The sequence below is a fragment of the Cytobacillus sp. ABV4_503 genome (assembly GCF_056158445.1).
On record NZ_JBSWTH010000001.1, the window covers coordinates 1,262,321 to 1,377,663 of the forward strand.

The 115,343-nt window shown below is 39.7% G+C and carries 118 protein-coding genes, 1 tRNA gene, 2 pseudogenes and 1 riboswitch (2 of these 122 running past the window's edge); of the genes and pseudogenes, 82 read left to right on the forward strand and 39 right to left on the reverse strand.

Annotated elements, in window-relative coordinates:
• The 5 genes and pseudogenes from ACXAD1_RS06445 to ACXAD1_RS06465 form a co-directional block, all read left to right on the forward strand.
• A protein-coding gene (locus ACXAD1_RS06445; protein WP_474909681.1) for an efflux RND transporter permease subunit crosses the window boundary here: on the forward strand, positions 1-2,056 show its 3' portion. Its footprint begins 1,232 nt before the window's first position; only the last 2,056 of its 3,288 coding nucleotides appear in the window; its start codon lies off the left edge, out of view; its stop codon occupies positions 2,054-2,056.
• Positions 2,057-2,222: 166 nt separating this feature from the next.
• Entirely contained in the window at positions 2,223-2,699 is a 477-nt protein-coding gene (locus tag ACXAD1_RS06450; RefSeq protein ID WP_206835624.1) for a hypothetical protein, read from the forward strand.
• Positions 2,700-2,870: 171 nt separating this feature from the next.
• The gene (locus tag ACXAD1_RS06455; protein ID WP_474909682.1) at positions 2,871-4,097 is read left to right on the forward strand and encodes a DUF5667 domain-containing protein; all 1,227 of its coding nucleotides are present in this window, start codon (positions 2,871-2,873) and stop codon (positions 4,095-4,097) included.
• Between the two features lie 135 nt (positions 4,098-4,232).
• Positions 4,233-4,957, forward strand: a pseudogene (sigI, locus tag ACXAD1_RS06460) (RNA polymerase sigma factor SigI).
• Positions 4,954-6,099: pseudogene (locus ACXAD1_RS06465) on the forward strand (anti-sigma factor domain-containing protein). The pseudogenes sigI and ACXAD1_RS06465 overlap by 4 nt, the downstream one beginning before the upstream one ends.
• A 48-nt stretch (positions 6,100-6,147) precedes the next feature.
• Here the strand turns inward: ACXAD1_RS06465 and ACXAD1_RS06470 are convergent.
• From ACXAD1_RS06470 to ACXAD1_RS06485, 4 genes are all read right to left on the reverse strand, one after another.
• Positions 6,148-6,348 carry an alpha/beta-type small acid-soluble spore protein gene (locus ACXAD1_RS06470; protein WP_206835637.1) on the reverse strand — a complete coding sequence of 67 codons (201 nt, stop codon included), beginning with the start codon at positions 6,346-6,348 and terminating at the stop codon, positions 6,148-6,150.
• Between the two features lie 112 nt (positions 6,349-6,460).
• Positions 6,461-7,792 carry a (Fe-S)-binding protein gene (locus tag ACXAD1_RS06475; protein ID WP_370222102.1) on the reverse strand — a complete coding sequence of 444 codons (1,332 nt, stop codon included), beginning with the start codon at positions 7,790-7,792 and terminating at the stop codon, positions 6,461-6,463.
• Positions 7,789-9,201: a glycolate oxidase subunit GlcD gene (glcD, locus tag ACXAD1_RS06480; RefSeq protein ID WP_370222103.1), complete on the reverse strand. Its 1,413-nt coding sequence runs from the start codon at positions 9,199-9,201 to the stop codon at positions 7,789-7,791. The genes ACXAD1_RS06475 and glcD overlap by 4 nt, the downstream gene beginning before the upstream one ends.
• Positions 9,202-9,304: 103 nt before the next feature.
• Entirely contained in the window at positions 9,305-10,423 is a 1,119-nt protein-coding gene (locus ACXAD1_RS06485; protein ID WP_370222104.1) for a CdaR family transcriptional regulator, read from the reverse strand.
• Between the two features lie 138 nt (positions 10,424-10,561).
• On the opposite strand from ACXAD1_RS06485, the gene ACXAD1_RS06490 reads away from it, so the two are divergent.
• A complete protein-coding gene (locus ACXAD1_RS06490) occupies positions 10,562-11,926 on the forward strand; it encodes a TrkH family potassium uptake protein (RefSeq protein ID WP_474909683.1) in 1,365 nt (454 codons plus the stop codon).
• Positions 11,927-12,004: 78 nt separating this feature from the next.
• Here ACXAD1_RS06490 and ACXAD1_RS06495 read toward each other — a convergent pair whose 3' ends face one another.
• Positions 12,005-12,355: a DUF3905 domain-containing protein gene (locus ACXAD1_RS06495; RefSeq protein WP_206835648.1), complete on the reverse strand. Its 351-nt coding sequence runs from the start codon at positions 12,353-12,355 to the stop codon at positions 12,005-12,007.
• A 167-nt stretch (positions 12,356-12,522) separates the two neighbouring features.
• On the opposite strand from ACXAD1_RS06495, the gene ACXAD1_RS06500 reads away from it, so the two are divergent.
• Together ACXAD1_RS06500 and ACXAD1_RS06505 are read left to right on the forward strand one after the other, a co-directional pair.
• Positions 12,523-12,684, forward strand: a complete 162-nt coding sequence (locus ACXAD1_RS06500; protein WP_206835650.1) for a hypothetical protein — start codon at positions 12,523-12,525, stop codon at positions 12,682-12,684.
• Positions 12,685-12,840 (forward strand): hypothetical protein, encoded by a 156-nt coding sequence (locus ACXAD1_RS06505; protein WP_206835652.1) that lies wholly within the window; start codon positions 12,685-12,687, stop codon positions 12,838-12,840.
• 27 nt (positions 12,841-12,867) lie between these two features.
• On the opposite strand, the gene ACXAD1_RS06510 is transcribed toward ACXAD1_RS06505, so the two are convergent.
• Positions 12,868-14,616 carry a B12-binding domain-containing radical SAM protein gene (locus ACXAD1_RS06510; RefSeq protein ID WP_474909684.1) on the reverse strand — a complete coding sequence of 583 codons (1,749 nt, stop codon included), beginning with the start codon at positions 14,614-14,616 and terminating at the stop codon, positions 12,868-12,870.
• Between the two features lie 204 nt (positions 14,617-14,820).
• Here ACXAD1_RS06510 and ACXAD1_RS06515 point away from each other — a divergent pair, with 204 nt between their 5' ends.
• From ACXAD1_RS06515 to ACXAD1_RS06525, 3 genes are all read left to right on the forward strand, one after another.
• Positions 14,821-15,537 carry a (Fe-S)-binding protein gene (locus tag ACXAD1_RS06515; protein ID WP_206835657.1) on the forward strand — a complete coding sequence of 239 codons (717 nt, stop codon included), beginning with the start codon at positions 14,821-14,823 and terminating at the stop codon, positions 15,535-15,537.
• 137 nt (positions 15,538-15,674) lie between these two features.
• Positions 15,675-17,105: a LutB/LldF family L-lactate oxidation iron-sulfur protein gene (locus ACXAD1_RS06520; RefSeq protein WP_474909685.1), complete on the forward strand. Its 1,431-nt coding sequence runs from the start codon at positions 15,675-15,677 to the stop codon at positions 17,103-17,105.
• Complete coding sequence (locus ACXAD1_RS06525) at positions 17,102-17,821, forward strand: LutC/YkgG family protein (protein WP_474909686.1); 720 nt, start codon at positions 17,102-17,104, stop codon at positions 17,819-17,821. The genes ACXAD1_RS06520 and ACXAD1_RS06525 overlap by 4 nt, the downstream gene beginning before the upstream one ends.
• Before the next feature lie 77 nt (positions 17,822-17,898).
• Here ACXAD1_RS06525 and ACXAD1_RS06530 read toward each other — a convergent pair.
• Positions 17,899-17,972 (reverse strand) — tRNA-Arg (locus ACXAD1_RS06530).
• 104 nt (positions 17,973-18,076) lie between these two features.
• Positions 18,077-19,117: an acyltransferase family protein gene (locus tag ACXAD1_RS06535; RefSeq protein WP_474909687.1), complete on the reverse strand. Its 1,041-nt coding sequence runs from the start codon at positions 19,115-19,117 to the stop codon at positions 18,077-18,079.
• A 507-nt stretch (positions 19,118-19,624) separates the two neighbouring features.
• Here ACXAD1_RS06535 and ACXAD1_RS06540 point away from each other — a divergent pair.
• The 4 genes from ACXAD1_RS06540 (at position 19,625) to ACXAD1_RS06555 (ending at position 24,633) form a co-directional block, all read left to right on the forward strand.
• The gene (locus tag ACXAD1_RS06540; RefSeq protein WP_474909688.1) at positions 19,625-21,430 is read left to right on the forward strand and encodes a methyl-accepting chemotaxis protein; all 1,806 of its coding nucleotides are present in this window, start codon (positions 19,625-19,627) and stop codon (positions 21,428-21,430) included.
• Positions 21,431-21,596: 166 nt separating this feature from the next.
• On the forward strand, positions 21,597-23,432 hold the full coding sequence (locus ACXAD1_RS06545) for a PAS domain-containing sensor histidine kinase (RefSeq protein WP_474911287.1): 1,836 nt from the start codon (positions 21,597-21,599) through the stop codon (positions 23,430-23,432).
• Entirely contained in the window at positions 23,429-23,929 is a 501-nt protein-coding gene (locus ACXAD1_RS06550) for a methylated-DNA--[protein]-cysteine S-methyltransferase (protein ID WP_474909689.1), read from the forward strand. Before ACXAD1_RS06545 ends, ACXAD1_RS06550 begins: the two co-directional genes overlap by 4 nt.
• Before the next feature lie 122 nt (positions 23,930-24,051).
• Positions 24,052-24,633, forward strand: a complete 582-nt coding sequence (locus tag ACXAD1_RS06555; protein ID WP_206835784.1) for a DUF2087 domain-containing protein — start codon at positions 24,052-24,054, stop codon at positions 24,631-24,633.
• Between the two features lie 36 nt (positions 24,634-24,669).
• Here ACXAD1_RS06555 and ACXAD1_RS06560 read toward each other — a convergent pair whose 3' ends face one another.
• Positions 24,670-25,455, reverse strand: coding sequence for a carbon-nitrogen family hydrolase (locus tag ACXAD1_RS06560; protein ID WP_474909690.1), 786 nt, complete (start codon positions 25,453-25,455; stop codon positions 24,670-24,672).
• 143 nt (positions 25,456-25,598) lie between these two features.
• On the opposite strand from ACXAD1_RS06560, the gene ACXAD1_RS06565 reads away from it, so the two are divergent.
• From ACXAD1_RS06565 to ACXAD1_RS06610, 10 genes are all read left to right on the forward strand, one after another.
• Positions 25,599-26,771, forward strand: coding sequence for a pyridoxal phosphate-dependent aminotransferase (locus ACXAD1_RS06565; RefSeq protein WP_206835790.1), 1,173 nt, complete (start codon positions 25,599-25,601; stop codon positions 26,769-26,771).
• Between the two features lie 92 nt (positions 26,772-26,863).
• Positions 26,864-26,967: riboswitch (SAM riboswitch) on the forward strand.
• Positions 26,968-27,053: 86 nt separating this feature from the next.
• Complete coding sequence (locus ACXAD1_RS06570) at positions 27,054-28,286, forward strand: 2,3-diketo-5-methylthiopentyl-1-phosphate enolase (protein ID WP_474909691.1); 1,233 nt, start codon at positions 27,054-27,056, stop codon at positions 28,284-28,286.
• Complete coding sequence (locus ACXAD1_RS06575) at positions 28,279-28,941, forward strand: 2-hydroxy-3-keto-5-methylthiopentenyl-1-phosphate phosphatase (protein WP_370222115.1); 663 nt, start codon at positions 28,279-28,281, stop codon at positions 28,939-28,941. The genes ACXAD1_RS06570 and ACXAD1_RS06575 overlap by 8 nt, the downstream gene beginning before the upstream one ends.
• Entirely contained in the window at positions 28,938-29,573 is a 636-nt protein-coding gene (locus ACXAD1_RS06580; protein ID WP_206835803.1) for a methylthioribulose 1-phosphate dehydratase, read from the forward strand. Before ACXAD1_RS06575 ends, ACXAD1_RS06580 begins: the two co-directional genes overlap by 4 nt.
• A gap of 61 nt (positions 29,574-29,634) precedes the next feature.
• Positions 29,635-30,168 carry a 1,2-dihydroxy-3-keto-5-methylthiopentene dioxygenase gene (locus ACXAD1_RS06585; protein ID WP_370222117.1) on the forward strand — a complete coding sequence of 178 codons (534 nt, stop codon included), beginning with the start codon at positions 29,635-29,637 and terminating at the stop codon, positions 30,166-30,168.
• A gap of 298 nt (positions 30,169-30,466) precedes the next feature.
• Positions 30,467-30,700, forward strand: coding sequence for a Spo0E family sporulation regulatory protein-aspartic acid phosphatase (locus ACXAD1_RS06590; RefSeq protein WP_474909692.1), 234 nt, complete (start codon positions 30,467-30,469; stop codon positions 30,698-30,700).
• A 247-nt stretch (positions 30,701-30,947) separates the two neighbouring features.
• Positions 30,948-31,766, forward strand: coding sequence for an electron transfer flavoprotein subunit beta/FixA family protein (locus tag ACXAD1_RS06595; RefSeq protein WP_370222118.1), 819 nt, complete (start codon positions 30,948-30,950; stop codon positions 31,764-31,766).
• 25 nt (positions 31,767-31,791) lie between these two features.
• Positions 31,792-32,817: an electron transfer flavoprotein subunit alpha/FixB family protein gene (locus ACXAD1_RS06600; RefSeq protein WP_206835816.1), complete on the forward strand. Its 1,026-nt coding sequence runs from the start codon at positions 31,792-31,794 to the stop codon at positions 32,815-32,817.
• Complete coding sequence (locus ACXAD1_RS06605; RefSeq protein ID WP_243508221.1) at positions 32,810-34,105, forward strand: FAD-dependent oxidoreductase; 1,296 nt, start codon at positions 32,810-32,812, stop codon at positions 34,103-34,105. Before ACXAD1_RS06600 ends, ACXAD1_RS06605 begins: the two co-directional genes overlap by 8 nt.
• Positions 34,105-34,389: a ferredoxin family protein gene (locus ACXAD1_RS06610; protein ID WP_019381639.1), complete on the forward strand. Its 285-nt coding sequence runs from the start codon at positions 34,105-34,107 to the stop codon at positions 34,387-34,389. The genes ACXAD1_RS06605 and ACXAD1_RS06610 overlap by 1 nt, the downstream gene beginning before the upstream one ends.
• Before the next feature lie 439 nt (positions 34,390-34,828).
• Here the strand turns inward: ACXAD1_RS06610 and ACXAD1_RS06615 are convergent, their stop codons facing one another.
• On the reverse strand, positions 34,829-35,149 hold the full coding sequence (locus ACXAD1_RS06615; RefSeq protein WP_474909693.1) for a hypothetical protein: 321 nt from the start codon (positions 35,147-35,149) through the stop codon (positions 34,829-34,831).
• Positions 35,150-35,326: 177 nt separating this feature from the next.
• On the reverse strand, positions 35,327-36,562 hold the full coding sequence (locus tag ACXAD1_RS06620; protein WP_474909694.1) for an MFS transporter: 1,236 nt from the start codon (positions 36,560-36,562) through the stop codon (positions 35,327-35,329).
• A gap of 145 nt (positions 36,563-36,707) precedes the next feature.
• Here ACXAD1_RS06620 and ACXAD1_RS06625 point away from each other — a divergent pair, with 145 nt between their 5' ends.
• Positions 36,708-37,604: a phosphotransferase enzyme family protein gene (locus tag ACXAD1_RS06625; RefSeq protein ID WP_474909695.1), complete on the forward strand. Its 897-nt coding sequence runs from the start codon at positions 36,708-36,710 to the stop codon at positions 37,602-37,604.
• A 132-nt stretch (positions 37,605-37,736) separates the two neighbouring features.
• On the opposite strand, the gene ACXAD1_RS06630 is transcribed toward ACXAD1_RS06625, so the two are convergent.
• Complete coding sequence (locus ACXAD1_RS06630; RefSeq protein ID WP_474909696.1) at positions 37,737-39,236, reverse strand: ATP-binding protein; 1,500 nt, start codon at positions 39,234-39,236, stop codon at positions 37,737-37,739.
• A gap of 133 nt (positions 39,237-39,369) precedes the next feature.
• Between ACXAD1_RS06630 and ACXAD1_RS06635 the strand changes: the two genes are divergently transcribed.
• The 3 genes from ACXAD1_RS06635 (at position 39,370) to ACXAD1_RS06645 (ending at position 43,342) form a co-directional block, all read left to right on the forward strand.
• On the forward strand, positions 39,370-40,953 hold the full coding sequence (locus tag ACXAD1_RS06635; protein WP_206835837.1) for a bifunctional metallophosphatase/5'-nucleotidase: 1,584 nt from the start codon (positions 39,370-39,372) through the stop codon (positions 40,951-40,953).
• 102 nt (positions 40,954-41,055) lie between these two features.
• A complete protein-coding gene (locus ACXAD1_RS06640; protein WP_206835839.1) occupies positions 41,056-41,511 on the forward strand; it encodes a MarR family winged helix-turn-helix transcriptional regulator in 456 nt (151 codons plus the stop codon).
• Positions 41,512-41,647: 136 nt separating this feature from the next.
• Positions 41,648-43,342 (forward strand): M3 family oligoendopeptidase, encoded by a 1,695-nt coding sequence (locus ACXAD1_RS06645; RefSeq protein WP_474909697.1) that lies wholly within the window; start codon positions 41,648-41,650, stop codon positions 43,340-43,342.
• A 49-nt stretch (positions 43,343-43,391) separates the two neighbouring features.
• On the opposite strand, the gene ACXAD1_RS06650 is transcribed toward ACXAD1_RS06645, so the two are convergent.
• The gene (locus ACXAD1_RS06650) at positions 43,392-45,542 is read right to left on the reverse strand and encodes an ATP-dependent Clp protease ATP-binding subunit (protein ID WP_370222125.1); all 2,151 of its coding nucleotides are present in this window, start codon (positions 45,540-45,542) and stop codon (positions 43,392-43,394) included.
• Positions 45,543-45,740: 198 nt separating this feature from the next.
• Between ACXAD1_RS06650 and ACXAD1_RS06655 the strand changes: the two genes are divergently transcribed.
• Complete coding sequence (locus tag ACXAD1_RS06655; RefSeq protein ID WP_206835849.1) at positions 45,741-46,799, forward strand: YkvI family membrane protein; 1,059 nt, start codon at positions 45,741-45,743, stop codon at positions 46,797-46,799.
• A gap of 51 nt (positions 46,800-46,850) precedes the next feature.
• Here ACXAD1_RS06655 and ACXAD1_RS06660 read toward each other — a convergent pair whose 3' ends face one another.
• On the reverse strand, positions 46,851-47,525 hold the full coding sequence (locus ACXAD1_RS06660; protein ID WP_474909698.1) for a hypothetical protein: 675 nt from the start codon (positions 47,523-47,525) through the stop codon (positions 46,851-46,853).
• A gap of 200 nt (positions 47,526-47,725) precedes the next feature.
• Positions 47,726-48,337: a CPBP family intramembrane glutamic endopeptidase gene (locus ACXAD1_RS06665; protein ID WP_370222127.1), complete on the reverse strand. Its 612-nt coding sequence runs from the start codon at positions 48,335-48,337 to the stop codon at positions 47,726-47,728.
• Positions 48,338-48,582: 245 nt separating this feature from the next.
• Between ACXAD1_RS06665 and ACXAD1_RS06670 the strand changes: the two genes are divergently transcribed.
• A complete protein-coding gene (locus tag ACXAD1_RS06670) occupies positions 48,583-48,693 on the forward strand; it encodes a DUF6254 family protein (RefSeq protein WP_019381647.1) in 111 nt (36 codons plus the stop codon).
• Positions 48,694-48,874: 181 nt separating this feature from the next.
• Here ACXAD1_RS06670 and ACXAD1_RS06675 read toward each other — a convergent pair whose 3' ends face one another.
• The gene (locus tag ACXAD1_RS06675) at positions 48,875-49,063 is read right to left on the reverse strand and encodes a YkvS family protein (protein WP_009331029.1); all 189 of its coding nucleotides are present in this window, start codon (positions 49,061-49,063) and stop codon (positions 48,875-48,877) included.
• A gap of 274 nt (positions 49,064-49,337) precedes the next feature.
• Here ACXAD1_RS06675 and ACXAD1_RS06680 point away from each other — a divergent pair, with 274 nt between their 5' ends.
• The 12 genes from ACXAD1_RS06680 (at position 49,338) to ACXAD1_RS06735 (ending at position 59,828) form a co-directional block, all read left to right on the forward strand.
• The gene (locus tag ACXAD1_RS06680) at positions 49,338-49,532 is read left to right on the forward strand and encodes a hypothetical protein (protein ID WP_206835858.1); all 195 of its coding nucleotides are present in this window, start codon (positions 49,338-49,340) and stop codon (positions 49,530-49,532) included.
• Between the two features lie 150 nt (positions 49,533-49,682).
• Positions 49,683-50,429, forward strand: a complete 747-nt coding sequence (locus ACXAD1_RS06685; protein WP_370222128.1) for an SDR family oxidoreductase — start codon at positions 49,683-49,685, stop codon at positions 50,427-50,429.
• A 262-nt stretch (positions 50,430-50,691) separates the two neighbouring features.
• Positions 50,692-51,063, forward strand: a complete 372-nt coding sequence (locus tag ACXAD1_RS06690; protein WP_474909699.1) for a cbb3-type cytochrome c oxidase subunit I — start codon at positions 50,692-50,694, stop codon at positions 51,061-51,063.
• Positions 51,064-51,220: 157 nt separating this feature from the next.
• Positions 51,221-52,159 (forward strand): AAA family ATPase, encoded by a 939-nt coding sequence (locus ACXAD1_RS06695; protein WP_206835867.1) that lies wholly within the window; start codon positions 51,221-51,223, stop codon positions 52,157-52,159.
• Between the two features lies 1 nt (position 52,160).
• Positions 52,161-53,357: a DUF58 domain-containing protein gene (locus tag ACXAD1_RS06700; RefSeq protein ID WP_474909700.1), complete on the forward strand. Its 1,197-nt coding sequence runs from the start codon at positions 52,161-52,163 to the stop codon at positions 53,355-53,357.
• The gene (locus tag ACXAD1_RS06705) at positions 53,354-54,592 is read left to right on the forward strand and encodes a hypothetical protein (RefSeq protein ID WP_474909701.1); all 1,239 of its coding nucleotides are present in this window, start codon (positions 53,354-53,356) and stop codon (positions 54,590-54,592) included. The genes ACXAD1_RS06700 and ACXAD1_RS06705 overlap by 4 nt, the downstream gene beginning before the upstream one ends.
• 218 nt (positions 54,593-54,810) lie before the next feature.
• On the forward strand, positions 54,811-55,101 hold the full coding sequence (locus tag ACXAD1_RS06710; protein ID WP_474909702.1) for a hypothetical protein: 291 nt from the start codon (positions 54,811-54,813) through the stop codon (positions 55,099-55,101).
• Between the two features lie 456 nt (positions 55,102-55,557).
• Positions 55,558-55,824 carry a phosphocarrier protein HPr gene (locus ACXAD1_RS06715; protein ID WP_009331020.1) on the forward strand — a complete coding sequence of 89 codons (267 nt, stop codon included), beginning with the start codon at positions 55,558-55,560 and terminating at the stop codon, positions 55,822-55,824.
• Positions 55,824-57,539 (forward strand): phosphoenolpyruvate--protein phosphotransferase, encoded by a 1,716-nt coding sequence (gene ptsP / locus ACXAD1_RS06720; protein ID WP_474909703.1) that lies wholly within the window; start codon positions 55,824-55,826, stop codon positions 57,537-57,539. The genes ACXAD1_RS06715 and ptsP overlap by 1 nt, the downstream gene beginning before the upstream one ends.
• A 500-nt stretch (positions 57,540-58,039) precedes the next feature.
• A complete protein-coding gene (locus ACXAD1_RS06725) occupies positions 58,040-58,501 on the forward strand; it encodes a hypothetical protein (protein WP_206835889.1) in 462 nt (153 codons plus the stop codon).
• 194 nt (positions 58,502-58,695) lie between these two features.
• Positions 58,696-59,574: an NAD(P)-dependent oxidoreductase gene (locus ACXAD1_RS06730; protein ID WP_474909704.1), complete on the forward strand. Its 879-nt coding sequence runs from the start codon at positions 58,696-58,698 to the stop codon at positions 59,572-59,574.
• 74 nt (positions 59,575-59,648) lie between these two features.
• Positions 59,649-59,828, forward strand: a complete 180-nt coding sequence (locus ACXAD1_RS06735; RefSeq protein ID WP_206835896.1) for a hypothetical protein — start codon at positions 59,649-59,651, stop codon at positions 59,826-59,828.
• A gap of 127 nt (positions 59,829-59,955) precedes the next feature.
• Here the strand turns inward: ACXAD1_RS06735 and ACXAD1_RS06740 are convergent, their stop codons facing one another.
• Both ACXAD1_RS06740 and ACXAD1_RS06745 read right to left on the reverse strand, forming a co-directional pair.
• Entirely contained in the window at positions 59,956-61,110 is a 1,155-nt protein-coding gene (locus ACXAD1_RS06740; protein WP_474909705.1) for an aminotransferase A, read from the reverse strand.
• Between the two features lie 109 nt (positions 61,111-61,219).
• The gene (locus tag ACXAD1_RS06745; RefSeq protein ID WP_206835901.1) at positions 61,220-61,423 is read right to left on the reverse strand and encodes a hypothetical protein; all 204 of its coding nucleotides are present in this window, start codon (positions 61,421-61,423) and stop codon (positions 61,220-61,222) included.
• Positions 61,424-61,704: 281 nt separating this feature from the next.
• Between ACXAD1_RS06745 and ACXAD1_RS06750 the strand changes: the two genes are divergently transcribed.
• From ACXAD1_RS06750 to ACXAD1_RS06765, 4 genes are all read left to right on the forward strand, one after another.
• Positions 61,705-62,235: an RDD family protein gene (locus ACXAD1_RS06750; protein ID WP_370222138.1), complete on the forward strand. Its 531-nt coding sequence runs from the start codon at positions 61,705-61,707 to the stop codon at positions 62,233-62,235.
• A gap of 115 nt (positions 62,236-62,350) precedes the next feature.
• Positions 62,351-62,815 carry a DinB family protein gene (locus ACXAD1_RS06755; protein WP_474909706.1) on the forward strand — a complete coding sequence of 155 codons (465 nt, stop codon included), beginning with the start codon at positions 62,351-62,353 and terminating at the stop codon, positions 62,813-62,815.
• 407 nt (positions 62,816-63,222) lie between these two features.
• Complete coding sequence (locus ACXAD1_RS06760) at positions 63,223-64,542, forward strand: MFS transporter (protein ID WP_206835911.1); 1,320 nt, start codon at positions 63,223-63,225, stop codon at positions 64,540-64,542.
• Positions 64,543-64,813: 271 nt separating this feature from the next.
• Complete coding sequence (locus ACXAD1_RS06765) at positions 64,814-65,719, forward strand: chemotaxis protein (RefSeq protein ID WP_474909707.1); 906 nt, start codon at positions 64,814-64,816, stop codon at positions 65,717-65,719.
• Positions 65,720-65,925: 206 nt separating this feature from the next.
• On the opposite strand, the gene ACXAD1_RS06770 is transcribed toward ACXAD1_RS06765, so the two are convergent.
• The 5 genes from ACXAD1_RS06770 to ACXAD1_RS06790 form a co-directional block, all read right to left on the reverse strand.
• A complete protein-coding gene (locus tag ACXAD1_RS06770) occupies positions 65,926-66,393 on the reverse strand; it encodes a YkyB family protein (protein WP_206835917.1) in 468 nt (155 codons plus the stop codon).
• A gap of 96 nt (positions 66,394-66,489) precedes the next feature.
• Positions 66,490-67,764, reverse strand: a complete 1,275-nt coding sequence (locus ACXAD1_RS06775; RefSeq protein ID WP_206835920.1) for an MFS transporter — start codon at positions 67,762-67,764, stop codon at positions 66,490-66,492.
• A complete protein-coding gene (locus ACXAD1_RS06780) occupies positions 67,761-68,375 on the reverse strand; it encodes a helix-turn-helix transcriptional regulator (protein WP_474909708.1) in 615 nt (204 codons plus the stop codon). The genes ACXAD1_RS06775 and ACXAD1_RS06780 overlap by 4 nt, the downstream gene beginning before the upstream one ends.
• A gap of 136 nt (positions 68,376-68,511) precedes the next feature.
• Positions 68,512-68,979 (reverse strand): L,D-transpeptidase family protein, encoded by a 468-nt coding sequence (locus ACXAD1_RS06785; protein ID WP_211202419.1) that lies wholly within the window; start codon positions 68,977-68,979, stop codon positions 68,512-68,514.
• Between the two features lie 155 nt (positions 68,980-69,134).
• Positions 69,135-70,010: a metallophosphoesterase gene (locus ACXAD1_RS06790; RefSeq protein WP_206835926.1), complete on the reverse strand. Its 876-nt coding sequence runs from the start codon at positions 70,008-70,010 to the stop codon at positions 69,135-69,137.
• Positions 70,011-70,259: 249 nt separating this feature from the next.
• Here ACXAD1_RS06790 and fadH point away from each other — a divergent pair, with 249 nt between their 5' ends.
• Complete coding sequence (gene fadH / locus ACXAD1_RS06795) at positions 70,260-71,024, forward strand: 2,4-dienoyl-CoA reductase (protein WP_206835929.1); 765 nt, start codon at positions 70,260-70,262, stop codon at positions 71,022-71,024.
• 45 nt (positions 71,025-71,069) lie between these two features.
• On the opposite strand, the gene ACXAD1_RS06800 is transcribed toward fadH, so the two are convergent.
• Complete coding sequence (locus tag ACXAD1_RS06800; RefSeq protein ID WP_474909709.1) at positions 71,070-71,852, reverse strand: C39 family peptidase; 783 nt, start codon at positions 71,850-71,852, stop codon at positions 71,070-71,072.
• 180 nt (positions 71,853-72,032) lie between these two features.
• Here ACXAD1_RS06800 and ACXAD1_RS06805 point away from each other — a divergent pair, with 180 nt between their 5' ends.
• The 3 genes from ACXAD1_RS06805 (at position 72,033) to ACXAD1_RS06815 (ending at position 74,525) form a co-directional block, all read left to right on the forward strand.
• Entirely contained in the window at positions 72,033-73,247 is a 1,215-nt protein-coding gene (locus tag ACXAD1_RS06805; protein WP_474909710.1) for an EAL domain-containing protein, read from the forward strand.
• 78 nt (positions 73,248-73,325) lie between these two features.
• Positions 73,326-73,565 carry a hypothetical protein gene (locus tag ACXAD1_RS06810; protein WP_206835938.1) on the forward strand — a complete coding sequence of 80 codons (240 nt, stop codon included), beginning with the start codon at positions 73,326-73,328 and terminating at the stop codon, positions 73,563-73,565.
• 258 nt (positions 73,566-73,823) lie between these two features.
• On the forward strand, positions 73,824-74,525 hold the full coding sequence (locus ACXAD1_RS06815) for a DUF3993 domain-containing protein (RefSeq protein WP_206835941.1): 702 nt from the start codon (positions 73,824-73,826) through the stop codon (positions 74,523-74,525).
• Positions 74,526-74,609: 84 nt separating this feature from the next.
• On the opposite strand, the gene ACXAD1_RS06820 is transcribed toward ACXAD1_RS06815, so the two are convergent.
• Positions 74,610-74,846 (reverse strand): glutaredoxin domain-containing protein, encoded by a 237-nt coding sequence (locus ACXAD1_RS06820; protein WP_206835944.1) that lies wholly within the window; start codon positions 74,844-74,846, stop codon positions 74,610-74,612.
• Positions 74,847-74,906: 60 nt separating this feature from the next.
• Positions 74,907-75,857: an MBL fold metallo-hydrolase gene (locus tag ACXAD1_RS06825; protein ID WP_206835947.1), complete on the reverse strand. Its 951-nt coding sequence runs from the start codon at positions 75,855-75,857 to the stop codon at positions 74,907-74,909.
• A gap of 184 nt (positions 75,858-76,041) precedes the next feature.
• Here ACXAD1_RS06825 and ACXAD1_RS06830 point away from each other — a divergent pair, with 184 nt between their 5' ends.
• The 8 genes from ACXAD1_RS06830 (at position 76,042) to ACXAD1_RS06865 (ending at position 81,986) form a co-directional block, all read left to right on the forward strand.
• Positions 76,042-76,278, forward strand: coding sequence for a YkuJ family protein (locus tag ACXAD1_RS06830; protein WP_019381663.1), 237 nt, complete (start codon positions 76,042-76,044; stop codon positions 76,276-76,278).
• 105 nt (positions 76,279-76,383) lie between these two features.
• The gene (locus ACXAD1_RS06835; protein WP_474909711.1) at positions 76,384-76,533 is read left to right on the forward strand and encodes a hypothetical protein; all 150 of its coding nucleotides are present in this window, start codon (positions 76,384-76,386) and stop codon (positions 76,531-76,533) included.
• Between the two features lie 52 nt (positions 76,534-76,585).
• Positions 76,586-76,729: a hypothetical protein gene (locus ACXAD1_RS06840; protein WP_474909712.1), complete on the forward strand. Its 144-nt coding sequence runs from the start codon at positions 76,586-76,588 to the stop codon at positions 76,727-76,729.
• A 70-nt stretch (positions 76,730-76,799) separates the two neighbouring features.
• Positions 76,800-77,246 carry a cyclic-di-AMP-binding protein CbpB gene (cbpB, locus tag ACXAD1_RS06845; RefSeq protein ID WP_206835955.1) on the forward strand — a complete coding sequence of 149 codons (447 nt, stop codon included), beginning with the start codon at positions 76,800-76,802 and terminating at the stop codon, positions 77,244-77,246.
• A 145-nt stretch (positions 77,247-77,391) separates the two neighbouring features.
• Positions 77,392-78,891 (forward strand): MDR family MFS transporter, encoded by a 1,500-nt coding sequence (locus ACXAD1_RS06850; RefSeq protein WP_474911288.1) that lies wholly within the window; start codon positions 77,392-77,394, stop codon positions 78,889-78,891.
• A gap of 151 nt (positions 78,892-79,042) precedes the next feature.
• A complete protein-coding gene (locus tag ACXAD1_RS06855) occupies positions 79,043-79,927 on the forward strand; it encodes a LysR family transcriptional regulator (protein WP_113881776.1) in 885 nt (294 codons plus the stop codon).
• A 104-nt stretch (positions 79,928-80,031) separates the two neighbouring features.
• Positions 80,032-80,742 (forward strand): 2,3,4,5-tetrahydropyridine-2,6-dicarboxylate N-acetyltransferase, encoded by a 711-nt coding sequence (dapD, locus tag ACXAD1_RS06860; RefSeq protein WP_206835958.1) that lies wholly within the window; start codon positions 80,032-80,034, stop codon positions 80,740-80,742.
• A gap of 119 nt (positions 80,743-80,861) precedes the next feature.
• Complete coding sequence (locus ACXAD1_RS06865) at positions 80,862-81,986, forward strand: N-acetyldiaminopimelate deacetylase (RefSeq protein ID WP_474909713.1); 1,125 nt, start codon at positions 80,862-80,864, stop codon at positions 81,984-81,986.
• A 102-nt stretch (positions 81,987-82,088) separates the two neighbouring features.
• Here the strand turns inward: ACXAD1_RS06865 and ACXAD1_RS06870 are convergent, their stop codons facing one another.
• The gene (locus ACXAD1_RS06870) at positions 82,089-82,949 is read right to left on the reverse strand and encodes a mechanosensitive ion channel family protein (RefSeq protein ID WP_474909714.1); all 861 of its coding nucleotides are present in this window, start codon (positions 82,947-82,949) and stop codon (positions 82,089-82,091) included.
• A gap of 336 nt (positions 82,950-83,285) precedes the next feature.
• Here ACXAD1_RS06870 and ACXAD1_RS06875 point away from each other — a divergent pair, with 336 nt between their 5' ends.
• The 3 genes from ACXAD1_RS06875 (at position 83,286) to ACXAD1_RS06885 (ending at position 87,662) form a co-directional block, all read left to right on the forward strand.
• A complete protein-coding gene (locus tag ACXAD1_RS06875) occupies positions 83,286-85,040 on the forward strand; it encodes an ABC transporter ATP-binding protein (protein ID WP_474909715.1) in 1,755 nt (584 codons plus the stop codon).
• An 11-nt stretch (positions 85,041-85,051) separates the two neighbouring features.
• Positions 85,052-86,875 (forward strand): ABC transporter ATP-binding protein, encoded by a 1,824-nt coding sequence (locus ACXAD1_RS06880; protein WP_474909716.1) that lies wholly within the window; start codon positions 85,052-85,054, stop codon positions 86,873-86,875.
• A gap of 127 nt (positions 86,876-87,002) precedes the next feature.
• Positions 87,003-87,662: a potassium channel family protein gene (locus ACXAD1_RS06885; RefSeq protein ID WP_206835972.1), complete on the forward strand. Its 660-nt coding sequence runs from the start codon at positions 87,003-87,005 to the stop codon at positions 87,660-87,662.
• Positions 87,663-87,749: 87 nt separating this feature from the next.
• Here the strand turns inward: ACXAD1_RS06885 and rnjA are convergent, their stop codons facing one another.
• Together rnjA and ACXAD1_RS06895 are read right to left on the reverse strand one after the other, a co-directional pair.
• Positions 87,750-89,417 (reverse strand): ribonuclease J1, encoded by a 1,668-nt coding sequence (rnjA, locus tag ACXAD1_RS06890; RefSeq protein WP_009330987.1) that lies wholly within the window; start codon positions 89,415-89,417, stop codon positions 87,750-87,752.
• Positions 89,418-89,420: 3 nt separating this feature from the next.
• Positions 89,421-89,633 carry a DNA-dependent RNA polymerase subunit epsilon gene (locus tag ACXAD1_RS06895; RefSeq protein ID WP_113881784.1) on the reverse strand — a complete coding sequence of 71 codons (213 nt, stop codon included), beginning with the start codon at positions 89,631-89,633 and terminating at the stop codon, positions 89,421-89,423.
• Between the two features lie 622 nt (positions 89,634-90,255).
• Between ACXAD1_RS06895 and ACXAD1_RS06900 the strand changes: the two genes are divergently transcribed.
• The gene (locus ACXAD1_RS06900; RefSeq protein WP_206835975.1) at positions 90,256-91,032 is read left to right on the forward strand and encodes a Cof-type HAD-IIB family hydrolase; all 777 of its coding nucleotides are present in this window, start codon (positions 90,256-90,258) and stop codon (positions 91,030-91,032) included.
• Between the two features lie 67 nt (positions 91,033-91,099).
• Here ACXAD1_RS06900 and def read toward each other — a convergent pair whose 3' ends face one another.
• Together def and ACXAD1_RS06910 are read right to left on the reverse strand one after the other, a co-directional pair.
• Entirely contained in the window at positions 91,100-91,651 is a 552-nt protein-coding gene (gene def / locus ACXAD1_RS06905; RefSeq protein WP_370221800.1) for a peptide deformylase, read from the reverse strand.
• Between the two features lie 170 nt (positions 91,652-91,821).
• Positions 91,822-91,956, reverse strand: a complete 135-nt coding sequence (locus ACXAD1_RS06910) for a YjcZ family sporulation protein (protein WP_081757237.1) — start codon at positions 91,954-91,956, stop codon at positions 91,822-91,824.
• A 265-nt stretch (positions 91,957-92,221) separates the two neighbouring features.
• Between ACXAD1_RS06910 and ACXAD1_RS06915 the strand changes: the two genes are divergently transcribed.
• From ACXAD1_RS06915 to lpdA, 5 genes are all read left to right on the forward strand, one after another.
• Positions 92,222-92,890, forward strand: coding sequence for a YkyA family protein (locus ACXAD1_RS06915; RefSeq protein ID WP_370221798.1), 669 nt, complete (start codon positions 92,222-92,224; stop codon positions 92,888-92,890).
• A 602-nt stretch (positions 92,891-93,492) separates the two neighbouring features.
• The gene (pdhA, locus tag ACXAD1_RS06920; protein WP_009330982.1) at positions 93,493-94,608 is read left to right on the forward strand and encodes a pyruvate dehydrogenase (acetyl-transferring) E1 component subunit alpha; all 1,116 of its coding nucleotides are present in this window, start codon (positions 93,493-93,495) and stop codon (positions 94,606-94,608) included.
• 3 nt (positions 94,609-94,611) lie between these two features.
• Positions 94,612-95,589 carry an alpha-ketoacid dehydrogenase subunit beta gene (locus ACXAD1_RS06925; protein ID WP_206835984.1) on the forward strand — a complete coding sequence of 326 codons (978 nt, stop codon included), beginning with the start codon at positions 94,612-94,614 and terminating at the stop codon, positions 95,587-95,589.
• A gap of 87 nt (positions 95,590-95,676) precedes the next feature.
• Positions 95,677-97,029, forward strand: coding sequence for a dihydrolipoamide acetyltransferase family protein (locus ACXAD1_RS06930; RefSeq protein WP_474909717.1), 1,353 nt, complete (start codon positions 95,677-95,679; stop codon positions 97,027-97,029).
• A 6-nt stretch (positions 97,030-97,035) separates the two neighbouring features.
• A complete protein-coding gene (lpdA, locus tag ACXAD1_RS06935; protein WP_206835989.1) occupies positions 97,036-98,445 on the forward strand; it encodes a dihydrolipoyl dehydrogenase in 1,410 nt (469 codons plus the stop codon).
• 50 nt (positions 98,446-98,495) lie between these two features.
• Here lpdA and ACXAD1_RS06940 read toward each other — a convergent pair whose 3' ends face one another.
• Positions 98,496-98,873: a small peptidoglycan-associated lipoprotein gene (locus ACXAD1_RS06940; protein WP_206835991.1), complete on the reverse strand. Its 378-nt coding sequence runs from the start codon at positions 98,871-98,873 to the stop codon at positions 98,496-98,498.
• A gap of 288 nt (positions 98,874-99,161) precedes the next feature.
• Here ACXAD1_RS06940 and ACXAD1_RS06945 point away from each other — a divergent pair, with 288 nt between their 5' ends.
• Positions 99,162-99,407 (forward strand): hypothetical protein, encoded by a 246-nt coding sequence (locus ACXAD1_RS06945; protein WP_009330977.1) that lies wholly within the window; start codon positions 99,162-99,164, stop codon positions 99,405-99,407.
• Positions 99,408-99,467: 60 nt separating this feature from the next.
• On the opposite strand, the gene ACXAD1_RS06950 is transcribed toward ACXAD1_RS06945, so the two are convergent.
• A complete protein-coding gene (locus tag ACXAD1_RS06950) occupies positions 99,468-100,982 on the reverse strand; it encodes a glycine betaine uptake BCCT transporter (RefSeq protein WP_474909718.1) in 1,515 nt (504 codons plus the stop codon).
• A gap of 370 nt (positions 100,983-101,352) precedes the next feature.
• On the opposite strand from ACXAD1_RS06950, the gene ACXAD1_RS06955 reads away from it, so the two are divergent.
• Entirely contained in the window at positions 101,353-102,213 is an 861-nt protein-coding gene (locus ACXAD1_RS06955) for a polysaccharide deacetylase family protein (RefSeq protein WP_370221794.1), read from the forward strand.
• A 40-nt stretch (positions 102,214-102,253) separates the two neighbouring features.
• Here ACXAD1_RS06955 and ACXAD1_RS06960 read toward each other — a convergent pair whose 3' ends face one another.
• Positions 102,254-102,691 (reverse strand): DUF1885 family protein, encoded by a 438-nt coding sequence (locus tag ACXAD1_RS06960; RefSeq protein WP_474909719.1) that lies wholly within the window; start codon positions 102,689-102,691, stop codon positions 102,254-102,256.
• Positions 102,692-102,862: 171 nt separating this feature from the next.
• Between ACXAD1_RS06960 and ACXAD1_RS06965 the strand changes: the two genes are divergently transcribed.
• Entirely contained in the window at positions 102,863-103,162 is a 300-nt protein-coding gene (locus ACXAD1_RS06965) for a DUF3055 domain-containing protein (protein ID WP_206835998.1), read from the forward strand.
• Positions 103,163-103,373: 211 nt separating this feature from the next.
• A complete protein-coding gene (locus ACXAD1_RS06970) occupies positions 103,374-103,508 on the forward strand; it encodes a GapA-binding peptide SR1P (protein WP_019381676.1) in 135 nt (44 codons plus the stop codon).
• 42 nt (positions 103,509-103,550) lie between these two features.
• Here ACXAD1_RS06970 and ACXAD1_RS06975 read toward each other — a convergent pair whose 3' ends face one another.
• On the reverse strand, positions 103,551-105,020 hold the full coding sequence (locus ACXAD1_RS06975) for an aminotransferase class I/II-fold pyridoxal phosphate-dependent enzyme (RefSeq protein WP_474909720.1): 1,470 nt from the start codon (positions 105,018-105,020) through the stop codon (positions 103,551-103,553).
• 308 nt (positions 105,021-105,328) lie between these two features.
• Here ACXAD1_RS06975 and ACXAD1_RS06980 point away from each other — a divergent pair, with 308 nt between their 5' ends.
• Positions 105,329-106,285, forward strand: a complete 957-nt coding sequence (locus tag ACXAD1_RS06980) for an NAD(P)H-dependent flavin oxidoreductase (RefSeq protein WP_206836002.1) — start codon at positions 105,329-105,331, stop codon at positions 106,283-106,285.
• 56 nt (positions 106,286-106,341) lie between these two features.
• Positions 106,342-106,617 carry a UPF0223 family protein gene (locus ACXAD1_RS06985; RefSeq protein WP_206836003.1) on the forward strand — a complete coding sequence of 92 codons (276 nt, stop codon included), beginning with the start codon at positions 106,342-106,344 and terminating at the stop codon, positions 106,615-106,617.
• 77 nt (positions 106,618-106,694) lie between these two features.
• Here ACXAD1_RS06985 and ACXAD1_RS06990 read toward each other — a convergent pair whose 3' ends face one another.
• Entirely contained in the window at positions 106,695-107,315 is a 621-nt protein-coding gene (locus tag ACXAD1_RS06990) for a YktB family protein (protein WP_206836005.1), read from the reverse strand.
• A 195-nt stretch (positions 107,316-107,510) separates the two neighbouring features.
• On the opposite strand from ACXAD1_RS06990, the gene ACXAD1_RS06995 reads away from it, so the two are divergent.
• The 3 genes from ACXAD1_RS06995 (at position 107,511) to ACXAD1_RS07005 (ending at position 109,188) form a co-directional block, all read left to right on the forward strand.
• Positions 107,511-107,705 (forward strand): hypothetical protein, encoded by a 195-nt coding sequence (locus ACXAD1_RS06995; protein ID WP_035328635.1) that lies wholly within the window; start codon positions 107,511-107,513, stop codon positions 107,703-107,705.
• 225 nt (positions 107,706-107,930) lie between these two features.
• On the forward strand, positions 107,931-108,731 hold the full coding sequence (locus tag ACXAD1_RS07000) for an inositol monophosphatase family protein (RefSeq protein ID WP_206836007.1): 801 nt from the start codon (positions 107,931-107,933) through the stop codon (positions 108,729-108,731).
• Entirely contained in the window at positions 108,718-109,188 is a 471-nt protein-coding gene (locus ACXAD1_RS07005; RefSeq protein ID WP_206836009.1) for a GNAT family N-acetyltransferase, read from the forward strand. The genes ACXAD1_RS07000 and ACXAD1_RS07005 overlap by 14 nt, the downstream gene beginning before the upstream one ends.
• 39 nt (positions 109,189-109,227) lie before the next feature.
• On the opposite strand, the gene ACXAD1_RS07010 is transcribed toward ACXAD1_RS07005, so the two are convergent.
• Positions 109,228-109,413, reverse strand: a complete 186-nt coding sequence (locus ACXAD1_RS07010; protein ID WP_113881805.1) for a YlaF family protein — start codon at positions 109,411-109,413, stop codon at positions 109,228-109,230.
• Between the two features lie 215 nt (positions 109,414-109,628).
• Between ACXAD1_RS07010 and typA the strand changes: the two genes are divergently transcribed.
• From typA to ACXAD1_RS07025, 3 genes are read left to right on the forward strand one after another with little or no spacing between them, the layout of a single operon-like run.
• Positions 109,629-111,467 carry a translational GTPase TypA gene (typA, locus tag ACXAD1_RS07015; protein ID WP_206836011.1) on the forward strand — a complete coding sequence of 613 codons (1,839 nt, stop codon included), beginning with the start codon at positions 109,629-109,631 and terminating at the stop codon, positions 111,465-111,467.
• 26 nt (positions 111,468-111,493) lie between these two features.
• Positions 111,494-111,808: a YlaH-like family protein gene (locus ACXAD1_RS07020; protein ID WP_474909721.1), complete on the forward strand. Its 315-nt coding sequence runs from the start codon at positions 111,494-111,496 to the stop codon at positions 111,806-111,808.
• A gap of 15 nt (positions 111,809-111,823) precedes the next feature.
• Positions 111,824-112,114 carry a hypothetical protein gene (locus ACXAD1_RS07025; protein ID WP_206836013.1) on the forward strand — a complete coding sequence of 97 codons (291 nt, stop codon included), beginning with the start codon at positions 111,824-111,826 and terminating at the stop codon, positions 112,112-112,114.
• 53 nt (positions 112,115-112,167) lie between these two features.
• Here the strand turns inward: ACXAD1_RS07025 and ACXAD1_RS07030 are convergent, their stop codons facing one another.
• The gene (locus tag ACXAD1_RS07030; protein ID WP_206836014.1) at positions 112,168-112,368 is read right to left on the reverse strand and encodes a YlaI family protein; all 201 of its coding nucleotides are present in this window, start codon (positions 112,366-112,368) and stop codon (positions 112,168-112,170) included.
• 237 nt (positions 112,369-112,605) lie between these two features.
• On the opposite strand from ACXAD1_RS07030, the gene ACXAD1_RS07035 reads away from it, so the two are divergent.
• Positions 112,606-113,061 carry a pyridoxamine 5'-phosphate oxidase family protein gene (locus tag ACXAD1_RS07035; protein ID WP_474909722.1) on the forward strand — a complete coding sequence of 152 codons (456 nt, stop codon included), beginning with the start codon at positions 112,606-112,608 and terminating at the stop codon, positions 113,059-113,061.
• 87 nt (positions 113,062-113,148) lie between these two features.
• Here ACXAD1_RS07035 and ACXAD1_RS07040 read toward each other — a convergent pair whose 3' ends face one another.
• Entirely contained in the window at positions 113,149-113,754 is a 606-nt protein-coding gene (locus tag ACXAD1_RS07040; RefSeq protein WP_474909723.1) for a YhcN/YlaJ family sporulation lipoprotein, read from the reverse strand.
• A 336-nt stretch (positions 113,755-114,090) separates the two neighbouring features.
• Here ACXAD1_RS07040 and ACXAD1_RS07045 point away from each other — a divergent pair, with 336 nt between their 5' ends.
• A protein-coding gene (locus ACXAD1_RS07045; protein WP_474911289.1) for a PhoH family protein crosses the window boundary here: on the forward strand, positions 114,091-115,343 show its 5' portion. It continues 79 nt past the right edge of the window; the window shows 1,253 of its 1,332 coding nt (coding positions 1-1,253); the start codon lies at positions 114,091-114,093; its stop codon lies beyond the right edge, outside the window.

The following is a 115,343-nucleotide window of genomic DNA, read 5'->3' on the forward strand; positions in this document are numbered from 1 at the left end:
TTTATCAATGGGGAAAGATTCTAAAACGGCTGCCAGCGATGGAGCTAAAGAAGTAGGAGGTGCGATTACTGCTTCAACACTGACGACTGTCGCTGTATTCCTCCCTGTAGTATTTATAACTGGAATCATCGGTGAATTGTTTAAGGAGTTTGCCCTGACCATTTCCTTTAGCCTATTTGCATCTCTAATTGTTGCACTGACAGTTGTGCCAATGCTGGCGAGCAGACTGCTGAAGTCCCCAAAAACAAACATTGAGACAAAACGGCAGGAATCAGGCTTAATGCGTTCACTTGAAAAATCAATTAAATGGTCTTTGCGGAATCGTGCTGTGGTAATAGCGATTACCATGCTGTTATTGGCAGCGGGCAGCTTTGGAATGACCACAGTAGGCACACAATTTCTTCCGAATGCAGATGAAGGCTTCTTTACGGTGCGTATGGAGCTTGAAAACGGCACTGCACTTTCAGAAACAGAAAAGGTTATATCTGCTCTAGAGGAAGAATTAAAGGATGAAGAAGAGGTAGATACATATGTAAGCCTCATTGGAACTACACAGGAAGGATCCTTCCGGGGCTCGAAGAATGCCAATATCGCTGAATTGTATATCAAAATGAAAGGGCTTGATCAGCGGGAAAGATCAACATTTGAATTTGCCGATGATGTCAAAAAGGATCTGGAAAATGCTGCAACAAAGGTTAATGAAACTGCCGAACTCTCATTTAACATGCAATCTTCATCCGGTACAGCTCCGAATACACTGACTTTCAGTGTAAGAGATACAGATCCAAACCGCTTAACGGATAATGTAGATAAAATCTATAATTCATTGAAGGACTTGGATGATGTAACAGAATTATCGACTGACCTTATGGATACCGTTGAAGAAATTCAAATTACTGTGGACCGTGAAAAGGCGCTTGAGCACGGCCTGGCTCCTGCCCAGGTGGCCATGGCAGTAAATGATGTAACAAGGGGCAATCGGGCAACACAAATGATAGATGAAGAATCAAATATATATGGTGTCTTTGTTGAGTACGACAGAAAAGTCACACAGGATATAGATAATTTAAAAAAATTGCTTATAAAAAAGCCTGATGGAAATTATACTTCTCTCAGTGACGTAACGAAAATAGAACGCGGAGAAGGACCGGTCAATATTCAGCGAATCAATCAGCAGGATGCTGTCCAATTTACATTAAAGTACAAGTCTTCAACAAACATGGGTGCCATGTCAAAAGAAGTGGATAAAGAAATTGCTGATCTGGATTTGCCGGATGAAACGGAGATTGTTTTTAGCGGTGACAGGGAGCTGCTGGAATCATCCATTGATGACCTGATTCTGGCCTTTGTACTGGCAATCATCTTTATTTACCTTGTCATGGCAGCACAATTTGAGTCGCTGAAGTATCCGTTAGTTATCATGTTTACTGTGCCTCTCATGGTGATAGGGGTGGCAATTGCTCTTACTGCAACCCAAACACCTATCAGCTTAACTGCAATTATCGGGATTATTGTGCTGGCAGGAATTGTCGTTAATAATGCAATAGTCATAGTCGATTATATAAATCAAAAGAAAGAGAATAGCCTTAGGACCTACGATGCGATAATCATTTCAGTTAAGGACCGTGCAAGGCCAATACTTATGACAGCTCTAACAACTATACTAGGGCTAGTTCCTCTTGCCCTCGGAATAGGAGAAGGAACTGAAATTAACCAGCCTATGGGGATTGCTCTGATAGGCGGGCTGATCAGCAGTACGTTCCTGACTCTATTTGTGATACCTGTTGTATATAGTTTCTTTGACAAGGATACAAGGCGGTTAAATAAAATGTATGCAACACCGGATGGCCATTTAGTGCCAGCTTACCTGCTTGAAGAGAGAGTGGGGGAAGACTGGAATCACAATAAAGGTGCAGACGACAAAAATCAGCTACAATCCCCTGAAGAAAGATCCTACAGCAGAGATGATATGGCTGGCATGCTTGAAGAGTTATTAAAAATTGTAAAAGAAGATAATAATGAAAAAAAAGAACACAACAGGGATGAAAATACCTAAACGTATGCGGGCTCCTTCTATTAGAAGGGGCCTTTTGGCATGCTTGTGTCAAAATTGAATTCATTATTTTAATGGGGTTTCAGGAAAATATCTGGAAAATTCTTTTGATAATTGGCCAATAATCAGAGCACAATAAAAGTATCGACTTGTAGCTGGTGGTAATGAAATGAAAAAACTCAGTAAACTAGAAGCAGTTTTTTGGAGTATTGCATTGCCTGGTTTTAGCCAATTATTAATGGGGCAGCTGTGGAAGGGAACATTATTTGTCGCGCTTGAATTTATCATTAATGTATACAGCCATTTTAATTCAGCCATCATGCTCAGTTTTATGGGAGAAATTGATAAAGCGGTTCATGTCCTTAATTATCAGTGGCTCATGTTTTACCCCTGTCTTTACATGTTTGCGATGTGGGATGCATATCGTACTGCTATGCCCGAAAATGAAGAATTATCTTTCCTTCCCTTTGTGTTTAGTGCCTATTTTGTGACAGTAGGACTTATGTACTCAACTAAGCTGAAATTATTTGGAGTCTTTTTTGGGCCGGTCTTTCTTCCCATGCTTTTTGTTATTCCGGGTGTATTAACCGGTCTATTGATCAGATGGATTATTTTGAAATGGAGAAAGCACCCGGTGCAAAGTTAAGATGGCACAAGATTTTATTAATGAAAAAAGCTTTGGCACACTAATCAATTTAGTGATTGTTAAAGCTTTTTTTCTTTTATAAAAATAAAATTTTTTATTAACCCCCAAAAATCTCTTTCATGATTCCGTACAGTTGTAATGAACAAGCGGCCGCTTTAATTAAATTCTGAGGTGAAATCATTGAAATTTTTATCCAGCAAAGAAATGAATAAAATCGCAAAAAGCGCACTAGCGCTAGTGATTGCAGGAACATTCACATTTTCAGCCGCAACAGCTTTTGCGAATGAAAACAAGGAAGATGCAGATTTTGAAACAGTTGAAATAAAAAATGATCTGTCAGCTGAATCCACTGAAAATGCTAAAGAAAAGCTTGATGAAAATGAATCAGAAGCCCCATCTCTATTGCCTGGAAGCTTCTTCTACTTTGCAAAGCTTGCATTGGAAAAAGTGAAGCTTGCTTTAACTTTTGATGACATTAAAGATGCAAAATTGCTTGCAGGATATGCAGCAGAGCGCATGGCTGAAGCAGAAGCACTTTTGGCTGAAGGAAAAGAAGAAGAAGCTTTAGAAGCAATAGAAAAAGCACTGGAACAGATGGAAAACGCTGATACCATCGTTGATGAAGCGAATGAAGACCAAGAAAAATCAAAACCAGGTGAGGAGGACAACGGTAATCTAATTAGCGAAAGCGAATTAGCTGAAGATGCTGATCCTGCTGAAGACCCTGCAGACAATGTGGATATTTCTGATAATGGCACGTTGGAAAAGGAACCTGAAGATGAAGTAAAAGAAGCCCTTGCACAGAATATCATTGCCCTTCAGGCAAATCTTGCTAAGTTTTCAGAAAGATTCGATGAAAATCATCCTGCCATTTTAGCGATGCAAAAAAACATTGCTAAGTTCTCTGAAAAATGGTCTGAACAAGTGATAGATGAAAAGGAATCTGGGCAAGCTGCAGAAATTGCGCCTGCACCGATTAAATCTGAAGATGCTTCTTCTGGAACTGAAACAGCAGAAAATCCGGAGAAAAAGATTGATAAATCAGCTCCTGAAGAGACAAATGTGTTACCTGAAGTTTCCGTGAAGGTGTCTAAAGAAGCAAAAGATGCAGCTAAAGCTGAGAATAAAAAAGCTCATGAAGAGGCAAAAGTTATAGAAGCCCAAAAGAGAGCGGAAGCAAAGGCGGCACGTGAAGAAGCTAGAAAAGCAGAAAAGGGAGCACGCGAAGCAGCTAAACAAGCTGAAAAAGAAGCACGTGAGGCAGCTGGGAAAGCAGCAAAAGAACAGCAGGTAAAGAAGATTCAAGAAAAGCAGGCAGAAGCAAAGAGACATGCCGGCAAAGGAAAAGAGAAAGCTGAAGCAGCAAAAGGTCAAGGCAAAGAGAATAAAGACAACTGATTTTAGCTGGAAAGTAAAGCACTTCGAGGCTTACATTTCCTTAGCAAATAAAACCACCCTAAAAAAAATAATCTGGACACCGTATGATATAATGTGTTTTGAAAAGAGGTGGGGCTATTGCTAAGTTTATTGTTTATGGCGAAGAAGCGTAAAAGAACGCTCGAAGAAACGGTAGAGTTAATACAGCATGGAGATACAGCATTAAATAATGAGCTAATTGAGTCATATAAGCCGTTTATTGCTAAAACAGTATCATCAGTCTGCAAGAGATACATACATGAATCAGATGATGAATTCAGCATTGGTCTCATCGCATTTAATGAAGCCATTCAAAAGTACAGTCCTGATAAAGGGAGTTCATTGATCAGTTTTTCGGAAGTGCTGATTAAAAGGCGGGTTATTGATTATATCCGCAAGCAATCCAAATTTCAGAATCTTAGTTTTAATGGAGGCTCTAATCTGGATGATGATGATACAGGTTCGGCGATTGAAGACGAATTGTCCATTGAAGACTTCAGGAAAAAAACGGATGAGGAACTGAGAAAAGAAGAAATCCTCCAGTTTACACAGATTCTTCAGGAGTTCGACCTTACTTTCAGCGATTTGATCGAGCAGTCTCCAAAACATGCTGATGCACGAAAAAATGCGATGACTGTAGCCAAAATTCTGGTTGAAAATGATGAACTCAAAAATATTCTTTATGATAAAAAAAGCTGCCGATAAAGCAGCTGGAGAGCTATGTATCCTTAAGCAGAAAAACAATAGAGAGAAACAGGAAATATATAATTGCCATTTCACTAATATTAACGGGTGATTATGTCTTTCTGAAGGATTATATCAAAGGGGTGTTGGAAACGTGAAAACAGGAATTATCATGGAAATAAACGAACGTTTTTTAACACTATTAACCCCGGAAGGAGAATTTCTGCGTGCTCGAAATCAAGATGGGGCATATGCACTTGGCCAGGAAATTGAATTCTTCCCAATAGAACTGAAAAACGGAAAAAAGTCATCGCCTTTAACTATTTTTAATCTATTTAAAGGAAAAGGATTAATGGCAGCAGCTTTTGCACTAATGCTCGCAATCGTTTCTTTTTTGCCGTTCCTGCAAAACGATGAAGTGTATGCATATATGTCAATAGACGTTAATCCGAGTATTGAATTAGGGGTCAATCAAAAATATCAGGTAGTAGAACTCGTGCCTTATAATGAATAAGGAGAATTCATTATCCAAAACATCAAGGACTGGAAAAAAAACAGTATTCATGAGGTAGCTGACAAAATTCTTCTTCAGATAAAGAAACAGGGCTATTTTAAGGAAAACAAAGAGGTAGTCATTGCTGCCGTTTATACAGAACAGAGTAAAGAAGCGGATAAGCGCATTCAGGAGGAACTGGCAGATATTAAACAGGCTGCACAAAAAGAGCAGCTTGAAGTAACTTTACTGGAAGCAAGTGAAGAGGAAAGAGAAGCTGCTATAGAAAAAGGGCTCTCACCTGGATTATATAAAGAAAATAAATTAAAAGCTGACGCTGACAAGAAAGAAAAACCTGAACCTGCGAATCCGGTTAAACAGACAGATAAAGAAATTCATCCTCCGCAAAAGCCGGAAGAAAATACGCAAAGCCAATTAAAAAAGCAGGAGAAAGCAGAAGATAATAAAGAACAACCTGCTGTTCCAGGGCAAATAAAGAAATCTGAGAACCAGCAAAATAACAGCGGTAATTACAAAGGAAATAATCCTGGAAGAGGGCACGATAATAAAGAAAAGAAAGATCAAGGAAATAACGTAAAAGCCCAAAAACATCAAAATCATCCAAGCGAAAAAAAAAATAATAAAGCTAATGAAAAAAGAAATAACCCCGAGAGAAATCCCAAAGAAAAAGAAAATGGGAAAAACAAAGGCGGGAATGGTCCTGAGAGAAACCATAAAGATAGGGACAATCGCAATAATTCAAGCGGAAATAAACAGGGAAAACACCATGAAAGAGGAAATCGATAAGAATAAAGTCCGGAGACAGCTCCGGACTTTTTCCATTATATGAAGTTGTTATTTATTATTTTGACCGGACATTTGTGCCTGGGCTTGCTGAACTAATCGCTTAGTAATTTCTCCGCCTACAGATCCGTTAGCCCGGGATACAGTATCAGAGCCTAATTGAACACCAAATTCCTGGGCAATTTCATATTTAACCTGGTCCATGTATTGTTCAATCCCAGGAACTAAAAGCTTATTGCTGCTTCTTGCCATTGTATTCAACTCCTTTTTATTGGTCTTACAGAGTTTATTTTCCCTCTGTATTTGTAGTATGAATTAAAAAGGGAGTTTCATAAGTGGAAATATTTCGGCATAAGCAGTTTCTTTACTTTTCTTTATCAACAGCAGCTTCCAGAAGAATATCTGCGATATGAACAGCCTTTACGTTTCCGGATAAACCTTCCCGTTCTATCCCCAGCTTCATTTGCAAAAGACATCCCGGATTAGAGGTTACAATTACTGCCGCATCTGCCGACTTGGCCTGGATCATTTTTTGATCAAGTATTTGCATAGACATTTCAGACTCAACAATATTATAAATACCGGCAGAACCGCAGCATCTGTCTGCATCCTTCATTTCCCTGAATTCGATGCCCTTAATTGAATTCAGAAGGGTGCGCGGGGCTGTTGAGGTTTTCATGACATTTCGCAAATGACAGGAATCCTGGTAGGTTATGATCTTCCCTGGAAGCACAAGATTAACTTTTTGGTGAAAGTCAAGATCGTATAGAATTTCGCTGATATCTTTGAGTTTTTGTGAAAACTTTACAGCTCTTTCATGCCATTCCCGGTCATCTTTAAGAAGATGGTCATAGTCAATAAGGAATGCTCCGCATCCGCCTGCATTTGTTATGATATAGTCTGCGTCCAGTTTCTCAAAAGCCTCTATGTTCCGCTTTGCCAAGTTTTTGGCTCCCTGTTTTTCGCCGCTATGGCCATGAAGAGCGCCGCAGCAGGCTTGATTTTGAGGAATATGGATTTCACATCCTGCAAGCTGCAGAAGTTTTATTGTCGCATTATTGGTTTCCAGGAACATCGTATCCATTAAACATCCAGTAAAAAACGCGGCTTTTTTTACAGGTTTATCTGCTGAGAGATAGGATGGCCTATTTTTCATTTCTTTTAGTTTTGGCACTTGAGGAAGTACCTTTTCCATGGCCGTGAGGTTTTTTGGAAGCCAATTCAGCATTCCTGTTTTTCTGGCGGCCGATTGCAGACCTGAACGCTGATAAAAGCCTAATAGGCCGGCAGCTGCCCTCATTCTGTCCTGGTGGGGGAAAAGCCCATTAAAGACCAAACTGCGAACAGCTTTGACCGGAAGCGAGTGTTTCTTATTCTGATTAATAATATCCCTCGCTTCTTCCAGCAAGTGGCCATATTTTACTCCTGAAGGACAAACAGGCTCGCATGCACGGCAGCCCAGGCAAAGATTAAGAGATCTCTCTACATCTTCATCCGGTTCAATTAATCCGTCAGCAACAGCTTTCATTAAAGCGATTCTTCCCCTTGGGGAGTGAGTTTCTTTAAAGCCTGACTCGACATAAGTGGGGCAGGAAGGGAGGCAGAAGCCGCAGCGCATGCAATTCAGCATCTCATCTTCATCCATTCGGTTCTTAAATTCTTCCTGAATGATTGTTTGTTCTTTTAATGTTGTCATTGGGCAACCACCACTCGTTTTCTGTTATCCTTGGCAAAAACTTTGCCAGGATTAAGAATGTTATTGGGGTCTAATGCAGACTTAACTGCTTTCATTGCATCAATCCCTGCCTTGCCCAGTTTTAGTTCAAGATATGGAGCTTTCATGACCCCTACTCCATGTTCGCCTGTTATTGTCCCGCCAAGTTCAATCGCCTTGATAAATATCTCTTCAAAAGCTTTTTCAACCCGTTCCATTTCATCACTATCCCGGGCATCTGCGGGGCAAGTAGGGTGCAGGTTTCCATCACCGGCATGGCCAAACGTACAGATGGCAAGTTCGTATTTCTTGGAAATTTCATTAATTGCCTTTACCATGTTAGCAATTTCAGATCTTGGTACTGTGGCATCTTCAAGAATGGTTGTCGGCTTAAGGCGTGCAAGAGCCGATAAAGCGGCACGCCTTGCAGTCCGCAAGGCTTCTGCTTCCATTTCAGAATTTGCGAGCTGTACAGATACAGCCCCATGTTTTTTGCAGATTTCTGCCATTTTCTGCATATCCTTTTCTACAACCTCAATCGGACCATCCTGTTCAATAAGGAGTATAGCTTGGACATCTGTTGGCAATCCAATTTGTGCAAAATCCTCAACTGCCTTTAATGTAGGCTGATCTAAAAATTCAAGGGTGGCGGGAATGATTTTGTCTGCGATGATTTTTGAGACTGATTTTGCAGCTTGTTCAAGATCCTGATACAGAGCGAGCATTGTCTTTTTTGACTCTGGAAGCGGGATTAGTTTTAATGTTGCTTCCGTAATAATTCCCAATGTTCCTTCAGATCCAACCAGCAGTCTGGTAAAATCATATCCTGCCACGTCTTTCGCAAGCTTGCCGCCCGTTCTAATGATGTCTCCGCCCGCAAGTACAGCTTCCAGCCCCATCACATAGTCCCTTGTAACTCCATATTTCAGTCCGCGCAGTCCGCCTGAATTTTCATTGATGTTTCCTCCGATTGTGCTTATTTTCATCGAACTTGGATCAGGTGGATAAAAAAGCGCTCTTGCTTCAACCTGGTTAATCAAGTCAAGCGTGATGACACCGGGCTGTACTGTAACCGTAAGATTTTCTTCATCAATTTCAATGATTTTATTCATATGCTTAAACAGGAGAACAATCCCGCCTTCTGTAGGGCAGGTTCCTGCACATAAATTGGTTCCTGATCCCCTTGGTACGATTGGAATTCCTGAGCTGCTGCAAATCTTGAGGATACTCGAAACTTCCTGAGCATTTCGCGGACTGATCACTGCATCGGGCATCGATTGGAAATTTGGTGTTGCGTCATATGAATAAGCAAGACGCCCTGCTTTGGAGTCATCATAATTATCAGCTCCGACAACGGCAATTAATTTTTCTTTTATTTGAATATCAACCAAATGGATCCTCTCCTTTATGAAGCTGGCCTTATCTATTTCTTTAAGTATAAAAAAAGCAGGGAACTCCCTGCTATGGTTAACAATACAAATATTGATGTGTATTTTAATTATTTTTTGTACCTTCATCCAAAAGTTTTACCGCTATGAAAAGTTTCATTAAATCATTCAAATTAGATGTATATAGCCCGGAAAGATCTGATATTTTCTTGAGTCTGTAATGAAGGGTGTTAATATGTATATGCAAGGCTTCAGCAGTATTTTTCAAGGAGTGATTTTGCCTGAACAGTTCCTGAAGGGTTATCATAAGATCCTGTTCATTCATGAATGTGCCGATCGTTCTTTCTATAAAGTCCTTTTTAGTTTCTGGAGACAGATCATCAAATATCATTTCAATGGTTAAATCCTGATCAAATATGATGGTGCCTCGGTCTTTTGCGATTTTTAAAGCTCGCTCCGCCTGCATAAATGAATCAGAAAGGCTGAAGGGGGGCAATGGTTTACCGGTGCCAATGCTTACTTCAGCAGCTAGAAGATTTTCAAGAAAACGATGGAAGCGGGTGACCCTTTCTCTTATCCTATTTTCTTTTTTTGCTGAAGATACCCCGGCTAAAAGCACAATTCGATCATTGCCCCAGCGAATCAGAATGTCATGCGGACCTGCTTCTTTCCAGGATAAAATTCTATTCCATAAATCCCGATGAAGCAGTTGGCTATTTTGCCTGAATTCTGCGATTGAAACCTGTCTGTCTACAGCCAGATTTATTTTCAGCAGATGAGCCCGTTCTTTGAATGCAGGATCCCAATCTTTGGTCTGCAGCCAGTCGAACATAAAACCTTCCAGTGCACGGGCCTGCCAATCGAGCTGCTCTGCAAAGTAACTTTCACTGATAAATAACTCTGTTAGTTTGCGGATGATTTCTGCGAATGGGGAAATTTTATTGGGATTTCCGGTTATGCCAATAACTCCAACTGTTTCTCCGTTAAAAAAGATCGGCAGGTTAATGCCCGCTTTTACACCCTGAAGGCGTGACTGATCCTCCCTGGTAATAATCAGCTTTTCTTTATTTTTCATGCTAAGAAGTGCTCCTTCATGAAAACTGCCTATTCTGTCTGCATCTGTACTTGCTATGATTACCCCGCTGGTATTGGCAACTATGATATCTTCCTGAAGAAACAGACGAACTTCAGCTATTATTTTTTCAGCCAGGTCAGGCAACAACATGTCATATCTCCCTTTGATTTTTTGACTTTATTATATATAAATAAAAAACTTCCTGCGAATTTTCTAATATCCCTTTTAAAAACCGGGTATATTCATTATGATAAGGGTTAGAAAAATTTTGAAGGGGACAGGTATGATATGTGGAAAGACGTAAGAAGTTGGCTGGATAAACTAACACCTGCCCAAGTAATATCCGGATATTATTTATTGGCAGTATCTGTATCGGTACTTTTATTAAGAATACCGGCTGTACATAAAACAGGAGTGGAGGTTGCATTTATTGATACGGTTTTCACAGCTGTCAGTGCAGTCAGTGTGACCGGTCTGTCTGTGGTTGATATATCAGAAACATACAGTGTTTTTGGTTATTTTGTCATCATGTTCATCCTTCAGTTTGGAGGAATAGGGATCATGGCGCTGGGCACATTCTTTTGGCTCCTGCTTGGCCGCAAGATTGGATTAAGAGGACGCCGCCTCATCATGGTCGATCATAATCAATATGCCTTGTCAGGCCTTGTCAATTTAGTGAAAGAAATCATTAAAATAATATTGGTAATTGAAACGCTAGGTGCGCTCATATTGGGTTTTCATTTTCTAAAATATTACCCTGCATGGGATGATGCATTTCTGCATGCGCTGTTCGCCTCTGTCAGTGCAACAACCAACGGAGGCATGGATATAACAGGAGCCTCTCTTAAACCATATGCCGGCGATTATTTCGTGCAGCTGATCAATATTATTCTGATTACGTTAGGAGCTATAGGTTTTCCTGTACTTATTGAATTAAAGCAATATTTATTTCGGAATAAATGGGATCAGGAACCATCTTTTCGCTTCTCCTTATTTGCAAAATTGACGACTGTGACGTATGCCGCCCTTCTTGTGTTTGGTACGGTTATATTGCTCATCATGGAATTCAATCAATATTTTAAAGGCCTGAACTGGCATGAAAGCTTCTTTTATGCATTCTTCCAATCCGCCACGACCAGGAGCGGCGGACTATCAACCATGGATGTAAATGAGTTTACAATGCCTACCCTCATCATAATGAGTATATTGATGTTCATCGGGGCGTCCCCGAGTTCTGTCGGAGGGGGCATCAGGACGACTACCTTTGCGGTGAATATCCTTTTTATATATCACTTTGCCAAAGGAAATCGGGATATAAAAATATTTAAAAGAGAAATTCATGAAGATGATATTCTGAAGTCCCTTGCTATCACATTGCTTGCTATTGGAATGTGTTTTCTCTCTGTTGTCATTTTAAGCATTACAGAGAAGCAGATGGAGCTAATAGAAATAATTTTCGAGGTTTGTTCAGCTTTTGGTACTACGGGTCTATCGTTAGGAATCACACCTGAATTATCAATGATCGGGAAATGTATCATAATGGCCTTAATGTTTATTGGAAGAATTGGATTAACGTCCTTCTTATTTATTATAGGCGGCAAAGAAAAACAGCCTAATTTTCATTATCCTAAAGAGCGCGTTATTATTGGCTGAAAAAGCAGCCCGGAAGACTATTCCGGACTGCTTTTTTCCGTCTCTAAGCCCATTGCGTATAAGCTTGGGCTTTTCTTATTAATCCGTCCCGCGGCTGACATCTTTAGTAGGATGCATGAATGGGTATCCTTGAGGCGGCTTTTTGCTTTCAAGGAGTTCTTTGTTTTCAGATGTATTCCAGCCAATATCATTTGTCGGATGAATCCAATCCTCACCTGCCATCACCGCAGGATCTGTTTCATCGCTCCAGTTTTCCAGCGGTGAACTGTCCGAAGAATAATAACTGTCCCCAATGGTTACGCCAAAAGAATTCTTGAAAGGAGGCTGAAGTTTCATGCCTGTGTCTTTAAAGCTCGGTGCTTCTATTTGATGTGGCAGTGTCTCATCAATGCCAATGCTTTTGTTACCTTTCTTCTTTTTATTAGTCATATCGCTCATTCCTTTTTACTTTATTTTCTGCACCGCAGCAAAATTTATGATTGTAAAATAAGGAAGACTCAGATAGGGATGAAACCGTGTTTTTTACTAAAAATAAAGCTGTGTTAAACCTTAAAATGGATTTAACACTATGAATTATAATTCAGGAGGAGATTGGGATGGCCAAACGAAAAGCTGAGTATAATGCCGTTGAAAAATACAGCAAAACGCCTAAGAAGAACCTTCAGGAATCAGAGTTTTCAGCAGAATTCAGCCAGGGAGAGACTCCCATGAAAATGGCTAACCGCAACTCCAAGCATGGGAGAGAGGGAAGAGCCTAAGTGGATCATAATAAACCACGAAAAAAAGACCGCCAAAATGGCTCGGGCAATGTAGAATTCGGTATGGAGTTTGGTGATATAAATTCCGGAAAACTTTATGAACTGCCATTTATGAACCGTGATAAAGATAAAAAGAAAGATCGGGATAAATGCTAAAAAACCGGCAGATTCCTGCCGGTTTTATCAATCATGTAAAGGGCCAGTAAAGATGGAAACTTTTTCTGTGCTTGAGTCGAAATAGGCAAGCAGAACAGAGTCATTCTTTTCAATTATTCCATCTTTATTATATTTTTCAATATCAAAAGAAAATTTTTCACTTAGGGTATGTTTGTAAATTTCTTTTTCATTCAGCTGAAGGCTTAAGAAGCCTTCTCCCAGCTGGATTGGATTTTCAAGCAGGGACTGGTATAGCTTTGATCTCTCGGATTTTTCATAGCTTGGCTGCCACCAGGGTTTTCTAGGTTTGTATTTTTGTTTTGAAATATAGTCAATCTTCATAAGGCCTTCTGCTATATCCAAATCAGCAATTTCTTTTGATTGCAGGAATTCAAAAAGGCGTTTGAAAAGATCCTCAAGCTGATGGCCAATTCTGGACCATCCTTTTTGCTCCCAATAACTTCCGAATTCCTGGAAGAAATCGAATGGAGTGGGAAATACTTTTGTAACCAAATATTCAACGGTCGCATCCATCCTATGATCATTCCAATATTTCTCTAAAACATCTTCAACTTGTTTAATGCGGATGATGTCATCAAAGGATAAAACATTATTTCCAAGTATTTCATATGGTGAATGGTCCATATAAATATATTGATGATCTTCTGCTCTCAATCGAAGCCCGGTGCCTCTCAGCATTTTTAAGAAGCCGAGCTGGAGCTCTTCGGGCCGCATTGCAAAAACATCATTAAAGGTTCTTTTGAATGAATCATAATCTTCCTCAGGCAGTCCAGCAATTAAGTCAAGGTGCTGGTCGATCTTTCCACCATCCTTTACCATTGTGACTGTGCGGCAAAGCTTTGCAAAATTCTGCTTCCTCATGACCAATTCATTCGTATAGTCGTTTGTCGACTGTACGCCAATTTCAAATCGGAATAATCCTGCCGGAGCTTCCTTGTTTAGAAATTCAATTACTTCAGGCCTCATGATATCTGCAGTGATCTCAAATTGAAAAACTGTTCCCGGCAGATGTTCATCGATTAAAAATTGGAACATTTCCAAAGCATAACTGCGGCTTATGTTGAATGTACGGTCCACAAATTTAAGGGTTCTTGCACCATTCTTCATTAAATATCGGATGTCGTCCTTAATTTTTTCCCTGTCAAAGTATCGCACACCTACTTCAATTGAGGAAAGGCAAAACTGGCAGCTGAAAGGGCACCCCCGGCTGGTTTCTATATAAGTGACCCGTTTAGAAAGGTGGGGAATATCTTCTTCAAAGCGGAATGGTGAGGGCAGCTCGCGCAAATCCAGCTTATTCCGCTGCGGATTAATACGAACCTTGCCATTTTCCCTGAAAGCAAGACCATGCACATTTTCCATATTCATTTTGCCATTCAGCTCTGTCAGCAGCTGTTTGAACGTTTCCTCACCTTCACCGATAACAATGTAATCAAATTCTTTTATATTTTTCATCCAATCTGCAACATCATATGTCACTTCAGGTCCTCCAACTGCAATATGAATGGAGGAGTCAATCTTTTTTATCATTTTAATGACCTTTATGGTCTCTTCGATATTCCATATATAACAGCTGAATCCGATCACATCAGGTTTTTTGCGGACCAGATCTGTAACGATATTCATCACCGGATCTTTAATAGTATATTCGGCTAATTCCACATCGAAATCAGGCTGTGCGTATGCCTTCAGATAGCGGATCGCTATATTTGTATGAATGTATTTGGCATTAAGCGTACTGGCGATAACTTTCATTTATTTTGAACTCCCTTTTTAGCAACTTAAACATCATATAATTGTATCATATTTTTGAATGAAAAAAAGGAAGTAAAACATTGACATATGCTAAGGGAGATAAACTATACTAATTATTATAATATTTATAAAAATTAAACGATTTTCATTAAACCTATAGTAAGATAGTAGAAAAATATAGTATTTAGCTGGGAGAGGGAATGAATGAAGGTAAGTCTTTTTGCAACATGTCTGGTAGATATGTTTCAGGGAAATGCAGGAAAAGCAGCTGTTGAATTGCTTGAGCGCCTGGGATGTGAAATAGATTTTCCGGAATCACAGGTCTGCTGCGGCCAGCCTGCCTATAACAGCGGCTATGTGAAAGAATCAAAGGAAGCTATGAAAAGGATGATTACAGCATTTGAGCATGCAGAATATGTTGTTTCCCCTTCTGGATCTTGCGCCTATATGTTTCATGAGTATCCGTACGTTTTTAAAGGTGACTCTGTTTGGGAACCAAGAGCAAAAATGCTTGCAGAAAAAACATACGAACTTACTCAATTTATCGTTGAAGTTCTAAACGTGGATGATGTTGGAGCAAAGTTAAAAGGAAAAGCCACTTATCATACATCCTGCCATATGACCAGGCTTCTTGGTGTAAAGGAAGCACCTATGAAATTATTGAAAAATGTGAAGGGCCTGGAATTCGAAGAGCTTCCCGGCAAGGAGCAATGCTGCGGTTTTGGCGGTACCTTTTCCGTGAAAATGGCTCAAATATCTGAACAAATGGTAGATGAAAAGGTTGGGCATATAGAGGAGACTGAAGCAGAAATTCTCATTGGAGCTGACGCAGGGTGCCTGATGAATATTGGAGGCAGGATCGGCAGGCAGGGAAAACCAATAAGAGTAATGCATATTGCTGAAGTGTTAAATTGCCGCTAAGCAATTAAATGGACATGCTTTCCTGCAAGAAGGAAAGACAATTTTGAACGTCGATAATTGTTTATCGTAAGCAGCCTGCCCCCTTGAGCAGTCGGGGGTGGGCAAGGCGCTTGTGCTTTTCTAAAGGGGGAATAGAAATGGCTATGAAAATAGGAACAAATGACTTTAAGGATCGTGTGGATTCCGGAATAAACAATTCCTTTATGAGAGGGGCAGTGTCTGGTGCCCAGGAAAGGCTTCAGACAAGAAGGCTTGATGCTGCAGCAGAACTTGGAAATTGGGAAGAATGGCGGTCGCTTTCAGAAGAAATTCGCCAGCATGTACTTGAAAATCTTGATTTTTACTTATACCAGCTCAGCGAAAATGTAGCTAAAAGGGGCGGGCAGGTTTTTTTCGCTGAAACTGCAGAAGAAGCATCTTCCTATATACGGGAAGTAATTGAAAAGAAGAATGCAAGAAAAGTGGTTAAATCAAAATCTATGGTAACCGAAGAGATACATTTAAATGCGGCATTGGAAGAGGCCGGATGTCAGGTAATTGAAACAGATTTGGGGGAATACATCCTTCAGGTGGACGATCACGATCCTCCTTCGCATATAGTTGCGCCTGCTCTTCATAAGAATAAAGAGCAGATTCGGGATGTGTTTGCAGAAAAACTGAACTATCAGAACACAGAAAAGCCGGAAGAACTTGCATGGCATGCGAGAGAAATGCTGCGGGGTGAATACTTAACCGCAGATGTTGGCATAACGGGCTGCAACTTCGCTGTTGCTGAAACCGGTTCAATCACCTTAGTGACTAATGAAGGCAATGCAGATCTCGTCACAGCCTTACCTAAGACACAAATTACGGTAATGGGCATGGAAAGGCTGGTCCCGACTTACGAGGAAATGGAAGTGCTTGTCAGCATGCTGACGAGGAGCGCTGTTGGACAAAAGCTAACGAGTTATATTACTGTTCTGACTGGTCCAAAAGAAGAACTCGACGTCGATGGTCCTGAAGAATTCCACCTGGTTATAGTGGACAATGGCCGCTCTTCGATTTTAGGAGGGGAGTTTCACTCCATTCTCCAATGTATCCGCTGTGCTGCATGTGTAAATGTTTGTCCCGTATATAGACATGTAGGCGGCCATTCCTACGGATCCATTTATTCAGGCCCGATTGGAGCTGTGCTGTCACCCCTTTTAGGAGGCTATAATGATTATAAGGAATTGCCATATGCTTCAACACTTTGTGGAGCATGTACGGAAGCCTGTCCAGTCAAAATCCCTCTTCATGAACTGCTTCATAAACACCGGCAGGTAATTGTCGAAAAAGAAGGAAGGGCTCCGATATCGGAAAAGATGACTATGAAGGCTTTTGGGCTGGGGGCAGCTTCACCCTCGCTTTATAAGTTTGGGTCAAAGCTGGCACCGGCAGCCATGAATCCATTTACCGCAGGGGACAAAATTACAAAGGGACCAGGCCCATTAAAAGCATGGACAGAAATTAGGGATTTTCCAGCTCCCAATAAAGAAAGATTTCGCGATTGGTTCAAAAATCGGCCAAAAGGAGGCGGACAGCAGTGAATGGAACAATTCAGAATCGAGATGCTTTTTTAAATAAAATTGCAGGCAGATTGGGCAGGGAAAAAAGAATTACTGGAGTCGAAAGACCGGAATGGAGCTTTAACCCGCAGGATGCAGTCTTGAAAGAAGCGGATGCTGATGAGCTTCTCGAAGCTTTAAAGACTCAGTGTACGAAAATCCACACTGACCTTGTTGTAACCAGTGCTGCCAATTTGACTGAAACGCTCAAAGAAATTGTAGTCCAATATGGCGGGGGTCCCGTTGTGACCTGGAAGGATGACCGCTTTAGACAGTTTGGGCTTACAGCGCTATTCAAGGAGATTTGGCCAAAAGAGAATATAGATGTGTATGAATGGGATTATTCTGAAGAAGGAAGAAATATTGAATACGCAGAACATGCTAACATCGGCATCACGGTCAGTGAAATAACTCTGGCTGAATCTGGCACAGCAGTCTTGTTCAGCAGCAAGGATCACGGGCGGACAGTTAGCTTTCTCCCTGCTGCTTCTATCATCCTTATTCCGAAAAGCACCCTGGTTCCGCGCATGACACAGGCAGCAAGGATCATTAGGGAGCGGGTAAACTCAGGGCAGCAGGCACCTTCCTGTATTAATTTCATTACTGGACCAAGCAACTCCGCTGATATTGAGATGAACCTCGTTGTTGGTGTACATGGGCCTGTTAAGGCTGCGTATATAGTTATTGATGATTTATAACTCGTGGGGCACCTGGCATCCGGTTTTTGTAAGTACGAGAAAAAACGCCAAACTTTTGTTGGCGTTTTTTCTAAAAGCGTCCCAGGCGAGATTCGAACTCACGACCTACAGCTTAGGAGGCTGTCGCTCTATCCAGCTGAGCTACTGGGACAAAATAATATAACACAGTTACTTATTATAATCCAATAATCAAAAATGGTCAATGGTTATGCCTAAAGTAAAAAACCGGCCAGTAATCCATGACCGGTTTCTGCTCTAACTTGTAAGTTTTTTACGATAAAATCTGGCATATGCCCTTGATCTATCTTTAAGCTTCTTTAGCTGTGACGTTTTCAGTTCTATAATTGGCTGTGCAAATGAAGTAATCAGTTTGCTTGAGAGAAGCAAAGTAAGCAGCAGCGATATTCCGGCAAGCAGCAGGAAGTTTTCCGGTTTGTTAAAAAAGCCCTGTACATCACTTTCCCTGAATACTCGTATAAAGAAACCGTGGAGCAGATAGACATAAAGTGTATTTTTTCCTAAATTAGTAAAGAAATATTGTTTACGGGGCACAAAAGCAAAGAAGCTAAATACCATTATCAAACTTAGGACATAAAAGCCCAATCTCGTAAAGACTGCCCCAATCGAAGCTGTCCCCATTTCAGTATATGGTTTTGAGCCAAGCAGCCATTTATAATCCACTTCAGGATAGAGATAAAAGCCTGCAAAGACTACAGCAAAAATAGCTAATGCACTAATTCTGAACTTTGGCTGGAATAGCGCATAAAAATGCTCCTTCTTTAAATAATACCCCATTAGGAATAAAGGAAAGAACACAAATGTTCTGGATAAGCTTAAATAGTTTGAAATCCAATCGGCATATCCGACGGCAAGCCCAATGATAAAAGCAGCAGCCAGGGAATATACAGGTTTATACTTTGCAAAGAATAGAAGCATGATATTCCAGAAGAACATGCTGATCAGGAACCATAAAGACCAATGCGGGTTAAAAGGATCCAACTCAAATGTGCCTTTATTATATAAAAAATAATAGAAAATCGAATAAATAACCTGAAAAATAATATATGGCAGTATGAGCTTTTTTGCAATTTTCTTTATATAGCCTTTTTTATAAAAGCCTTTTGCAAAAAAGCCGGAAACCAGTATAAAAGCTGGCATATGGAACGTGTAGATTACCTTATATAAAGTATAGATTGTTTCATTATCTTCAATAAAAGAGCGGAGTAAATGTCCAAAAACGACAAAGAAGATCAAGATGAACTTCATGTTGTCGAAGTAAAAGTCACGTTGTTTCATAAGTCCTCCTCTATTAAAGACCCCCAAAAATTCTCTTTCTTTCTTTACCCACTTTAACATGAAGCAAACTTCTTTTCTCGTGTAAATAGAAGGTTTAATTTACAGATAAAGTAAAATGTTTGACCGTCGAAATTTCTGTCATACTATCTATAAATTCCTGTTATACAAAGAATGTTTGCTTGTTAGCTCATATATTATATGGCTTGAATGGCTTCTTGTAAATCTGTTTCAAATCTCATTTGTGAAAATTCATTTTTGTCGCAGATAAAAGGGAGTAGTTCGATTAGTATGTCATAGCTGACGATTTAGTGAGACAATCAGGGTTTTAAAGAGAAGATTCTTAAATGGAAAATGTGCAGGGAAGGCTGTATTAAAATGAAAAATTGGAAAAATAATCTTCAAATGTCTTTTTTGTTCTATTATAATGAATTGAAAGAATAGTAAAAAAGAATTAGATACAAACTAGTTCAATTGTTCGCATCTGGTTAAATCACAAAGGGGGAAGCAATGTTGAAAGGGGTAAGAAAATTTATACCGGGCAAGAAGGAAAGAAAAGAATCGTCCAAGCCAATAAAGCTTAGCATAGCCAAGTATTTAAACAAAATGGCCAGCACTAGATGGTGGAAGAACCTGAAGCTTGGCCAGAAATATGGGGTTGCGCTTTTTGTGACCATTGGGCTATTCACGGTTTCCACCGTTCTTACTTTCTTCTTGCTGACAATTGCCAATTCAAAACTGGAGATAGTTAAGGATTCTGGGGAAAAGGCCATTAAGATTACTGAATCAGCGGCCACTTTTCATCATAAAGGGAGCACGATTGGAAACTTTATCATTGACTCCAACCCAAAACATTTAAAAACATTCGATGAGCTGACAGAGGATTTTAATAATTTGAAAGAGGAAATTTCTCCAGAACTGAGCGATTCAAAATTAAAAGCCCTTTTTAGACAAATTGATGAAAATGATCAAAAAATCACCAGTTTATTTCATGATGTCATTGAGCCAGAAGTGAAACTCCAGCATGCAAGAGAATATAGGCTGGGAAAATTGCAGGCCGATAATATCATTTCTGAAACGGTCGATAAATTAAATACTCTCAGCAGCATGATGAAAGAGGATCAGCAAAAGGCTGTGACTTCTGCTAAATCTGGCCTTATCCTTACTTTAATAGTACTTGGCATTTCAATCATCATTTCTGCTATCCTGGGAATCGCAAGTATCCTTTTTATAGGACGTATTATTTCTAAAAAACTGACTGCCATTGTACAATTCTCAAATGATATTGCAGGAGGAAACCTCAATGCAGATTCGGTGGAGTATGAGGGTGATGATGAAGTAGCCCAGCTTAGCAGAGCCATGAATTCCATGAAAATAAAACTGAAGACCATGATTCAGGAAATTAATGCAGTTTCTGGGTATGTGACAGAAAGAAGCGGAGAACTGAATATTGCTGCAAATGAAGTGAAAGCAGCAAGTCAGCAGGTTGCTTCAACGATGCAGGAACTATCCGGAGGCGCTGAGGATCAGGCGGGCTCTGCAACACGTTTATCTTTAATGATGGACGAGTACCTGGAAAAAGTGAAGGAAGCTTCATACAGCGGTAATGAAATAAAGAGTGCTTCCACAGAGGTGCTATCGCTCACTGAGAATGGAAACAAGCTAATGAAGGAATCCCAGGAACAAATGGGATTAATTAACCAGATAATGAAGTCATCAGTGGACAAGGTAAATGGACTCGATGATCAGACAAAGCAAATATCCAGATTAGTTAAGGTAATAAAGGAAATTGCAGACCAGACTAACCTGCTGGCATTAAATGCAGCCATTGAAGCAGCCAGAGCCGGTGAGCATGGAAGAGGTTTTGCAGTTGTGGCAGATGAGGTGAGGAAACTGGCTGAGCAGGTATCATTCTCGGTTTCAGATATCACTAGAATTGTCGTGGGCATTCAAGCAGAGTCAAACAGTGTGGCCACGTCGCTTCAAACAGGCTATGTTCAAGTTGAAAAGGGAACTGAGCAAATTCAATTGACGGGGCAAACATTCCAGAATATTTATGAGGCAGTTAACTCAATGTCAACTAATGTCAGTGACATTTCCCGCAGCCTTGAGCAGGTCTCCATTAATTCCTCCCATATGAACCAGTCCATTGGCAGTATTGCCGCAGTATCTGAGGAATCTGCTGCAGGCATCGAACAAACGAGTGCATCAATGGCTCAGACTAACCATTCAATGGAGGAAATCTCAGACAATGCACAGTCCTTGTCGGAATTGGCAGAACAATTAAATGAGATGATTGCGAAATTCAAATTGTAAATTCCAGGCATACTCTTGACAGGGTATGCTTTTTCTTCTCCCCCAGAACCCTTTGATATGAAAAATTAATAGGACAGTTTTCTCAGAGATTTAAAGGTTTTAGTCAGATCTTGTAGAAATATTTAATTAATTGCATATCCCAATAGGAGGAAATAGAGTGGTCATTATGAATCAGGAAATCAGGAAACTCTATGCCAGGATTGAGACTTTGGAAAAGGAAAATAATATTTTGGCCAATGATAATTCACCTAAATATAATATATTCTCACGCTCGAAAGATGGAATTATAATTTTTGATAGCCAGGAGAGAATTGTGGATGTCAATCCATCATTTGCTGAAAGCTTGAAAATGGATAAACAATATCTGCTAGGCAGGAATTTGTCTGATATCGTGCCGAAAAATAGGCATTTCAAGCTTGAAAAGCAAAGGGAACTGTTGAAGAGGAAGGAAAGTGTCAGGGGCATTCTTCCTATTTATAACGGCAGAACGATAATAGAGTTTGATTTTACTACCAGCATCCTTAATGAGGGCAGTCTTTATATGTGCATATTAAGAGATGTAACGAGTAAGCGGCTCCTGGAACGGAAAGTGAAAAAGAATGAAGAGCTGTATGCGGACCTATTTACCGAAGCTCTGGATGGGATCATTTTTTGGGGTGGAGATGGCGAAATCATCGATGCGAATGAATCTGCTTGCCGAATTTTTGAATGCACTCATGAGGAGCTTCTCAAAAAAAAGATAAAAGATTTTGTATATGAAAAATCGGAAAGATACAGAAGCATTGTTAGAGAGATGTTTGTTAAGGGAAGCATACGGGATGAGCTAGTTTTTCTTATGCCAAATGGCCAGTTCAAATCTTTGGAGTTTACAGTGAAATTAAACTCCGTTGAAGGCTACCATATGACTATCTTCAGAAATGTCAGTGAGCGTCATGCCATGGAGAAAAGCTTGAGGGAAAGCGAACAAAAATTCCGCATGATATTTGAAGGTGCCCTTGAAGGTATTCTTCTTTGGAACGACCAGTTTGAAATAGTCGATATTAATCAATCAGGTCAGAGATTGCTTCAAATGACAAAAGAGGAGCTTATAGGTGTATCGCTGCATAGTATTTTGAATGACTGCAATATAACCGATGATGAATTAAAGGAGCAGATAAAAAACATACATTCAGCGGGGCAATCAGACGGTAACCTTTCCATTACTCTGAAATCAGGCAGAAAGAAGTTCTTTGAGTTTTCCAACAAGCTGAATATTTTTTCTAATATCAGTATGACAACATTTAAAGACATAACTGAGAAGCTGGAAATGGAAGAACAGCTTCGGAAATCAGACACTTTGAATGTCATTGGAGAATTGGCAGCAGGAATTGCCCACGAGATCAGAAACCCAATGACAGCTCTTAAAGGCTTTATACAGCTGCTGGAGGGCAGTGTGAAGGAAGATCATTCTATGTATTTCAATGTGATTACCACTGAGCTTAGCAGGATAGATTCAATTATTAATGAATTTCTCATACTTGCTAAGCCTCAAGCTGTCAAATTTGTGGAAAAAGACATATCTCAAATCATGAAGGAAACAGTCGATCTCCTGAGTGCTCAGGCTGTGCTGCATAATGTTCAATTCAGGACTTATTATGAAAAGAATTTGCCCAATGTTTTCTGTGAATCCAATCAAATGAAAAAGGTCTTTATCAATATAATAAAAAATGCGATTGAAGTCATGCCTAAGGGTGGATATATTACTGTATCCATTCAGAAGGGGTTAAATAATAAAGTTCACATATCCATTAGGGACGAAGGAACAGGAATTCCCGCGCATAAAATAAAAAAGCTTGGTGAACCTTTCTATACTACAAAGGAAAGAGGCACTGGACTTGGTTTAATGGTTACATATAAAATTATTGAAGAACATAAGGGAACAATTGAAGTGGAAAGCAAATTGGGGGAAGGAACTGTATTCCACATCTATTTGCCCTATATTTTAAAGGCGGGAATGAAATGACAGTAAGAATTTATTCTAAAAAAAACACACCGGCAGGAGACATTTACATTGTCATTGAAAAGGGGATCCTTTCGGCATTATACATGGGGAAAGAAGATTTTCTCGAAGGGGAAGAAGTTTTATCATTGCAATTTGATCCCTCCGATCCTTTAATCAAAAAGTGTTCGATCCAGCTTGGGGAATACTTTGATGGGCAAAGAAAAAAGTTCGACATCCCTATAGAACCTCATGGCACTGAATTTCAAAAAGCAGTCTGGAAAGAGCTTTGCCTAATCCCATTTGGTGAGACAAGAAGTTATCAGGACATTGCTGTCAAAATAGGGAAAGAAAAAGCAGTGCGCGCCATTGGACAGGCAAACAAGGCCAATCGCCTTCCGATCATTATTCCATGCCATCGGGTAATCGGAAAAAATAAATCGTTAACAGGGTATGCAGGAACCCGGACTGAAATTAAAGAAGTACTGCTATCCCTCGAGGGGGCTAATTATATTAAATAGCTCTTTCTTAAATCACCTCTAAGGGTGATTTTTTTATGCGATATTATATATATGGTTGACTGGAGGAGGTTAATTCGATTATTATCTAATTAGATGATAATCGAAATGAGGGTGCTGGTATTATGCAATTAAATCGTTTAGTAGCTTTTTATAAGACAATGGGAGACCCAACCAGAATCAGGATTGTTTTTCTTCTTGCCAAAGGGCCTTTGCATGGACAGGCGATAGCTGGGAAGCTTGGATTGACCCCGCCAACCATTACCCATCATTTAAATAAACTCAGGGAAATAAACCTTGTTTATCAGAGAAGAGATAAAAATACAGTTTATTTCTATCTAAATGAATCCGTACTGAAACATCAGTCGGGTGTTCTTGCGAAATTGGCAGATAAAGAGGAGATTAAGAAAATGGAAGAACAAAATTCAGAAAGCCAGAAGGTTATTGAAAACTTCTTTACAAAAGATGGAAAACTGAAGAATATACCTGCACAGAGAAAGAAGAAGCTCATGGTTTTTGAACATCTAATCAAAGGGTTGAAAATGGGAAAAAAATATGAAGAAAAAGAGCTCAACGAATATATTAAACAGTATCATGAAGACTATGCTACAATACGCAGAGAGTTTATTATTAATCATTATATGTACAGGGAAAATGGCATTTATGAATTAAATCCTCCAGAAATGTGGGCAAAAATAGAAGGGTAAAAAAGTCAGGGGCCCTAGTCAGGGCCCTGTATGCCATCAGCGGTAAAAATCCGGTTTGCGGTCAGTAAAAATCGGAATCATGCTGCGGACTTCTTTCACTTTATCCAGGTCTATCTCAGCATGGAGGATTTCTTCTGTTTCAGAACCTTCAGCAAGCACTTCTCCCCAAGGATCTATAATCATCGAATGGCCTGCAAAGACATTGTCAGGATCAGAGCCAGAGCGGTTGCATGCAATTACATAGCACTGGTTTTCAATGGCACGTGCAATCAAAAGCGACCGCCAATGTGCCAGCCGGGCCAATGGCCATTCTGCTACTACAAATAAAGCTTCGGCACCTTCCGCTGTATGGGTCCGCACCCACTCAGGAAAACGGATATCATAACAAATCATCCCTGCAAACTTCCTATTTTCCAGAGAAAATACTCCCTTAGCTGTCCCTCCTTTCAGATAGAGGTGTTCATTCATAAGCTTGAATAAGTGCAGCTTGCTGTATTCATGTATGAAGTCACCTTTGTTATCTACAATCAGCAGAGTATTGTAAATGCCTTCGGATGTTTTCTTTGCAACAGATCCTCCTATCAGATGAACCCGATTGCTCTGTGCTGCCTCTTTTAAAAAAACTAGTGCTGACCCGGCATCCTGGTCTGCAATTTCACCCAATCTGGTCAAATCATAGCCTGTCGTCCAAAGTTCAGGCAGCACAATAACATCCGGATTAGCCTTAAGCGCCTTATTAATCATGGTTTCGGCTGTTTTATAATTCTCCTCAGGTTTTCCAAATGAAATATCCATTTGTAAACAGGCAATCTTTAATTTCATAAAACTCCCCCGCAATCATCTTATCCATATGGTAAAATTAGTCCGATAGATGGAAATTTTCAAAATTTTACTTTACATCTTATCATTTACGTTATATCATTTGTGACTATATTTTCAATCTTTTTTTTAAGCAGGTGAACAATTTGGTAAATTATCCGCAATCAGATCTTTTGAAAAGTCTGCCTAAACAGTTTTTTGCATCTCTGACAGCCAAAGTGGGGAAAAAACTCGAACAAGGTTTTGATGTCATCAATCTTGGACAGGGAAATCCTGATCTGCCTACCCCGGAGCATATTGTCAAGAGTCTTCAAAGTGCAGCCGAAAATCCGCAAAACCATAAATATTCTCCTTTCCAGGGGTTCCCTTATTTAAAAAAGGCCGCTGCATCCTTTTATAAAAGGGAATTCGATGTTGAATTGGATCCCGAAACCGAGATAGCCATCCTTTTTGGAGGTAAAGCTGGCCTGGTTGAAATCCCTCAATGCCTTTTAAACCCTGGGGACAGCGTATTGGTTCCGGACCCGGGATATCCTGATTATTGGTCAGGTGTAGCACTTGCTAAAGCAAACATGGTGACAATGCCTCTAAGAGAAGATAATAACTTCTTGCCCGTATACAGTGAATTGTCAGCAGATCAGCTTAATTCAGCTAAACTGATGTTCCTTAATTATCCAAATAACCCGACAGGAGCAGTGGCAAATAAGGATTTTTTTCAGGAAACAGTTAATTTGAGCCGAAGTCATGGTATTTGCATCGTCCATGATTTTGCATATGGCGGAATTGGTTTTGACGGCAACAAGCCTGAAAGTTTTCTTCAGGCAGAAGGGGCAAAGGAGGTCGGTATTGAAATTTATACCCTTTCAAAGACCTTTAATATGGCAGGCTGGAGAATAGGATTTGCAGCTGGAAATGCAAGTGTCATTAAAGCACTGAATCTAATGCAGGATCATCTATACGTCAGCTTGTTTGGTGCTGTTCAGGAAGCTGCAGCAGCCGCTCTGTCAGGACCCCAGGATTGTGTTAATGAGTTGAATTCTATCTACGAATCCAGACGGAATACCTTCATCTCTGGCCTCAGGGAAATTGGCTGGGATGTACAAGCTCCTAAAGGCTCCTTTTTTGCATGGCTCAAAGTCCCTGAGCAATTTACATCGGAAGAGTTTGCTGACTATCTCCTGGATAAAGCGCATATTGCGGTTGCACCTGGCATCGGATTTGGTGATTATGGAGAAGGGTATGTGAGAGCCGGATTGCTGACATCTGAGGATAGACTTAAAGAAGCAGTGGACCGAATAAAAAAATTAAATTTGTTTTAAATTTTTTTCATAATTCAATTGACAAAAATATTAAGCACTGTCATAATTCTAATTAAATTTTAATTCGAAATTAACTGAATACTCGTTTCGTTTTCTTATCAAGAGCAGGCGGAGGGACTAGCCCTATGAAGCCCGGCAACCGACTTATACCTGAGCACGGTGCTAAATCTTGCAGCTTTTAGCTGAAAGATAAGAAGATGTTAGATTGCTATGCTAACCTCTTCTTATTTGAAGAGGTTTTTTATTGTTCCCATTCTTTGATTTTTGAAAGGAAGAATATACATGAGTGAAATTATTGCAACGTATCTGATTCATGATGAAAAACATAACCCGGAGAAAAAGGCCGAGGAGATCGCTTTAGGCTTAACGGTCGGGTCATGGACCCATTTGCCCGAGCTTGAAAAACAGCAGCTGGAAAAGCATAAAGGCAGGGTCGTTGCTGTTGAAGACCTTATTAAAGATGAAGAAAGAAAGGAAACAGCTGCAGTCATTAAGATTGCCTATCCCACTGTTAATTTCAGTCCGGATTTACCGGCAATATTAACAACAGTCTTTGGAAAGCTGTCATTGGACGGAAAGATTAAATTGTTAGATTTACAGTTTTCCAATGAACTTAAAAGCTTTTTCCCTGGGCCTCGATTCGGGATTGACGGACTGAGGGAAAAAGTGAATGTATATGGCAGACCCCTTCTAATGAGCATCTTCAAAGGGGTGCTGGGCAAAGACATGGATTTTTTAACTTCGCAGCTTAGGGAACAGGCCCTTGGCGGCATCGACCTTGTAAAAGATGATGAAATTCTATTTGAAAACCACCTTACACCTTTTGAAGCCAGGATAACCGAAGGCAAGGAAGTACTAAGGCAGGTTTATGAGGAAACAGGGCACCGTACCCTATATGCTGTAAATTTAACAGGCAGGTCTTTTGAATTAAAAGAAAAGGCAAGGAAGGCATCCAGACTTGGTGCAGACCTTCTTCTGTTTAATGTATTTTCTTATGGGCTCGATGTTTTGCAGTCATTAAGAGAAGATGAAGAGATTGGGCTGCCTATCATGGCACATCCTGCAGTTAGTGGAGCACTTTCTGCTTCAAATGTTTATGGGATTTCCTATCCTTTGCTTTTAGGGAAACTTCTCAGGTATGCAGGTGCAGACTTGTCTCTATTCCCTTCCCCTTATGGATCGGTTGCCCTTGAAAAAACTCAGGTATTATCAATTGGGGATGCCCTGACTAAGAATGATTTCTGCAAAAGAACCTTTCCGGTTCCATCAGCCGGCATCCATCCGGGTCTTGTGCCTCTTCTTTTCGAAGACTTCGGAATAGAGAGTGTAATCAATGCCGGAGGCGGCGTACATGGGCATCCGGATGGGGCAAGAGGAGGCAGTTTGGCATTCCGCCAGGCAATTGATTTAATATTAAAGGGGGCTTCTTTAACAGATGCTCCATCAAACTTCCGTGAATTAAAAAAAGCGATTGATCTGTGGGGGTACAAAGAGGTGGCTGTCAAGAATGGCTAAAATAGCGGTTTTTTGTGATTTTGATGGAACTATTACCGAAAATGATAACATCATTCATATCATGAAGCACTTTGCTCCTTCCAGGTGGGAAGGGATAAAAAATCAAGTTCTGGCACAGGAAATTTCCATTCAGGAAGGAGTAGGAAAGATGTTTTCCCTTCTCCCAAGCAGTCTGAAAGATGAGATCACCGATTTCATCTTGGAAAATGCGAGAGTAAGAGAGGGATTTCAGCCATTTATCGATTATCTGGCAAAGGAAAATATACCGCTTTATATAGTCAGCGGAGGAATAGATTTTTTTGTGGCTCCTGTATTGGATAAGTATGGACCCTTTGAAGAGGTGTTCTGCAATAGTTCTGATTTTAGCGGCGATACAATTAAAATCTTATGGCCGCATAGCTGTGATGAGAATTGCGATAATAATTGCGGCTGCTGCAAGCCTTCCATTATGAGAAAACTGGAGGGTGAGGAAACCTTTAAAGTGGTGATCGGGGATTCAGTAACTGATCTGGAGGCTGCAAAACAGGCAGACTTTGTCATAGCAAGAGACCTGCTCCTGGAGAAAAGCAAAGAGATGAACCTAAATCATTGTGCCTTTGAATCGTTCTATGATTGCATTGAGCTTTTAAAAAGATTAAATGAGGTGAGGGTATGAGCAGACTTGAGGAAAAATGGAATGAGCTTGCAGATATTAAGGACGAGCTTGCAGAAAGGGACTGGTTTATGGGAACGAGCGGAAATCTGGCCATTAAGGTCAGCGGGCGTCCCCTTCAATTCCTCGTTACAGCAAGCGGAAAGGATAAAAGGAAACGAACTGATGAAGATTTTCTCCTTGTTGATGAATATGGACACCCGGCAGTGGAAACACATCTAAAGCCATCCGCTGAAACACTTCTGCATACTGAGATATATAGAAGAACAAAAGCTGAATGCAGTCTCCATGTACATACAATAGATAATAATGTCATCTCAGAAATTTATGGTGATCAGGAGGCAGTTACATTTAAAGGGCAGGAGCTGATTAAAGCATTTGATAAATGGGAGGAAGATGCTGTTCTTAGGATTCCGATTATTCCGAATCATGCACATATTCCCGCGCTGGCTAAGTGTTTTTCTTCCCATATACATGAAGATGCAGGTGCTGTTTTAATAAGAAATCATGGAATTACTGTATGGGGCAAAACCTCCTTTGAGGCTAAAAAGATCCTTGAGGCTTCAGAGTTTCTTTTCCGCTATCAGCTAAGGCTCCTGGAACATAAGCCCAATCAGCTATTTAAAGTAGTCTAGTACCCAAGCTTCTGTTCTAAAACATGCTAGAGAAAGATTTTAATAGAAAGGGTTGATTAGTTTGGCATATATTGTACTGAAAAATTCAAAAAAAGAAATCAGGAATCAGGAAGAGGTTGCAGCTTTTCTGGAAAAGCAGGAGGTTATCTATGAGCAATGGGCAATAGAGAAATTGCCTGAAAATCTGCAGGAAAAATATTTACTTTCCGATAATGAAAAACAAGAAATTTTGGCTGCATTTGCTGAAGAAATTAAAGATATTTCAGAAAGAAGAGGATATAAGGCACAGGATGTAATTTCGCTTTCAGAGAATACGCCGAATTTGGAGCAGCTTCTTCAAAATTTCCAGCAGGAACATCATCATACTGATGATGAGGTGAGATTTATTGTCAGCGGCCATGGAGTTTTTATTATACAAGGAAAAGATGGGGAATTCTTTGAAGTATTCCTGAATCCAGGCGATTTAATATCCGTACCTGAAAACATCCGCCATTATTTTACCCTCCAGGATGATCGAAAAGTAGTAGCCATCCGTATTTTTGTTTCTGCAGAAGGATGGGTGCCAATTTATGAAAAAAAGGAAGTCCATCAATAATTTGATGACCCATTGCCACCGGCATTGGGTTTTTATTTTCTCACTATAACAATTGGATATTTTTTACATGTTTTAGTCTGGCAAATTTTTTATCAAATCCCGTTGATGCCGCATGTGTAATTTAGCAGAATGTGTCGAAACCGCATAATGGCGAATTGAAATTGATGTCGATAAAAATAAGTTTGGAAAAAGATTGTCTAATATTGCGAATCTATTTACATTTATAGAAATTCTTGTAATAATGCTTCAAGTAGACACATTTATATCGGATAAAGGGATAGGAGTAGGAGGAAGAACGTTGCGCTATAAAAGAATACAGCTGCTGACTGAAATTCAGCAAAAAAGGGAAAAAATGATAGAAACAGCCAAGAAAAATGGAATGGCGAGCCAGGAAACTGTGCGCTGCAGCCAGGAACTTGATCAATTAATTTTTGAATATCAATGCGTCATTAAAAGAGAGAAGGAACAAAAGAAAAGAATGAGGATTTCCTTCCGGGAAATGATTCTCTCATGGAGGAAAGCAGTTGTATAATATTAAAAAGCCGAGCATATAAATTGAGGAGCATATAATAAGGAAGCAAAAAAAAGGATCCATAATGGGTCCTTTTTTTTATTTGGGGAGCCTGCTTCCTTTTGAGCAGCACATTTCTTATTAATTCCTTATTGCAGTACTATGCCTGTATCGAGAATCATATATCGTAATACAAAGCTTTTTTATAAATCTCTTAAAGCGAACAATACTCATACAAGTTTTAAGTTAAGAGGAGGGAAAGTAAAAAATGCACATAGTTGTGTGTGTCAAGCAAGTCCCAGATACAAAAATTATTAAAATCAATCCCAAGACCAATACTCTTGACCGGCGAAGTGCTCCTGCCATTTTAAACCCTTATGACGCCCATGCAGTGCAGGAAGCAGTGAAAATAACAAAGACCTTAGGAAAAGGCATTATTTCGGTTTTATCCATGGGGCCTCCACAGGCTGTTGCTGTTATTAAGAAAAGCATCGAAATTGGAGCAGACCGCGGTTTTTTAATCTCGGACCGTGCATTTGCCGGTGCAGATACACTCGCAACAAGCTATGCTCTTTCTAAAGCATTGGAACGCATTTCAAAAGATATGCCTGTGGATTTAATCATATGCGGAAAACATGCTATTGATGGAGATACCGGCCAGGTGGGACCAGGAATAGCAAGAAGGCTGGATATTCCGCCAGTTACAAATGTTATAGAGGTATCCGAATTTAATGAAGGTGAAAAAACGATCCTGATCAAAAGGAAAATTACGGACGGGTATGAATTGATACAAGCTCAAGTCCCTTGTCTGCTGACCGTTGAAAAAGAGATTAATAGCATAGAATACTCTCCTATGCCTAACATGATAAAAGCTGCCAGGTATGAGCCGGTTATCTGGTCTGTAAATGATCTCGAGGATGTGGATCGTACACAGCTCGGTTTGAAAGGGTCTCCTACGATAGTTGGAAAAATGTTTACCCCTCCCAAGCCGGAAGGCGGAAAGAGGCTTGAAGGGAATGCGGACGAACAGGTTAAGCAGCTGATGGAGCTTCTTAATGATAAGAAAGAGCTGTTTGTAAGCCGATAACAGAAATAATTAGGGGGTAATTTACATGATGGATGAGAACCGGGGAGTGTGGGTATTCATAGAACAAAATGATGGAAAAATTGAGGGGGTATCCCTTGAATTGCTCGGTGCAGGCAGGAAGCTGGCAGATAAGCTGGATGTGCCTCTTTCCGGTGTGCTGCTTGGTTATGAAATAATGCCTTTAAGTCAGGAGGTAATCGCTTATGGAGCTGATCAGGTATATGTAATAGACCATGAAGTAATGAAGGATTACCGGACAGAATCATATATGAAGGCAGTTATCAATCTTGCAGAAAAATATAAACCTGAAATATTTCTTTATGGGGCCACTTCCAATGGTAAAGATTTGGCCAGTGCTGTTGCTACAGATCTTAGCACAGGATTGACTGCAGATACAACCATGCTGGATGTCGAAGTGGATAAGAGGCTTCTTGAAGCAAGCCGCCCGGCGTTTGGGGGAAATATAATGGCAACCATCCTTTGTAAAAAGCACCGGCCGCAGATGGCTACTGTCCGTCCTAAGGTTATGAAAGCCATGGAGCCAGATCCAGATAGGCAGGGAGAGGTTATAAAAGAAGCGATTGCTCTAAGGGAAGATGACATGCGCACTAAGGTGATTAAAATTGTGAAAGATGTCACAAAAAAAGTGAATTTAGCAGATGCTCATGTTGTCGTTGCAGGCGGAAAAGGGATGGGTGATTTTCAAAACTTTCAGCTGATCCATGAGCTGGCTGAAGCAATTGGAGCAACCGTAGGGGGTACTAGGGATGTAGTGGAGGCTGGATGGCTGCCGCATGAACAGCAGGTAGGGCAGACCGGGGAAACTATTACACCAAAGGTCTATTTTGCTATTGGGATTTCAGGGGCAATTCAGCATGTCGTAGGCATGAAGAATTCAGAGTTCATTATTGCGATTAACAAAGATCCGGAAGCACCAATATTTGATGTAGCAACTTACGGAATCGTGGGTGATGCACTTGAAATTGTGCCGAAGCTAATTAAAGAGTTAAAGGAAGCAAGGGAAAGAGGGGGTGAAATGAGTTATGTCTGAAAAGTTTGATGTCATTGTGGTGGGGGCTGGGCCTGCAGGGACTTCCTGTGCATACACATGCGCCAAAAACGGTTTAAAAGTCCTGCAAATTGAAAGAGGAGAATATCCCGGCAGCAAAAATGTAATGGGCGGAGTTTTATACCGTAAGCAAATGGAGGAAATCATTCCGGAATTTTGGAAAGAAGCACCGCTGGAGAGGCCTGTCATAGAGCAGCGGTTTTGGATGATGGATAAAGAATCGACAGTGAGTTTTGGCTATAAAGGTCTTGAGTGGGGGAAGGAGCCATATAATAATTTTACAGTACTCCGGGCGCCATTTGACCAATGGTTTGCAAAAAAAGGGATTGAACAGGGAGTACTTTTAATAAATGAAACAGTCGTGCTTGAGTGTCTGACTGAAAATGGAAAAGTAGTTGGTGTAAGAACTGACCGGCCGGATGGTGAGGTGTATGCAGATGTGGTGGTTTTGGCAGATGGTGTAAATTCACTGCTGGCAAAACAGCTGGGCTACCATAAAGAATTTCGCCCTGATGAAGTGGCACTAACGGTAATGGAAGTCATTAATCTTTCAAAAGACAAAATTAATGACCGCTTTAACCTGGAAGACAACCAGGGCTGTACGATTGAAATATTTGGGGACTCTACGAAAGGCAATCTGGGAACTGCCTTTATTTACACCAATAAAGAGAGTATTAACATTGGTGTGGGAACCACACTGTCAAGCATGATTAAGGCAAAGCTTAAGCCTTATGACCTGCTGGATTATTTAAAAACACACCCTATGGTAAGACCTTTAATAGAAGGGGGAGAATCTGCTGAGTATCTGGCTCACTTGATTCCTGAGGGTGGCTACCATTCAGTGCCTAAAGTGGCCGGGGATGGTGTCCTTCTTGCAGGTGATGCTGCCCAGCTGGTTAATGCCATACATCGCGAAGGCTCCAATATGGCAATGGCTTCCGGAACGATGGCTGCAGAAACCATCATTGATGCCAAAAAACGGGGTGATTTTAGCGAAACAAGCTTGAATCAGTACAGGGAAACACTGTATCAAAGCTTTATTATTAAAGACCTGGAAAAATATAAAGATGCAACTCACACGTTTGAACACTATCCTCAGTATTTTAAGGAATATGTTCCAATGCTGAACAGGGCAGCAAGCAAATTCTTTACAGTTGATGGAACTCCTAAGAAAGATAAGCAAAAGGAAATTATGAAGAGCTTCACCAGTGAGCGCGGGACCATTCGTGTGCTTCAAGACATGTACAGGGCATGGAAGGCGGTGAAATAATGTCAACAAAAACGATCGAAGAAAAGCAATATTTAGTTCGTTTTAAGGCAGACACCAAATCACATCTTACCGTATTGGATCATGATATCTGCATGACAAAATGCCCCGATAAAATATGCACTATTTTCTGTCCGGCTGAGGTGTACAAGTGGGAAGGATTGAGAATGCAGGTGGGTTATGAAGGATGCCATGAATGCGGCAGCTGCCGGATTGGATGCCCATATCAGAATATTAAATGGGAATATCCTAAAGGCGGTCATGGAATAGTATTCAGGCTTGCATAAGTAAACCCCTATTTCATACAAAAACCGGCCATATTTGGCCGGTTTGAAAAGGGGGGTAATGAAAAAGGTTTTATCTTTCGGTACATTTATATTATAGATTAGAAATATTAACAAAATGTTAACAACCTATATCAAAACTATTAATCCTGCAGTATGTTATTCTGTTTTTATTATAAATTACCGCGTTAAAGCTTTTAAGTAATAGTACTTTAGTATCTTAATTTTATAGGCAGGATCTGTTAAACTAAAAGTGGTCGGACTATTATAGTTGACCCCCTATAATCTGGAGAGCTTAGAGATGTCTAGGCTCTTTTTTTTATAATGAATTATGAATTCAATTTTCTGAGGGTTTTGATTAAAAGTAGAAATTACCTATATGTATGTTATTTCACATTCGAGGGTAAAAAAAGAGTAACGCATAGGGGAATAAAATTTGAGGTTAGCTGATTCTCTCTTGTCTCTTTAAAAAATTAAACTGTGAGTTTTTTACATTGGCTTCAAGCTCTTTAGCATGTTCAAACGCTTTATGGATGCATTCGTACAGAGATGAAGAATAAAGCGCCTTATTCCATGAAAAACCTCCTTCTGAATTGGACGGATATAGGGTTACTTTCCAGACGTAGAATTCATTTTCCTGTTCTTTAAGCTGTCCTTCCAGTGCGATTAGCCAATGGGTTTGCCCAGCCGTAAGGAATGGCTCAGCTGCCTTTGCTGGAATAAGGCATTTTTGATAAAAATCAAAGTAGTTTGGCAGGTGCATATTTAATCCCTCCTAACATTTTACAGGGTATTTAGCTGCGCAAAGAGAGCTAATATCTTACCTTTATTATATGGCAAAAAAGGAGAAGATTGCACACAATTGTTAAAATTTTTAGAAAACTTTTAAAAAAGAATTCGCAATCCTTTTGAAAAAGGAGGGGTGACCCCTCCTTTTTATCTATTTATTCCATTCTGAAACAGTTTCATCCGGCGGGAGCAATAATGTCAGCAAACCCAGTACGGGAAGAAAGCCGGTTAATATAATCATATTTATCAGACCAACAGTGTCAGCAATATAGCCCAGAGCAATTGAGCCTATTGCCCCCATACCAAAAGCCAGCCCCACTGTAAGTCCTGCCATAGTGCCGATTTTACCCGGAACTAATTCCTGAGCGTATACTACCGTCACCGAAAAGCTTGACATCAGTATGAATCCGCTAGCCACGAGCATGACAAATGCAATTGGAGATGGAACGAAAGGAATCAGGATGGAAAGCGGAACAGTCAGGATCATGGACAGGAAAATAATCCTTTTCTTTCCAAACCGATCTGCAAGCGGCCCGCCAAAAAATGTGCCCAAAGCACCTGATACTAAAAATGCAAATAAGAAGAGCTGTGCCTGACTAATGGAGAAAGAATATTTTTCTATTGCATAAAAAGCGTAGAAATTTGTCATCCCGGAGATATACCATGAACGGGCAAATATCAAAAAGAGAACCAGGGTCAGTGCACGCCATACTCTTTTTGATATCTTTTTATTATTATGTCCACCAGCTAGTTTTTTAGCTCTGCCGGCAATTAGTTCTTCCTGAAGGCGTCCAGTATACCAAAATGCTATATAGATCAGCAGTCCGACTGCAATTGCAGCAACTGCAGTAAACCAGGCAGCTCCCATTTGACCGAGCGGAACTAGAATGAGCGCGGTAATGATAGGAGCAAGTGCCTGTCCTGTGTTTCCGCCGACTTGATAGATAGATTGAGCCAATCCTCTGCGCTGGCCAGCTGCCAAATAAGCAACCCTGGATCCTTCCGGGTGGAACACAGCTGAACCGAAACCAATCAATAATACCGATATAATAATCCATTTATAATCCGGGGCAAAGGCCAATCCTAATATGCCAAATAAAGTGAAAGTCAGGCCGATTGGCAAGGCGAAAGGGAACGGCTTTTTATCAGTGGCCATTCCAATAACCGGCTGCATGACAGATGACACGATATTCAGTGAAAAGGCAATCATTCCTAGCTGTGAGTATGAAAGCCCCATAGATTTTTCTAAAATGGGAAACATGGCTGGAATAACTGATTGTATAGAGTCATTCAATAGGTGGCAAAGGCCAATAATGAATAAGATTCGATAGGCCGTTTTCTGCTGCGGCTCATATCTTGGGCTGATTGAAGCAGCGGTAGTACTCATGATATAGTCTCCTTTTTTCTGAACATTTCGCAAAGCTAAATATAGTTTACCTTATTCATTAGTCTTTCAAAATAGTTATTTTGGAAATCTATTAAATATTATATAATTTACATTATTCAGATTATATAAAAGGGCAGGGGAGCTAATGGAAAAAGCAGTTGATGCTTTAATGACGGACGATATTCTCAAAAATTTCCTTAGAATCTATTCTTTGAATATCGGGAATTATAAAAAGCTGGGTGACTTTGAAAACTATGTTTATGAGGTTCATAAAGATGGAATAGCATATATTTTGAGGATAACCCACTCATCTCACCGCATGCTGGAGGAGCTTCTATCAGAAGCAGACTGGATGAATTACCTGAAATCGAAGGATTTAAAGGTTTCAGAAGTTTTTCCATCACAGAATGGGAATATGGTTGAGAGGTTAACAGCCGAGGGCGGTTCTGCCTTTTATGCCAGCCTGTTTTCAAAAGCAGAGGGAAAACCAATAAGTGTTCGGGCACGCGAATTCAATCAGGAGTTATTTCAAGCATGGGGAAGAGCGGTGGGGAAAATGCACGCAGCCACAAAATCATATGTTCCATCAGCTGGAATTTTACCGCGAATGCATTGGGATGAAGAAGAACTGCTTTTAGTGGAGAAATATATACCGGCAGAAGATCAATTGGTCATTAAGCATACAAAGGATTTATTGAATCTGCTTCAAAATTTGCCGAAAAATATAAACAGTTTTGGCCTTATTCATACGGATCTTCATTCGGGAAACTTTTTTTATGATGGGAAAGATATTCATGTATTTGATTTTGATGACTGCTGTCATCATTGGTTTGCATCTGATATAGCGATTCCGCTGTATTACTCACTTTTATATAAGTTCAAAGAGGTGGATACAGCAGAAATGAAAATATTTGGTAAACATTTCCTGGATGCGTTTTTGGTTGGCTATCAGCTGGAAAATGAAATTCCTGATGGTTTGGAAAGGCGAGCTGCCCTTATTTCTGAGGCTGAGAGATATCACACTTTATTCCGTCCTTCATAAAAAAATTGCTCCTGAAGACAGGAATTCGCAGCTATTATTTATGATGGAGACGATAAAGAAAAGAATAGAGAGAAATGATCCTATCTATCCGATTTAAAAAAGAAGGTGCCCGTCAGTGTGCACCTTCCTTTTTTATGCGTTTTTAATAGGAAGAAAAATATCTACATGCGTTCCTTTAGTTTCTTTGCTTGTAATAAATATTTCACCGCCGAAAGAGTGCAGAATGCGTCTGCAGACCACGAGGCCAAGGCCCGTGCCCATTTCCTTTGAAGTGTAAAATGGATGGAAAATTTTTTCAATCTCATTTTCAGGGATTCCTGAGCCTGTGTCCGCAATCTTAAGCTGACACTTGGAATGCATTTTATTTAGCTTGATTGTCAGCTTTCCTCCGCCCTCCATCGATTCAAAAGCGTTTTTCGTTAAATTCAGGACAACCTGCTTCATCTGGTCTTTCGTACAATCGACCATGACAGGTTCATCTGAAAGAGCAGATTCAAAAGTGACATTGTGTAAATTAGCTTCGGAGCGTATCAAGGGTTCTAATTCCTTTATGATATTTCTCAAATCCATCGTTTCCATCTTTTGAGCTGCAGGTTTACCCAGTATTAAAAATTCACTTACAATTTCATTAATTCTGCTTATCTCATCATTAATAACTGAAAAGTAATACTGGTCATGTGTATTCGTATATTTTTCACTTAATAGCTGTATAAGGCCTTTTATTCCTGTTAAAGGGTTCCTGATTTCATGGGCAGTGCTGGCAGCAAGAGTACCCACCAGTTCCAGCTTTTGGAGCTCATTTTCCTTTTTTTCCTCTTCATTCTGCTTTTTAAGCCTTAAATACTTAATAAAGAGAAATAGAATATGGCTTATAATCATTAATACAAGGATAGCCTTAAAAGCATCTTTGGCAATTTCCAGCATATCTCTTGGCGGCAATTCTACTTTTACACTCCAGGGAAGCCTGTCAATTGGAATTGAGATGCTATTATGCCTGGAAAACGATGAGTCACCATTCATGTTGATGTCCATAATCGTTTCCCTTTCTGAATTAAGGACAGAAAGCCGTGCTTCAGGAGTAAGAAGTCTCATAATATTTTGTACGTAATCCACCCTCATATGTGCCACAATAATAGAGATTACCTCTCCATTGTCGTTGAATACGGGCTTTCCTATCCCAACTACTGTTTGCCCATTGGTGAGGGTTTCAGGTGAGTTAGAGATAACAATATCTTTCGTGCGTGAAACCTCATTTAGATATTTCTTTTTAGATAAATCGGAGTTCGCTAAAAATTGATTTGACCCTGTAAGAACCTTTCCGCTGGGATCAAGAAGGTAAATCCCGCCATATCGCGGATCCAGCTGATTGGCTTTTTGGAGCAGAGGCTCCAGTTTATCAGATGGCGTGTCAGCACTTCCTGCAGTCAGTGATAACATCTCAAGTGTGGTCACAGTTTCAGATATAAACTGATCCCAGCTCCTTTGGTGTATGGAGCCAATCCATTTTGCTTCTTCCAGTCTTTTTTCATCGTTTTGATTAACAGAGTCAATAACGAAAAAGATGCTGCCGGCCAAAGTGGGAATAATTACTGCGATTAAATATAGTAGTAAATTTCGTTTTCGACTATTCATCAGGTTAACTCCAGCATAATTAGGTTGATTTGTTCTTATCTAAGTGACATTATCAATATTATACCATTTTGTGTTAAAAGTGGTTTTTTTCTTTCAAAGGAATGATATTTTATATGTAAGGAGGGGTTATTTGATGAAATCAGAGGTTTTTCTCACGATTTTAGCTACAAGTGATGTCCATGGACATGTTTATCCATATTATTATGGAACTGGAGAGCACGCTGATCATGGGCTGGGTAAGCTTGCAGCAATAATTAAGAAAGAAAAGGAACAATCTGAGATCTCCATTCTTATTGATAACGGCGATCTGATCCAGGGAACTCCTCTAACTTATTATTATTCCAGATACTTAAAAAACCAAAAAAATCCCATGATTCAAATATTAAATGAACTTGAATATGATGCAGCTGTAATCGGAAATCATGAATTCAACTATGGAAAGAACATACTTGCAAGAGCTGTCAGCGAGTCCAATTTCCCATGGCTGTCAGCCAATATTTTATTCAATTCAACAAAGGAAACGTATTTCGGGCTACCTTATAAAATAAAATCTTTTCCAAATGGTTTGAAAGCAGCGGTAGTAGGTGTCACAACCCAGTATATCCCCAATTGGGAGAAAAGGCAGCATATTGAACATCTTGTTTTTGAATCTGCGGTGATCAGCTTAAAGAGGTGGGTTTCATATATTCAGGAGGAAGAGAAACCAGATTTGATTATTGTCTCTTATCATGGCGGCTTTGAAAGGGATATCAGAACAGGTGAAGAGACAGAAGAACAAACTGGAGAAAATGAAGCATATCGGATTTGTACAGAAGTTCCTGGAATTGATGTTCTGATTACCGGGCATCAGCACCGTTATATTGAAGGAGAACAAGTAAATGGTGTGGCTGTTGTGCAGCCGGGATTTAATGGTCAAGCGCTTGCAAAGGTTACCGTTAAATTCAGAAAGAAACACAATGATTGGCTGATTGATGAAAAACACTCTGCCTTAATTTATCCGGACGGAATGCCGCCTGATAATGAGGTGCTGCAACTTGCCGGGTATTATGAATCTAAAACCCAGAAATGGCTGGATAAGGTGATCGGTGAAATTGATGGGGATATGCTGATTGATAATATATTTGAGGCGCGTACAGGGGAGCATCCGCTGATTGAATTCATTAATAAAGTGCAGATGGAAGCGTCAGGTGCTGATATTTCCTGTACGGCCTTATTTCATGAGGGGGCACCGGGATTCAAGTCTAAAGTAACGATGAGAGAAATTGTTTCTAACTATATTTATCCAAATTCATTATGTGTTCTCAAAGTTACAGGAAAAGACATTAAAGGCGCTTTGGAGCGGTCAGCAGCTTATTTTGAATTGAACAGTGACGGAAAAATTATGGTGAATCCTGATTTTTCGTATCCAAAGCCACAGCATTATAATTACGATATGTGGGAAGGTATTGAGTATAAAATAGATATTTCACGACATAAGGGCAGCAGGATCACAAAGCTTCTCTATAAAGGGCATCCTATCAGGGAAGATGGCGAGTATCATGTAGTAATGAACAATTACCGTGCTGCTGGTGGTGGAGGCTACAATATGTTCAAGGATAAGCCAGTGGTGAAAGAAATTTTAACCGATATGACCGAATTGATTGCCGACTACTTCTTTGAAAAGAAAAAGGTAATTCCAACTCTTAATCACAATTGGGAGGTTGTAGCGGGCAAATGATCCGAATGTGTTAAATTGACAGCTTTCTTCCTGTTTTCTATAATGATTGAGAATTGAATTTAGGTAAACGCTACTAATTAAATGGTAAAGGGATTGGATAAAATGGGGTCTGAACAAATTGACCAATCGTTGAAATTGTTTATTGTCCTGTCCAGGGCATATAGGGCAATAAATGAAAATGTAAATAAACTAATACAAACTTATGGATTGAACCCAACTGAATTTGCTGTTCTGGAACTGCTTTACCATAAAGGTGAGCAGCCTTTGCAGCAGATTGGCGGGAAAATACTGTTGGCCAGCGGAAGCATCACATATGTAGTGGACAAGCTAGAGCAGAAAGGCTTGTTAAAAAGGGTCGCATGCCCGAATGACAGAAGAGTTACCTTTGCACAAATAACAGATAAGGGAAAAGACTTTATCGAAAACATATTCCCTGACCATGAAAAGCATATCCATTCATTAATGTCCGAGCTTACTCCAGAAGAAAAAGGTACGGCCATTGAGTTATTAAAGAAGCTTGGACTGTCTATCTCCAATGATAAAAATGGGGTACAGTAATTAAAACAGCCTTAACCGGCTGTTTTTTATTTTGTGCTTTATAGATAGGTTCAGGGGAGGAAATTAACCAAATATTGTCGAAATAGTTTAGTGGTTTGTTTAAAATCGATTTACATATACATGAGGGGGCAATAATGTGAGATTTGAAGACTATGCATATGTTCGTCCGAATCTTGAAAAAGTAAAGGGGAACTTCGAAGCAGCGCTTGAGAAATTTGAAAATGCAGCTTCTGCAGAACAGCAAAATCGAGCTATGAAGGAAATTAATGATATTCGCAATGATGTCGGCACGATGTTCAACCTTTGCTATATCCGTCATTCAGTTGATACAAATGATGAATTCTATAAAGCAGAGCAGGAATATATGGATGAAATTCAGCCTGAAGTAGAAGGGTTTGTTACAAGGTATTATCAGGCTTTGGTTAATTCGAAGTTCAGGGCAGAGCTTGAAGAAAAATGGGGGAATCAGCTGTTTGCGCTTGCTGAAGCACAATTGAAGGTGTTCTCGCCAGAGATTGTTCCCCTTTTGCAAAAAGAAAATAAGCTTTCTTCAGAGTATACTAAATTAATTGCTTCAGCCAAGATTGATTTTGAAGGTGAAGAACGCACTCTTGCCCAATTGGAGCCATTTACTGAATCTACAGATCGCGAAATGCGCAAGAAAGCAAGCGAAGCACGCTTTGGTTTCCTGGGAGATAATGAGAATGAGCTGGACCGTATTTATGATGAGCTTGTCAAGGTTAGAACAGGGATTGCCCATAAACTTGGATATGCGAATTTTGTTGAACTGGCTTATTTCCGCATGTACCGGACAGATTATAACGCGGAGATGGTTGCAAATTTCCGCAAGCAGGTGAAGGATTTCATCGTTCCAATCGCCACAAGGCTAAAGGAAAGGCAAAGAGAGCGGATTGGCGTTGACAGGCTGAAATATTACGATGAAGGATTTGAATTTAAAACAGGAAATGCTGTACCGAAAGGCGATCCGGAATGGATTATTGAAAACGGACAAAAAATGTATGACGAGCTTTCCAGAGAAACCAGTGAATTTTTCACTTATATGAGAGAAAATAATCTAATGGACCTGGTAGCCAAAAAGGGAAAAGCAGGGGGCGGCTATTGCACATATATTGAAAACTATAAATCCCCATTCATTTTCTCTAACTTCAATGGGACTTCAGGAGATATTGATGTTCTTACCCATGAAGCAGGCCATGCATTCCAGGTGTATTCAAGCAGCCATTTTGAGATCCCTGAATATAACTGGCCAACTTATGAAGCTGCTGAAATTCATTCCATGAGTATGGAGTTTTTCACTTGGCCGTGGATGGAGGGCTTCTTTAAAGATGATACCGAGAAATACAAGTTTTCTCATTTGAGCGGAGGACTGCTATTCTTGCCTTACGGAGTATCAGTTGATGAATTCCAGCATTGGGTATATGAAAACCCGGAAGCATCACCTCAGGAAAGAAAACAGGCATGGAGAGAAATTGAGAAGAAATACTTACCGCATAAAGATTATGATGGGAATGAGTATTTAGAGAACGGCGGATTTTGGCAGAGGCAGGGCCATATCTACAATTCACCTTTCTATTATATCGATTACACATTGGCGCAGATTTGTGCATTTCAATTCTGGAAAAGGTCTCGGGAGAATCAGGAAGCGGCATGGAAGGATTATTTAAAATTGTGCCAGCTTGGCGGCAGCAAGCCTTTCACAGGCCTTGTTAAAGATGCTGGATTGATTTCTCCTTTTGAAGAGGGCTGTGTCGAGTCTGTTATCGGAGAAATTGAAAACTGGCTGAATTCCGTGGATGATAAGAGTTTATAAAAAAATAAGAAAGAGCCGGAAATTCTTGATTCCGGCTCTTTCTTATTTTTTAGCGGAGGGGTTTAATGACAATTGAACCGTCAACAAGATCGGCCTGTAATTGGCTATTTCCGCCATGATCAATGATGAAATCAGCAATCTTGTCTTCAAGTTCATCCTGGATGATCCTTCTTAATGGCCGTGCGCCAAAAACGGGATGATATCCATCCGCAGCTAATTTCTCCTTGGCTTCCTTGGTAACAGTCAATTCAATATCCTGTTCAATTAATGTTTCCTGAAGCTCATTAAGCATTAAGTCGACAATTTTCAATAAATGCTCTTTTTCCAAAGCTTTAAATTCAATAATGCTATCAAAGCGGTTCAGGAATTCCGGCTTAAAGAAGCTGCCGAGCGATTCAAGAATGTTTGACTCCATGACGGCGTCAGCTGCACTAAATCCAACATGGATTTCTTTTTGCCCTGCTCCTGCATTGCTTGTCATGATAATGACTGTATCTTTAAAGCTGACAGTGCGGCCATGGCTATCTGTCAGGCGCCCATCTTCCAGTATTTGAAGGAACATGTGCTGTACATCTGGATGTGCTTTTTCTATCTCGTCAAGCAGAATGATGCTGTATGGGTTTCTGCGTACCCGCTCAGTAAGCTGTCCGGCTTCTTCATGGCCCACATATCCTGGAGGGGAACCGATAATTTTTGCTACGCTGTGTTTTTCCATATATTCACTCATATCAAGCCTGATCATGCTGTCTTTTGAGCCGAATAGCTCTTGGGAAAGTGTTTTGGTCAGCTCAGTTTTGCCGACGCCTGTTGGCCCGACAAATAGAAATGAGCCAATTGGGCGGTACTTTGATTTAAGTCCTGCACGGCTTCGGCGAATTGCCTTTGCAACTTTCCGCACGGCTTCCGCCTGTCCAATTACTTTTTCTGCAAGACTTGCCTCAAGGTTCTGCATTTTTTCCTGCTCATCTTCTGCTAATTTGCCGACAGGAATCCCGGTTTTCTTTTCAATAATCTCCTGAATATGGCTAACGTCAATAACTGGCCGTTCTGCCTTGTTGTCCCCGTTTAGTGCCTGCTGGAGTTTTAGTTCCTTTTCACGGAGTTTTGCAGCATCTTCATATTTTTCTTCTTTTAAAACAAGTTCTTTCTGCCTGCTGATTTCTTTCAGCTGTTTTTCAATATCTTCTGCTGGTATATATCCTGATTGAAGATTCATTTTAGAACCTGCTTCATCCATTAAATCAATGGCTTTGTCAGGAAGGAACCGGTCCTGAATATATCGGCTTGACAGCTGCACACATGCTTTAATGGCATGTTCAGTAAAAGAAACATCATGGTAATCTTCGTATTTTTGTTTCAGTCCCATCAAGATTTCAATTGCCTCATTTTCAGCGGGCTCTTCTATTTGAACAGGCTGGAACCTGCGTTCCAATGCTGGATCTTTTTCAATTTGGCGGTATTCTTTCAATGTGGTGGCTCCGACCACTTGAAGCTCTCCCCGTGCAAGGGCGGGCTTTAGAATGTTGCCTGCATCCATTGATCCTTCGGCTGACCCTGCTCCAACAAGCAAATGAATTTCATCTATAAAGAGAATAATATTCTTGCGTGTCTGAAGCTCCGAGATCAGCTGCTTCATGCGTTCTTCGAATTGGCCGCGAATGCCTGTGTTTGCAACCAGGGATGCCACATCCAGCAAATAGACTTCTTTATTTTGAAGTTTCTTTGGTGCATTTCCTTCGGCAATCTTAATGGCTAGCCCTTCGGCAATAGCTGTTTTACCTACTCCTGGTTCACCGATTAAGACCGGATTATTTTTGGTTCTTCTATTTAAAATTTCAATCACACGATTTATTTCTAAATCCCGTCCGATGACTGGGTCAATTAAACCTGCTTTGGCAAGCTGTGTAAGATTTCGTCCGAATTGATCGATAAATCCGCCATTGCCATGATTGTGTCCCGGCGCTTCTTTTAGATCATAGTTTTCATTTCCTTGAGAGGCAGCCATCTTCTTGAAGAAATCCTCCAAAGGCATTTGGCCAAAACCTGAAAAACCACTCAAAGCAGGCCCAAAGGAAGTAAGGCTATGTTGCTTTTCAGTTTGATAACAGCTATGGCAAAGGTTTAGATTTCGTTCATTTCCATTCAATTTCAGTCTTAATTGTACATTTGCTTGTTTTGTTTGACATTTTTGACAAAGCATTTTGCATACCTCCATAAAAAGTTTGGTCTGACTTTGACTATATTTGACTTTATACCTGCATTATAATTTGACCTTCTTTGACTTTCAAGTATTTTTGTTTTGGTATTTTTTCCCTTAACTGTAGTTTAGCCTTATTGCAAAAAAGCTCGTCTTTGTTTGTACCAGCCTACATATATTGGAAAGGAAGGAGGAGATTAAGTGAAAACGAATTGGGGGGCAGCTTTCCAGATCGCTGCCGTTTATGTGGGAACCGTGGTGGGAGCGGGCTTTGCCACTGGCAGGGAGATTGTGGAGTTTTTTTCCCGATTTGGTTTTATCGGTTTAATTGGGATCTTAATGAGCGGCTATATCTTTATTTTTCTCGGCTCCAAATTAATGAGAATCTCTGCCCGAATAAAGGCTGCATCTTATCAGGAATTAAATGAATATTTATTTGGAAGATTTTTTGGTTCTGCCATTAATATATTGATGCTGTTTATGCTGCTGGGCGTTTGCGCCGTCATGCTGTCAGGTGCAGGAGCAGTGTTTGAAGAACAGATCGGCATCAGCAAGACTGCAGGATTGCTCATAACGATAGGGTTAACGATTATTACAATGATAGTGGGTATCCGCGGATTATTCGCTGTGAATACGTTTGTTGTTCCGATGATGATTGCATTTAGCTTTATTTTGTTGTTCATAAGCATGAAACTCCCTAATTTTGCAGAACAGGTTCTATTTATCCCATATGCTGAAGATGGATGGAAAGCGGTAGTGGCTCCGTTCTCTTATACGGCTCTGAATTTGACATTGGCCCAAGCAGTATTAGTGCCTGTGGCTTCAGAAATAAATGACGATCGGACAATAAAGTGGGGTGGATACCTTGGAGGAGCCGCATTGACTCTCATCCTGCTTTCCAGCCATTTGACGCTGATGATGCTCCCAAATCTGGAAGCTTATGATATCCCAATGGCTGCTATTGTTAAGACGTTGGCATCATCTTTCTATTGGATATTTGTTTTTGTCATCTATGGTGAAATTTTCACTTCTGTGATTGGGAATGTGTTTGGGATCGAGAGACAGGTAAAAAAGTATATTTCAGTTCCGAGTATTATTATTGTGGGCTTTATTTTTGTAGTATGTTACTTTATCAGTTTGATCAATTATGGAACACTGCTTTCCTATTTATATCCGGTATTCGGATATGTAAGTTTAACATTTATTATTCTTCTGTGGATGAAGCCATTTGATGATGGAAGTAAGGGCAAGAAAGCTTGATTAAAGCTAAATAAAAGAGATCCGTTTTGCACGGATCTCTTTTTCATTTCATTATTTTTGCGGCTCTTCCTTCATAATGGTTTTCGCCATCTGAAGGAAAGCATCTTCATGGTCAGCTTCTTCCTTATTGAATAGGGTAAGCTTCAGAGAAAGATCTTCGTTTTTCACAAGATAGGCTGAAACCAGCTCACCGTTTCCTTCAGCTTTCATTACAGTAGCATCTTTGTAAAAATCATCTGAAGGAGCTTCAGATGTCTGCACATTTTCGCTAACAGCCCCTAATTGTGCTTTTGTATTTTCTTCGATCATATTCCAGTCTGCATCATTCGGAAGAAGTTCAATACGCATGAATACCTGATCATTTTCTGAAAGGTATAAGACATCTTTATTTGGCTCCTCGGCCGTTAGTTCATAGGCGGGCAAAACGTAAATAGAATAATTTTGATTATCACTATGCTTCAGGAAGGCAGTCTCTTCCTTCGCTTCACCCTCAACCATATAAGCCATATTCTGCTCAAGGATTCTGATAACACTGTCTCCTTCACCAACAGAGTCATCTTCTTCTGGATTCTGTTCTTCAGTCTGTTCCTGTCCTTCTGAAGCAGTTTCTTCTTCATTTTGCCCCGGATCTGCTCCATTGCCGGAATCATCCTGAGTCGTGCCGCAGCCTGTCAGGATAGCAGCAAATAATCCCAGCATTAAGATTAATTTCGCCATATTTTTCATTAATGTTTCATCCTCCCGTTGTCACTCCTAGCGCTTTTGCATAATTAGACGTAAATGGAATGAAAGAGTTACATATAAATTCCTATTAATTAGTACATTACCATTTATGTAAAACATCGACAAGACTCAATAAAAACTAAAAAAAATAGACAATCCATGATGGAATTGTCTAATCATTATTGAAATCTGCACGAGTCCATTTAATAAAAGGGGAGCAGGACGAACATCAATAAGTCAAAAACCAGGTGGGATACGATTACAAGCGGAAGGCTTCTTTTCCAAGCGTATAGCCATCCCCAGAAGAGGCCTGCGATTAACGCTGCAAAGGCTAGCATCCAGTATCCTGAATAAAAATGAACAGAAGAATAGAGGAGAGACGATAGTATGATGGATAACTTAACAGTCGTAAATTTCATCAATCTCTTTTGAACGAAACCCCTCCAAAAGACTTCTTCTCCTGGAACAATGATTAAGATCAGCGCAATATAGTGCCAGATAAAGGATGGTGAAAAACGGCCGTATAGTTTTTCAACCTGATTAACAAAGGGAAGATTGAGTATTTCAAATAAACTGTATCCGGCCCAAAAAAGACCGTACAAAAGGAAACCCGAAAGGACTCCATAGGTAATAAATGTTCCAAAAGTGGCCTTGTCTTCCACTTCCTCCATTATGATGGAATAACTGATTAGAAGCAGTAAAGAGGCAGAAAAGATATACCAAAAAATTGATTTATCCTGAAATGTAAAATACATAAGCAGATGAGCGAGTAATATCCCGCCAATAAATCGGACATCTGCGGCAACACTCTTCAATTTTTAATCTCCTTTCAATAAGAAAAGCCGAAGCGCCTTGCCCACGCCCGCCCCCCCGAAGGGGCAGGCGACGCTGCTAGACAGTTCTCAAAGCACAAAAAACTTTCTTATCTTTTTAAAAATAACCAAACACTATTTTAACAAAAAACAATCCTAAAAAGTAAGGAAAAGATTTCTTTGGAAACGTTAAGATAAAATAATGCAGATATGCTAATCATAAACCCATGAGAAGGGAGGTATGTATAATGACGAAATCAAAAAGAGAAAAAGAGCGTGCATGGACGGTAAGAAAGCAGGACCAGCACCCGCATGGTAAAGTGAAATCATTAAAAGAACTGTCCGGGGAAAAGGAATAAAATCTGGGCCCCCTAATCTGGGGGCCGCGAATGTGAAGAAATTCAAGGGCGCGCCATTTTAAAATGCAAGCTGAAAAGGGGAGAGGAAGGTGGAGAATGAAACTGATAAAATGCAGAATAAAAAAAGCAGCAAGAGAGCTGCTTTTTTTGGATCCGAAAGAATGCGCTTTCATTTTTTCTTTTATACTGCTGATTCTCTTACTACCTTATAATTTTTATGATTGACAACTGTTCTTTGATCTAATTCCAAATCACGGTAGTTATCCATGTACGTTAAATCTACAATAACAGAATTCTCATTTACTTTTTCTACAATCCCTTGTAATCCGTCACGAAACTCAATAATATTGCCAACCTCTGCTTTCTTCAAAAAGCATCTCTCCTTTTGTCCATTTCTTTCGCTGGTAATAACAGTTTGCACTATATTATGAAATGCGTAAAGAATTTTGCAATTCACTGCTGATTAGGTAATTTATTACAGCATTTGGTTGGTAATATTATACCAGATAAAATACTTTTGTACATTAAAATTATTTAATATTCAGAATAAATGATTGATGTACAGATATAATATTAGATACTTCAAAATTGACAGCACTTTAATTATGATAGAAAAAGAATAGAGTAAAAAGGAGTTCTGAGTAATGAATCATGAACAAATTATAGAAGTGCTCGATCAATTAAAAAATGGAATCATCTCAGAGTATCATGTGTCAAAAGAAGACTTTCTTCCTTTTCGCAGCATTATTGTGAAAAGGGAGGATTTTAAGCACTTCCGCGGAATCGCACAAAGAGGCGGCCATGTTATATATCGATATTTAGATTTACCCCGAAGCTAAAATAGAAATGGGGCTGAAATATAAAGCACATAGAAAAGACACTTGAAAATCTCAGGTGTCTTTCCTGTATGTCCTCATGAAAAGTTGAAAAGAAGGCATACCAATCTGGGTTTGAAAGCAATATTACTAATTTGAAGGGGCTGAACAAGTATGGGCAATTTTATAGGAAAAACGGTCATCATTACAGGAGGAGCCAGCGGAATTGGAAAGGGAATTGCCGAGACGTTCTCAGGGGAAGGGGCCAATGTGGTCATCGTTGACATAGATGAAATGAAGGGAAAAAAGTTAGAAGAAAGCTTGAACAAACAAGGCCAGACATGCATGTTTATTAGAGCAGATGTTAAGAATGAAGCAGAAATCAAGGGACTTTTAATAAAAACTTATGAATCATTTGGAGCAATTGATATTTTAATAAATAACGCTGGCATCTCAAAGTTTCATTCATTTTTTGAACTGACTGTGGAATTGTGGGATGAAGTAATCAATACGAATCTTCGCAGTGTCTTCCTGTGCAGCAGGGAAGCTGCCAAGTTGATGAAACAAGGATCCTGTATTATCAATCTATCTTCTACGAGAGCAGTAATGTCTGAAAGCAATACAGAGGCATACTCGGCTTCAAAAGGCGGAATTATGGCAATCACCCATGCTTTAGCCAGTACGCTTGCTGAAAAGGGAATCAGGGTTAATTGCATAAGTCCCGGCTGGATTGAAACAGGGGATTATGAAAGTCTCAGGGAGATTGATCATAATCAGCATTTTTCCAACAGAGTTGGAAAACCAGCGGACATTGCAAGAACCTGCCTATTTTTAGCTGATCCAGAAAATGACTTCATAACAGGAGAAAATATAACAGTAGATGGAGGCATGACAAGGAAAATGATTTATGAACAATATTAACTGTCTACTTTCTTAACAATACGATATTTAGCACCAAAACAGCACCAATGAAAATAAGGCAAAGCAGGATATTAATCATTATATCGCCTCCTGTCGTTAAAGACATTGTAAAACAGCCTCGTTAAATGGCATTGAGTTCTTTGTAAATTTACTGTGAAAAAATGATAAACAAGTTAGAAACAGGAACAAGCCCCTTGTTCTAAATGGTTCAAAAGGCTCATATCCTTTTAAAGCTTTAGTATAATTAGAGGGAGGGGCTCTAGTGGGAATTACTATGATTAAGATTTCGTCCGTTTACTTTGCAGTGGGAATTTTACTTGGGTATTATATGTCAAGTACTCATTCATACCTGTTAACACCTGTCCATGTCCATATAAATTTACTTGGATGGACATCCCTGACTCTTGCAGGAATCCTCTATTACTTGTTTCCTTCTCTTGCTGAAGGGAAGGCAGGGAAGTGGCATTTTTGGCTTCATAATATTGGGCTTCCAATCATGATGCTGTCACTGTCCCTGGTCCTGTTAACAGAGAATAATGCCTTTCTTCCAGGTACTGCTATTGGAGCTACTATTACTGCTGCGGGTATATTAATTTTCGTATGGAACATACTGAAAAATTTAAAAGCTGAATAGCTATGTAAATAGCGTATGGATTTAGTAATCCATGCGTTTTTCTTTTACTGGCAGCTGAATTATTAGATAATTGTAAAGATAGATATTATTTAGTAAAATTATACCAGTCAATCTAAATAGGATAGAGATCAGCATGGAAGTGAACAGGAGGGCAATAATGGGATATTTGGACAAGCTTAAAACTGAGATTGGGAAAGTAATTTCCGGGAAAGACTGCGAAATTGAATTGATGGCTATTTCATTATTATTCAATGGCCATATCTTGTTGGAAAGTGTTCCTGGAACTGGAAAAACAATGCTTGCCAAAGCATTTTCACGCACCATTAATGGGAATTTCTCGCGCATTCAATTTACACCGGATGTTTTGCCGAGTGATGTCACAGGGATCCGTTTCTTCAATCCGAAAAATCAGGAATTTGAATTCCATCCTGGGCCAATAATCGCGAATATTGTACTTGCTGATGAAATTAATCGTGCAGCACCAAGAACACAGTCAAGTCTTCTCGAAGTAATGGAGGAGCGTCAGGTCACCATTGACGGACACACAATTAGACTTGACTCACCTTTTATGGTTATAGCTACACAGAACCCGGCTGAATCTCAGCAGGGGACATTTCCGCTTCCAGTTGCTCAGCTTGACCGGTTTTTTATGAAACTTAAAATGGATTATCCGAGCAGGGAAGAGGAAAAGGCAATGCTTCAAATGTATCGAAGCGGTGCAGACCCTGCGGAAATCAATGCAATTTTAATCTCAGACCAAATCATTAAACTAAAAAAGGCTGCCGGAAAAGTTATTCTAAATGAGCCTGTCGAAGCTTACTTGCTGGATATTGTAAGGAAGACACGGGAACATGCGGATATTGAACTGGGGGTCAGTCCCAGAGGAATGCTTGCCTTAATGAGAGCTTCTCAAGGCAAAGCTCTAATGGAGGGAAGAGCCTATGTGATACCTAATGATATTAAAAATATGGTCCCGTATGTGCTTGGCCACAGAATTTTCCTTTCCACTGAAGCTTCCATGACAAAAAGCCCAGAGTCAGTTCTGAAAGATGTGCTGGAATCTGTGCCAGTTCCAGTAGAGTCAGGTGCTCTCTAAAATGGAGTGGAAAAAGTATCATGCTGAAGACGGATATTTGTCCCTTTCAAGTGTATTGGCCGTATTCTTATTAATAGCAAGCTTTTATTTGAAATCATGGGAAGTTTTTCTGGCATCCATTCTATTTCTGCTAATAATATTTGCCAATACATATTACATGAAGCTCCTCGGTGAAAAGCTGAGCCTGCGGAACCCGAAGGTTAGATATAAACTATTTGCCGGACAGGAAGCGAAATGGATTTTGGAATTTGAAAATAAAGGGCTTCCTATTTTAAAGGGTGAACTTAGGGTTTTATTTGGCGATAGTATTAGCCCGATGGATCAAAATCTGGAGCCCAGGCTGGGGAATTTTGAGCTTTCAATCCCTTTCTCATTGAATCATAATGAACGGAAAAAAATAACAATCCCCTTTTCTGCTATGAAAAGGGGAGTTTCAAAAATAAGAAAACTGGAATTATATATTCCTAATTTTATAGGGTTTGGCGAAACCATTCTTGAATACCGGGCACAATTGCTGCAGGATGCATTGGTTTATCCGAGTCGTCTGCCAGTTAAAAATACACTGCCACTCTTAACAGACCGCCCGGGCACTTTTCTTTCTGCCTATTCACTTTTTGACGAAAATTTATCGCCAGCAGGAACAAGGCAGTACGTTTCATCAGATAGTTTTAATCGGATCAATTGGAAGGCAAGTGCGAGGAAACAGTGTTTACAGACAAAGGTCTTTGATAAAGCTGCAGAAACAGGCTGGAATATTTCGCTAAATGTTTCAGCTGGACATTCGATATCTGCACAGCTGGAAGAATGCATCAGCAGTGCAGCGGAAATAGCCTTTATCTGTGTGAAAGAAAATATTCCTTTTTCCATATGTATAAATATTCGGACTGCCGGCAGCACCCCCTTTTATTATTTGCCTGCAGCATCTGGAAAAGATCATCTGCAAAAGGTGCTTGAAATGCTGGCTCTTGTAGATAATCATTCTTCTGTTTACCCTTATGAAAAAATGCTTTCATTTTATGAAAGACATTTGACTCATCAGCCTTTTTTCGTTCACGCAGGAGAATTGAAGCAGGCTGCTGTCAGCTCAATAAATAATATCAGCCGAAAAGGATCTTTCCTATTTGAACTGCATCTGCTTAATGAGGAAGCCGACTTGAGGCCGCTTCAAGTGAAAGCGAAGGAAGTGGCGGTACGATGAAAAAACTGTTTGAAGTGAGTTTTCTGCTTGGCATTGAAATCATTTTTGGAGCACTAATGTTATTCCCTTTTTATATGGCAAAAGAAGGGGCTGTTCCTCTCACTGAATATTTTGTATTTGTTTTTCCTGCAGGAATGGCATTTGTAGTTCTGCTCATCAGATTTAGAGAAAAAGGGAAGGTTCTTTTTTTTCTTGTTGAGCTTCCTTTATTATTTGTAATCGGAAATATTCTCTCTTTTTCCTGGTTTTTTATTGTGCTGATGAGCTTTTTTGTTTTTTGGAGAACTTATGTTCATTTCAATGAACATAATTACCGGCCAGAGGGCTGGTGGATTCTGCTTACGGTTTTCTCCGGTACTTTCCTGGTTATCTTTTCAGCCATGAAGGACGGTGCCTATACCGGAGAAATTGTGGGACTAATGATATTGGAACTGTTTTTTATCATCTCGGGAGGTTTTATTAAACGTATAATTGAATCGGATGCAAATGCAGGAGAAAAGAAAAGGTTTTTAATTCACTTCTTGTCACTGACTGCTGCAATTCTTGCAGTTGGCATAATAGTTTCCTTCGGTATGGGAACTCTCAAGTTCTTTTTCTTTGGTATCCTAAAATTAATTGCCTCAGCAGCTGCCTTGATTGCTTCACCGCTGTTTAATTGGGCAGAGGGACAGGACTGGGAAATTCATGTGAAGTTTTTATCTGAGAATGAAAACCGTGATAAAGATGAACGCTTCAAGGTACCTGCTGATTTGGGAGAAGGCGGGCAATTTTTTGATCCTGCAGTCTTAACATCTATCTTCTTTATAGGGGTAATCACTTCCCTGTTCATTTATATTTATAAAAAAAATATAAAGGTAAAAAGCGTAAGAAATGGAGCTGTATTTGCCTCTTATAATCAGCAGATTGAAGATAAAGGAACATTGCTGTCAAGGAGGTTTCAGCATATTGCCCCTGAAAATCAGATCCGGAAAGAGATTTTTCAGCTGGAAAGATATGCAGTAAACCTAGACCTGGGAAGAAAAGAATCCGAAAGCTTGCCAGAATGGCTTCAAAGGATAGGGCTCAAAGACCCCGGACAGATTGTAGATGCATATGAAACAGTCCGATACAGCAATAACGTGTCCACTCAAAGCGTTGAGAAATATAAATATGCAGTGGATCAAATGAAAAAAGAAATGAAAAGGATTCATAAAGACAATTTGAAAAAGAAACAGGCTAAGAAAAACGCTAAATAAACAATGTGTAAAGTCTTTTCTCATATGGGAAGGGCTTTTCTTTTTAAAATCAGAAAATACTTCTATCCTTCACTGAAGTAAAGTAATCATGCTGTTGCAGGTTTCAATCTTTCCATGCAAAATAAAAAATACCTGATTACTTAACGGTAAGCTGACATCATTTCACTCTTACGGCCCGCATATAATTGAACAATCAATCAAAAAGGCGGGATAATATCATGAAACTTGAAAACGAAAAAGCATACAGAGTGAAAGGCTTATCTCAAGACATTTTGGAGCATCTGATGGAAGACAATACATCTTATAATAGCGAAGACTTAAAACATGTTATAGAAATGCTGGCGCGTACTGTGTCGGATCTTGTCACAGTGTATACGGACCGGGAAGGCGATCATGACACGGTCCTGAAGGGGACCATATCAAAAATGCGAATCAGCTATAATGTCCTTCAATACAAAGAAATTTCAAAACTGGTTAGAAAACAAGATAAGTATCATCCACAGCCATAAATCAAAAGAAAAATTGCATCTGAAAAATTAAGTAGAAATCATTGGCAAATGAAAGCGTTTTACTGAAAAAAGTGTGAACAAACGTGAAAAATTAAGGGTTTTTCATTGTCTAAATGAATGTGAAATGCTATTCTTTTGTCTGAGATGTAAGTTGTCCGATGACTTAATTGCAGCCAGGTAATATTTCCTGATTCTATGGAAGTTTTCAAAGTGCAGAGAAGCTTTAAGACGAAGTGATCTTATTAATTTTTTCTCAGCCTTTTTGAACAACTATATACATGAATAATAGGGTGTTGGAAAAAATATAAAAGCATATAGGAAGAAATATCCCGGCATTATACTGTTTCATCCTGCTGCTGATTTTGCCGAATAAATTCCAGTTCCCGTCTTTAAGTTCGTGAGGCAACGCCTTGCACATCTTAATACAATCATTAATAAGAAGGAGATTGATCCCATATGGTTCAAAAACAATTTAAAGTAATTGCAGAAACAGGAATTCACGCTCGTCCAGCTACAATGCTTGTACAAGCTGCCAGCAAATTTGACTCAGAAATTCACCTTGAGTACAAGGAAAAGAAAGTAAACCTAAAATCAATCATGGGTGTTATGTCTTTAGGTGTTGGACAAGGTGCAGATATTACAATTATTGCTGAAGGAAGCGATGAACAGGATGCACTTAACAGCCTTGAAGAAACACTGAAAAAAGAAGGTTTGGCTGAATAATGAGCTTTTTAAATGGAATTGCGGCGTCAAGCGGTATTGCAATAGCGAAAGCTTACCGTTTGGTTGAGCCGGATCTCTCTTTTGATAGAAAGACTGTAGAAAATGCTGAACAGGAAGTGGAGCGCTTTCAGTCAGCATTAGCTGAATCTAAAGGTGAATTGGAAGTCATCCGCGATAATGCCCATAAAGAGCTTGGGGCTGATAAAGCTGCTATTTTCGATGCTCATCTTCTTGTATTAAGTGATCCGGAATTAATTTCGCCAATTGAAGATAAAATTAAAACAGATAAAGTAAATGCTGAATCTGCATTAAAAGAGACAGCAGATATGTTCATTACAATGTTCGAACAAATGGACAATGAATACATGAAAGAGCGTGCGGCGGATATTCGTGACGTAACTAAACGCGTACTTTCTCATTTGCTTGGGGTGCAAATTGCAAATCCCAGCATGATTGCAGAAGAAGTAATCATTATTGCTGAAGACTTGACCCCCTCTGATACTGCTCAGCTAAACCGTCAGTTTGTAAAAGGGTTTACAACTGACATCGGAGGCAGAACATCTCATTCTGCCATTATGGCCCGTTCCATGGAAATTCCAGCAGTAGTGGGAACAAAGGAATCTACAAAGCAAATTAAAAATGGCGACCTGGTTATCGTGGATGGATTAAAAGGTCTGGTACATATTAATCCGACTCCAGAGGCTGTAGCCGAATATAAAGAAGAACACCGCAAATTCGAGGATCAAAAAGCTGAGTGGGCTAAACTTGTCAACGAAAAATCAGTTACTGCTGATGGCCATCATGTTGAATTGGCTGCCAATATCGGCACTCCAAAGGATCTGAAGGGTGTAGTTGAAAATGGCGGAGAAGGCATTGGCCTATATCGCACGGAATTTTTATATATGGGAAGAGACCAGCTTCCAACAGAAGAGGAGCAGTTTGAATCCTACAAGGCTGTCCTTGAAGGAATGAGCGGAAAACCGGTTGTTGTCCGCACGCTTGATATTGGCGGGGATAAAGAGCTTCCTTATCTGAATCTTCCAAAGGAAATGAACCCATTCCTTGGCTTCCGGGCGATTCGCCTATGTCTGGAAGAACAGGAAATGTTCAGGACACAATTAAGGGCTTTGTTAAGAGCAAGCACTTATGGAAAACTGAAAATCATGTTCCCTATGATAGCAACTCTTGATGAATTCCGTCAGGGCAAAGCAATCCTTGAAGAAGAAAAACAAAAGCTTGTGAGCGAAGGCTCAAAGGTTGCCGACAATATTGAAATTGGAATTATGGTTGAAATACCATCAACGGCTGTTATGGCTGAGCAATTTGCTAAAGAAGTTGATTTCTTCAGCGTAGGCACAAACGATTTAATTCAGTACACAATGGCTGCAGACCGAATGAATGAGCGTGTTTCTTATCTTTACCAGCCTTATAATCCTGCAATTTTGCGTTTAGTTAAAATGGTTATTGATGCAGCACACAAGGAAGGAAAGTGGGCAGGCATGTGCGGTGAAATGGCTGGGGATGAAACGGCAATTCCATTGCTGCTGGGATTAGGACTTGACGAGTTCTCCATGAGCGCTACGTCAATTCTTAAAGCTCGTTCTCAAATCAGTCACCTAAACAAGAAAGACATGGAAGCACTGGCTGAAAAAGCGCTTCATATGAATACAGCAGAAGAAGTAGTTCAAGCTGTAAAAGAAGCAGCCAAACTGTAATCAAATTGAAACATTTAATAAGTTTTAAATATAATTTCCCGGGTAAATAAGAATTAAGCACTTAGGTTAGACTTAAGTAAGCTGATCATTCTCATTTTCCCCCCTTTTAAGCCGGCCTATGATGGCCGGTTTATTTTTTATCCTTCTTCAGGCAATATTGCCATTCAGCCTTAAGGATGACAGAAATCACATCTTATGATTGTTATCCGGAATCTGAAACTCTCCTATAATGAAGCTACAGAATAAAAAGGAGAGATGGAAAATGGTTTCCATGATAATCAGCTTTCTCTTTCATGATCGATATAAATGCATTAAAGAAAAGCAGAAAAACGAGTTATATGAAAAACAGAGTCCATTTTTAAGCCGTGTCCTCCACTAAAGAAGGAAGCCTGGAAAGGGCTTCTTTTATATTTTGTACGCTTATTTTCGAAGGTAACGTTGTAATTGGGGTTTATTGTAAGGCGAGAAAGGAAAAGGTAATGAAAAAGGAGGAATTCTTCATGAATAAAAAGATCATTAGCCTAATACTTACCGCCATATTGACCCTGTCCCTGTCAGGCTGCATGCAGGGTGCCACGGACTCCATCGTCAATAGGCATGCTGAAGCATTGCTGACTAAAAACAATGAGCTGCAGTTCCGGTTTAAAATTAATGATAAAATCCTTTCAGAAGAAGAACTATACAAAGTAAAGGTTTCCATACATAATGAAAAACTGGCCGCTGCGCTGGGTACGGATGAGTTTGTTTATGGGGAGGACACAATAATCGATGGGGAGTATATAGAAGTCAATAATGAAAAGGGAAATTACATTTTTATGAATCCCATTCCTCTTACGCAGGACCTGCATGTTTTCGAAATAGAAGAAATGATCGTGAATGAAGATGCAGTATCTGTAGAAATCTTAAATGAGGATGAAGTGATTGCCAGAGCATTCTTAAATAATTTTTCATCACAGCTTTAAAAAGAATCAATGTAATGACCGGTGGTTTTGTTTTTATCTAACTTGGGTAAAAGTAATTACGCGCATAAAATTGGGGATGGACCAGGTATTTGCCTGGTCTTTTGTCTTTATTGGGACATCTAATATTTTTAATCTAAGAAAAGTAATGGTAAAATTATTATAAAAAATTCAGATATTTCAAGGGAGTGGGTACGTTGATTTCACCTGAAAATACAGTTATCGGTTTTGTGGGAACAGGGGTTATGGGCAGGAGCATGGCGGGACATCTGTTGAAAGCAGGTTATCCATTAGTTGTTTATACAAGAACCAAAGAAAAAGCTTCTGGACTAATAGAGAATGGGGCAGAGTGGGCTGAGACGCCGATGGATGTTGCAAAGAAAGCAAATGTCATTATTACGATTGTTGGGTATCCGGCAGATGTAGAGGAAGTGTATCTTGGAGAAAATGGCATTATCACAAATGGCAGAGAAAATACATATGTAATTGACATGACCACATCGACACCTACATTGGCCAAAAGGATATATGAAGAAGCAGTCAAAAAAGGCATCCATGCAATAGATGCCCCTGTTTCAGGAGGAGATATCGGTGCCAGGGATGCAAAGCTTTCAATAATGGCCGGAGGAGACAGGGACGCATTTCTGTCTGTAGAGCCAATTTTCAATCTTCTCGGAACAAATATCGTCTATCAAGGAAAAGCAGGAGCCGGACAACATACGAAAATGTGTAATCAAATCGCGATTGCATCAAATATGATAGGGGTGTGTGAAGCGGTAGTGTATGCAGAAAAAGCAGGTTTGGACCCAAGGACGGTGCTTCAAAGCATCTCATCTGGTGCAGCAGGCAGCTGGTCACTATCCAATCTTGCACCGAGAATCATTGATGGAAACTTTGAACCAGGCTTTTATATCAAACATTTCATTAAGGACATGAATATCGCCTTGGATGAAGCAGAGGCAATGGGCATGATGACTCCAGGGCTTGCTCTTGCAAAAAAAATGTATGCCGAGCTTTCTGAATTAGGGGAAGAAAACAGCGGTACACACGCTTTATATAAATATTGGAAAAAGTAATTAGCACCTGTAAATGTATAAAGCCTCTTTCTTCACTTCAAACTAATAATGAAAGTGAAAAGGGGGTTAGACAGGTGGCTAAAAGAAATAAGAAAAATGATCCTCAGCAGAAGAACAAAAAAGGTTTCGATTCCGCTGTTATTGATTCTGAATTCTCCCACGAATTTGGAAGTGCTGACACGAATAAAATTCATAAAGATAAAGCCAAAAAGGAAAAAGCATCAAAAAACAACGGGCAATATCAGGGGCAGTAATAGTGAAAAAGGCAGGCAGAGGTCTTGCCTTTTTGCTTTTTTCGGATTTGAATAAGAAGCATTGAATATGAATAAAAGCGCCATTCCTCCAAAAAGGAAACTGGCGCTTTCGACAGAGTGAATCTTGTTACATTTTAATACCTTCAAGATACTTTTCGATCCGGTCAAGCCCTTCTTGTAATGTGTCCATGGAATAAGCAAAGGATATTCGGAAATAACCTTCTCCATATGAGGAGAAAGCACTGCCAGGAACTACTGCGACTCCTGCATTTTCAACAAGAGAAAGGGCAAATTCAAAGGAGTTCATTGAAACATCTGGTATTTTTATAAAAAAATAAAATGCGCCATCAGGTTTGACTACATCCAGGTTCATCTGTACTAAACGTTCATATACATAATCACGGCGTTTGGCATATTCATGCCTCATTGGCAGGGCGTCATTAATTCCTGTTGTAAGCGCATCAAGAGCTGCCATTTGGGAGACAGAAGCTGCGCATGTCACATTATACTGATGCACCTTCAAGATATGTTTTGCCAGGTTTTCAGGCGCGAATAAAAGACCAATGCGCCAGCCTGTCATTGAATGGGATTTAGAAAGTCCATTAATTACTATAGTTTGCTCCCGTAAAAGGGAAGCGATTGAGTGGTGCGTTTGATCATAGATCAGTTCGCTGTATATTTCATCAGCAAGGATAAAGATATCTTTGCCTTTAACAAGAGCAGCAATTTCCTCAAGTTCTTCCAAACTCAGACTGACACCTGTCGGATTCGATGGATATGGAAGAACAATGCACCTTGTTTTATCACTCATATGTTCTGCAATTAAATCTGCAGTAAATCTAAACTTGTTTCTGGAAATATCAGTATGAACCGGAACGGAACCGCAAAGCTTTATAATTGGCTCATAACCGGGATAAACTGGACCAGGCAGGATTACTTCCGATCCCTCATCCAGAATAGTACGGAATGCAATATCGATAGCTTCACTTGCCCCTGATGTCACAATGACTTCTAATTCAGGGTTATATGTAAGGTTGTATTTTGTTTTTACAAAAGAAGCTGCAGCTTGCCGCAATCGAATATCGCCCGCATTGTGTGTATAAGAGGTAAAGTTCTCATCAATTGCCTGTTTAGCTGATTCTTTAACATGTAATGGCGTCGGGAAGTCAGGCTGTCCAATTGTAAGAGAAATCATGCCTTTGGTGCCGGCAACCATATTGAAAAACTTTCTGATTCCAGAAATTTCAATGTCCTTCACCCTCTGATTGATTAAATGTTCCAATGTATTCACCTCGCATAATTCTAATGTTTATTCTATCACTTTGATGCGGAGGCAAACAGTAAAAAGTAAAACAGGCCCTGTATTCTATTCAGGGCCAGCAAAAATAAAATTAATATCCGTAATCCCAATCGACTTCGTCTTCATGCCATAATACCGGGGATACAGCACCAAAATCGATTACTTTATTTTCTATATGGCATCGGCAATGGTTGTCGCCGCATTGATCTTTCATTTCCTCAAACACAGAATGCTCCACATCTTCCAGGATCGTAACTTTATGTTCATCATGGTAAAGGATTGCTGTACCTTTCATGCCTGATCGCACCTCTTTTTTAATTTAGGTAAAACTGACTTTCAGCTTTACAAACTTATTTTATGACTTTGGAAAAATAGTGTCTACACTGTAATAAGACTGTTCACAAAAAAGTCAAGATGAAAACGTTTTAGTGAGATATTTGCATAAAAATAAATGAGTGTAAAATTTTTCAAATAGTTGAATATAATTCATTTAGAGATTAACATTAGTAGATAGTGGAAACTACAACATTTTTAGTTTGTTAGTTTTCCAGCTAACTATTTAAAGGAGGTTATAAAGTGGAGACATCTTTAGAAAAGCAGCCTTATGAAAGCACAAAAGAATATGGCGGGTTCTGGCTCCGATTTGCGGCCTATTTAATCGATTCTATTATTGTTGGAATTCCGCTTACGATTCTAAGCATTGTTATCTTTATGATTTTCTTTGGCACTTCTGACGCATTTAATACGATGATAAGCGACCCAACTTATATGGAAACAGAAATGACCGATGAAGAAGCTTTTGCATTCATGGGATCTTATTTTGGCGCACTTGGAGTAACCTTTCTTGTCAATCTTATCGTTGCTGTTGCCTATTTTGCAGGCCTGCATGCATCCAAATGGCAGGGAACTGTGGGCAAAAAGCTGCTGGGACTAAAAGTGACTGACTTAAATGGTAACCGTATTTCTTTCTGGAGGGCGCTTGGCAGATATATGGCCATGGCCATCCTGTCTGGAATTTTCCTTATAGGGTATATCATTGCTGCCTTTACAGAGAAAAAACAGGCATTGCATGATTTAATCGCAGGCACTGTCGTATTAAAAAAATAATTCTTAAAAAACCTGAAGGGCAACTCAGTTGCCCTTCAGGTTTTTTTTGTGGGACTGCAATAAAAAGGATTTATTAACTGCATACAGAATATATTTTTAGGAAGGGAGGATGAAAATGAAGAAGCAAGATATTATTACTCATTATGAAGCTTTTTCTGCATGGCTTGAGTCGCTAAGAGATCTTGACCAGGAAAGTTGGCTAAAGCCTGTCTCGGCTGGAAAATGGCCGGTTGCGGCAGTAGTTGCCCATCTGTTATTTTGGGATAGATATTCTCTTGATGAGCGTTTCCCATTTTTTAAAGAGGGTGCAGTACTGGTGAGCTATCCTGATTTTCAAAGTGTGAATGATGCTGCAGGAGAATACGCTAAAAAGCATGCACAACTAGAGATTATTGAAGAACTTTTATCAGTTCGGAGACAATTTCTTCAGATGCTGGAAGGCATGTCAGAAGAAAAACTGGATACTGCATTTAAAATTGGCAGCACTAGCTTAACTATGCGCGATTATTTTGCCGATTTTATTGAACATGACATTCACCATAAAAAGCAAATAATGCAGGTATCCGGCATCAGTGTTTAACACCGGCTGACAGTTTCACTTTTAAGAACTGTAATTTAGAATGATATAACGTCATGCAGTAAAACAGGCAGAGACTCCTGATCCGATGATGCACCCATTAAAACAAAGTGCCAAAGAAAGAATTCAACATCAATTCGGCTATTCGGGAAGATTCTGCCTGTTCATTAAATTCCCCCCTGTTTTTGCCTTCACCAATAACATAAGTAGATTAATAGCTTTGAATATTCTTTTTGTTCCTTCCTTTTCACTTTTCCTCACCTTAAATTAATTTCTGGCATTAATTGTTATTTGAATATTAATTATTTTTTCAATAAACTGGATTTAATAAAATTTGGTAAAATAAAAGGGTTTTACAGATAGGTCTTGAATAAGGAATAAGGTGTTTTTTACCTGAAGGAGCTGATGGCATGGAAATAGAAAAAACGGAGCTGCAGAAACAGGGGAAATTCAATTCCTGGCGGCTGTATATGACACTGCCCATTGTATCATGGGCACTTTACGATTTTGCGAATACTATTTTTTCCTCAAATATCAATACCATCTTCTTTCCTTTTTACCTGCAGGAAGTAATTGGAGAGAATGAAGTTTTAAATCAGATAGCGAGTACCTTTATTTCTTATTCTAATGCGCTGGCAAGTTTTTTTCTTGTCCTGTTCTCTCCATTGTTTGGAGTTATGATAGACAGGACAGGAAGAAAAAAGAAGTATATTGTAATCTTTACGCTTATTACTGTAATGGCGACCATTTTAATGGGGGTTTTTGCTTCAAGTCAGATTAGCGGGAAAATATTTGGGCTTCCTGTTTATCTTGCGCTCGTTATTATATGTTTTATTATTGCAAAGTTTTTTTTTCATTCCAGTCTGGTTTTTTACGATGCAATGATTTCCGATCTGGGAACAAAGCAGGATATACCTCTGATTTCAGGTTTTGGAGTGGCAGTTGGCTATATCGGAACCCTGGTAGGCCTGACAGTTTATTTATTTGTAGGAGATGACGGTTTTCACGAATCTTTTATACCCACTGCTATTTTATTTCTGGTGTTTTCTTTGCCGCTGTTTTTCTTTGTAAAAGATAAGCCTAACAAGGCAAAAGAAAAACAAAAATTTTTATCAGGCTATAAGGAAATTTGGCAGACTTTTAAAGATATGAAACATTACAAGGCGATTTTCACATTCATGATTGCCTATTTTTTCTTAAATGATGCAATTGCTACAACGATTGCCATGATGGCCATTTACGCAAAAACGATTGTCGGCTTTTCAACTGGCCAATTTATTTTGTTATATCTTGCTTCAACGGTGTCCAGTATAATTGGTTCTTTTGTATTTGGCTATATTACCAAGGCGAAAGGGCCCAACAAAGCGGTTAAGTACGTTGGGATCCTTCTTCTTGTTGCTCTGGCAATTGCTGTTGGCGCTGTCAATGAAACTATGTTCTGGATTGCGGGCAGCATGTTTGGCGTCGCTCTGGGGTCCATGTGGGTTACCACAAGAACTTATATTGTGGAATTGACTCCAGAAGATAAAAGAGGGCAGTTTTTTGGTTTGTTTGCATTTTCAGGGAAAGTATCTTCCATAATTGGACCCGTTATTTATGGAAGCATAACTTTGATCTTTGCCAGCTATGGAAACCTGGCAAGCAGACTTGCTTTAGGTTCATTGATGATTTTAACGATAATTGGTCTGTTTATTCATTCAAAAATTAAGGACGACAGCATTCCTGAATAGGTTTCCATCTGTATTGCATTTAAAAAGCAAGCCGCCAAAGGCTTGCTTTTTGCTGTTTTTGCAAAGCAGTTGACTTCCTGTTGGTGAAATAAGGACTTTTTTCATAATAAGCTGAAATTTTCATATGAAATTTTATCCATTCATGGTATATTAATAGAGAAAAAGATTCACGATTTATATAAGCTGCTGTCTTGCTGCTCTTAAAACAAGCGTCATACAAACTGGAGCCGCGACTTAGATATAAGCATATGAAAAAGGAAGGGCGAAAAAAGTGGAACAGAAAAAAGGCATTTTACTGGAAAGCGGAACGAATGAATTGGAGATTGTTGAATTTTCAATAGGAAGGAATAAATTGGGGATTAATGTTATTAAAGTGAAGGAAATTATTAATCCTGTACCAGTCATTCCTGTCCCGCATTCTCATCGAAATATTGAAGGGATCATTGAACTGAGGGGAGAGGTTCTTCCTGTAGTTGATGTAGCATCATCATTAAATATGGCACCTTCAGAAAGTCCTCAGCAGGATAAATTTATTGTGACAGAGTTTAATCAGCAGAAAATTGTATTCCACGTTCATAGTGTTTCGAAAATTCACCGCATTTCCTGGAACCAAATTGAAAAGCCTTCTGAATTGTATCAGGGCCAGGAAAGCCAGATTATCGGCATCATAAAGCTAGAAGATGAAATGGTGCTGCTGCTTGATTTTGAAAAAATGGTCACTGAGATCAATCCGGCTTCAGGGATTAGCATCCAGAAGGTGCAGAAACTTGGAAAGCGTGAGAGGTCCGACAAGAAGCTGCTTATCGCAGAAGACTCGCCACTCCTAAGAAAGCTTTTGAATGATACATTGAATGAAGCTGGATTTTCACAAATTGAATTCTTTGAAAATGGATACGATGCTTATGAATATTTGCATTCTTTAGCCGAGTCGGGGAGCGATATAACTAAGGAAGTGCAGCTCATGATCACTGATATCGAAATGCCGCAAATGGACGGGCATCACCTTACTAAAAAAGTTAAAGAACATCCTGTGCTGACAAATATTCCAGTTATTATTTTTTCTTCATTGATTACCGAGGATCTTCGCCATAAAGGCCAAATGGTTGGAGCCAATGCGCAGGTAAGCAAGCCTGAAATTGCAGAATTGGTGCTTTTGATAGATCAGCATGCATTATAGGACCATAACAAAGAAAAAGCTGGAATTTCCATTCCAGCTTTTTCTTGTTAGTAAGAAAGAATAACTTTGAACTTTGATAACTGTCTAGCTCCAGCGCCTACCCCCTCGAGGTGTCGGGGGTGAGCACCTAGGATAAGCTTCTTTGGATGTTCTTCCCAGGAACAAACGGTTTTGGCTTGTTCCTAAGGCGCTTGCGCTTTTCTTGATTAAAAGTAACTTTCTCCTAATTTCTTAAATACAGGTTTTTCATAGCGGTGCTTTTTTGCGTTTGGCTTGCTATTAAGCTCTTTTAACCCTGTATATGTCATAAGCAATTTTTTCGCCGCATTAAGAGATAAAGACGATTTTGGATTTCTTACGAAGGAATCGAGTTTACCCAAATGGGGAAGCACTGAAAAATCCTCTTTAGATGGCGGAAGGTGGAAAGAATAATTCCCGCACTTTACAAGAACATCTGACTGCTGCTGGCTGTTTTTTGGATTGCCGGAATAGTGAAGGCCTGCTTTTTGGGCTTTTCCTTCTTTAATTAACTTTTGAAGTGCATCGTGCTTTAATTTATACAAAAATTTAGGGTTTGGTGCTGTCTTTGCATGGCGGTTAACGGTGAAGATGGCTTGAGAGAGGTTTTCAACCGTTGGTTGCAGATGGGGATATTGTTTCTTATCAGAATTCAATTTCCAATCTCCTTTCAAGTTATAAAGGGGTATAAAAATATTATACCCTTTTTAGCCTATAAAACCAACTTAGTATAGGGCTTTTCTTACAAAAGCTTATCCATCCAGCTGCTTTCCGCTTATGGGTTGGAAGGTTCCTGATTTTTTACATATAACCATCAGCATAGTTACACCTAATAATGTTGTTGCCAACCCTGCACCAATCATAACAAAAGATGCGCCCAGCTGTTTTGCAAGAAGAGCTCCTGCCGCTGGTGCAATAAGCATGGAAAAAGTCTGGAGGGACATGGCGGCAGCCGAAACTCTGCCCATCATTTTCTTTGGTGTTTCAGATTGGAGAACATACCCGTAAGGAACAGATTCTCCTGCACCTAAAAGACCCAATAGACATGCGCCGATTATCCAGACAAGTGGAGGGAAATTAAGAAAACCTAAGCCGCCAAGACCAACAGCTACAATAAAAGTGCCGCTTAATATGGCCGAAGAACTCATTAAATGGACTGGTTTTTGGTTCCACCCTGTCCACTGGCCCAGCAAAAGTGAGCCGGCCACACTGCCTGCTCCCACTGCACTGATCAGCAATCCGAAATTTCCCTCATTAAAACCAATCTGTTTTGCAATAAAAATAAATAACCCATCATAAAGAAAAATGATGAAAAATGCTGCAGAAGAAAGGATAATTGAAATCCTTAAAAGGGGAGTATAGAAAATATGTTTTATTCCCTCGGAAAATTCTTTCCAAAAACTCGATTTGACAGTATAATCTTCAGCTATCCTTTTATCTGATTCCTCAGAAGATTTTAAGCTGGGAAGAAAAATCAGGAAAATAATGGATATTACAAATCCTGCTGCTTCAAATAGAAAAGGGCTTTTTGGTCCGAAAACTGCTATAATCCCCCCTCCTAAAGCCGGCCCGGCAATTTTCATGGTATTGACTGACAGCTGGCTTAGAGTTACAGCTTCAGGCAGCATGCTGTCAGGTACAATCATCCTGATCGCGCTCTGTCTTGCCGGGTCGTAAAGGGCTGATACGGTTCCCTTTAAAAACACAAATAATAGCAGAATGTATAGGTTGGGAGCGTAAAACAAGCCTGCGACAAAGGCAATTCTTAAAAAGAGGCAAACGATCATAACAGCTTTTTTCGGCAATCTGTCTACAAACACACTCGCAAATGGGCCGATTATGACCCAGGGAAGACCGAGAACAATGATGACAGAAGCAATGGCCGTTTCATCAAGCCCCCAGTGATAAGCGACAATAACCTGTAATGCAATAAAATCGAGCCAGTTACCCAAATCGGAAAATAGCTGGGCACCAAAAAGAGAGCGAAAGGATTTCAGCTTGAGTGGTTTAAAAATACCGGGTTTCATTGGCCATTCCCCTTTTCCATGCCTAAGGCCATCCTTCGCCTGTTTAACAGCTTTTCTGTATTGCTGTTAGGATCCTGGCCAACTGGCAGATTATTATTTTGCAGCACTTCAATTGATTCCTCGATCCATTTCATTTCTGTTTCGAGCTTCATTTCTGCATATCGAATCGACAGGCTGCCAAGCTTGCTGACATAGGAGTACCCATTTCGCGGCCATTCCTGTACAAAGTTTAGTATATCTGAGGCTTCTTCTTTTCTTTTTAATAAATGGCTAATTAACACTTCATTATCCATATCTTCATGCCAGGTTGACATTTTCATTAGCAATTCATCTTTAATAACTGGAAAAGAGGGAGGAGTCTTTAGCCAGTTCTCAAATTCTTTCCAGCCTTTTGCCGTGAGCTCATACATCTTTTTCTTTCTACCTTCTTCTTCCTGCTCGATTGCATAGATAAATCCTTCTTCCTCCAGCTTTTTTAATTTCGGGTAAATGCTCCCATAGCTCATTCCCCAATAAAGGCCAGCAGCTTTGTGTTCAAATTCAGATTTAATATTATATCCTGTGCTGGGCCAAAAGCTTAGGACAGCAAGAATGGTATGTTCTATAGACAATAATAAAACTCCTTTCAATGTATCAATTTGATATATCAATATGATATGTTGTGCTTAAAAAAAAATCAATAAAAAAATAAAAACTTTCGCAATTTTTCAGCGAAAGTTTTGTTGAAAGGACGATTGTAAGCAGCATTTATGGCTGTATCCGTACCCTGGTGCCATTTGGCACTATGCGTGACAATTCGAGCACATCCTGGTTATACATGCGTATACAGCCTTTGGAAACAGATTGGCCAATTGAGGAAGGGTTATTGGTTCCGTGAATTCCATAGCCGGCTTTTGACAGGGAAAGCCACATGACCCCATATGGTCCGCCGGGATTGGGTTCTCTGTTCACAATAACAAACTCTCCAACTGGAGTCTGTGTTAGCATTTTTCCGACGGCGATGGGATACACTTTTTGAACGGTACTGTTATTTAGAAGCGTTAAGATTCTTTTGCCTTTTGAAACAATGATGGTATAAGGAATGGAATCAGGTTCCGGCAGCCCTGGTATTACTATTTGCTGGCCGGGATAGATCAGGCCTGGATTTACAATGGAAGGGTTTGCCGCGAGAAGCTCACGTAAAGGGCGGCGGTAATTTTTTGCGATTACAGACATTGTCTCACCAGGTTTTACTATATGGTAAATAACAATCACCTCTTTCTGAAAGGTCTATTCAAATATATGTCTGCAAAAGTGAACTTGTAACTAATTGGATAAAATGTGCCCCCAATGCAGCAAAAAAGGGAAAGCTGCAAAGAATTGCTTTCCCTCTACTTTCCGCTGTTTGATTGTAAGGTAAATACCGTCAGTTCAGGTTTGGATAAAAACCGGAAGGGGAGCCGGGTTGTACCAAGCCCTCTGTTTACATAAAGAGTTAAAGGGCTTTGGCTGCCGATTTCATAGAAGCCTTCATAATATCTTTCAGCATGCGGCGGTTTAACTAATGCTCCAATGAACGGCAGTTTTATTTGTCCTCCATGACTATGGCCGCTCAACTGCAGATTGATGCTGAAAGCTGAAGCTGCATCTGCTAAATCCGGTGCATGGGATAATAAAATATTATAGGTAGAATCGTCCAAACTTCCGCTGGCAAGCTTTATGTCTGGTCTGCCGAGCATGGCATCGTCAATGCCGATGATCTGGATGCTGCTTCCGGAGAACTCGATTTTGCGATTTTCATTCAGCAAAAGAGTAAACCCGGCTTCTTCCATAATAGATTTATAAATATCAGAACCATAGCCCCCGTGATCATGGTTTCCATAAATAGCAAACCTTCCAAGCGGCGCCTGAATTCTTTTCAGGAGGGGCGCAATTTGGTTCGCCTCTATATATTTGTTGGGTTCATCCATCAGGTCACCTGTAAAAAAGACAATATCAGGCTTCAAGCTGTTTATCTTTTCAATCAATTTTTCAAGCTGTTTCAGGTCATAATGAAATCCTAGATGGGTATCGCTGAATTGGATGATCTTTTTATTATTGAACGCTTGTGGAATAGCGTTGTCAGAAATTTCGTAGTTTGTGATTTCCAAGAGCCGCGGCTCAATATCCCGTGCATAATAATAGCCGCCTGCACTAATACCAAAAACAGCAGCAAAAAAGCCGAGAACTCTTTTAAAAAAAGATCTTCTGGAAACTTTTTCCGGCATATAGCATACCAACCTATCTATTGAAATTTTTTTCTGAAGTATTGGGCATGAGAAAAACAACTGTCTTCTCATTGCAGTATCTTTAATACTATCAAACTATCCTATTAAAAAGAAGAATTAACTATGCCTTTTTCTTATCCTTCATTTTCCTTAGAAATATTAATTTATTTGTAAATAAAAATTCGAAAATTCTATATTTAATGGTAAAATGTAAATGAATGATCATTCATTTTTGAGAGGGGAATTAGAATGAAGAATAAAACTGTCATTGTTACTGGCGGTTCCAGCGGCATGGGAAAATATATGGCAAAGAGGTTTGCTGAAGCTGGAGCGAATGTGGTGATAACAGGAAGGAATCTGGAACGCCTCGAGACAGCAAAAGCCGAAATTCAAACATTCCAGGGACAAGTGTTGACAATTCAAATGGATGTCCGTGAAATTGAACATGTTAAACATATGCTCAATGAAACAATTAGTGTATTTGGACAAGTTGATTTCCTTGTTAATAATGCAGCGGGAAATTTTATATGTCCTGCAGAGCAGCTGAGTGCAAATGGATGGAATTCTGTTATTAATATTGTCTTGAATGGAACCTTTTATTGTTCGAGTGAAGTCGGTAAATACTGGATTGAAAAAGGAATTAAGGGAAGTATCATTAACATGGTGGCTACATATGCATGGGATGCTGGAGCGGGTGTTATACACTCGGCAGCAGCAAAAGCAGGTGTATTATCCATGACAAGAACTCTGGCTGTAGAATGGGGAAGAAAATACGGAATTAGAGTGAATGCAATAGCCCCAGGTCCGATAGAAAGGACAGGAGGGGCTGACAGGCTTTGGGAATCAGAAGATGCTGCAAACAGGACACTCCAAAGTGTGCCCCTAGGCAGGCTCGGGAAGCCGGAGGAAATCGCAGAATTGGCATTTTTCCTTTTTTCAGAGCATGCAGGTTATATTAATGGGGAGTGCATCACGATGGATGGAGGACAGTGGCTGAATCAATTTCCATTTTGATGTTAATAAATACCGGCTGAATTATTTTCAGCCGGTTGACATTATCTATTGATAACTTACTGCTCTGGATTGTAATGCTTTCCATGATGAGATGAATTGTTCTTTAGAAACCTTCACCTGTTTTTTCCCTGAGAGGGGATCGTTAAGAATAACAAACTGTTCATCATAGCCTACTAATACGACTGCATGAAGATCTAATGGAGTTTTAATGGTTTTGCCGGAGTGAGTCCAGGATTCCCAGCGGTCAGGAAGCCTATAATCTCCTGTTGTCCAGACCACAGCAGGGTATCCTTTGGATACATGCATTAGAACCGCTTCAAAATTTTGGCCGGATAAATTAACGGCTCTTCCGGGAAGGTATCTATTCACTAATTCTTCAATTGGTTTATCAAAAACAGCGTAGCCTGCACTTGTTCCGGTCATATCTCCTACAAATCCTTCTGCTGGATTACCCCATTTCAATATATCACCTTTTGAACGTATCAGCGGATCAATATCTTTCTTTACTGCATTATACAAATCCATTTTTCCCACTTGCACACCTGCATGCCGCAGTACCATTGCCAGGCTGGTTACTTCGCATCCATACTTCAATTCGGGGTTTTGCCTAATTAGTGGAACATCAATGATTACAGAGTCTTTTTTAACAGCCGCAGGTGTTTTCGAAGACGGGGCTGTTACTTTCTGCTGTACCTTCTTTGCCTGGACTGGTATTTGTGCATCCAGCTCTTTTGATGCTATGTCAGGTCTTTGGAAAGAACCGGATGGTTCAGAATGGCCGCAGCCAAGCAAAGGAATAAGAAAGGATATAAATAGGAAATTCCTCATGAAATACCCTCTTTCTTTGATGTCCTGATATTAGCTTGTGAGAGAAGGCACGGCAATATGATGCAAAGCTTTTGCCAACCAATGATGTTTTATCAAAAAGTGGAATCTATATTTTGAATAGTAAAAGTTTTAAGCGAATATGGTATAATAACTCATTAATATACATAGGGAGGCTAGGACATGGATGCATTGGATATACTTACAGATTTGGAAAATGTATTTCCTTATTTTCAGCCAATATTCAGTGCAGATGAGCATCGTGTCATTGGTTATGAGGTTTTAGGCCGATATAGAGGATCTGATGGAGTTGCCAGTCTGGGGCCATTTTTTCAGGATGAGAATATTCCTGAAGAATATCGGATTGAAGTAGATTATGAAGTATTAAAAAAGGCTTTGGATAAGGCCCGGGACCTGGATAAAGATATCTTGCTTTTTATCAACAGGGATGCTGACTTGCTTATGTACAATGATGGGGAACAATTTTTAGATACCCTTAAAGAATATGCAAAAAAAGGAATAGGCCTTGACAGGATTGTTTTGGAAATTACAGAACGGAATTATAAGGGAGATATTGACCATCTGGACCATCTATTGAATTATTATAGGACATATGGAATCAAATTAGCCATAGATAAACTTGGCAATGAAAGCAGTCATCTCGATAGGATTGGGCAATTGGCTCCCGACATTTTAAAGGTGGATCTGGAGTCCATGAAATCAAATGCTTCTGCTTATAATTTTAATGATATCCTCTATTCTTTATCCATGCTTGCCAGGAAAATAGGAGCAAGCATGCTATTTGAAAATATTGAAATGGTTTACCAGCTTCAGTATGCCTGGAAAAATGGAGGCCGTTACTATCAAGGTTATTATTTGCAAAAACCGGCTGAAGATTTCACTGATAGAGATATTTTAAAGGAAAAATTACGAAGTGAATGCCATCGGTTTATTGTGCATGAAAAGAAAAAATTAGAGTCCTTGTATCAGGTTACCCTTGATTTCAACGAAAAGATGATTGATTTTGCAAATAAAAATAAAAAGGTATTTGTATATGAAGAAACATTGGAGCAGATTGCGGTTCTTCTGGATGGTGCAGCGTTTCGCCTGTATATTTGTGATGAAGATGGATTCCAGAAATCTGCGAATTACTTCAAACGGGATGGGGGATGGATAACCCAGGAAGAATATCTTCACAAAAACTGGAGCTGGCGGCCATATTTTCTTGAAAATATAATGAAAATGCGAATAAATAAAAAAGGAATCCTTTCTGATTTGTATACCGATATTGAGACAGGTGAAACGATCAGGACGTTTTCCTTCCCGCTTAATACCAATGATTACTTATTTGTGGATTTATCGTACGAATTTCTATACAACCATGATGGATTATTATAAGCATGAAATTTTAGAAGTATAAACAATCTTGATTTGAGGAAATGTAAGTGTAGAACTTTCCTTGAGGAGAGATTAGACATGAGCATGTACACAATGATCATATTAGTAATCGGTTTGGGGATTCTCGGTTACGCCCTGGCTTACACCCTTTTTGCTGCAAAAGAACGAAAGGCTGTAAAAGGGGATATTGACGCAGAACTGCCTGATAATGTTCAAAAGCATGCATATATCAGAAATCCAATCTTTCTGACATATGCGATTTGCTTTGGAATTCTTCTTGTTATGATCACTTATTTTGCACTTACATGGAATTGGTAATGACCCTGCTTAAGCAGGGTCATTTTTTTATAGAAATGAATACATGCTGCTGATTAACAATTTTTACATCTGTTTTTATATATGCTTTTCCGCTTTTTGCGTTAATTCTTTGTCAATACGGGTAGATTCATAACAAGAAAAGAATTTTTATGTCAAAATATAAGTGAATTTCGGGTACGAAAACCGGCAACAGCAGAGTTGTTTGCTGGTAAAATGGATGGTACACAAATAGTGAACGATAAAGAAAGGGAGAGTGGAATGTACAAGCACTTAACAGGAATTATTATAACAATTGCAGTCATGGCAGCAGCGATTCCTTCCCATACAAATGCAGAGAGCCTTAACAATAAACAAGAGGTATACAAATTTTTGCAAAATGCATTTCATATACAGGTTTCACTGAGCGAGGAAGAGCGAAGTATGAAGGAAGTCGATGAATTGCTTGAACCATATTTTTCTGAAGAACCAAAAGCTGAATTTCTGAATGAAAATCTTGTTTCAGAGAATGGCAAGTATTTTACCCTTGGATCTGATGCTGCTGCATATTACATTCCGTTCTTTACGTATTCAGTTAATACAAAAGCAGTTAAAGAAGGAAACAAAATTTATGTGTTTGAATACTTTAAAGAAAATCATGACGGCCCAGTCGCATATGAAGGTCACTATGAGGGACTTTTGCTTGCGGAACAAGAAGGGGAATTTAAAGTCGCCAAATTCCTGGGTGAAAATATACCTGAGAAAATTTTAAAGAAAGCCGAGAGTAATGAAGAAGCAGCAATACAAAGCTCATTTAAAACTCCTGAAAATTGGATTAACAAATCGTCATATCAATTTGGATTCCTGCTGAATCCATTCAACGCTTTGTTTCGTTCAGGAAGTATGCTTTTAACAGATGATAAACAAGGTATATTAGCTTTATTTGAACAACAGGAATTAAACGGGCAGCTGGCATCCAATTAAATGATAGGAGCTTAAAAGCTTAGCTTTTAAGCTCCTATTTTTATGGCAGTCTAACGGGCAGTTAGATCTCCGCTAATTGAAGATTCACTTCAAATCTAATGCAGATTGGAGTTTTTCCAGGTCAAATCCCCTAATGACAGTGTCCCCGATGACAATTGTCGGTGTAGAAAAGGAATTATATTGCCTGGTCAGCTCCTTGTGGGCTGTTGCATCTTTTTTTATGTCTTTTATTGTATAAGTATATCCATTTTCATTCAAAAACAACTTTATTATCTCACAGGGCGGACAATCCGGCTGTGTATATAGAACAATTTCTTTCAAAGTGCTTCCCCCTGAGTTTTTTTGTTATTCAATCATAATGCAGGATCTTAAGATAAGCAATCAGTTTGTTTTTTGCAGAAAGTCGATTAATCCCATAGAGCAGACAGCAATATCAACAGAAAGGATCTTATATACAGGGTGGTCAGATGAGATGCCTCTGCTATTTAGATAAGATTTAATTTTTTCTTCAAGCATGGCTTGCGCTGCCTGTGTCTGCTGATCTTTAGTGCCGCCTTCGGAAAGGGCATTTTCACCTGCATGGATGAATATCTTTAGCCAATTTTTAATTTGTCTGTAGACCTCCTTGGGGTTTGAACTCTTTCCGTAATGCCCAAAGAAAATATAATCAAGATCCATTTTTTCGTACATGGCAATCGATTCGAGCATTTTGTCGGGATCGAATTGGTTTGGTGAAGTTGAGGGCAGATACATTTCAATTCCATTTTCTTTTAATTGAGGGTAATATACACCAGCAGTGTCTCCTGTGAACATTCCATTAATAGCAGGGTGAAAGATGCTGAAATGGTGATTAGCGTGTCCGGGTGAATGATAGAATTTAAGCGTGCAATTTGGCCCTATTTCAAGCTCTTCTTCATGTTCTTTTTTGATAATCTTATCCTCCGGAACAGGCAAAATAGGATTAAATAATCCATCGAATTTATCTCCATAAACAGCTTTTGCACCAGCAATTAAGCGTGAAGGATCCGCTAAGTGTCTGGCACCTTTCGGGTGGACAATAACCTTTGCATTCGGACAGTGTGTCAGTAAAAGACCTGTGCCGCCTGCATGGTCAAGATGAATATGGGTAACGATGATATATTCAACTTTCTCAGGTCGAATCTGAAGCTGGCTTAGTCCTTCCAGTATGTAGGGAATTGAAGGGCTTGCCGAAGTTTCGATTAATGTCAGCGCTTCTTCTTTTAAGACATATGTACCGGTACGTTTTTCCAATGAAAGATCAAAATCATCAATTAAATAAAGATTTTCCGCCAATTTTTCAGGTTTTGCCAAAAAAAATCACATCCTTTATTAAGCTTTTGCTTGTACAAACACCTGACAATATTTTATTCTGTTAATATTGGTATGTAAAGCATCGAGCTTGAATATTCTGAATTTAATTCTTTAGGATAGAAACATGCCAAAAGAGAAACCTAAATGTAGAATTATGGGTTTTGTTTTGGAAAGGAGAGAGAGCATGTCACAGCTTCAAGGTATATTAACACGCTTAAAGAGCTTACAGGAACAAGCAACAGGCGGAGAGCCAATGCAAAGATTTTTTGAGGTGAATGGTGAAAGAAAATGCCAGGTAACTTTTCATCCAAAAAATGAAACGTTTGAACTGGAAGTATATTACGATAAAGAAAAGCCAAAAAGATATCAATTCGACAACATTGATATGATCACGATCGAAATTTTCGATTTGATTCAATAATCCACCACATACATAAGGGGCCTTCTGGGCCTCTTTTCTTATTAAAAATAGCTTAAAGAGAAAGCGTGCTATAATATGGAGTATCAATCTCACAGAGGTGTGGAAATGTATTATCTGCTCATGATTTTGCTGTTTTTTACAGTTCTTCTTTTGCTTGCAGATTTAATTAATACAAAAAAAGAAGTAATCAGGATCAGGAAAACTCTTGAAGATCTGAAAGAAATTTTAAAAGAAATTAAGGACTCGAAAAATTAGGCATTGAGAACAATAAATAATAAAGGACCCTTTGATAATGAGGTGAAGCAGAATGATGCCAGTTGTAACATGTCCAGCCTGCATGGCTGAAAAAGACATCGAAGCCGTTTTAACCGCACAGTCCAATCAAAATGTTATTTTTCGCTGTCCAGACTGCGGCTATGAAGTAAAAGACATTCAAACCTGCAAAGGTTAATGGGGCAAAATGCAGGAGACTATGATAAAATGGTTATGAAGTATAACTAATTTTTGAGGAGTTTTCGGCGATGATCAGTCTCCATAGCGAGGAATTTTTAGAATTTAACATTAGTGATTTCATGATTCCTTCTGAACGGGTAGCACATGTTCAGGTTGGCAATAACCTGGAGCATGCACTCTTAGTGCTAACGAAAAGCGGATATACAGCAATACCTGTACTAGACCCGCAATATAAGCTGCATGGCTTAATCAGCACACCCATCATCATGGATTCCATTCTCGGGCTAGAGCGAATCGAATTTGAGCAGATGGAGCAAAAAAGGGTTGAAGAGGCAATGAACAGAAAGATCCCGCGGCTTGATGCTGAGTCTTCTATACAGCAATCGATCGAACTTTTAGTTGACCATCCCTTTATATGTATAGAAAACAAGGAAGGCTACTTTGAGGGAATACTGACTCGCAGAACTGTTTTGGATCAATTAAATAAGCATATTAGACGATTAAATAAGCGATAAAAACCATTCAGCTCCCCGCAGTGGGAGCTTGCTTTATTTTCAATGATGGGAGTCCTGGTGATTTTATTGCCGTCACTTGCTGGTGTTAATCATGTTTTTATTCATTTTGGAGGGGAAATGTTTGAGTCAAACTTTACATAAAAAAATGCCGCAAGGAAAGAGAAAAGTTACGAAAAAGCCTTTTGTGCTTGCTTCAGTTATGCTTGCCATGTTTATGGGGGCTATAGAGGCAACCATTGTTTCAACTGCAATGCCTGCCATTGTTGGAGATTTAGGCGGATTTGCTTTATATAGCTGGGTGTTTTCAGCTTACCTGTTAATGAATGCTGTGACTGTTTTGATTTACGGCAAGCTCTCAGACTTATTTGGGCGGAAGCCTGTTTTGACATTCGGGATTATCATATTTTTAATAGGTTCAATTTTATGCGGTTTTGCTGAATCGATGACAGCTCTAATTATTTTCCGATTAATTCAGGGGTTCGGTGCTGGAGCAGTCATGCCGATTGCAACCACCATTGTCGGGGATATATACACAAAAGAGGAAAGGGCGCAGGTTCAGGGTTATTTATCAAGTGTATGGGGTATTTCAGCCATCATGGGTCCTGCAATAGGCGGGCTTCTTGTTGAATTCGTCAGCTGGCGATATGTTTTTTGGGTTAACATTCCGCTTGGCATCATGGCTATTGCAGGCTTATGGCTTTTCCTTCATGAGAATGTGGAAAGGAAAAAGCATCAGATCGATTATGCAGGTGCTGTGCTATTAACGGTTTCCATTTCATCTCTAATGTTTGTGCTTGTTGAGGGAGGTACAAATTGGGCCTGGAATTCCATTGAATCAATCAGCCTTTTAGCGGTTAGTGTGATTGCCTTTATTTTATTCATCCTGCAGGAACAAAAAGCAGCAGAGCCAATGATGCCTTTTAATATTTGGAAGGAAAAACCGATATTAATTGCTAATTTAGCTTCACTGACAACTGGTGTGATGCTGATCGGGATTTCCAGTTTTCTGCCTGCATTTGTCCAGGGTGTCATGGAAAGATCGCCGATTGTAGCCGGCTTTACACTTACGACCATGTCGATTGGGTGGCCAATAGCTTCTGCAGCTGCAGGCAAGCTTCTCCTGAATATTGGTTTTAGAAGCACCTCTGTAATAGGGGGAGTATTTTTAATTGCAGGGAGTATTTTATTCGTCACACTCACTCCTGAAGCAGGACCTGTCTGGGCGGCGGCTGGAAGCTTTTTGGTCGGGGCCGGCATGGGATTAACGAGCACTGCTTTTATTGTATCCATTCAGAGTACAGTGGAATGGAAGCAAAGGGGAATCGCTACTGCTGCCAATATGTTTATGAGAAATCTTGGCAACACTATAGGAGCAGCCTTGCTGGGCGGAATCCTGAACAGCCAGATCAAATCGTATATACAGAAGAATGGTGAAGGCATAGATGACAGCTTATCTTTAGATTCAGCAAATGTACTTTTAAATGAAGAAGCGAGAAACAGCCTAAATACCGGAGTGAAAGAAATCCTGCAAAATGGTCTCACCGTTTCACTTCATTCAGTGTACTATGCAGTGCTATTATTTGCTGTTATAAGCTTCTTATTGGTAATTGCTCTTCCAAAGCATGAAAAGGAAGTTGCCGATTAAGCGGCCAGAGATCTCTGCATTTACCGTGCAGAGATTTTTATATTCTTAAAGAACTGTATGTATTTTTGGTGCTTCTTTCCATTTTAATGATAATGAAACTTTAATGCGATTAAGATACACTATAAGAAAAAGTTATGAAGGGAAGATGTTTATGTCTTCACTTACGGAATTTCACCTTTTATCAGTGCTGGCACAGGAAATGAATATGAGGAAAGCGGCTGAACGTTTATTTGTTTCGCAGCCAGCCCTTTCACAGCGTCTTGTAAATATTGAAAAAGAATGGGGCAGCAAACTATTCCTACGCTCACAAAAGGGTTTGTCACTGACGCCCGCTGGCGAAATCGTACTACAATTCATTAATGAAGTTCTTGCGAAGGAAGAAAAAGTCAGGGAATCAATTACAGCCTTGAATTCAGAGGTCCATGGGACCTTAAAAATAGCTGTTGCTTCCATCGTAGGGCAAAATTGGCTGCCTCAAGTTCTTAAGAAGTTTGTCAGCCGCTATCCGCAGGCAAAAATTTCTCTGATCACCGGCTGGAGCAGTGAAATATTAAAATCGCTATATGATGATCAGGTTCATATTGGAATTATTAGAGGGACTCCGGACTGGAAGGGGATTAAAATCCCTTTATTTAAGGATAGTCTTTATCTAGTGGATACAGAGATTACAAGGCCGGAGCAGGTCCTTGAAACAGACAGGCCCTTTATTCAGTTTAAGAGTGATTCCAACTATTATCAGGAAATTCAGGACTGGTGGCTGCGGCAGTTCAAAACGTCGCCAAAACGGACGATAGTCGTTGATCAAATTGAGACGTGCAAGCAAATGACTTTCAATGGAATAGGATATGCCATTCTTCCGGCCATTACGCTGAATGGTGCAGAGAAGAATATTTTTAAGATCCCGCTGCTGGATGAAAATAATTTGCCGATTAAGCGTGATACGTGGCTGCTGGGATATGAATCCGCCTTCCAGCTCAAGCAAGTTCAGGCATTTGTTGAGTTAATTAAGGAACATATTGAAGAAGAAGGAAAATGATATCAACCAGTACTTCTATTTTCATTTATTTTTCTTGTTTTCAGCGCTTTTGTTTGTTAAAGTAATGCTAGTTGCAATGTTATACATAGAGGAGGATTTTTAATATGAAAATGATGGATGCCAATGAGATTATTTCATTTATCCAAAACAGCACAAAATCAACACCTGTAAAGGTTTATATTAAAGGTGAATTAGAAGGAATCGACTTCGGTGCTTCAGCAAAGGCCTTTATAAATGGCAGCACTGGTGTGGTATTTGGTGAATGGGCTGAACTTAGCCAGGCGATTGAAGCAAACCAGTCTAAAATTGAAGATTATGTTATTGAGAATGACCGCAGAAACTCAGCGATTCCATTGCTTGATATGAAAAATATTAAAGCCCGCATTGAGCCGGGTGCAATCATCCGAGACCAGGTTGAAATCGGTGATAACGCTGTAATCATGATGGGCGCATCCATTAATATTGGTTCAGTAATCGGTGAAGGTACAATGATTGACATGAATGTTGTCCTTGGCGGAAGAGCTACAGTCGGCAAGAATTGCCATATTGGAGCAGGAACTGTGCTGGCAGGGGTTATTGAGCCTCCTTCAGCAAAACCTGTTGTTGTAGAAGATGATGTTGTAATCGGAGCCAATGCAGTGGTTCTGGAAGGTGTGACGGTTGGGAAGGGAGCCGTAGTTGCGGCAGGTGCGATTGTCATTGACGATGTACCTCCTTTCACTGTGGTGGCAGGAACACCAGCTCGTGTAATTAAAGAGATTGATGAAAAGACTAAGTCTAAAACAGAAATTAAGCAAGAGCTTCGCCAATTATAAGAATTTGAAAAGCGTGGATTGCGATCCGCGCTTTTTCTAAAGGTGAAAATCTTTTGGTTAATTATGACGACTATAGCGTGAATGAAATATATGGGGCATTTTTACAAGGGGGAAGAGTTTTGGTCACAAATAATCCATTCGTTGCATTACGGCGGGAGCTGCACAAAATACCGGAGTTAGGGTTCCGTGAATTTAAAACACAGAAGCTTCTATTAGATTACCTGTATTCCCTTCCTCAGGACTACATGGAAATTAAAACTTGGAAAACGGGTATTTTTGTGAAAATCAGCGGCAGGAATCCTTCCAGGATGATTGGGTATCGTGCTGATATAGACGGCCTCCCAATCATTGAGGAAACTGGTCTGCCGTTCAAGTCCGTGCATAGTGAACAAATGCATGCCTGCGGACATGATTTTCATATGTCGATTGCACTTGGCCTAATAACAAAATTCATTGAAGAACGCATTAACGATGATTTACTGTTTATATTTCAGCCAGCTGAAGAAGGGCCTGGCGGAGCAGAACCCATGCTTAAATCTGAGATAATGAAGGATTGGAAGCCGGATATGATAATGGCCCTACATATTGCTCCAGAGTATCCGGTTGGAACAATCGCATTGAGAGAAGGATTGCTGTTTGCAAACACCTCGGAACTTTTCATTGATATAAAAGGAAAAGGGGGACATGCGGCATATCCGCATAATACCAATGATATGGTCGTGGCAGCATGTACACTGGTCAGCCAGCTTCAGTCCATCATTTCAAGGAACATAGATCCATTGGACAGCGCAGTCGTTACAATCGGAAAAATCACTGGCGGCACCGTGCAAAATATTATTGCTGAAAAAGCAAGGCTTGAAGGTACAATCCGAACGTTATCCCCTGAATCAATGAAAAAAGTAAAAAGCAGAATTCAGGCGCTAGTCAAAGGAATTGAAGCCGGGTATGAATGTGAAGCTTCAATCGATTACGGAAGCATGTATCATCAGGTTTACAATGAGGCAGCCTTAACAAAGGAATTCATGGAGTTTGCCCGCTCCAGTACAGACATAAACGTGGTTGAATGCAGGGAAGCGATGACAGGTGAGGACTTTGGATATATGCTTGAAGAAATTCCAGGCTTCATGTTTTGGCTTGGCGTCAATTCAGAATACGGACTTCATCATGCCAGGCTGAATCCAGATGAAGCAGCAATCGAGAAAGCGATTGAATTGATTGCAGCTTATTTAAGGTATAAAGGTTAACCATTTGCAGCAAGCATTTACTAAATAAAATTGAAAATGTTAAAAAAGCTGATTTCAAAGAACCTTTTTAGGTTCTGCGAAATCAGCTTTTTGCTTACGGCTTTATCCGGCAGCACTTTCTGATCCTGCCTGTTTTTGAATGAGCACCTGATGAGGGAATGGGATTTCGATTCCGTTAGCTTCCAGCGCTTCCTTCAGTGCTTTTCTCAGCTGTCGTTCGACAGCCCACTGTTCCATGTTTTCTGTCTTGGCAATAATTCTTAATACAACATCAGATGAGCCTAATGTTTGTACGCCAATGACATTAGGTCCCTCAACAATCGCCTGGTTTTCTTCGGCTATCTTGTCGCAGGCTTCCTGGAGAACTGTTATAGCTTCATCAATATCGTCATCATAGGAGATTCCTATATCAACCAGTGCGCGCATATTGCCGCGGGAATGATTGCTCAGACTGGTAATCTCCCGGTTGGGGATATAATGCAATGTTCCGTCAAAACTGCGGATTTGTGTAGTTTTTAATCCGATTAGCTCCACTATTCCTGAGTAGCTTCCAGTTGTAACATAATCCCCGACATCAATTTGCCTTTCCAGCAATATAAAAAACCCTGTTACTACATCGCTGACAAGGCCTTGAGCTCCAAAGCCAACCGCTAATCCGACTACACCGGCACCGGCAAGAATGGCAGTTGCTTTTATGCCGAAAATCTGCAGTATCGTAACAGCAAAAATAAAAATAAGTACGTAAGAGAAAATGTTTTTAGCTAGACTTTGCAGTGTCTTCGATCTTCCTGGAGATATTCTTTCCTTCCTTCCGATTCCCTCAAAACTTTTATGTATGATTTTATTCCCCGCAGACTTAACGATTAAAAAGGCAAAATAGATAGCTGCGAGCTTTAATAGAATAAGTCCGGCATCAATCAGCAGGGCTTCCCAATTTATTTGCGATAAATTTAGATTCTCCATTCTAACGCTTCCTTTCAGTATGATTAAAGTCATCATTTTATCTCAACAGCGCTTTATATTCAAACGGTTAGCCTTTCTATCATGTGGACAGCACTAGATAATGGCTGGATGGGGAATTCTAAATTTTAATGCAGTTTTCTAGATTGGAAGCCATATTATCGACTTTCAAGGGCATTAATAATGATTAGGAGCTTTCATAGACTCACTAAAAAGATAGACTTCAAAAAAAGTGGAAAAATCAAACAAAAAGGGGTGGAAAAATAATTCGAAACTCGATATATTTAATATTACGTTCTAACTTTTCTAATTTTTCAGCAAGTTAAAGGGGGAATGCAAATGGAAACATTTAAAAAATTAAAGCAATATTATTGGCCATTCAAACATTATTTTATCTGGTCCATATTCTTTCTGTTTATTGTGACAGCGATAACGGTTGTGTATCCAATGATCCTGCAGCTGACAATTGATGAGGTTGTCATAGGGGGGAATTATGGGTGGATACCCTATTTGGCCTTAGGCTTCATTGCCATAATGGCTGTAAAAGGGGCAGCGACTTATATCCATCAGTACACCGGTGATTTGTTTGGGATCACATCGGTCTATGAACTTAGAAATGTACTTTATGAAAAGCTGCAGTTCTTGCCGTTTAGATATTATGACAATGCAAAAACAGGCGATTTAATGTCGCGGCTTACTGCAGATGTTGAGGGGTTCCGTTTTTTTCTTTCATTCGGATTTTCTGAACTCATTCGTTTTGTTTTACTGATCCTTATCAGTGTTTCTGTCATGTTTTATTATTCTATTCCGCTGGCGATTGTTACTCTTATTACGCTGCCTTTCCTCGCGGTAGTCACCTTTAAATTCGATAAAGCTGTGCATCCGGCATTCCGGAGCATCCGCAAATCCTTTGGGCGGCTGAATACAAAAGTCCAGGAAAACATAAGCGGAATCAATACAGTGAAGTCATTATCACGAGAAGATTTTGAGATTAATAAATTCAATGACTCTAACAGTGACTATAAGGATAAATATCTTTTTACTTCTGATATTTGGGCTAAGTATTTTCCGTTAATGGAGTTTCTGGGCAATTTAAGTGTTGTATTGCTCCTGGCTTACGGAGGTTATCTTGTTATGGCAGACAGTCTGAAGCCAGGGGAACTAGTCGCTTTTTATAGCCTTGTCTGGTATATTATGTGGCCTATTATGAATCTTGGTTTTATCGTTAATCTATTTTCGCAGTCTAAAGCTTCCGGAGAGCGTCTCATTGAGATCCTTGAGGCAGATAATGAGATTGAGGATATAGAATCATGTGTGAAGGCAGAACGTTTGCTGGGTGAGGTGGAATTTCGCAATGTTACGCTGAAATATAGCAAGGATGATAATGACGCTTTATCCAATATCTCTTTTCATGCTGAGCCAGGAAAGGTGATCGGGTTAATAGGCTCGACGGGATCAGGGAAAACGAGCCTAACACAGCTTATGACAAGATTTTATGAGCCAACTGAAGGTCATGTGATTATTGATGGGGTTAATGTGCAGGAGTACTCTCTTCAATCACTGAGAAGAAACATTGGCTTTGTTCTTCAGGAATCTTTTTTGTTTTCTTCTTCGATTAAAGCGAATATTGCATTTGGGAAACCTGATTCCACCATGGAGGACATCATTGAAGCTGCCAAACGTGCACAGGCACATGATTTTATCATGGAACTTCCTGATCAATACGATACCGTACTTGGCGAGAGGGGCATGGGGCTTTCAGGCGGTCAGAAGCAAAGGATTGCGATAGCAAGGGCCATCTGTGCAGATCCCAGCATTTTAGTTTTGGATGATGCAACAAGTGCTGTGGATATGGAAACAGAATTCAGAATACAAAAAGCTCTGAAAGAAGTAATGGCTGATCGAACTACCTTTATCATTGCCCACCGGATTTCTTCACTAAAGCATGCAGATGAAATCCTTGTACTGGAAAACGGGAGAGTGGCTGAACGGGGGACACATGAAAAGCTCCTTAAAAATAATGGCCCATATCAGCGGATTTACGATATTCAATATCAGGACCGCGATAAGGTTCTCCAATCAAATGCAGGCTAGGAGGTGCCCCCTTGAAAAAAACTAAATTAAGAAATGATAATGTGTTAAATAGATTTCAATACTCAGCAGACGAAGTCATTGAGAAGCCGTTTAACTGGAAGCAGATGCTGCGCTTGTTCAGTTATATGGAGCCATACAGAAAAAATTTGCTTCCGCTCTCTATTATAATGGTATTAATAAATACAGCAGTCAGACTGATTATTCCGATCTTAATCGGTGTGTACACATTAGATAAAGCTTTGATTGAAAAGGACGGTCAACTGCTTGCCTTTCTAGTTTCAGTGATTGCGGTTCTCTACACCATTTCATATGCTACAAACTATTTCAGGATTAAATGGATGAATAAGCTGGGCCAAAGTGTAATTTATGATCTGCGGAAACATTTATTTACACACGTACAAACGCTTTCGCATCGTTTTTTTGATCAGCGTTCGGCAGGATCCATACTGGTAAGAATCATGAATGACATAAATTCGCTTCAGGAGCTGTTTACCAATGGAGTCATAAATCTTCTGATGGATCTGATCATGCTTGCAGGGATTTTTATTATTTTATTTACACTTAGCCCTGAACTGACTCTGGCTATAATGGTTATTTTGCCTATCATGTTTTTTATTTCCACTAGTTTGCGGAGAAATATCCGCAGATCGTGGCAAACCGTCCGGTTAAAACAATCCAAATTGAATTCTCACTTAAATGAAAGTATTCAGGGGATAAGGATTACCCAGTCTTTTACACAGGAAAAAGAGAATATGGCATTCTTTGATGGTGTGAATACTGAGAATTTTGAAAGCTGGAGAATTGCATCCCAGAAAAATGCGATGTTCAGGCCGCTGGTTGAATTGACCAATGCCCTGGGTACGGCTGTACTGATTTGGTTTGGGGCACATCTGATTCAGGATGGGTCAATCTCGATCGGTGTATTTGTTTCTTTTGCTTTTTATTTAGGGATGTTCTGGGAGCCTATTTCCCGGCTTGGTATGGTGTATAACCAGCTGCTCATGGGAATGGCTTCATCTGAAAGAATCTTTGAGTTTCTCGATGAGAAACCAATCGTTTCGGAAAGGAACGATGCCTTTCTTTTACCGGAGATAAAAGGTAAGATTGAATTTGAGAATGTCACATTTTCTTATGATGAAAAAAGAACAGCCTTAAATGGGGTTTCCCTTGAGATAAAATCAGGGCAAACTGCGGCGTTAGTCGGGCATACAGGATCGGGTAAAACGACGATTGCGAATTTAATCAGCCGTTTTTATGATCCTTCGGGAGGTTTTGTGAAAATTGATGGCTATGACTTAACGGATGTTTCCTTATCAAGTTTGCGCAGGCAAATCAGTGTGGTGCTGCAGGATACTTTTATATTTTCAGGAACAATCTATGATAACATCCGTTTTGGCAGACCTGATGCAACTGATGAAAAAGTAGTGGAAGCAGCCAAAGCTGTTGGTGCACATGGATTTATTGAAAAACTTTCAAAGGGATACGAAACTGAAGTGGAAGAAAGAGGAAATATATTATCAGTGGGAGAGAGGCAGCTCGTCTCCTTTGCCCGTGCTTTGCTTGCAGATCCGCGGATTCTTATACTTGATGAAGCTACTGCCAGTATTGACACTGAGACAGAGGTGAAAATTCAGCATGCTTTAAAAACACTTCTGAAGGGAAGAACAGCCATTATTATTGCCCATAGGCTATCTACGATCCGTGAATCCGATCAAATCTTTGTGCTGGATCATGGAAATATATTAGAACAAGGAAATCATGAAGAATTGATGAATGCAAAAGGTGAATATTATCATTTGGTAAAAGCACAGTTCAATATGCTTGATGCAATGTGAATGAACAAAATGAAACCTCCGAGCGGAGGTTTTATTTTGTCAGGAAGGAACATATTATGGATAGACTCCTGTCTGTGCTATTATGGTATTATTGTCTATATTGCTAACTTTGCTGGGGGAAGATAGGATGAAAAAAGAATTTGCTGTTATCGGACTTGGACGTTTTGGAGGAAGCATCTGCCATGCTCTGGCAGAAGAAGGCATGGAAGTAATGGCGATTGATGTAAATGAAGACCGTGTGAACGAATTTGCGAGAATCGCTTCACACGCAGTGGTTGGCGATACTACGGATGAATCCGTTATCAAGAGTTTGGGAATACGCAATTTTGACCATGTTATAGTGGCGATTGGCGATAATATTCAGGCATCTATCCTGACCACATTAATTTTAAAAGAGGTAGGAGTTAAAAGGATTACGGTTAAGGCTCAAAATGATTATCATGCAAAGGTATTGAGGAAAATAGGAGCAGATCATGTTGTTCATCCTGAAAGGGATATGGGCAGAAGGATTGCCCATAGTATCGTTTCAAATAATGTTCTGGATTATTTGGAACTATCGGATGAGCATAGCATTGTAGAAATCGTGGCTAATGAAAAACTTGCCGGCCATAGCATTATTGATCTTGATATCCGTGCAAAGTACGGTATCAACATTGTTGCAATCAAAAGAAAAAATGAAATTATCGTATCTCCGCAGGCGAATGAAAAAATACAATTTGACGACATCCTAATTGTTATTGGAGCAGACGTAGATATCAACCGTTTTGAAAAGAAAGTGATGTCTTAATTTGAAAAGGCTGTATCTCTCAAGTGAGTGATACAGCCTTTATTTTATACAAAATACATTATAGATCTACACACGCCAATAAAGGTTTTAAACTTCCATGATAATCGGTAAAATCATTGGACGGCGCTTTGTTTTTTCATAAAGGAATGGTGCAAGTGTGTCAGTGATTTCATTCTTGATTTCTGACCATTGAGTTGTTCTGCGTTCCATAACCTTGCTTAAGTGTTTTGTAATAAGTGCCTGTGCATCATTGATTAAATCTCCGGATTCCCTCATGTAGACGAATCCGCGGGAAATTAAGTCAGGGCCGGCGGCAATTTTGAAATCCTTCATATTGATGCTTACTACGACAACCACTAAACCTTCTTCAGAAAGAATGCGGCGGTCCCGTAAAACGATATTTCCGATATCACCGATTCCGCTTCCATCAATATAAACAGAACCAGACGGTATTTTTCCTGCTACTTGAGCAGAATCTTCGCTGAGGGCCAGTACTTCACCATTATCCATGATGAAGCAGTTCTCTTCATCCACTCCACAATCCACAGCTAATTTGGCATGCATTTTCTGCATTCTGTATTCACCATGAATCGGCATGAAGAATTTTGGCTTAATTAAGCGAAGCATTAGTTTTTGTTCTTCCTGACCGCCATGACCTGATGTATGAATATCGCTTAGCTTGCCATATATGACTTCTGCACCTGCACGGGAAAGTCTGTCAATGGTTCTGCTGACACTAATTGTGTTCCCGGGAATGGGAGAGGAAGAGAATACAACAGTGTCGCCAGGAATGATTTGGATCTGGCGATGCGTTCCGTTAGCAATTCTTGATAGGGCTGCCATTGGCTCTCCCTGGCTTCCTGTACATAGTATAGTCACCTGATTGGCTGGAAGTCTATTAATTTGATGCGCATCAATAAAGGTGTCTTTTGGTGCCTGAATATAACCCAATTCCTGTCCGATATTTATAGCTGCTTCCATGCTTCTTCCAAAAACAGCAATTTTTCTGCCATTCGTGACGGCCGCTTCAGTCACCTGCTGAAGACGGTGGATATTTGAAGCGAAAGTGGCAAAGATAATCCGTCCTTCAACTTTGCGGAAGATATCATGAATACTGTCGCCAACCCGGCGTTCAGACATAGTGAATTCAGGTATTTCGCTGTTTGTGCTGTCAGAAAGCAGGCAAAGGACGCCTTCCTTTCCGATTTCAGCCATTTTTGTCAGGTTGGCCGGTTCTCCCACAGGAGTGAAGTCAAATTTGAAATCCCCAGTGTGAACAACTTGTCCAGGCGGTGTTTTAACAACGATGCCATATGAATCAGGGATACTGTGAGTCGTCCGGAAAAAAGTTACGGATGTTTTTCTGAACTTAATGATATCGTCTTCCTTGATTTCATGAAGAGTGGTTTGTCTCAAGAGTCCGTGTTCTTCAAGTTTATTTCTAAGCAGGCCAAGGGCCAGCTTTCCGCCGTAGACCGGAATATTAACTTCTCTTAGGAGATATGGAATTCCTCCAATATGGTCTTCATGTCCATGAGTGATAAATAATCCCTTGATCTTATCTTCGTTTTTCACTAAGTAAGTGTAATCAGGAATAACATAATCGATTCCGAGAAGTTCGTCCTCAGGGAATTTAATTCCAGCATCAATTAGGATAATCTCATCCTGGAATTGCACAGCATAAGTATTTTTTCCGATTTCACCCAGTCCGCCCAGAGCAAAAACGGCTGTTTGATCATTTTTAACAAATTTCATAAATTACTCAATCTCCAATACTTTAAAGTCTTCATTTTGTTTTTCATATTCCAGGAATTCTCCTTGGACAGATGTTACAAATTCAATATTATAGTTGCGGTCAGCCAGCTTTTTGCGTACGTCTCTTTCAGAATCGCCTTCCACAAAAATAGTTTTTGTTTTTTCTCTAACCGGTACCTCTGTCTTAGAATCCTGATAATATACCTTGAAAATCATTTCTATCTCTCCTTAATCCGATAAAAAACTTTTATCTAATATATAAAATAATAACATGTATTACATGTTTTTTCCTGCCGGATATGAATAATAAATTCATCTCAGTCCTAATATGCTCCCGAATCTATGTAAAAAAGTATACTGATAACCAATTTACAATAAGGAAGGAGCCCTTCGCAAGTTTGAAGGGCTCAAATTTGTCAGGCAATAGATTTTTTTCGAAGCATTTCATTCCACTGTTTTAAAAGCTTCTTTCTCAGCTTCTTTAACATAGTGGATCAACTCCTTACTTTCTATTTTAAACGATCCTTGTCCAAAGTAAAGGCAGCAAGGACGTTTTAAACAGATTTTTGTAAATAATGAGGTCTTTTTACTAACGGTCTAGCGCAAGCAGCCCTGCCCCTCGAGGGTGTAAGTGGGGGAAGGAGCTTCCGCTTTTCTTAATTATATTATATGGTAAGATAGTTAAATCTCTCGTGGATAAAAATGGAAATATCCATTGTTTATAGCACGGAAATTGACTTTTTAACTTTGTGGGTTTAGTGTTTTATTACGGTAAATCATATGGAAATCATATAATAGCAGCCAGTAAAATAACGCTTGAAAGGAAGTTAATTTTTAAATGAAAAAGATTGTTTTCTTTGATATAGATGGGACTTTATTAGATCACGATAAAAACTTGCCGGACAGTACGAAAGAGGCAATCGTCAAGCTGAAAAAGAATGGGACTTTCGTGGCAATTGCTACCGGCAGGGCTCCTTTCATGTTTGAAAGTCTTCGCAGCGATCTTGATATTGATTCATTTGTCAGCTTTAATGGTCAATATGTAGTATTCGAAAACGAACCTATTTACCGGAATCCTCTAAAATCATCTGAGATTGAAAAGCTATACCTGCATGCACAGTCAAACGGGCATCCATTGGTGTTTATGAATGAGAAAACGATGAAATCTACTGTACACCACCATGCATTTATTGAGGAAAGCATGGGGAGCTTAAAGTTCCCGCATCCGGAGGAAGATCGTGAGTTTTACAGCGGCAGGGAATTATATCAATCGCTGCTGTTCTGTGAGGAAAAGGATGAGGAAAAGTATATTTCTTCTTCTATATATCCTGATTTTGGCTTTATCAGGTGGCATCCATACTCTGTTGATGTTTTGCCTGCAGGCGGGTCTAAAGCTGAGGGAATAAAACAAATGATAAAAAGGCTTGGGTTTGATTTGAAGGATGTATATGCGTTTGGAGATGGACTAAATGATATAGAGATGCTTAACGCTGTCGGAACCGGGATAGCAATGGGCAATGCAGAAGATGTGGTTAAGAAGGCAGCAGACCATGTAACTTCCGGCGTGGACGATGAAGGAATTTGGAAGGGACTAAAGGAACTTCAATTAATATAGAAAATGAAGGAAAGCATCCGTTTAATTATCTGGAGGCTTTCCTTTTGTTATGCTATGCAGCAGCAATCTACCGTTCTATAGCAATTGCATTTTCAATCGGCTGAAACGGATTTTGTTTATTAATGTGATCGTAAAACATGATTCCGTTCAGATGATCAATTTCGTGCTGAAATACAATGGCTGGCAGCCCTTTAAGCTTAAGTTTAACTTCTTTGCCCTCCAGGTCGGTACCTTTTACAGTCACTTTTGCATATCTGGGCACAAAACCGGGTATGGATTCATCAACAGATAGACAGCCCTCCCCAGCAGCCAGATAAGAACGCTGCACAGAATGGCTGATGATCTTAGGGTTAAAGAGAGCATAACTGTATAGCTCCTGGTTATAGGTAACATGAACAGCGATCATCCGCCTCGAAATATTAATTTGAGGAGCAGCTAAACCAATGCCGGCCCTTAAGCCATATTTTGCAGAAAGCTCTGGATCCTGGCTGTTTTTTACATATTCCATCATTTCTTTTAAGATTTGTATTTCTTCTGAAGATGGAGGCATGTTCACTTCCGCGGCAATTTTCCTTAAAGTTGGGTGGCCGTCGCGAATAATATCTTTCATGCTCAGCATGATTATCACTCCCGCTAAGTAATAAAGAATAGAAAAATGGCTAAATTATTGGCAAGAAGATCAAATGGCATAGCCCAAAAAAGCCATGTGTCTATTTAATTATATTCAGTCTATCAGAGCGGGGCAAAAAAGTTAATAAGAGAAGGCGCCCTTGGCACCTTCTCAAGTAATTAAAACTTCCAGCAAGCGCAGCCAACTATGATTAAGAGAATGAATAATACTACAATTAACGCAAATCCTCTGCCGCAGCCGGCTCCTGCTACTGGATAACCGCATCCATAACCGTATCCGCCATATCCGTACATGAAGGATAACCTCCCTAAAGTAAGATTATCGTCCATTTTTTTTTGACTTGCCGCATCGGACGATTAATATAGCCTATGTTTCATATGATGTTTGGTGTAGGCCTTTGCCCAAGTCATAAAGGAAAAATGAAGTGAATAGATTTAAATTATACTTGTAAAAAGGACAAGCTCTGCAATGGTGCGAAGTGTGTCAAACCAAAGGGCTATTGTCAAACCGGACAGGTACCTTTATAGTTAAAAATGTTATTAGTAAGGAGGTTTCAATGTGTCGATTTTGAACAAAAGCAGACTGCTGCTTGTTTTTATCATAGGGGCTTTCATCCTCACAGGCTGTATGAACAGTCCTGATCCGGAGGAAAAAATGTATGATGTGCTGGAGGATGTAGTAGCTAAAGAAAAGGAATTTGAGAAGCAGCAGGAACCGCTCGTAAAGCTGGAGAAAAGAGAAAAGGAATTATACGATAAAATTATCAACCTGGGAATGAAGGATTTCGAGGAAATTAAAAAGCTGTCTGATGAAGCTTCCTCCATTGTGGATCAGCGGATAACTCATATGGAGAAAGAGCAGGAAAGCATCCTGGCGTCAAAAAATGAATTTGAATCATTATCTCCGATCATAGAGGAGATAGAGGATCAAAAATTAAAAGATAAAGCCAAAGAGCTGTATGAAATTATGATGGACAGGTATAAAATCCATGACACTCTTTACGAGGATTATTCGAAAGCGACGCAATTAGATAAAGAGTTATATGCCATGTTTAAAAAGGAAGATCTTACTCTAGAACAGCTGGAAGACCAGGTAAGCAAAATAAATGACATGTATGAAAAAATACTGGCTTCAAATAAGCAGTTCAATGAAAAAACAAAAGAGTATAATGAATCAAAACTGGATTTCTATAAAGAAGCAGGTCTTGAAGTAAATACAGAAGAATAATATTAATGCCGGCATATTTATGCCCGGCATTTTTTTGCTTTTTGGCTATTCTAAAAGCATGAATGGAAGGAAACAGAGACTCACAATGAATCCGCTTTCTGTTTGGGAGCAGTTCTTTTTATTTTAAGATAATGACAGGTGATTTTTCTTTACTATAACACATCAAAATATAAGAGTTTTTTATAGTACAGATAGAAATAAGCAGATAATACAGTTTAGGTTATCAATAAAAAATATAAAAAGTATGCTTACTGTGAAAAACAAAAAGCAAGGTAATTGACTAAGGTCTTGAAGGTGTATTAAACTAAATCTCGTAATTATTTCTGTATCAATTATGTTGCAAAATAAATTGATACAGAATATGATAGTTAAAGATGAACAGAAAGACGTTTTTTTAGAAGTGATCTGTGGAACACTATTTAAAAGTATGCATATGGCAGTCACATGTTCTGCTATTTAGAGATGCTTAATAAAACATGCCTAAATGAGAAAACTTTATGCCTTTGAAAGAGTATCTAATATGGCTTCGTTTTGGGTAACCTAAATTTTGTGTATAAAAACTCTTAATTAACGTCTTTTTATGAAAGGAAAGGGTGACTGATATGGCTTCTAAAACAAAGAAGGCACAATTCGATGCTAAAAAACAGCTCGAAACAGTTGAAGAACAGTTCCAAACTCTACAAATTTTAAACGAAGAAGGCAAGGTTGTTAATGAATCAGCTATGCCTGACTTAAGCGATGAGCAGCTTCAGGAATTAATGCGCCGTATGGTATATACTCGCATTCTTGATCAGCGATCTATTTCACTTAACAGACAAGGCCGTTTGGGCTTCTATGCTCCTACTGCAGGACAGGAAGCTTCTCAGCTTGCATCCCATTTTGCATTGGAGAAAGAAGATTTCATTCTTCCAGGATATCGTGATGTTCCTCAAATCATATGGCACGGCCTTCCGTTATACCAGGCTTTCCTATGGTCCCGCGGACACTTCGAAGGCGGAAACATCCCTGAAGGTGTAAATGTCATTTCACCTCAGATTATCATTGGAGCCCAATATATTCAGACTGCAGGGGTCGCTCTTGGAATGAAGAAGCGCGGCGAAAAGAAAGTTGCCATCACTTATACTGGCGACGGCGGTGCTTCACAAGGTGACTTCTATGAAGGCATCAACTTTGCAGGAGCATTCAAAGCACCTGCAATCTTCATTGTTCAAAATAATCGCTTTGCCATCTCTACTCCTGTAGAAAAGCAATCAGCCGCGAAAACAATTGCACAAAAAGCAGTGGCAGCCGGAATACCTGGAATTCAGGTTGATGGTATGGATCCGCTTGCTGTGTATGCAGCTGTTCGTGAAGCGCGTGAACGTGCATTGAATGGTGAAGGTCCTACACTAATCGAAACTTTGACTTACCGCTACGGTCCACACACAATGGCTGGTGACGATCCAACACGTTACCGTACTTCTGATCTTGATAATGAATGGGAAAAGAAAGATCCGCTTGTTCGTTTCCGCAAGTTCCTTGAAGATAAGGGCATCTGGAATGAAGACATGGAAAACGAAGTAATTGAACAAGCAAAAGAAGATATTAAAGAAGCAATTAAAAAGGCTGATGACACACCTAAACAAAAGGTTACTGACCTTATGAACATCATGTATGAAGAAATGCCTTATAACCTAAAAGAACAGTATGAAATATACAAAGAAAAGGAGTCGAAGTAAGCCATGGCGCAAATGACAATGATTCAGGCAATTACTGATGCTCTTCGCACAGAATTGCGCAACGATCCGGATGTTTTGGTATTCGGTGAAGATGTGGGCGTAAACGGCGGCGTTTTCCGTGCTACCGAAGGCCTTCAAAAAGAATTCGGCGAAGAGCGTGTATTTGATACACCACTTGCTGAATCCGGAATCGGCGGTCTGGCAGTCGGTCTTGGTTTACAGGGCTTCCGTCCGGTACCTGAAATTCAATTTTTTGGATTCGTTTACGAAGTAATGGATTCTATCTCCGGCCAGCTTGCACGTATGCGTTACCGCTCTGGCGGAAGATACAGCGCACCTGTTACAATCCGCTCACCATTTGGGGGAGGCGTACATACTCCTGAAATGCACGCGGACAGCCTTGAAGGCTTAATGGCTCAACAGCCTGGCCTTAAAGTTGTTATCCCGTCAACACCTTATGATGCAAAAGGGTTGCTTATTTCAGCTATCCGTGATAACGACCCGGTTATTTTCCTTGAGCACATGAAATTATACCGTTCTTTCCGCCAGGAGGTCCCTGAAGAAGAATATACTATTCCTCTAGGCAAGGCAGAAGTAAAGCGTGAAGGTTCAGACTTAACAATTGTGACTTACGGCGCAATGGTTCATGAATCATTAAAAGCGGCTGAAGAGCTTGAAAAAGAAGGCAAGTCAGTGGAAGTAATTGACTTGCGTACTGTTGCACCGCTTGATATCGAAACGATTATTGCTTCTGTTGAGAAAACAGGCAGAGCAATAGTTGTTCAGGAAGCGCAAAAACAAGCTGGTATTGCAGCAAATGTCGTTGCAGAAATCAATGATCGTGCAATTCTCAGCCTGGAAGCTCCAGTCCTGCGTGTAGCTGCACCAGATACTGTATTTGCTTTCCCGCAAGCTGAAACGGTTTGGCTTCCAAACTATAAAGATGTAATCGAGACAGCTAAAAAAGTTCTTGAATTTTAATTGTATATAACTGATAACACAAGGGGGGAAATATCCCCCTGACGTGTTTTACTATGAACGAGCGAAATAATAGGAGGGTGAATTCCATTGGCATTCCAATTTAGATTGCCTGATATCGGTGAAGGTATCCATGAAGGTGAAATCATCAAGTGGTTTGTAAAGCCAGGCGATGAAGTACAAGAAGATGACGTGCTTTGTGAAGTTCAAAATGATAAAGCAGTTGTAGAGATTCCTTCCCCTGTTAAAGGTAAAGTTGAAGAAATTCTTGTTGAAGAAGGTACAGTCGCAACTGTAGGTCAAGTATTGATCACTTTTGATGCTCCAGGATATGAAGACCTTAAATTTAAGGGAGACCATGAAGATGAGGCTCCTAAAGAAGAAAAAACAGAAGCACAAGTACAGGCAACAGCTGAAGCTGGCCAGGACGTGAAGAAGGAAGAAGCTCCTGCACAAGATGCACCAAAAGAAGGAGTAGTTATTTCCGAGGCTGATGTTGATCCTAACCGCCGCATTATTGCGATGCCTTCTGTTAGAAAATATGCTCGTGACAAAGGCGCGGACATTCGCCAGGTAGCTGGAAGCGGCAAAAATGGGCGCATTCAAAAAGCTGACATTGATGCCTTCCTGAATGGCGGGGCACAAGCTCAGTCTGCTGAAGCACCTGCAGAGGAAGCTGCACCAAAAGCTGAAGCAAAAGAAACTGCACCTGCAGCTGCACAGGCGATTCCTGCTGGACAATATCCAGAAACACGCGAGAAAATGAGCGGAATCCGTAAAGCTATTGCGAAAGCTATGGTAAACTCTAAGCATACAGCTCCACACGTTACATTAATGGATGAAATTGATGTTACAAAACTTGTTGCACACCGCAAGAAATTTAAAGAAGTTGCAGCTAATAAAGGAATTAAGCTTACATTCCTTCCTTATGTGGTAAAAGCATTAACAAGTGCATTGCGTGAATTCCCGGCACTAAACACTTCAATCGATGATGCAGCAGGTGAAATCATTCAAAAGCATTACTACAACATCGGTATTGCAGCGGATACTGAAAAAGGTCTTCTTGTGCCAGTTGTTAAGGATGCAGACCGCAAGTCTACATTCGCCATTTCAAATGAAATCAATGAGCTAGCTGGTAAAGCGCGTGATGGCAAGCTTGCTCCAGATGAAATGAAGGGTGCTTCATGCACAATTACAAATATCGGTTCTGCCGGCGGTCAATGGTTTACTCCGGTTATCAATCATCCTGAAGTTGCGATTCTTGGAATTGGCCGCATAGCTGAAAAGCCAGTAGTGAAGGATGGAGAAATTGTTGCTGCTCCAGTATTGGCATTGTCACTAAGCTTTGACCACAGAATTATTGATGGAGCAACTGCACAAAATGCATTAAATCACATCAAGCGTTTACTGAACGATCCAGAACTATTGTTAATGGAGGCGTAATAACAAATGGTAGTAGGAGATTTCCCAATCGAAACAGATACTATAGTCATTGGTGCGGGTCCTGGTGGATATGTTGCAGCGATTCGTGCAGCACAGCTTGGACAAAAAGTAACAATCGTAGAAAAAGCTAATATGGGCGGAGTTTGCTTAAACGTTGGATGTATTCCTTCAAAGGCTTTAATCGCAGCAGGACACCGCTACGAGAATGCAAAGCACTCAGATGTAATGGGTATTACAGCTGAAAATGTAAAAGTTGACTTTACAAAAGTACAAGAATTTAAATCCGGTGTAGTTAATAAGCTTACTGGAGGAGTAGAAGGTCTTTTAAAGGGCAATAAAGTCGACATCGTACGCGGGGAAGCTTACTTCGTTGATTCGAATACCCTTCGTGTAATGGATGATAATTCCGCACAAACTTATACGTTTAAAAATGCGATCATTGCTACAGGATCTCGTCCAATTGAATTGCCAGCGTTTAAATTCTCTAAACGAGTTCTTGATTCAACAGGTGCCCTTGCACTTCAAGAGATTCCTGAAAAAATCGTCGTTATTGGCGGCGGTGTAATCGGAATTGAACTTGGCGGAGCTTATGCGAATTTTGGTTCTCAAGTAACAGTTCTTGAGGGTGCAGATGATATCCTTATCGGTTTTGAGAAGCAAATGTCATCACTTGTTAAACGGAACTTAAAGAAAAAAGGCGTTGAATTCATTACGAAGGCACTTGCTAAAGGTGTTGAAGAGAATGAAAACGGAGTTACCGTTAAGTTTGAAGAAAAAGGCGAAGAGAAATCTCTTGATGCAGATTATGTATTTGTAATGGTTGGAAGACGTCCAAATACAGACGAACTGGGCTTAGAACAAGCCGGCATTAAAATGACTGAACGCGGTGTTATTGAAATCGATAAACAATGCCGTACGAATGTAAGCAACATTTATGCTATTGGTGATATTGTTGCAGGTCCTCAATTGGCTCATAAAGCTTCTTACGAAGGTAAGATTGCTGCAGAAGCAATTGCAGGCCATAACGCAGAAATTGATTACTTAGCAATCCCAGCTGTGGTATTCTCTGAGCCTGAATTGGCTTCTGTAGGATATACTGAGCAGCAGGCTAAAGAAGAAGGAATCGAAGTTACGGCAGCGAAGTTCCCATTCGCAGCTAATGGCCGTGCCCTTGCGCTTGATTCCACTGACGGCTTTTTAAAGCTAGTGACACGCAAAGAAGACGGCCTAGTAATCGGTGCCCAAATCGCTGGCGCAAGTGCCTCTGATATGATTGCTGAGCTAGGTTTGGCTATTGAAGCAGGCATGACTGCAGAAGATCTTGCCATGACTATTCATGCTCATCCAACATTGGGTGAAATCACAATGGAAGCAGCAGAAGTTGCTATTGGAAGCCCAATTCACATTGTAAAATAATAATTAAAAAAATCCTTCCTGCCAGGGGAGGATTTTTTTGTAAATGATGATTATTTTTCATCCATAGCATCGGCAAGTGGATTAATAATCTTCTCTTTGGGTACAGTGCCTTTTATTTCTACAATCACTTTATCCTGATATACCAGCAGCATGGCAGGGCAGTTCTCTACATTATAATTGCTTATATGGCTGGATTCAGATGCTGTAATGACTTTCATATTCTTAATCAGTTCCGGATAGTTGCTCTTTAATTCGATGATGGCATCATAATAGGCAATTTCCTGTTCATATTGTTTATTATCCGTGAAAAAAATGAGCTGTTTAACACTATCGTCTATCTTCAGCTCTTTTTTTACTTCCTTATGATTGCATGAAGAGGTCACAAACAAGAGTGCAGTAATTAATATCAGCGGCAGACCTTTCATCATTTTGCCCTCACTTTATTATAAATTCCACCGTATGACATAAGATTGTTTTATCTGAAGCAGTATAGAAGTCTTGGTAATTTTCCAGTCTTCTAACAGTTGATGAGCAATTCATAATAAGCATCTAATATTAATGAGTATTTTATCATATAGCGATAGAAAATTTTGGCTTGTCATTCAAATGTTACAGAAATGAAAAATAAGAATATCCTTTTCAACATATATTACATACACAAGTGTTTCTTCTATTAAAATAACGGGTAAGGATTAAAAAATTTGGTGGTGGAGTGTATGAAGATTTATACAGCTCTTTTGCTGCAGATGTTAATTTGGAGCGGATATACTTTCATTGAATGGCTGTCAAAATATGACCAGCTCATATATAAAGTCATTATGTTTTTTGTTTTTTTCTATTTGGCAATAAACATTGGAAATTGGGTAATTAAGTCTGCTAAAAAAACATTTATGGTAACTGTTATGAGCCTAAGCTTATATGCATCTTTCCATTTTGCAATGTCCTACTTGTCTCATTGGTAAAGTTACGGGAAAAGAGAAAAAATCGGCACCTTTTGCAGGTGCCGATTTTTTTAGGCTTTATCAGCTGTTTTTTTTCGGGATGACTTCTTCTTTAAACGATTTAGCCAGCGAAACCACAATTAGAAGCATAATGATGGTAAATGGAAGTGCAGCTATAATGGAAGCCCTTTGGAGTGCTTCGAGACCTCCTGTCCATAAAAGGATGGCTGCAGATGCTGATTGAATAATGCCCCAGACAAATTTTACTTTACCCGGAGGGTTCAGGCTTCCGTTCGTCGTCTGCATTCCCAGAACAAAAGTAGCTGAGTCTGCAGAAGTAATAAAGAATGTGCTGATTAAGAAGATAGCCAATGAGCTGAGAACAGTGCTGAAAGGGAAGTTATCAAACACAGTAAACAGTGCTACTTCCATTCCCTGCTGCTCAATTGTTTCCATAATAGGCTTAGCCTCGAAGAATTCAAGGTATATACCTGTTCCTCCAAAAACAGAGAACCAAAGTGCCCCAAATAGGGTGGGAACAGCAAGTACACCAATAACGAATTCTCTTATTGTCCTTCCACGGGATATTCTGGCTATGAACGTACCAACAAATGGCGCCCAGGCAATCCACCATGCCCAATAAAAAATGGTCCAATCCTGAAACCATGTCAGCTCCTGATCAAAGGGGCTGAGCCTGAAGCTCATGGATGGAAGGTTTTGAAGATAAGAGCCAATCGTCGTTGTGAACAGGTCCATTATAAAGTTAGACGGACCTACAAACAGCAGAAATAATAATAAAGAAATTGCTAAGATAATATTTAAATTACTTAAATATTTTATTCCTTTGTTTAATCCAGTCTGTGCTGAAAGCATAAACAAGACGGTTACAACGATAATAATAATTAATTGAGTGGTGAAATTATTACCGATACTGCCGAATATTCCAGATAGTCCTCCGGAAATCTGAATAGCACCCAGACCTAATGATGTTGCAACTCCAAAAACAGTAGCAAAGACGGCAATAAAATTAATTATTACGCCCAGCGGCCCATCCACTTTGCTCCCTAAAATTGGCCTCAAAATGGAGCTGATAACTCCCGGTGCACCTTTTCTGAACTGGAAATACGCGAGTGCAAGCCCAATGACAGTATAAATAGCCCATGGATGAAGACCCCAATGGAAAAAGGAGTACCTCATGGCTGCCCTAGCTGCTTCTGGTGTCTGTCCTTCCAGAAATGGAGGTGCATAAAAGTGATACATTGGTTCTGATACTCCCCAAAAAACCAGGCCTATTCCCATCCCGGCACTAAAAAGCATGGCAAACCAGGATAAATAGCTATATTCTGGCCTATCTGCATCCTTGCCCAGACGAATATTCCCGTATTTGCTGAATGCTAATAGGATTGAAAAAATCAAAAAGATAGAAGCTGATAATAGGTAAAACCAGCCGAACTTCTCCAATATGAATCCTTGAACAGTTGATGTAACAGAATCAAGATTGCCTTTTGGCAGTATGGTCTTTGGGACAAGTCCCCATAAAATAAATATTGCTGTGAATATGACTGAAACCGTAAAAACGGGTGTCAGTTTCTTCATCCAATCCCTCCAATTCTTAATAAAATGAACCTAAATAAAATAATTCTGTAAAACTCCCAATCCTTAAAATGCAGGAAAATAAGTATTCCGCATTTCTGACAGTATAGCTTGATTTTTTAAAGCATTTTGAAGCTCAGCAGGGGAGAGCAGCTTCCCGAAAAAGATCGCCAATGTAAAATCGAAAGGATGTAAAGATCAAAAACTGAATTCTGAATTTTACTTTTGAATGTTCAAAACGGACCTGTTTCGGGTAAAATCAGTAGGTAATGGTAAGGTGTCAAAAAGGGGAACAACTCTTTTAAAAAGGCCATTTTACATACTAACACTTATTGGTGTGAGTTTAAAGGAATATGCACTGCAGGAGGTCAATATGAGAATAACAGGACTTGTCATAGGTGTTTTCTTTCTAATGATTCTGGCATCGTGTACGGATCATACTGCGGTTGAAAGTCAGCCATCAGAATTGGAAAAAGAAGAGTATAAGCAAGAAGAAAATAATTCGGATGACCATTCCAAATTTCATGAATCGAAATCGGAGAAGAATAAAGAAGATGCCGAAGAAGAGCCGGAAGAAGAAGCAGTATCCTTATTAGAACCGCAATATAGGATAAATGCAAGTAATTGGACAATAGAACCAATGAATCAGGCAAATTCAAAAGTTGTATTACTGACCATTGACGATGCGCCGGATAAAAATGCATTGGAGATGGCCAGGATCTTAAAAAAACTAGCTGCACCGGCTATATTTTTTGTTAATGGGCACTTCATTGATACTCCGGAAGAAGCAAAAGTTTTGAAGGAAATACACGAACTTGGGTTTGCTATCGGTAATCACACATACAGCCACCCCAACCTGAAAACCTTATCAGAGGCACAGCAGTATAAAGAAATTGTTGGTCTTAATGACCGAGTAGAAGAGATTATTGGAGAGAGGCCAAAGTTCTTCCGGGCACCATTCGGATCCATTTCTGACTACAGCAGAAAAGTCGCCAAGGATGAAAACATGCTCCTCATGAATTGGACATACGGATATGACTGGGAAAAGGAATATCAGTCAAAAGAAGCTTTGGCAGATATAATGATTAATTCACCCTTTTTAGTGAATGGTGCAAACTTATTGATGCATGATAGGCAATGGACAAAAGAAGCTCTAGAGGATATTGTGAAAGGTCTGCAGAATAAAGGATTTACCCCAGTTGATCCCGCTCAAATCAGCCAGGAAATAGAATGAGAACAGCAGCTGCTGTTCTCAACGTTTTTATTGGAATCAATTATTTTCTTTTATAATAGTACATGATTCTTCCATTGAAGAGATGCAATTCACCTTGCAGCTTTTTAGCGAGAAATTTGCAAAATTCATTTGCTTTACCTTTATCTCCAAATGTTGCACCTTCCGGCAATGTAACCTGTATGTACGCCTGCTCCCGTTCAGAACCGTCTTCCTCAATAACTTTTTCTTTATCAACGCCTAGCAATATGGCGTTATATCGGTCATGGTCAGAATAAAGGTAAAACCAGGTTCCTTTTGCATCAGGCTTCTCTTTAATTTCATAAGGAAAGGCTGCATCATTATAGTCCCAATTTATCTGATTGCCTGTTTTGCCTGTAATATCCTTATAATATAAGAAAAGTTCTTTAAGCTCTTCTGTTGAAATATTTTCCTTAGCTGATGAAGGAACCAGCTTGATAAAAGAATTAGCCGCCAACATCTATCCCCCCATTATCCCCATAATTATGGTAACGAACGTCCTCTTTCATTCTAGCATTAGATAAAATCTTATGACAACTTAAAATAGTAAGGCAAAATTAAATTACTTGTCAAATCGCCTATATTAAATTATAATAATATTCTAAATATTTATTTAAAAAGGAGGAATTTTATGGATTTATTTGAGAAGCTCTATGATGAGCATGAAAACGTGAATGTCCGTTTTGTTGGCTTTACGACAGAGTCAACCCGTTATGATTTTGGAATTGTCTATACAAACCTCTTCTTTTCCAAGCCTCTGGTTATTTGTATGCAGACTGGCCGCTCAACTCTCCTCGACCCTAAAGATCTCGAAGACATCGAATACTTGCAAAAGGCATTCAAGCTTGATTTATATGAACAGGCGGCTGATTTAAGCGAGTTTTTCTCAGAAGCAATCCCCGGTGCGCGTTTTGAAGAACAATACGATTAAGCAAAAAAAAACAGGCCAAATTGGTCTGTTTTTTTTATTATGTCATACTAATAATAAAGGTTTATAAATGACGTTAACGTAAATACCAATAAAAAACAATAATTATGTTATACAATTAGGCTTGATAAATTAATAGTGTTATATTATTATTGATATATAGATAAAGCGCTTTCAACTAAAATTAAAACTCAATGAAAAGGAGAATGAAAAGATGGGTACAATCGTATGCCAGGCTTGCAATTCAACTATTGATCATTTTGAGGATGAAAAAGTAACTGTACTATATTCAAAAAAATGCAATTGCTGTGACGGAGAAAAAACAGAGAATACAAAAAATAATCGTTAATCATAAAAAGAGCCTTTCCTAAAAGTGGAAGGCTCTTTTGCATTATCTGATGGCCCGGTGCTCTTCAATAACACGAAGATATTTAAAGTCGTAATCTTCAGGCCCTTGAACTGGAAGTCCCGCTTCCATATTCGTTTTTATATAACGCAGGTTTTCCTTAGTAATGATTTCTCCTGGAATAAATATAGGTATTCCGGGTGGATAAACCATAATGAATTCGGCGATAATTCTTCCTTCTGACTCGTCAAATGGAACCAGTTCTGTATCAGCATAAAATGCGTCACGGGGTGTAAGTGATAAAACGGGAATATCAGGCAGCAGCACTTGAGTTTCAAGCTTTTCAGTATTTCCTTTGCGCTCAGTAGCGAGTTCGGCAAGAGCAGAAACTAAAATATCAGCTTCTCTTTCAGTGTCACCGGGGGTAACGATGCAAAGAATATTATATAAATCAGACATTTCTACTTCAATATTATGATGTTCCCGGAGCCAATTTTCCACATCGAAACCATTCATGCCAAGTTCTTTGACAGAAATAATCAATTTGGTCGGATCGTAGTCATGCGCCGCTTTTGTTTCCAGTATTTCTTCACCGACACAATATAGCCGGTCAATATCATTGATGCGGCGGCGAATGGACTGGGCCAAATCAATAGTCTTTTGAATAAGGTCCTTTCCTTCAGTCGCAAGACGTTTTCTGGCAACATCCAAGGAGGCAAGCAATAAATAAGAAGTGGAAGTTGTTGTCAGCATGCTTAAAATGGATTGTACCCTTTTGGCCGAAACAAGATTCCCTTTCATATTTAATATTGAACTTTGTGTCATCGATCCGCCTAGTTTGTGGACTGACGTTGCTGCTAAGTCAGCGCCGGCCTGCATGGCTGATAATGGAAGTTCGTCATGGAAGTGAATATGCACACCATGTGCTTCATCCACAAGTACAGGCACATTGTATGAATGGGCTATTTCAACAATTTTCCTAAGATCTGCAGATACACCGAAATAAGTAGGATTAATCACTAATACCCCTTTGGCGTCCGGATGAAGTTCCAGTGCTTTCGAGACTGACTCAGTTGTAATGCCGTGAGATATACCCAGGTTTTCATCAATTTCAGGATGTATAAAAATAGGGGTTGCCCCTGAAAAAACAATTGCAGACATGACGGATTTATGAACATTCCTCGGAACAATGATTTTATCCCCTGGCCCGCAGACAGCCATAACCATGGTCATGATGGCTCCGCTCGTTCCTTGTACAGAGAAGAATGTTTTATCCGCCCCAAAAGCCTCTGCTGCAAGATCCTGTGCTTCTTTTATAATGCCTTTTGGGTGATGAAGATCATCGAGTGGACCAATGTTGATCAGGTCAATGGCGAGTGCATTATCACCTATATATTCCCTGAATTCCGGATCAATCCCGGCACCTTTTTTGTGGCCGGGTATATGAAACTGTACCGGATCCTTTTTTGCGTGTGCAAGCAAACCGCTGAACAGCGGTGTTTTGTATTGAGACAACTTATTCCCACACCTCTTTAAAATTAATATTTCAATATGCTCATGCTGTTATAAAACATTTGCATTATAGCATTATTCAATCCCTTTGCATAGAAAGTTTTATTGCATATTCATCCTGATAAAGCCTGTCTGGTTACCGCTCCTGGAGACGAAAGGTTTGCCCAATCCCGATTGAAGGGTTCGTCATATGCTTGTCGTCCCTGGACAGCCGCCACCACATTTCGATTTGCCATTAGTTTTAGAAGTTAACAGGAATTTTAACCTTATAAATAGAAATAAAAAGTCAGGAAGAAATGGAGGGTTTATAAATGAAGTGGAACACACGTGTGACAGAATTATTAAAAATTAAATATCCAATTATACAGGGTGGCCTTGCCCATCTTGCTTATTCAGACTTGGCAGCAGCTGTTTCAAATGCAGGAGGATTAGGGCAGATTACTGCAATGTCTCTCAGCAGCCCGGAAAAATTAAGAGACGAGATCCAAAAGGTTAAGAAATTGACAGATAAACCATTTGGGGTTAATTTTGCTATTGGGCAGCATGGAAGGCCATTTTCTCATTACCTGGATATTGCAATTGAAGAAGAAGTTCCTGTTATTTCTATGACAGGGGGGAATCCTGCGCCTATTTTTGATCAGTTAAAGGGTGTAAATGTTAAGAAACTTGTACTTGTGGCGGCAAAACGGCAGGCAGTAAAGGCAGAGGAACTTGGGGCAGATGCTGTGATGGTCGTTGGACAGGAAGGCGGAGGACATTTAGGCAGGGATGATATTGGAACCTTCGTTCTAGTTCCTCAGGTGGCTGATGCTGTATCCATTCCTGTTATTGCCTCAGGAGGAATTGGAGACGGCAGGGGCCTGATGGCAGCTTTAAGTCTTGGAGCAGAGGGTATTGAGATGGGGACAAGATTTGTTGCGACAAAGGAATGCGTCCATGCTTCTGAATTATATAAAAATCGTTTAGTCGAAGGAACAGAAAATGACACAGTAGTAATAAAAAGAACTATAGGTGCACCTGCAAGGGTAATAGCTAACTCATGGACGGAAAAAATACTCGAAATCGAAAAACAAAACGGCGGCTATGAGCAATTAAAAGACTACATTAGCGGGAATGCTAATAAAAAATATATATATGAAGGGAACGGCCATGAAGGATTTGCATGGGCTGGACAAGTTATGGGATTAATTAAGGATATCCCCTCAGTTGAAGAACTATTCCAGCGGATCGTTGCAGAAGGAGAATCAATCAGGGGAAAATGGGTTTAATATTGATAAAATAATGTGAAAATACATCATGACTATCATAAATGAGGTGAAGTGAAATGGAATATCAGTACCCGATTGACCAGGATTGGTCAACCGAAGAAATAGTTGACGTTATTAAATACTTTGAAAGCATTGAAATGGCATACGAAAAAGGAATTGAGCGGGAACAATTCATGAATGCATATAGACGCTTTAAGGAAATCGTTCCGGGAAAAGCCCACGAGAAAAACATTTGTGATGAATTTGAAGAACAAAGCGGTTATTCCTCCTATAGGACCGTTAAATTGGCCAAAGAACGTTCAGCAGGGGATAAAGTAAGAATGCAGAAATAGACTTAGTAAAAAAACAAAACCTTCAATTTGAAGGTTTTGTTTTTTTAGCTGCCTATTCCACGATATGCGAAACATGTTTATGCCATTTTGTATAGGGGTAATAAATTTCTAAATACAGATTCAGCTTTTTGAATAAACTGATCAGATGACATCTGAACGGCATCTTCTCGAGAAATATGATAGCCGCAAAGAATTTCAGCTTTTTTAACATTTTGCAGGCGCTGAAACATGGATTTTAATTCTTCTTTGGAAATTTGATTATGAGGAACAGCATCTGGTTTTGTGTGATCGCCTGACCAGACATAATCCTTGGGTATTTCTTTATAAAATATATCCAGGCTGTTTTCAAAAGATTTGCCTGCAGCAGCTTTATTCGGTGCTTCATATATGATGGCAAACCAGATGAATACATGCGTTTCCCATAAACCTATCTGGAAATGAGGAACCATTTTGTATCCCCGCGCATTGCCTGCAAATGCAACCCACGTATCATTTGGCGGATTCTTTGTTCTTCTGGCATGCTTAGCAACATGAGGGAATATTTCATCTCCGGACATGTTTGAGAGAGAAGGTGCAAAATGGCGTCCCAAGTCTTCCAACTTAGGCCTAATAACAGATTTTAACCTGTCCATTCTTTCATCAAGTCCATCTATTTTGAAGACATCGAAATCATCGTTTGTAAAACCAGAAAAAGACATAAGCTAACCTCCTATATGCTTTGTCAAATATTGTAGCATAACCTCGAACAATCCAAAAATTTTAAGCTCTGAAGAAGCGGCTAAATAAAGTTTTAGGTTATCGCACAAATTAGTTGCAACTGAGAATTGTCCTTCATATGATAATAGTAAAAATAATCAGAAAATTAATCACTATTGGAAGGGGTGTACTGTCTAATGAAACAACTTATGAATACAGTGAAGAAAAAAAATGGTGATAGGGAAAGAACAGCGGTCTTAAGGCTGGAAATGGATTATGAGTTAGCTACTTTGTTTGATGCCATGTCAGAAAAAAATGAAGATCTCCAGAAACAATCTAAGCTAAAGCTTGAAAAAATCAGGCAGGAACTTCTTAGATTAAAAGCACTTTAAGATTAATTGTGACTAAAGGAGAAAAGGCAGAAAAAATGCAAATGAAAAGAAAAAATAATTAGAAACGGACTCCCTGATTTCATGAGGAGTTCGTTTATTATTTTGGCAATTGTTTTTACCTGCAAATGATAACCCGCATCATAGGAGAGTATATAACTTGAAGAACCCAGCTAATTCATTTAAGCTAGTTATATTTTAAGGATATACCAAGCGGAGGGCGGACCTATGACAAATTGGAGTGAAATTCATACATATGCCAAAGCCTTGATTAGAGAGGCCGGCGAAAATATTAAAAATTCTTTCAGCAAAACTTTGACCATCACCACCAAGTCAAATGCAAACGATTTAGTGACAGATATAGATCAGGAAACAGAACAATTCTTCATAAAAAAAATTAATGAAAAATATCCTGGCCATCGAATCCTGGGTGAAGAGGGTTTCGGTAATAAACTAAGCGATATGGAAGGAATTGTGTGGATTATTGATCCAATTGACGGAACAATGAATTTTGTCCATCAGCAAAGAAACTTTGCTATATCAATAGGCATTTATGAAAACGGAAAGGGAAAAGTTGGTTTAATTTACGATGTAGTCCATGATGAGTTATATCATTGCATGAAGGGGCAGGGTGTTTTCCTGAATGATTTGGAACTTCCGCCATTAAAGGAAACGGATGTATCAAAGGCAATAATCGGATTGAATGCTACCTGGGTTACGGAAAATAGAAGAATTGATCCATCACTCCTGGCTCCCCTCGTAAGAAATGCAAGAGGAACGCGATCCTATGGTTCAGCAGCAATTGAAATGGCATATATTGCATCCGGTAGGGTTGATGCATACATAACAATGCGTCTGGCTCCATGGGATTTCGCCGCTGGTGTGATCATGATTGAGGAATTGGGAGGAATTGCAACAACCGTTAAAGGTGATCCTCTGAATTATCTTGAAAACAATTCTGTTTTTGTCTCTAAGCCTGGGCTTCATCAGGAAATCATGAAAGAATACTTAAAAAATGGCAATTGGTAATATATCAAGCAGCAGGTTCACAGATGAAGACTTGCCATTTTTTTTAGAGGTCATTAAGGATAGTGCTGCCTGGGAAGAAGAAGAAAAAAGCGGGCATAATCTGAGGGATTATATGGCGAGGTATCAGGAATTAAACGGGGAGTGGAGAATTTGGAGGCTCGATGGAGAACGGATAGCCGTCACATTCCACTTAAATTCATCTCCTTCTAACCGGAAACCCTGGCTAGGTACCATCCTGGTTAAGAACAGTATTCGCAGGAAAGGAATCGGTACTAAGATTATTGAGCTGTTAGCCGAAGAATTAAAGCAAAAAGGAGAAAAGTCTTTCTTTTCAGGTGTTCCTGAGAACCGGCATGATTGGATATATTTTTTAAGTGATGCCGGCTTTGAGCAATTCAAAATGGAGGCTTCTCCCGATGGCAAAGACTTCTTAATAATGGTCTGTCCATTAATTTGATAAAGCTGCAGCTCAGAGCTGCAGCTTTTATTGCCGTTTCTATAATAAACCGTCTTCTCTCATTTTCTTCTTTGTTTTAAAACCGTATCCCATTACAAAAATTAAAGCAATGATGGCAATGATCATCCCTATTATGCTTCTTTCAGCTACAGCAACGCCTATGCCCATCATGCATAGAGCTGCCCCAATCGCAAAGGCTAATAAAGGCCACTTGATTTTGTTCATAAATTTTTTACACTCCCAAGCGGATTATTTTAAGTAAATACTGGCGAAAAATATGTAAAGAGAATAAAAATGAACAGCATACATCAGAAATAATTCCTTTTCAACATTATTTTACACAAAAAGCTTTTAGGTTTCTATAGTAATTGTGATATAATGTATCAGTTGTGAAAAATGTTGAAAAAATGATTCAGTTTTTATAAATAGGAGGAAATCTTTTGAAATTAAGAGAAGATATTCGAAATATTGCAATTATAGCCCACGTTGACCATGGTAAAACAACATTGGTTGACGAGCTTTTAAAACAGTCCGGGACTTTCCGTTCAAATGAGCACGTGGAAGAGCGCGCAATGGATTCAAACGATCTGGAAAGAGAACGCGGTATTACGATCTTAGCTAAAAACACTGCAGTTAAATATAAAGATACCAGAATTAACATTCTGGATACGCCTGGACACGCAGATTTCGGCGGTGAAGTGGAACGTATCATGAAAATGGTTGATGGTGTTTTATTGGTAGTTGATGCATATGAAGGCTGTATGCCTCAAACACGTTTCGTACTCAAAAAGGCTTTGGAGCAAAAATTAACACCAATCGTAGTAGTAAATAAAATTGATAAAGAATCTGCACGCCCAACAGAAGTTGTTGATGAGGTTATCGATTTATTTATCGAACTTGGTGCAGACGAGGACCAGCTTGAATTTCCGGTTATTTATGCTTCTGCTATTGCTGGGACTGCAAGTACAACTCCTGATAAACAGGATGATGATATGCATTCTGTTTATGAAGCAATTATAGACCATATACCAGCACCTATTGATAATCGTGAAGAGCCGCTACAATTCCAGGTTGCACTTTTAGATTACAATGATTATGTTGGAAGAATCGGAATTGGCCGTGTATTCCGGGGAACAATCAAGGTTGGCCAGCAGGTTGCCTTAATGAAGCTTGATGGTTCAGTTAAGCAATTCCGGGTTACAAAAATCTTTGGCTTCTTCGGTCTTAAACGCGAGGAAATTCAAGAAGCGTTTCCAGGAGATTTGATCGCTGTTTCCGGAATGGAAGACATCAACGTCGGGGAAACAATCTGTCCTGTCGAACATCAGGAAGCACTGCCTGTTCTAAGAATAGATGAGCCAACATTGCAAATGACTTTCGTTGTAAATAACAGCCCATTTGCAGGAAGAGAAGGCAAGTATATTACGGCCAGAAAAGTTGAAGAAAGATTGCGTGCCCAGCTCGAGACAGATGTGAGTCTTCGTGTCGAAAATACAGATTCACCTGACGCTTGGGTTGTATCTGGACGTGGAGAACTTCATTTATCAATCCTCATTGAAAATATGCGCCGTGAAGGTTTTGAATTGCAGGTTTCCAAGCCTGAAGTAATTATTAGAGAAATTGATGGTGTTCGCTGCGAACCGGTAGAACGTGTTCAAATTGATGTGCCAGAGGATAATACCGGCTCAATCATTGAATCAATGGGTACACGTAAAGGTGAAATGCTTGATATGGTCAATAACGGAAATGGCCAAGTGCGACTAACATTCAACGTCCCAGCCCGCGGACTAATTGGCTACTCCACAGAATTTATGACGCTTACTCGCGGATATGGTATTATCAATCACACATTTGACAGCTACCAGCCTGAAATTAAAGGACAAATCGGAGGCAGAAGCAAGGGTGTGCTTGTTTCCATGGAAAGCGGAAAGTCATCCACATATGGTATTATGCAAGTAGAGGATAGAGGTACCATTTTCGTTGAACCAGGTACTGAAATCTATGAAGGAATGATTGTTGGAGAGCATACTCGCGAAAATGACCTTACTGTCAATATTACTAAAGTGAAGCATGCAACCAACATCCGTTCTGCTAATAAGGATCAAACGAATGTAATTAAAAAGCCGCGTATTTTGACTCTTGAAGAAGCTCTTGAATATTTGAATGATGATGAGCTGCTTGAAGTAACACCTGAGTCAATCAGACTGCGCAAAAAAATTCTTGATAAAAATGAACGTGAAAGAATGGCCAAAAAGAAGAAATACGCTGAAACTAACTAAGGCTAAGAAGGGGAGGAGAGAAGGATATGGATGTTTCACAGCGCCTGTCTTTTTTCGCTGCTTTGTTCAAAGTCCATGAGAATCCCACAACTGGAATGTGGCTTCTATATATAACAATTGTTCTACTGTCCATACTGGTTTTTAAATTGGGGTTTGCCAAGAAACTTCCTATAATAAAATCAGCTGTTATATATACCTTCTTGATTTTAGGATGTACCGTGCTGACATTTCTTGGGGTATTCCTTCCTGTAGCAGAAGGCCTTGTGGTTGCTGCGTTAATTTTGATTATCTATAAATTCCGCCTTCACCAGGAAAAGAAGGAACAGGCAAAGGCGGAATAACCGGGAGAGACTGAGATGAAATCTTTGCAGGATTCACTGTATAACTGGTTAACGATAAAAATTGTCTGTGATGAACGTCCGGATGATACAGCAGCAGCAGACACAGAAAGAATGTTTTTTGACATTCTTGCACAAGAGCATAAGATTTCTGATATCGAAGTTGAAAAAGATGAAGTAATGTACTTTGTGCATTATACTAAGGATACAGAACGGAAGAAGAGCCGTTTTCCACGTGAGTTAATAGAAGTGATGCTTGATCAGATTCAAAATGAACCTGAAAAGTATGTGAATTATCCAGAGAAATAAGAAAAGCCGTCCCTAAATGATGTTAGGGACGGCTTTTTTATGCTTCGCCTGATTTACCATTCTTCCTCCTGGACTTGGCTTCGATAGAGCTTAAAGTTTCCGGTATCTGCTCTTTTCTGAGTATTTTCGGTAATTCTTGTTTCGCATGGTTTGCACATATATGTGTGAATAGGGCGGTTTCGAAGCCGTTTAGCCTGTAAGGACTCGTTTTCAATTGATTCGATTTTATCACAAAGTACACATTTTACTCGCATAGGACACCTCATATTGTTTTAGCTGTTGTTAATACCATTATAGTATAAGTTAAGGATTGATTCGAATGCTTTGCGGCAAATTACAATTTTTTTGGGTCAGGCCGTATCGGGTTTATTGTGTTAGTTCATATTAGTATAGAAAGAGCCAAGGCTCTAACAGACTTGAGGTAAAGGATGTTATTGGTTGAAAGAAAAGCGTTATCATACTATGATTAAATTATTAAAGGAGGGAATAGAATGGCAAATCAGGTAGAACCCAAATTAATTAAACCATTATATGACGAACTGCAAAAGGAACGTTTTGTTACTCTTGCCACTATTGATTTTGAAACCGGCGGACCAAACGTTAATGCGATTTCATGGGTTTTGGCAAAAAATGAGGAAACATTGTATTTTGCTGTCGATAACCGTTCCAGGATTGTTCAAAACATAAATAACAATAACATGGTTGTGCTGAATATTATTGCGAATGAATCTACATACTCCATCGCTGGTGAAGCTTCGGTTAAGGCAGAAAAGATGGACGGAGTACCTCTTAAGCTTGCACTTATGGAAATCACTGTGAAAGAAGTCCGTGATGTCATGTTTTACGGATCTAAAATCACTGTGGAACCGCAATATGACAAAACATATGATAAAGACGCAGCAGCCCGTTTGGACAAACAGGTTATGGAAGCGATGAAAAAAGCTTAGTTCCCTCGGGAACTAAGTTTTTTTTGGCTAAAAAGGGGCAGGCACCTATGCCACTTAGTTAAAATGGTATAGGTGCCTGCAGCCCTTTTATTTATGATAATTCGAGTGTTTTTCCTGTTTTTGTTCGAGCTGTTTTTCCTGATTATTGTCGAGTTTTTTCTTTGGATCTTCAGTTGCGTTTTTCTCATTTTTCTTTTTTGGATCAACTAAATCGGCAGGAACTTCAGGCATAAGCCGGCCAGCGATATCTGCCAGTTCATTCATGATTCCTTGCAAGGGTTCGCCGTTTTGAATGTCTTCAGCTATTTCCCGCAGCCTTGCGTTAATATCCGGATCAGCCACTACAATTGCTCTTGCACCATGAGGATCATTTTTGAGGCTTTCGGCAACTGAATATTTAATTGTTCCAACCTCAGAACGGTCGAGGTTTTTGTTCACATCTACTCCGACTATAGCAAAACGTCCAAGGACAACAGCAGTCGCATCATTTACATTAGGAACTCTGGTAGCCAAATTGACAAGATGCCTGGAAACTTGCTGTCCAGTTTCCCTGTCAACTTCCTGTATTGTACTATTTTTAACATTTATGGTGTTGGCATTTTGCTGTTCCTGATTGTCCAGCGCCTGATTGCCGTTCATACCGCACCCTGATAATAGCAATCCTGTCATGCATATCAGCAGCCATTTATTCATATTTAACACCTCCGGGCGATCAAAATTTCCCTGAAATTGAAAGTGGACACTTGAATTTTCAGGTTCAGGAATAATGATTCTTTAATGTTATTGTGCAAAATTTCTTCTATCTTTATTCGGCATTACATATATTTTTACCAAGATAGATTTGTCCACTTCATAAGAAAGCTTTATTCCTGATTAATCAACATCTTTAAAAGAATGAATAATATAAAACAACAGGAGAATATTCCATCAAGATTGAAGGTGATTCTTTCATGAAGCTGCAAATCCGCATGCAGGGGACCCCGCTTTTGTAATTTGCTTTATAAAGACACAAGAGGAGCAGGAGGCATCATATTGAGTAAAATTTACGTATTAGATACCAATGTCTTGTTGCAGGATCCTAATTCCATATTTTCATTTGAAGAAAATGAAGTAGTCATCCCGGCTGTAGTTCTAGAAGAAGTTGATTCTAAGAAAAGGTATATGGATGAAATTGGGAGGAACGCAAGGCAAGTATCCCGGCTGATTGACAGCATGAGGGAGACGGGTAAGCTGCATGAGAAAATACCTCTTGAAAATGGCGGAAGCCTGCGAATTGAGTTAAATCATAGATCATTTCATGAACTTCAAGAGATTTTTGTTGAAAAAACAAATGATAATCGGATTTTGGCAGTTGCAAAAAACTTATCACTTGAGGAAGAGACAAAAGAAAATGGACGAACGGTTATTCTTGTAAGCAAAGATGCCCTTGTCAGAGTTAAAGCGGATGCTATCGGGCTAATTTCAGAAGACTTCTTAAGTGACCGTGTGGTTGAAAATGATCATTTATATCCTGGATTTCTGGAACTCTATATCAGTCTCGATATTATGAACCGCTTTTATGAAAAAAGTGAACTGCCGCTATCAGAAATAGCAAACCATCCTTTCTACCCGAATCAGTTTCTGGTGATGAAAGATGCGCTGGGTTCATCTTCGTCTGCACTTGGTATTGTGGACAAAAGTGGGAAGAAAGTGAAAAAGCTCATTTTTGACCATGATCATATTTGGGGGATTAAGCCCAGAAACGTCCAGCAGACAATGGCTCTTGAGCTATTGCTGAGAAATGATCTGCCGCTTGTTACGCTTATCGGGAAGGCGGGGACTGGGAAAACTCTTCTGGCGCTGGCATCCGGCTTAATGCAGACAGAAGATTATGGGCAGTACAAAAAATTGCTGGTGGCTCGCCCCATTGTGCCGGTAGGAAAAGATTTGGGATTCCTTCCCGGAGAAAAAGAGGAGAAGTTAAGGCCATGGATGCAGCCAATTTTTGATAATTTGGAGTACCTGTTTAATGTCAAAAAGCCAGGTGAATTGGATGCGATATTGGCTGGTATGGGCTCTATTGAGGTTGAAGCTCTGACATATATTAGGGGCAGAAGCATACCAGATCAATTTATTATTATAGATGAAGCACAGAACCTGACAAAGCATGAAGTAAAAACCATTTTAACCAGGGTTGGTGAAGGAAGTAAAATTGTCCTGATGGGAGATCCTGAGCAAATTGATCATCCATACCTGGATGCTTATAACAACGGTCTCACCTATGTCGTGGAAAGGTTCAAAGA

Excerpts from the sequence above, each read along its gene's own strand:
- ACXAD1_RS06545 (WP_474911287.1), top strand. The coding sequence starts at position 21,597 with ATGAATCAGGAAATCAGGAAACTCTATGCCAGGATTGAGACTTTGGAA.
- ACXAD1_RS06615 (WP_474909693.1), bottom strand. The coding sequence starts at position 35,149 with ATGCACCTGCCAAACTACTTTGATTTTTATCAAAAATGCCTTATTCCA.
- ACXAD1_RS06855 (WP_113881776.1), top strand. The coding sequence starts at position 79,043 with ATGTCTTCACTTACGGAATTTCACCTTTTATCAGTGCTGGCACAGGAA.
- ACXAD1_RS06620 (WP_474909694.1), bottom strand. The coding sequence starts at position 36,562 with ATGAGTACTACCGCTGCTTCAATCAGCCCAAGATATGAGCCGCAGCAG.
- ACXAD1_RS06500 (WP_206835650.1), top strand. The coding sequence starts at position 12,523 with ATGGCCAAACGAAAAGCTGAGTATAATGCCGTTGAAAAATACAGCAAA.
- ACXAD1_RS06790 (WP_206835926.1), bottom strand. The coding sequence starts at position 70,010 with ATGCCGGAAAAAGTTTCCAGAAGATCTTTTTTTAAAAGAGTTCTCGGC.
- ACXAD1_RS06700 (WP_474909700.1), top strand. The coding sequence starts at position 52,161 with ATGGAGTGGAAAAAGTATCATGCTGAAGACGGATATTTGTCCCTTTCA.
- ACXAD1_RS06650 (WP_370222125.1), bottom strand. The coding sequence starts at position 45,542 with ATGCTTTGTCAAAAATGTCAAACAAAACAAGCAAATGTACAATTAAGA.
- ACXAD1_RS06870 (WP_474909714.1), bottom strand. The coding sequence starts at position 82,949 with ATGGAGAATCTAAATTTATCGCAAATAAATTGGGAAGCCCTGCTGATT.
- ACXAD1_RS06630 (WP_474909696.1), bottom strand. The coding sequence starts at position 39,236 with ATGAATAGTCGAAAACGAAATTTACTACTATATTTAATCGCAGTAATT.
- ACXAD1_RS06550 (WP_474909689.1), top strand. The coding sequence starts at position 23,429 with ATGACAGTAAGAATTTATTCTAAAAAAAACACACCGGCAGGAGACATT.
- ACXAD1_RS06580 (WP_206835803.1), top strand. The coding sequence starts at position 28,938 with ATGAGCAGACTTGAGGAAAAATGGAATGAGCTTGCAGATATTAAGGAC.
- ACXAD1_RS06835 (WP_474909711.1), top strand. The coding sequence starts at position 76,384 with ATGTATTATCTGCTCATGATTTTGCTGTTTTTTACAGTTCTTCTTTTG.
- fadH (WP_206835929.1), top strand. The coding sequence starts at position 70,260 with ATGAAGAATAAAACTGTCATTGTTACTGGCGGTTCCAGCGGCATGGGA.
- ACXAD1_RS06940 (WP_206835991.1), bottom strand. The coding sequence starts at position 98,873 with ATGATGAAAGGTCTGCCGCTGATATTAATTACTGCACTCTTGTTTGTG.
- ACXAD1_RS06970 (WP_019381676.1), top strand. The coding sequence starts at position 103,374 with ATGGGTACAATCGTATGCCAGGCTTGCAATTCAACTATTGATCATTTT.
- ACXAD1_RS06490 (WP_474909683.1), top strand. The coding sequence starts at position 10,562 with ATGTGGAAAGACGTAAGAAGTTGGCTGGATAAACTAACACCTGCCCAA.
- ACXAD1_RS06695 (WP_206835867.1), top strand. The coding sequence starts at position 51,221 with ATGGGATATTTGGACAAGCTTAAAACTGAGATTGGGAAAGTAATTTCC.
- ACXAD1_RS06510 (WP_474909684.1), bottom strand. The coding sequence starts at position 14,616 with ATGAAAGTTATCGCCAGTACGCTTAATGCCAAATACATTCATACAAAT.
- ACXAD1_RS06785 (WP_211202419.1), bottom strand. The coding sequence starts at position 68,979 with ATGTCTGTAATCGCAAAAAATTACCGCCGCCCTTTACGTGAGCTTCTC.
- ACXAD1_RS06885 (WP_206835972.1), top strand. The coding sequence starts at position 87,003 with ATGAAAAAAGAATTTGCTGTTATCGGACTTGGACGTTTTGGAGGAAGC.
- ACXAD1_RS06705 (WP_474909701.1), top strand. The coding sequence starts at position 53,354 with ATGAAAAAACTGTTTGAAGTGAGTTTTCTGCTTGGCATTGAAATCATT.
- ACXAD1_RS06875 (WP_474909715.1), top strand. The coding sequence starts at position 83,286 with ATGGAAACATTTAAAAAATTAAAGCAATATTATTGGCCATTCAAACAT.
- ACXAD1_RS06475 (WP_370222102.1), bottom strand. The coding sequence starts at position 7,792 with ATGACAACATTAAAAGAACAAACAATCATTCAGGAAGAATTTAAGAAC.
- ACXAD1_RS06600 (WP_206835816.1), top strand. The coding sequence starts at position 31,792 with ATGATGGATGAGAACCGGGGAGTGTGGGTATTCATAGAACAAAATGAT.
- ACXAD1_RS06955 (WP_370221794.1), top strand. The coding sequence starts at position 101,353 with ATGAGAATAACAGGACTTGTCATAGGTGTTTTCTTTCTAATGATTCTG.
- ACXAD1_RS06900 (WP_206835975.1), top strand. The coding sequence starts at position 90,256 with ATGAAAAAGATTGTTTTCTTTGATATAGATGGGACTTTATTAGATCAC.
- ACXAD1_RS06610 (WP_019381639.1), top strand. The coding sequence starts at position 34,105 with ATGTCAACAAAAACGATCGAAGAAAAGCAATATTTAGTTCGTTTTAAG.
- ACXAD1_RS06910 (WP_081757237.1), bottom strand. The coding sequence starts at position 91,956 with ATGTACGGATATGGCGGATACGGTTATGGATGCGGTTATCCAGTAGCA.
- ACXAD1_RS07035 (WP_474909722.1), top strand. The coding sequence starts at position 112,606 with ATGGCAAATCAGGTAGAACCCAAATTAATTAAACCATTATATGACGAA.
- lpdA (WP_206835989.1), top strand. The coding sequence starts at position 97,036 with ATGGTAGTAGGAGATTTCCCAATCGAAACAGATACTATAGTCATTGGT.
- ACXAD1_RS06535 (WP_474909687.1), bottom strand. The coding sequence starts at position 19,117 with ATGAAACAACGTGACTTTTACTTCGACAACATGAAGTTCATCTTGATC.
- ACXAD1_RS06520 (WP_474909685.1), top strand. The coding sequence starts at position 15,675 with ATGGCTATGAAAATAGGAACAAATGACTTTAAGGATCGTGTGGATTCC.
- ACXAD1_RS07040 (WP_474909723.1), bottom strand. The coding sequence starts at position 113,754 with ATGAATAAATGGCTGCTGATATGCATGACAGGATTGCTATTATCAGGG.
- ACXAD1_RS06605 (WP_243508221.1), top strand. The coding sequence starts at position 32,810 with ATGTCTGAAAAGTTTGATGTCATTGTGGTGGGGGCTGGGCCTGCAGGG.
- ACXAD1_RS06560 (WP_474909690.1), bottom strand. The coding sequence starts at position 25,455 with ATGAAATTAAAGATTGCCTGTTTACAAATGGATATTTCATTTGGAAAA.
- ACXAD1_RS06980 (WP_206836002.1), top strand. The coding sequence starts at position 105,329 with ATGAAGTGGAACACACGTGTGACAGAATTATTAAAAATTAAATATCCA.
- pdhA (WP_009330982.1), top strand. The coding sequence starts at position 93,493 with ATGGCTTCTAAAACAAAGAAGGCACAATTCGATGCTAAAAAACAGCTC.
- ACXAD1_RS06985 (WP_206836003.1), top strand. The coding sequence starts at position 106,342 with ATGGAATATCAGTACCCGATTGACCAGGATTGGTCAACCGAAGAAATA.
- def (WP_370221800.1), bottom strand. The coding sequence starts at position 91,651 with ATGCTGAGCATGAAAGATATTATTCGCGACGGCCACCCAACTTTAAGG.
- ACXAD1_RS06760 (WP_206835911.1), top strand. The coding sequence starts at position 63,223 with ATGGAAATAGAAAAAACGGAGCTGCAGAAACAGGGGAAATTCAATTCC.
- ACXAD1_RS07025 (WP_206836013.1), top strand. The coding sequence starts at position 111,824 with ATGAAATCTTTGCAGGATTCACTGTATAACTGGTTAACGATAAAAATT.
- ACXAD1_RS06685 (WP_370222128.1), top strand. The coding sequence starts at position 49,683 with ATGGGCAATTTTATAGGAAAAACGGTCATCATTACAGGAGGAGCCAGC.
- ACXAD1_RS06640 (WP_206835839.1), top strand. The coding sequence starts at position 41,056 with ATGGGGTCTGAACAAATTGACCAATCGTTGAAATTGTTTATTGTCCTG.
- ACXAD1_RS06850 (WP_474911288.1), top strand. The coding sequence starts at position 77,392 with ATGCCGCAAGGAAAGAGAAAAGTTACGAAAAAGCCTTTTGTGCTTGCT.
- ACXAD1_RS06555 (WP_206835784.1), top strand. The coding sequence starts at position 24,052 with ATGCAATTAAATCGTTTAGTAGCTTTTTATAAGACAATGGGAGACCCA.
- ACXAD1_RS06625 (WP_474909695.1), top strand. The coding sequence starts at position 36,708 with ATGGAAAAAGCAGTTGATGCTTTAATGACGGACGATATTCTCAAAAAT.
- ACXAD1_RS06450 (WP_206835624.1), top strand. The coding sequence starts at position 2,223 with ATGAAAAAACTCAGTAAACTAGAAGCAGTTTTTTGGAGTATTGCATTG.
- ACXAD1_RS06925 (WP_206835984.1), top strand. The coding sequence starts at position 94,612 with ATGGCGCAAATGACAATGATTCAGGCAATTACTGATGCTCTTCGCACA.
- cbpB (WP_206835955.1), top strand. The coding sequence starts at position 76,800 with ATGATCAGTCTCCATAGCGAGGAATTTTTAGAATTTAACATTAGTGAT.
- ACXAD1_RS06755 (WP_474909706.1), top strand. The coding sequence starts at position 62,351 with ATGAAGAAGCAAGATATTATTACTCATTATGAAGCTTTTTCTGCATGG.
- ACXAD1_RS06745 (WP_206835901.1), bottom strand. The coding sequence starts at position 61,423 with ATGAAAGGTACAGCAATCCTTTACCATGATGAACATAAAGTTACGATC.
- ACXAD1_RS06950 (WP_474909718.1), bottom strand. The coding sequence starts at position 100,982 with ATGAAGAAACTGACACCCGTTTTTACGGTTTCAGTCATATTCACAGCA.
- ACXAD1_RS06660 (WP_474909698.1), bottom strand. The coding sequence starts at position 47,525 with ATGAAAAATATGGCGAAATTAATCTTAATGCTGGGATTATTTGCTGCT.
- ACXAD1_RS07020 (WP_474909721.1), top strand. The coding sequence starts at position 111,494 with ATGGATGTTTCACAGCGCCTGTCTTTTTTCGCTGCTTTGTTCAAAGTC.
- ACXAD1_RS06470 (WP_206835637.1), bottom strand. The coding sequence starts at position 6,348 with ATGGCAAGAAGCAGCAATAAGCTTTTAGTTCCTGGGATTGAACAATAC.
- ACXAD1_RS06540 (WP_474909688.1), top strand. The coding sequence starts at position 19,625 with ATGTTGAAAGGGGTAAGAAAATTTATACCGGGCAAGAAGGAAAGAAAA.
- ACXAD1_RS06680 (WP_206835858.1), top strand. The coding sequence starts at position 49,338 with ATGAATCATGAACAAATTATAGAAGTGCTCGATCAATTAAAAAATGGA.
- ACXAD1_RS06485 (WP_370222104.1), bottom strand. The coding sequence starts at position 10,423 with ATGTTGTTGCCTGACCTGGCTGAAAAAATAATAGCTGAAGTTCGTCTG.
- ACXAD1_RS06945 (WP_009330977.1), top strand. The coding sequence starts at position 99,162 with ATGAAGATTTATACAGCTCTTTTGCTGCAGATGTTAATTTGGAGCGGA.
- rnjA (WP_009330987.1), bottom strand. The coding sequence starts at position 89,417 with ATGAAATTTGTTAAAAATGATCAAACAGCCGTTTTTGCTCTGGGCGGA.
- ACXAD1_RS07030 (WP_206836014.1), bottom strand. The coding sequence starts at position 112,368 with ATGCGAGTAAAATGTGTACTTTGTGATAAAATCGAATCAATTGAAAAC.
- ptsP (WP_474909703.1), top strand. The coding sequence starts at position 55,824 with ATGAGCTTTTTAAATGGAATTGCGGCGTCAAGCGGTATTGCAATAGCG.
- ACXAD1_RS06815 (WP_206835941.1), top strand. The coding sequence starts at position 73,824 with ATGTACAAGCACTTAACAGGAATTATTATAACAATTGCAGTCATGGCA.
- ACXAD1_RS06595 (WP_370222118.1), top strand. The coding sequence starts at position 30,948 with ATGCACATAGTTGTGTGTGTCAAGCAAGTCCCAGATACAAAAATTATT.
- ACXAD1_RS06990 (WP_206836005.1), bottom strand. The coding sequence starts at position 107,315 with ATGTCTTTTTCTGGTTTTACAAACGATGATTTCGATGTCTTCAAAATA.
- ACXAD1_RS06805 (WP_474909710.1), top strand. The coding sequence starts at position 72,033 with ATGGATGCATTGGATATACTTACAGATTTGGAAAATGTATTTCCTTAT.
- ACXAD1_RS06965 (WP_206835998.1), top strand. The coding sequence starts at position 102,863 with ATGGATTTATTTGAGAAGCTCTATGATGAGCATGAAAACGTGAATGTC.
- ACXAD1_RS06715 (WP_009331020.1), top strand. The coding sequence starts at position 55,558 with ATGGTTCAAAAACAATTTAAAGTAATTGCAGAAACAGGAATTCACGCT.
- ACXAD1_RS06840 (WP_474909712.1), top strand. The coding sequence starts at position 76,586 with ATGATGCCAGTTGTAACATGTCCAGCCTGCATGGCTGAAAAAGACATC.
- ACXAD1_RS07005 (WP_206836009.1), top strand. The coding sequence starts at position 108,718 with ATGGCAATTGGTAATATATCAAGCAGCAGGTTCACAGATGAAGACTTG.
- dapD (WP_206835958.1), top strand. The coding sequence starts at position 80,032 with ATGAAAATGATGGATGCCAATGAGATTATTTCATTTATCCAAAACAGC.
- ACXAD1_RS06635 (WP_206835837.1), top strand. The coding sequence starts at position 39,370 with ATGAAATCAGAGGTTTTTCTCACGATTTTAGCTACAAGTGATGTCCAT.
- ACXAD1_RS06670 (WP_019381647.1), top strand. The coding sequence starts at position 48,583 with ATGACGAAATCAAAAAGAGAAAAAGAGCGTGCATGGACGGTAAGAAAG.
- ACXAD1_RS06830 (WP_019381663.1), top strand. The coding sequence starts at position 76,042 with ATGTCACAGCTTCAAGGTATATTAACACGCTTAAAGAGCTTACAGGAA.
- ACXAD1_RS06725 (WP_206835889.1), top strand. The coding sequence starts at position 58,040 with ATGAATAAAAAGATCATTAGCCTAATACTTACCGCCATATTGACCCTG.
- ACXAD1_RS06810 (WP_206835938.1), top strand. The coding sequence starts at position 73,326 with ATGAGCATGTACACAATGATCATATTAGTAATCGGTTTGGGGATTCTC.
- ACXAD1_RS06800 (WP_474909709.1), bottom strand. The coding sequence starts at position 71,852 with ATGAGGAATTTCCTATTTATATCCTTTCTTATTCCTTTGCTTGGCTGC.
- ACXAD1_RS07010 (WP_113881805.1), bottom strand. The coding sequence starts at position 109,413 with ATGAACAAAATCAAGTGGCCTTTATTAGCCTTTGCGATTGGGGCAGCT.
- ACXAD1_RS06960 (WP_474909719.1), bottom strand. The coding sequence starts at position 102,691 with ATGTTGGCGGCTAATTCTTTTATCAAGCTGGTTCCTTCATCAGCTAAG.
- ACXAD1_RS06575 (WP_370222115.1), top strand. The coding sequence starts at position 28,279 with ATGGCTAAAATAGCGGTTTTTTGTGATTTTGATGGAACTATTACCGAA.
- ACXAD1_RS07000 (WP_206836007.1), top strand. The coding sequence starts at position 107,931 with ATGACAAATTGGAGTGAAATTCATACATATGCCAAAGCCTTGATTAGA.
- ACXAD1_RS06995 (WP_035328635.1), top strand. The coding sequence starts at position 107,511 with ATGAAACAACTTATGAATACAGTGAAGAAAAAAAATGGTGATAGGGAA.
- ACXAD1_RS06710 (WP_474909702.1), top strand. The coding sequence starts at position 54,811 with ATGAAACTTGAAAACGAAAAAGCATACAGAGTGAAAGGCTTATCTCAA.
- ACXAD1_RS06895 (WP_113881784.1), bottom strand. The coding sequence starts at position 89,633 with ATGATTTTCAAGGTATATTATCAGGATTCTAAGACAGAGGTACCGGTT.
- ACXAD1_RS06515 (WP_206835657.1), top strand. The coding sequence starts at position 14,821 with ATGAAGGTAAGTCTTTTTGCAACATGTCTGGTAGATATGTTTCAGGGA.
- ACXAD1_RS06495 (WP_206835648.1), bottom strand. The coding sequence starts at position 12,355 with ATGACTAATAAAAAGAAGAAAGGTAACAAAAGCATTGGCATTGATGAG.
- ACXAD1_RS06570 (WP_474909691.1), top strand. The coding sequence starts at position 27,054 with ATGAGTGAAATTATTGCAACGTATCTGATTCATGATGAAAAACATAAC.
- ACXAD1_RS06775 (WP_206835920.1), bottom strand. The coding sequence starts at position 67,764 with ATGAAACCCGGTATTTTTAAACCACTCAAGCTGAAATCCTTTCGCTCT.